The 105209-nt window shown below is 39.9% G+C and carries 83 protein-coding genes and 1 pseudogene (1 of these 84 cut by a window edge); 42 read left to right on the plus strand and 42 right to left on the minus strand.

The window, feature by feature from the left end:
- On the minus strand, positions 1-362 hold the 5' portion of the coding sequence (locus HMPREF1505_RS09140) for a GDSL-type esterase/lipase family protein (RefSeq protein WP_081722948.1). It extends 349 nt beyond the left edge of the window; only the first 362 of its 711 coding nucleotides appear in the window; the start codon lies at positions 360-362; its stop codon lies beyond the left edge, outside the window.
- A 148-nt stretch (positions 363-510) separates the two neighbouring features.
- On the minus strand, positions 511-930 hold the full coding sequence (locus tag HMPREF1505_RS09145; protein ID WP_036924823.1) for a hypothetical protein: 420 nt from the start codon (positions 928-930) through the stop codon (positions 511-513).
- 375 nt (positions 931-1305) lie between these two features.
- On the opposite strand from HMPREF1505_RS09145, the gene HMPREF1505_RS09150 reads away from it, so the two are divergent.
- The gene (locus tag HMPREF1505_RS09150; RefSeq protein WP_036924824.1) at positions 1306-2097 is read left to right on the plus strand and encodes a glycoside hydrolase family 25 protein; all 792 of its coding nucleotides are present in this window, start codon (positions 1306-1308) and stop codon (positions 2095-2097) included.
- An 84-nt stretch (positions 2098-2181) separates the two neighbouring features.
- Here the strand turns inward: HMPREF1505_RS09150 and HMPREF1505_RS09155 are convergent, their stop codons facing one another.
- From HMPREF1505_RS09155 to HMPREF1505_RS09190, 8 genes are all read right to left on the minus strand, one after another.
- Positions 2182-2616, minus strand: a complete 435-nt coding sequence (locus tag HMPREF1505_RS09155; RefSeq protein ID WP_036924826.1) for a hypothetical protein — start codon at positions 2614-2616, stop codon at positions 2182-2184.
- 332 nt (positions 2617-2948) lie between these two features.
- Positions 2949-4616, minus strand: a complete 1668-nt coding sequence (locus tag HMPREF1505_RS09160; protein ID WP_036924829.1) for a formate--tetrahydrofolate ligase — start codon at positions 4614-4616, stop codon at positions 2949-2951.
- Positions 4617-5115: 499 nt separating this feature from the next.
- Positions 5116-5568, minus strand: a complete 453-nt coding sequence (locus tag HMPREF1505_RS09165; RefSeq protein ID WP_004359806.1) for a YqaA family protein — start codon at positions 5566-5568, stop codon at positions 5116-5118.
- The gene (locus HMPREF1505_RS09170) at positions 5541-6485 is read right to left on the minus strand and encodes a hypothetical protein (protein ID WP_036924831.1); all 945 of its coding nucleotides are present in this window, start codon (positions 6483-6485) and stop codon (positions 5541-5543) included. The genes HMPREF1505_RS09165 and HMPREF1505_RS09170 overlap by 28 nt, the downstream gene beginning before the upstream one ends.
- An 86-nt stretch (positions 6486-6571) precedes the next feature.
- Positions 6572-7840: a phosphoribosylamine--glycine ligase gene (gene purD, locus HMPREF1505_RS09175; RefSeq protein WP_036924834.1), complete on the minus strand. Its 1269-nt coding sequence runs from the start codon at positions 7838-7840 to the stop codon at positions 6572-6574.
- A 123-nt stretch (positions 7841-7963) separates the two neighbouring features.
- Positions 7964-10174, minus strand: coding sequence for a DPP IV N-terminal domain-containing protein (locus HMPREF1505_RS09180; RefSeq protein ID WP_036924836.1), 2211 nt, complete (start codon positions 10172-10174; stop codon positions 7964-7966).
- A complete protein-coding gene (locus HMPREF1505_RS09185) occupies positions 10164-11711 on the minus strand; it encodes a class I SAM-dependent RNA methyltransferase (RefSeq protein WP_036924838.1) in 1548 nt (515 codons plus the stop codon). Before HMPREF1505_RS09185 ends, HMPREF1505_RS09180 begins: the two co-directional genes overlap by 11 nt.
- Positions 11712-11852: 141 nt before the next feature.
- Positions 11853-12797: a serine O-acetyltransferase gene (locus HMPREF1505_RS09190; protein ID WP_036924840.1), complete on the minus strand. Its 945-nt coding sequence runs from the start codon at positions 12795-12797 to the stop codon at positions 11853-11855.
- A 168-nt stretch (positions 12798-12965) separates the two neighbouring features.
- Between HMPREF1505_RS09190 and HMPREF1505_RS09195 the strand changes: the two genes are divergently transcribed.
- Positions 12966-13676 (plus strand): glycoside hydrolase family 25 protein, encoded by a 711-nt coding sequence (locus tag HMPREF1505_RS09195; RefSeq protein WP_036924842.1) that lies wholly within the window; start codon positions 12966-12968, stop codon positions 13674-13676.
- Positions 13677-13918: 242 nt separating this feature from the next.
- Positions 13919-15082, plus strand: a complete 1164-nt coding sequence (locus HMPREF1505_RS09200) for a penicillin-binding transpeptidase domain-containing protein (protein ID WP_051412358.1) — start codon at positions 13919-13921, stop codon at positions 15080-15082.
- A gap of 365 nt (positions 15083-15447) precedes the next feature.
- On the opposite strand, the gene HMPREF1505_RS09205 is transcribed toward HMPREF1505_RS09200, so the two are convergent.
- Positions 15448-17658, minus strand: a complete 2211-nt coding sequence (locus HMPREF1505_RS09205) for a bifunctional (p)ppGpp synthetase/guanosine-3',5'-bis(diphosphate) 3'-pyrophosphohydrolase (RefSeq protein WP_036924945.1) — start codon at positions 17656-17658, stop codon at positions 15448-15450.
- Positions 17659-17802: 144 nt separating this feature from the next.
- Between HMPREF1505_RS09205 and HMPREF1505_RS09210 the strand changes: the two genes are divergently transcribed.
- Both HMPREF1505_RS09210 and rho read left to right on the plus strand, forming a co-directional pair.
- Positions 17803-19320: a DUF4301 family protein gene (locus HMPREF1505_RS09210; protein ID WP_036924844.1), complete on the plus strand. Its 1518-nt coding sequence runs from the start codon at positions 17803-17805 to the stop codon at positions 19318-19320.
- A gap of 816 nt (positions 19321-20136) precedes the next feature.
- On the plus strand, positions 20137-22092 hold the full coding sequence (rho, locus tag HMPREF1505_RS09215; protein WP_036924846.1) for a transcription termination factor Rho: 1956 nt from the start codon (positions 20137-20139) through the stop codon (positions 22090-22092).
- A gap of 475 nt (positions 22093-22567) precedes the next feature.
- Here the strand turns inward: rho and HMPREF1505_RS09220 are convergent, their stop codons facing one another.
- Both HMPREF1505_RS09220 and HMPREF1505_RS09225 read right to left on the minus strand, forming a co-directional pair.
- Positions 22568-23833 (minus strand): DUF5103 domain-containing protein, encoded by a 1266-nt coding sequence (locus HMPREF1505_RS09220; RefSeq protein WP_036924848.1) that lies wholly within the window; start codon positions 23831-23833, stop codon positions 22568-22570.
- The gene (locus HMPREF1505_RS09225; RefSeq protein ID WP_004359818.1) at positions 23830-24276 is read right to left on the minus strand and encodes a hypothetical protein; all 447 of its coding nucleotides are present in this window, start codon (positions 24274-24276) and stop codon (positions 23830-23832) included. The genes HMPREF1505_RS09220 and HMPREF1505_RS09225 overlap by 4 nt, the downstream gene beginning before the upstream one ends.
- Before the next feature lie 171 nt (positions 24277-24447).
- Here HMPREF1505_RS09225 and galE point away from each other — a divergent pair, with 171 nt between their 5' ends.
- The 4 genes from galE (at position 24448) to HMPREF1505_RS09245 (ending at position 28355) form a co-directional block, all read left to right on the plus strand.
- Positions 24448-25488, plus strand: coding sequence for a UDP-glucose 4-epimerase GalE (galE, locus tag HMPREF1505_RS09230; RefSeq protein ID WP_036924850.1), 1041 nt, complete (start codon positions 24448-24450; stop codon positions 25486-25488).
- A 569-nt stretch (positions 25489-26057) separates the two neighbouring features.
- On the plus strand, positions 26058-26651 hold the full coding sequence (locus tag HMPREF1505_RS09235) for a TetR/AcrR family transcriptional regulator (protein ID WP_036924852.1): 594 nt from the start codon (positions 26058-26060) through the stop codon (positions 26649-26651).
- 76 nt (positions 26652-26727) lie between these two features.
- A complete protein-coding gene (gene fabG, locus HMPREF1505_RS09240) occupies positions 26728-27474 on the plus strand; it encodes a 3-oxoacyl-[acyl-carrier-protein] reductase (protein ID WP_013265181.1) in 747 nt (248 codons plus the stop codon).
- Between the two features lie 209 nt (positions 27475-27683).
- Positions 27684-28355, plus strand: coding sequence for an RluA family pseudouridine synthase (locus HMPREF1505_RS09245; RefSeq protein WP_004359822.1), 672 nt, complete (start codon positions 27684-27686; stop codon positions 28353-28355).
- 189 nt (positions 28356-28544) lie between these two features.
- Here HMPREF1505_RS09245 and mltG read toward each other — a convergent pair whose 3' ends face one another.
- A complete protein-coding gene (mltG, locus tag HMPREF1505_RS09250) occupies positions 28545-29579 on the minus strand; it encodes an endolytic transglycosylase MltG (RefSeq protein WP_036924853.1) in 1035 nt (344 codons plus the stop codon).
- A gap of 159 nt (positions 29580-29738) precedes the next feature.
- Here mltG and HMPREF1505_RS09255 point away from each other — a divergent pair, with 159 nt between their 5' ends.
- Positions 29739-30383 carry an HAD family hydrolase gene (locus tag HMPREF1505_RS09255; protein ID WP_036924854.1) on the plus strand — a complete coding sequence of 215 codons (645 nt, stop codon included), beginning with the start codon at positions 29739-29741 and terminating at the stop codon, positions 30381-30383.
- Between the two features lie 247 nt (positions 30384-30630).
- On the opposite strand, the gene rlmH is transcribed toward HMPREF1505_RS09255, so the two are convergent.
- The 4 genes from rlmH to HMPREF1505_RS09275 all read right to left on the minus strand — a co-directional run bounded on the left by rlmH (position 30631) and on the right by HMPREF1505_RS09275 (position 33071).
- Positions 30631-31101: a 23S rRNA (pseudouridine(1915)-N(3))-methyltransferase RlmH gene (gene rlmH / locus HMPREF1505_RS09260; protein ID WP_036924855.1), complete on the minus strand. Its 471-nt coding sequence runs from the start codon at positions 31099-31101 to the stop codon at positions 30631-30633.
- 1 nt (position 31102) lies between these two features.
- Complete coding sequence (locus HMPREF1505_RS09265; RefSeq protein WP_036924856.1) at positions 31103-31666, minus strand: Maf-like protein; 564 nt, start codon at positions 31664-31666, stop codon at positions 31103-31105.
- An 11-nt stretch (positions 31667-31677) separates the two neighbouring features.
- Positions 31678-32196, minus strand: a complete 519-nt coding sequence (locus tag HMPREF1505_RS09270) for an HAD family hydrolase (RefSeq protein ID WP_036924857.1) — start codon at positions 32194-32196, stop codon at positions 31678-31680.
- A gap of 80 nt (positions 32197-32276) precedes the next feature.
- Entirely contained in the window at positions 32277-33071 is a 795-nt protein-coding gene (locus tag HMPREF1505_RS09275) for a Rossmann-like and DUF2520 domain-containing protein (RefSeq protein WP_081722949.1), read from the minus strand.
- A gap of 131 nt (positions 33072-33202) precedes the next feature.
- Here HMPREF1505_RS09275 and kdsB point away from each other — a divergent pair, with 131 nt between their 5' ends.
- From kdsB to pyrF, 5 genes are all read left to right on the plus strand, one after another.
- On the plus strand, positions 33203-33943 hold the full coding sequence (gene kdsB / locus HMPREF1505_RS09280; RefSeq protein WP_036924858.1) for a 3-deoxy-manno-octulosonate cytidylyltransferase: 741 nt from the start codon (positions 33203-33205) through the stop codon (positions 33941-33943).
- A gap of 643 nt (positions 33944-34586) precedes the next feature.
- Positions 34587-35750 (plus strand): AIR synthase-related protein, encoded by a 1164-nt coding sequence (locus HMPREF1505_RS09285; protein ID WP_036924859.1) that lies wholly within the window; start codon positions 34587-34589, stop codon positions 35748-35750.
- 137 nt (positions 35751-35887) lie between these two features.
- Positions 35888-37000 (plus strand): peptide chain release factor 1, encoded by a 1113-nt coding sequence (prfA, locus tag HMPREF1505_RS09290; protein WP_036924860.1) that lies wholly within the window; start codon positions 35888-35890, stop codon positions 36998-37000.
- Between the two features lie 19 nt (positions 37001-37019).
- Complete coding sequence (locus HMPREF1505_RS09295; protein WP_036924861.1) at positions 37020-37526, plus strand: hypothetical protein; 507 nt, start codon at positions 37020-37022, stop codon at positions 37524-37526.
- 160 nt (positions 37527-37686) lie between these two features.
- Positions 37687-38514 (plus strand): orotidine-5'-phosphate decarboxylase, encoded by an 828-nt coding sequence (gene pyrF, locus HMPREF1505_RS09300; protein WP_036924863.1) that lies wholly within the window; start codon positions 37687-37689, stop codon positions 38512-38514.
- Between the two features lie 594 nt (positions 38515-39108).
- Here the strand turns inward: pyrF and HMPREF1505_RS09305 are convergent.
- Positions 39109-39888 carry a porin family protein gene (locus tag HMPREF1505_RS09305; RefSeq protein WP_036924865.1) on the minus strand — a complete coding sequence of 260 codons (780 nt, stop codon included), beginning with the start codon at positions 39886-39888 and terminating at the stop codon, positions 39109-39111.
- 78 nt (positions 39889-39966) lie between these two features.
- The gene (locus tag HMPREF1505_RS09310; RefSeq protein ID WP_036924867.1) at positions 39967-41049 is read right to left on the minus strand and encodes a PCMD domain-containing protein; all 1083 of its coding nucleotides are present in this window, start codon (positions 41047-41049) and stop codon (positions 39967-39969) included.
- A 240-nt stretch (positions 41050-41289) separates the two neighbouring features.
- On the opposite strand from HMPREF1505_RS09310, the gene HMPREF1505_RS09315 reads away from it, so the two are divergent.
- The 5 genes from HMPREF1505_RS09315 (at position 41290) to hutI (ending at position 49576) form a co-directional block, all read left to right on the plus strand.
- Positions 41290-41997 carry an SDR family NAD(P)-dependent oxidoreductase gene (locus tag HMPREF1505_RS09315; protein WP_036924868.1) on the plus strand — a complete coding sequence of 236 codons (708 nt, stop codon included), beginning with the start codon at positions 41290-41292 and terminating at the stop codon, positions 41995-41997.
- 739 nt (positions 41998-42736) lie between these two features.
- The gene (ftcD, locus tag HMPREF1505_RS09320) at positions 42737-44440 is read left to right on the plus strand and encodes a glutamate formimidoyltransferase (RefSeq protein ID WP_036924870.1); all 1704 of its coding nucleotides are present in this window, start codon (positions 42737-42739) and stop codon (positions 44438-44440) included.
- A 248-nt stretch (positions 44441-44688) separates the two neighbouring features.
- Positions 44689-46698: a urocanate hydratase gene (locus HMPREF1505_RS09325; protein ID WP_036924871.1), complete on the plus strand. Its 2010-nt coding sequence runs from the start codon at positions 44689-44691 to the stop codon at positions 46696-46698.
- 34 nt (positions 46699-46732) lie between these two features.
- Positions 46733-48214: a histidine ammonia-lyase gene (gene hutH / locus HMPREF1505_RS09330; protein WP_036924872.1), complete on the plus strand. Its 1482-nt coding sequence runs from the start codon at positions 46733-46735 to the stop codon at positions 48212-48214.
- A 108-nt stretch (positions 48215-48322) separates the two neighbouring features.
- A complete protein-coding gene (hutI, locus tag HMPREF1505_RS09335; protein ID WP_036924873.1) occupies positions 48323-49576 on the plus strand; it encodes an imidazolonepropionase in 1254 nt (417 codons plus the stop codon).
- A gap of 548 nt (positions 49577-50124) precedes the next feature.
- Here hutI and HMPREF1505_RS09340 read toward each other — a convergent pair.
- Together HMPREF1505_RS09340 and HMPREF1505_RS09345 are read right to left on the minus strand one after the other, a co-directional pair.
- A complete protein-coding gene (locus HMPREF1505_RS09340) occupies positions 50125-50676 on the minus strand; it encodes a 30S ribosomal protein S16 (protein WP_036924875.1) in 552 nt (183 codons plus the stop codon).
- A gap of 190 nt (positions 50677-50866) precedes the next feature.
- The gene (locus HMPREF1505_RS09345; RefSeq protein ID WP_036924877.1) at positions 50867-51661 is read right to left on the minus strand and encodes a DUF5715 family protein; all 795 of its coding nucleotides are present in this window, start codon (positions 51659-51661) and stop codon (positions 50867-50869) included.
- Positions 51662-51769: 108 nt separating this feature from the next.
- Between HMPREF1505_RS09345 and HMPREF1505_RS09350 the strand changes: the two genes are divergently transcribed.
- The 4 genes from HMPREF1505_RS09350 to HMPREF1505_RS09365 all read left to right on the plus strand — a co-directional run bounded on the left by HMPREF1505_RS09350 (position 51770) and on the right by HMPREF1505_RS09365 (position 55549).
- Positions 51770-52717 carry a PhoH family protein gene (locus HMPREF1505_RS09350; protein ID WP_013265343.1) on the plus strand — a complete coding sequence of 316 codons (948 nt, stop codon included), beginning with the start codon at positions 51770-51772 and terminating at the stop codon, positions 52715-52717.
- A gap of 21 nt (positions 52718-52738) precedes the next feature.
- Positions 52739-53689 (plus strand): phosphoribosylaminoimidazolesuccinocarboxamide synthase, encoded by a 951-nt coding sequence (locus tag HMPREF1505_RS09355; protein WP_013265187.1) that lies wholly within the window; start codon positions 52739-52741, stop codon positions 53687-53689.
- 132 nt (positions 53690-53821) lie between these two features.
- The gene (gene ubiE, locus HMPREF1505_RS09360) at positions 53822-54556 is read left to right on the plus strand and encodes a bifunctional demethylmenaquinone methyltransferase/2-methoxy-6-polyprenyl-1,4-benzoquinol methylase UbiE (protein WP_036924879.1); all 735 of its coding nucleotides are present in this window, start codon (positions 53822-53824) and stop codon (positions 54554-54556) included.
- A 240-nt stretch (positions 54557-54796) separates the two neighbouring features.
- On the plus strand, positions 54797-55549 hold the full coding sequence (locus HMPREF1505_RS09365; RefSeq protein WP_036924881.1) for a shikimate dehydrogenase: 753 nt from the start codon (positions 54797-54799) through the stop codon (positions 55547-55549).
- A 519-nt stretch (positions 55550-56068) separates the two neighbouring features.
- Here HMPREF1505_RS09365 and HMPREF1505_RS09370 read toward each other — a convergent pair.
- On the minus strand, positions 56069-57154 hold the full coding sequence (locus HMPREF1505_RS09370; protein WP_036924883.1) for an FMN-binding protein: 1086 nt from the start codon (positions 57152-57154) through the stop codon (positions 56069-56071).
- Between the two features lie 246 nt (positions 57155-57400).
- Between HMPREF1505_RS09370 and gcvT the strand changes: the two genes are divergently transcribed.
- The 8 genes from gcvT (at position 57401) to HMPREF1505_RS09410 (ending at position 66648) form a co-directional block, all read left to right on the plus strand.
- A complete protein-coding gene (gene gcvT, locus HMPREF1505_RS09375; protein ID WP_036924885.1) occupies positions 57401-58486 on the plus strand; it encodes a glycine cleavage system aminomethyltransferase GcvT in 1086 nt (361 codons plus the stop codon).
- Positions 58487-58524: 38 nt separating this feature from the next.
- The gene (gcvH, locus tag HMPREF1505_RS09380) at positions 58525-58905 is read left to right on the plus strand and encodes a glycine cleavage system protein GcvH (protein WP_036924887.1); all 381 of its coding nucleotides are present in this window, start codon (positions 58525-58527) and stop codon (positions 58903-58905) included.
- A gap of 128 nt (positions 58906-59033) precedes the next feature.
- A complete protein-coding gene (gcvPA, locus tag HMPREF1505_RS09385) occupies positions 59034-60344 on the plus strand; it encodes an aminomethyl-transferring glycine dehydrogenase subunit GcvPA (protein WP_036924889.1) in 1311 nt (436 codons plus the stop codon).
- Positions 60345-60375: 31 nt separating this feature from the next.
- Positions 60376-61866, plus strand: coding sequence for an aminomethyl-transferring glycine dehydrogenase subunit GcvPB (gene gcvPB, locus HMPREF1505_RS09390; protein WP_036924891.1), 1491 nt, complete (start codon positions 60376-60378; stop codon positions 61864-61866).
- 34 nt (positions 61867-61900) lie between these two features.
- The gene (lpdA, locus tag HMPREF1505_RS09395) at positions 61901-63265 is read left to right on the plus strand and encodes a dihydrolipoyl dehydrogenase (protein ID WP_036924892.1); all 1365 of its coding nucleotides are present in this window, start codon (positions 61901-61903) and stop codon (positions 63263-63265) included.
- Between the two features lie 758 nt (positions 63266-64023).
- Complete coding sequence (locus HMPREF1505_RS09400) at positions 64024-64629, plus strand: riboflavin synthase (RefSeq protein ID WP_036924895.1); 606 nt, start codon at positions 64024-64026, stop codon at positions 64627-64629.
- A gap of 251 nt (positions 64630-64880) precedes the next feature.
- The gene (locus tag HMPREF1505_RS09405; RefSeq protein ID WP_036924897.1) at positions 64881-65963 is read left to right on the plus strand and encodes a sensor histidine kinase; all 1083 of its coding nucleotides are present in this window, start codon (positions 64881-64883) and stop codon (positions 65961-65963) included.
- Positions 65938-66648 (plus strand): LytTR family DNA-binding domain-containing protein, encoded by a 711-nt coding sequence (locus HMPREF1505_RS09410; protein WP_013265661.1) that lies wholly within the window; start codon positions 65938-65940, stop codon positions 66646-66648. The genes HMPREF1505_RS09405 and HMPREF1505_RS09410 overlap by 26 nt, the downstream gene beginning before the upstream one ends.
- Positions 66649-66857: 209 nt before the next feature.
- Here HMPREF1505_RS09410 and trmB read toward each other — a convergent pair whose 3' ends face one another.
- Positions 66858-67655, minus strand: a complete 798-nt coding sequence (trmB, locus tag HMPREF1505_RS09415) for a tRNA (guanosine(46)-N7)-methyltransferase TrmB (protein ID WP_036924899.1) — start codon at positions 67653-67655, stop codon at positions 66858-66860.
- Positions 67656-67790: 135 nt separating this feature from the next.
- Here trmB and HMPREF1505_RS09420 point away from each other — a divergent pair, with 135 nt between their 5' ends.
- Together HMPREF1505_RS09420 and HMPREF1505_RS09425 are read left to right on the plus strand one after the other, a co-directional pair.
- Complete coding sequence (locus HMPREF1505_RS09420; protein WP_036924901.1) at positions 67791-68582, plus strand: Cof-type HAD-IIB family hydrolase; 792 nt, start codon at positions 67791-67793, stop codon at positions 68580-68582.
- A gap of 73 nt (positions 68583-68655) precedes the next feature.
- Positions 68656-69288 carry a cation diffusion facilitator family transporter gene (locus HMPREF1505_RS09425; protein WP_036924903.1) on the plus strand — a complete coding sequence of 211 codons (633 nt, stop codon included), beginning with the start codon at positions 68656-68658 and terminating at the stop codon, positions 69286-69288.
- A gap of 523 nt (positions 69289-69811) precedes the next feature.
- Here HMPREF1505_RS09425 and HMPREF1505_RS09430 read toward each other — a convergent pair.
- The 5 genes from HMPREF1505_RS09430 to HMPREF1505_RS09450 all read right to left on the minus strand — a co-directional run bounded on the left by HMPREF1505_RS09430 (position 69812) and on the right by HMPREF1505_RS09450 (position 77498).
- The gene (locus tag HMPREF1505_RS09430; protein ID WP_004359882.1) at positions 69812-71476 is read right to left on the minus strand and encodes an AMP-binding protein; all 1665 of its coding nucleotides are present in this window, start codon (positions 71474-71476) and stop codon (positions 69812-69814) included.
- 223 nt (positions 71477-71699) lie between these two features.
- Positions 71700-73847 carry a peptidylprolyl isomerase gene (locus HMPREF1505_RS09435; protein ID WP_036924904.1) on the minus strand — a complete coding sequence of 716 codons (2148 nt, stop codon included), beginning with the start codon at positions 73845-73847 and terminating at the stop codon, positions 71700-71702.
- A 100-nt stretch (positions 73848-73947) separates the two neighbouring features.
- On the minus strand, positions 73948-75213 hold the full coding sequence (locus HMPREF1505_RS09440; protein WP_013265567.1) for a hemolysin family protein: 1266 nt from the start codon (positions 75211-75213) through the stop codon (positions 73948-73950).
- A gap of 322 nt (positions 75214-75535) precedes the next feature.
- Positions 75536-76189, minus strand: coding sequence for an LPS export ABC transporter periplasmic protein LptC (lptC, locus tag HMPREF1505_RS09445; protein WP_004359885.1), 654 nt, complete (start codon positions 76187-76189; stop codon positions 75536-75538).
- A 1-nt stretch (position 76190) separates the two neighbouring features.
- Positions 76191-77498 carry a membrane protein gene (locus tag HMPREF1505_RS09450; RefSeq protein ID WP_036924905.1) on the minus strand — a complete coding sequence of 436 codons (1308 nt, stop codon included), beginning with the start codon at positions 77496-77498 and terminating at the stop codon, positions 76191-76193.
- Positions 77499-77653: 155 nt separating this feature from the next.
- Here HMPREF1505_RS09450 and HMPREF1505_RS09455 point away from each other — a divergent pair, with 155 nt between their 5' ends.
- The 4 genes from HMPREF1505_RS09455 (at position 77654) to HMPREF1505_RS09470 (ending at position 83384) form a co-directional block, all read left to right on the plus strand.
- On the plus strand, positions 77654-78832 hold the full coding sequence (locus HMPREF1505_RS09455) for a DUF4105 domain-containing protein (protein WP_036924949.1): 1179 nt from the start codon (positions 77654-77656) through the stop codon (positions 78830-78832).
- 6 nt (positions 78833-78838) lie between these two features.
- Positions 78839-79207: a hypothetical protein gene (locus HMPREF1505_RS09460; RefSeq protein WP_036924906.1), complete on the plus strand. Its 369-nt coding sequence runs from the start codon at positions 78839-78841 to the stop codon at positions 79205-79207.
- Positions 79208-79291: 84 nt separating this feature from the next.
- Positions 79292-82651 (plus strand): preprotein translocase subunit SecA, encoded by a 3360-nt coding sequence (gene secA / locus HMPREF1505_RS09465; protein WP_036924907.1) that lies wholly within the window; start codon positions 79292-79294, stop codon positions 82649-82651.
- Positions 82632-83384, plus strand: a complete 753-nt coding sequence (locus HMPREF1505_RS09470) for an ABC transporter ATP-binding protein (protein ID WP_036924908.1) — start codon at positions 82632-82634, stop codon at positions 83382-83384. Before secA ends, HMPREF1505_RS09470 begins: the two co-directional genes overlap by 20 nt.
- A gap of 233 nt (positions 83385-83617) precedes the next feature.
- Here HMPREF1505_RS09470 and ccsA read toward each other — a convergent pair whose 3' ends face one another.
- The 9 genes and pseudogenes from ccsA to HMPREF1505_RS09520 all read right to left on the minus strand — a co-directional run bounded on the left by ccsA (position 83618) and on the right by HMPREF1505_RS09520 (position 98004).
- Complete coding sequence (gene ccsA, locus HMPREF1505_RS09475; RefSeq protein WP_036924909.1) at positions 83618-85783, minus strand: cytochrome c biogenesis protein CcsA; 2166 nt, start codon at positions 85781-85783, stop codon at positions 83618-83620.
- Positions 85784-85865: 82 nt separating this feature from the next.
- Positions 85866-87563: a di-heme oxidoredictase family protein gene (locus HMPREF1505_RS09480; RefSeq protein ID WP_036924910.1), complete on the minus strand. Its 1698-nt coding sequence runs from the start codon at positions 87561-87563 to the stop codon at positions 85866-85868.
- A 116-nt stretch (positions 87564-87679) separates the two neighbouring features.
- Complete coding sequence (locus HMPREF1505_RS09485) at positions 87680-89038, minus strand: imelysin family protein (RefSeq protein WP_036924912.1); 1359 nt, start codon at positions 89036-89038, stop codon at positions 87680-87682.
- A 47-nt stretch (positions 89039-89085) separates the two neighbouring features.
- A pseudogene (locus tag HMPREF1505_RS09490) lies at positions 89086-90392 on the minus strand (hypothetical protein).
- A 668-nt stretch (positions 90393-91060) separates the two neighbouring features.
- Positions 91061-92017, minus strand: a complete 957-nt coding sequence (locus HMPREF1505_RS09500) for a DUF6057 family protein (RefSeq protein WP_036924916.1) — start codon at positions 92015-92017, stop codon at positions 91061-91063.
- A 4-nt stretch (positions 92018-92021) separates the two neighbouring features.
- Positions 92022-94106 carry an alpha amylase C-terminal domain-containing protein gene (locus HMPREF1505_RS09505; RefSeq protein WP_036924918.1) on the minus strand — a complete coding sequence of 695 codons (2085 nt, stop codon included), beginning with the start codon at positions 94104-94106 and terminating at the stop codon, positions 92022-92024.
- Between the two features lie 40 nt (positions 94107-94146).
- On the minus strand, positions 94147-95259 hold the full coding sequence (locus tag HMPREF1505_RS09510; protein WP_036924920.1) for an MORN repeat-containing protein: 1113 nt from the start codon (positions 95257-95259) through the stop codon (positions 94147-94149).
- A 1143-nt stretch (positions 95260-96402) separates the two neighbouring features.
- Positions 96403-97341, minus strand: coding sequence for a ribose-phosphate pyrophosphokinase (locus HMPREF1505_RS09515; protein WP_036924922.1), 939 nt, complete (start codon positions 97339-97341; stop codon positions 96403-96405).
- 54 nt (positions 97342-97395) lie between these two features.
- Positions 97396-98004 (minus strand): thiamine-phosphate pyrophosphorylase, encoded by a 609-nt coding sequence (locus HMPREF1505_RS09520; protein ID WP_036924924.1) that lies wholly within the window; start codon positions 98002-98004, stop codon positions 97396-97398.
- A gap of 73 nt (positions 98005-98077) precedes the next feature.
- On the opposite strand from HMPREF1505_RS09520, the gene nspC reads away from it, so the two are divergent.
- The 3 genes from nspC to HMPREF1505_RS09535 all read left to right on the plus strand — a co-directional run bounded on the left by nspC (position 98078) and on the right by HMPREF1505_RS09535 (position 102067).
- A complete protein-coding gene (gene nspC / locus HMPREF1505_RS09525; protein WP_036924926.1) occupies positions 98078-99244 on the plus strand; it encodes a carboxynorspermidine decarboxylase in 1167 nt (388 codons plus the stop codon).
- Between the two features lie 59 nt (positions 99245-99303).
- The gene (locus HMPREF1505_RS09530; protein ID WP_013265415.1) at positions 99304-99999 is read left to right on the plus strand and encodes a DnaJ domain-containing protein; all 696 of its coding nucleotides are present in this window, start codon (positions 99304-99306) and stop codon (positions 99997-99999) included.
- Positions 100000-100519: 520 nt separating this feature from the next.
- Positions 100520-102067 carry a Gfo/Idh/MocA family protein gene (locus tag HMPREF1505_RS09535; protein WP_036924928.1) on the plus strand — a complete coding sequence of 516 codons (1548 nt, stop codon included), beginning with the start codon at positions 100520-100522 and terminating at the stop codon, positions 102065-102067.
- A 110-nt stretch (positions 102068-102177) separates the two neighbouring features.
- Here HMPREF1505_RS09535 and HMPREF1505_RS09540 read toward each other — a convergent pair whose 3' ends face one another.
- The 4 genes from HMPREF1505_RS09540 to rpsF all read right to left on the minus strand — a co-directional run bounded on the left by HMPREF1505_RS09540 (position 102178) and on the right by rpsF (position 104498).
- Complete coding sequence (locus HMPREF1505_RS09540) at positions 102178-103251, minus strand: AAA family ATPase (protein ID WP_036924930.1); 1074 nt, start codon at positions 103249-103251, stop codon at positions 102178-102180.
- 86 nt (positions 103252-103337) lie between these two features.
- Positions 103338-103865 carry a 50S ribosomal protein L9 gene (gene rplI / locus HMPREF1505_RS09545; protein ID WP_004359905.1) on the minus strand — a complete coding sequence of 176 codons (528 nt, stop codon included), beginning with the start codon at positions 103863-103865 and terminating at the stop codon, positions 103338-103340.
- 15 nt (positions 103866-103880) lie between these two features.
- Positions 103881-104150: a 30S ribosomal protein S18 gene (gene rpsR / locus HMPREF1505_RS09550; protein ID WP_004353605.1), complete on the minus strand. Its 270-nt coding sequence runs from the start codon at positions 104148-104150 to the stop codon at positions 103881-103883.
- A 3-nt stretch (positions 104151-104153) separates the two neighbouring features.
- Positions 104154-104498, minus strand: a complete 345-nt coding sequence (rpsF, locus tag HMPREF1505_RS09555) for a 30S ribosomal protein S6 (RefSeq protein WP_004359906.1) — start codon at positions 104496-104498, stop codon at positions 104154-104156.
- Between the two features lie 137 nt (positions 104499-104635).
- Between rpsF and HMPREF1505_RS09560 the strand changes: the two genes are divergently transcribed.
- Positions 104636-104839, plus strand: a complete 204-nt coding sequence (locus tag HMPREF1505_RS09560; protein WP_036924932.1) for a hypothetical protein — start codon at positions 104636-104638, stop codon at positions 104837-104839.
- Positions 104840-105209: the final 370 nt, after the last annotated feature.

A 105209-nucleotide genomic window follows, 5' to 3' on the forward strand; every position in this document is an offset into this window, starting at 1 on the left:
CTTAAATCGTTTGTTCCGCATTCAAAGAATATCTTACCGGGATTATAAGGCAGAATCTGATTTAAGCGTTTAGAGATTCCACGACTATCATCTCCTATAATCCCTCTATTGATAATCTTTCTCGCGTTTGGAAAAAAACGATTCCAGTCTTTCCCATATTCGGAATGACTATCACCCAACATAACAATTGCATTATCTGGCAAAGAGCCTTCTTGCTTAAATTGATTCACTCTTATGTTATAGTGTTTTGAGCCGTGATACGTAACATTTTGAGCATGCATTGATAGGGTAGTAACTGAAAGGAAAAGATAAAATAATAGCTTTGTCTTCATATAAATACTTGTATAACACGTCAAACCCATCAGAATACGAAATAATAATCTGATGTATTCTTACTGCAAAAGTAAGAAAAAAGAAAGAGAAAAGAAAGGAAAAGTCCGGTTATCTGTTCCAAAGGAAAGGATAGCCGGACTTTTAAATAAGAGGATTCTTAAATAATTATTGCGCTTATTAGTTCATGTGACGCATTACTTTGCGTAAATAAGCTTGTGTCTTAGCCACATTATATCGAATACCACCGCTCCATAAGCGAATAGCTCTTTCAACACTATTTAATGGGTTATGGAAACTCTGAATGATAATAAACATCTCCTTTGACTTTGCAGCATTAAAGCGATCCGAAAGCGAATAACGCTTGTTGCTACCAGTACTTTTAAGGATGTTGTTGCACTCCTTTACCAAAACTGGGGAAATCTGCAGTACACCAACATAAGGACCATTTACAGCTGCAGGATTACCCTTGCTTTCAATCTGGATGATTGCATTCATTACTGGTTCCCAATCAAAGCCATCTTTTTTGGCTGACACTTCAACATGTGAAGCAAAAATCATTAAGAAACAAATACTTACTACTTTTAAAATTCTCATCATTAAAAACTTTCCGAAACCTTGGAAGAGTAAGTCAATAGAGCTACTCTCTACGGCGTGTTCCTATGTGAGAATGAGTTACCACCACGCCTCAGTTTCATATTAACACTGCAAAGATAAAAAAAATATTCCTGATATACAACACTTTAACATTTAATTAATAAAGTTAGAGATGAATGTTAAACTGGTTAAACAATCACTTTAACTTGCATATAATCGATGAAATCATATCCTTTTTACGATATATGCAATTTGTAGTATTGAAAAAGAATGTTTACCTTTGCGATGTTTTAAAGTCGTAAGAACGCATATTATTAGGCTTATCGACCCTAATATGCTTAACATTCCAGATATAAGCTCTACAAGTTAAGACAACAGATGATAAAGCGTAAACGTAGGCGCAGAAAGCAAATGCGCAACAAACATCGTTTTTGGTGGTGGGTTTGTGCTGCTTTAGCAGTGCTGATTACTATTCTTATCATTGACCTTAAACCATGGCGAAAGTCGCGCTCTGTAGTCAGCGACCAATGGCCTTACCACGATATGACTAAGGGACCATATTCCAAAGACTTTGATGGTCTGGACATCTCACGCCATCAAGGGAAAATACATTGGGATGAATTAGTGGAGGAGAATCCACAACTCCGTTTTGTCTATATCAAGGCTACAGAAGGTAGTTCTATCGTTGACCCATTCTATAAGAGAAACTTTAAAGCTGCAAAGGAAAGAGGCTTATTAGTAGGTTCTTATCACTTCTTGACTTATCGAACTTCTATGGAACGCCAGGTAGATAACTTTCTTGCTAACATTGACCTTAGTCAGCAAGACTTATTACTACTTGTAGACATAGAAAAGGATGGAACACGCAGTTGGGGACGTGAGATTATTCAGAAGAATCTTGCTGAGTTTATCCGATTAATAAAGGAACGAACAGGACATTCTCCGATGATTTACACCAATGAAGCTTATTATCATCTGAACCTTTATCCAGAGTTTAACAGGTATCGATTGTTCATTGCAAACTATAATCTTCCGCCTCAACTACCAGATACTAAGCACGACATATGGCAGTCAAGTAAGCGTGGGAGGGTGCGTGGAATATGGACATACGTAGACATAAACCAGCTACGTGAAGGTGTTTCTGTAGATGATTTCAAAATGCCTAAATAAGAGTTTGCACCGATTAAACCCACATCTGTCATTAAACCACAATAAGTATATAGGTCAAGACTCTAATGATTGATTAGGGTAAAATCAGCAATCTGTCGCAAACTTATTTATAATTTGTATTTTATCTGCAGCCTTATAGGTTGTTTTGCTCAGTGAACTAAAATCAATTACATTACGATAAATACTCGAAAAGGCGACAAGCTTATTCCCCTTTATAAAGAGAAGTGTACAGATACTATCAAATAAAGTGTTATCAAGGATAGCAGCTCTGTCCCCAGCATAGCCCATATCAATTCTTTCATCAGAGGCAGTACGCTTATCGTAAGGCTTAATAACGATCATTGTGTCCCAGTCTTTATCTTTATACAACTCATGAACAGAGATACAAGATTCAGACTTTTGAATCGTTTCTAAGTTGTCATTTAGATTTACTTCACGATAGGGTGCATTGACACACCAAATAATTGCACCTATAAGGATTACAGAAAAGATGATTAGTAGTATTGTCTTTTTCTTCATATTATTTTCGTTAACATCCTAAGTTACATCTGGTAATAGTAATATCTTGTGTCAAGAAGAAACTTGTATAGTTTATATAGAAATCCTATAAAACTATACAAGTATAGGTTTAACCCAAATCGGTCATTAGACCACAATATGTATAGTTTTCATTTCTATGGCTTTGTTTCCTAACATCTTTTATTTTCTTATCGGCATCTTGTCTGTCTTTGTATCTTGACGTAGCCCGCTACGCCTGCGTAACAAAGCCAAACAATCTGCTCAATAATAAAACAAAATATGTTTAGGCTCTAATGACTGATTTGGGTTTAAACAAAGAATATTGATGCTCGTTAAGCCAAACCTTCAATCTGACCACGAACAATATCAATCTTTTCTGCTTGAGGAATCTTAGGTAAGCCAGGCATACGCATTATCTCACCAGCAATAGCAACAATCATCTCAGCACCTCCATTGATGACAAAGTCACGAATAGTAATGTCGAAATTCTTAGCTACACCCACCTGCTTAGGGTCTTCACTGAATGAGAATTGTGTCTTAGCAATGCAGACAGGGAACTTATCCATCTCCCAAGCATGAATACGTTTCAGTTTATTTACAGCTGTTTTACTGAGTATAACTGAACGTGCACCATAGATATTCTTGGCTACCTTATTAACTTTCTCTTCAATACTATCCTCATCCGCATAAGTCATATTGATGTCCTTAGCTCCCTGCTTATCAATGGTTTCAACGACAAGACGAGCCAAATCCTCAGCACCTTCACCACCTTTCAAGAACACATTGTTTTCTGCAAAACCTACACCCAACATCTTACAGTGTTCTGCAAGAAGAGCAATTTCTTCCTCAGTATCATCGCCATATCGGTTTAGTGTGACAATCACTGGCTGTCCAAAGCGTTGCATATTCTCAACATGACGATCGAGATTAGCAAAGCCATCCACAAGTGCTTGACGTTCCTGTTCATGCGATGCACCATCAACAAGTCCACCGTGCATCTTCAAACCACGTAAAGTTGAAACAAGAACAGTAACACGAGGATGAATTTCAGCCTTACGACACTTAATGTCTAAGAATTTCTCTGCACCAAGGTCTGCACCGAATCCAGCTTCAGTGATAGCATAATCACTCAATGACATAGCCATCTTGGTTGCGACTAAACTGTTACAGCCATGGGCAATATTCGCAAATGGTCCACCATGAACAAAGGCTGCTGTCCCCTCCAGTGTCTGAACAAGGTTAGGCTTGATAGCATCCATCAACAGAACTGTTATTGCACCAGCCACGCCAAGATCGCGTACTCTAAATGGTTTATCGTCAAAGGTGATACCCAAAACCATATTCTCAATACGACGACGGAGGTCTTGCTCACTATCAGCAAGACATAATGCTGCCATAATCTCACTCGCAGGCGTAATATCAAAACCTGACTGTGTTGGTAAGCCATCAGTAGAAGCACCCAGACCAGTAACGATGTTGCGAAGGCTACGATCATTTACGTCCAAGACGCGCTTCCAGAGAATTTGTTTCAAAGTAAAGCCCTCACTACGATGCTGATAAATATAATTATCAAGCAAGGCTGCAATCATATTATGTGCACTCGTGATAGCATGGAAATCGCCTGTAAAATGGAGATTAATCTTCTCCATAGGTACTACTTGGGCATATCCACCACCAGCAGCACCGCCCTTCATGCCAAAACAAGGGCCAAGACTTGGCTCGCGTAAAGCGAGAACCGAACGCTTACCAATGCGATTAAGTGCCATTGATAAACCAATACTAACTGTAGTTTTACCAATACCAGCACGGGTAGGGGAGATTGAACTAACAAGAACAAGACGGTTGCAAGCTACTCGATCTTCATCAATCAATGAGAGAGGCACTTTTGCCATATACTTACCATAATGCTCCAAAGCATCAGCTGGAATACCGACCGTAGCTGCTACTTCCTCTATTGGCTTCATATTACATGAGCGTGCAATTTCAATGTCAGATTTCATAGTTATATTCTTTTTATAAAGTTATAATCGCAAAGATAGAAATAAAATTTGAATATTACCATTTCTTGCGAAAAAAAGTTTTTTGCTTTTAATTATTATGACCCAACCTTTTGTCGTTTCAAGATGCTTATCTTGTTCTTCGATCTTTCTGTTATGCCACTTGATTATAGTTTATCCACAGAATACAAGCGCATAAACATTAGTCTATATGCCAAATCCTATCTATCGTATAATACCTGAATAGACTCATCTATGCACCTTTTTATCAACTTAAGGATGTTCCGCACATGTGGTGCGAGTGCTGAACACATATGGTGCGAATGCTAAACACCAATAGTGCGGAGGCTAAACAATAATTATTTTGAGAGCTTTACTCCTTATTATATATTACTAAAATGCTATCAAGTTATTGATAGAAGAATATTGTACACACTAAAGTATTTCAAATATTCAATGAGGGGTAACATTGCCTATGGATATGTCCTTTGGATAAAACGGACTAAAAGAAAGAGCTTGCACCCCAAATCAAAACTGCATAACGAAGCACTTTACCTATTGTAATACTTAACACGGACAAAACAATATTTGCACGTGTAAGTCCTAAAACAATGGTGATGGCACTACCAAGGATAGGAAGGAAAGCAAAAAATCCCATCCATGCACCATGTCCGCCCATAAAGCGATAAGCTCTATCCAATGATTCTTTTTTCACTCGGAAATACCGTTCAAGCCACTCCAGTTTACCTAACCTGCCAAGACCATAATTCAACATTCCTCCCAAAACGTTACCTATACTACCATAAACAAGTAAAAGAACAGGGTCTACGCCAGCTGCAAGTAACCCAAGCATTACTGCTTCGCTACTAAATGGTAAGAAACTTCCTGCAAGGAATGCTGATAAGAACATTCCCCAATAACCATAATCTACAAGTAATTGTGTAAGAGATTCCATAAGTTGAATAGGGTGATGATGATAGCTGAATAAGAAAGAATGATAAACATCCAGTTGGTTATCCTTGTGCGTGTTAGTGCAAAGAAATGTGCAATGAGTGGAGCTGTAGTAACAATCATTACACTCAGCAATGCTTCATAATGATGAGGTTGCAAAAAGAAAAAGACTATTGCTAAAAGATCTATTGTTACGAAAATCTGATAGAACAAACGGGTCCTAATATTATCATTGCGCTTTTGATTCATAAAATGAACAATACCAATCATAGCACATACTAACACAAATGATAAAGTCAATGCTTGACTAAAGTTCAGAAACTTTAAGTTGAATGGTTCACCAAACACAGCAATCTTAGCGAAATGATTGATGAGTATTGTAATGTCTCCTTTGACCACCAAGTATCCTGCATAGAACCAATAGGGCAGGATTATACCGAGAAGGGATGCAACAAAATTGCGTGGACTCATCGAGAGAATATTGGTACGCATAATAACCCAGAGTACTGGTAGGAAGAAAAGTGTTTGTACCCAAACAATACTTGCCATACCTATACAGAAGAATGCATAGAACATCCAACCTGGTGCATGTGTGTTTTGATAGCAACGAAAAGCAAATGTATAGAACCCTACAAAGCCTAACATGATGATGGCTGATTGAATAGATGGGAACATAAAGACAGCCATAGTCGCAAAGACGATGAACGAACATGACACCATTCTGCTATAGATACGAATAAGCGCATTGGCATTATTCAGTTCCATCATAAGATAAGTAGACAGCAAAAGGCATATACCTGGCACTATTACTGAAGGGTTATATATCCCCGCAATAACCCATACAAGAGCAGCCGCTGAAACAACGTATGCTTGTGTCCAGCGGCTTTCTGCTATTCGATTTTGAATGCGTTTTTGTTGCATAATAGATGATATGTAGAGATAGCCATGAGAAGTTGCTAAGTAATAAACAACTTAAGAGTTATCTCCTTACTTTCAAAGGACTAAGACTATAGGTCTTGTCCTATATCTCTTCTAAAATATTTATCCGTAAATTCAATCTTCTGAGCTTCCGCAAAACTCTTCTTTAGTGCTTCTTCTTTATTCTCACCATAAGAAGACACTGCAATTACACGACCACCAGCAGTAACGACCTGACCTTCCTTCACAGCTGTACCGCTATGGAAAACTACAGAATCTTCAACCTTATCAAGTCCTGTGATTGGATAACCTTTCACATACTCTTCAGGATAACCACCGCTGACAAGCATTACACAAACGGCAGAGCGTGAATCAAATTCAACCTGTCGCTGATTGAGGTTTCCCTCTGCAACTCCTTCAAAGAGATCAACAATATCACTCTTTAGGCGTAACATGACACTCTCAGTCTCTGGATCACCCATACGACAGTTGTACTCGATAACCATAGGTTCACCTTCTACATTAATCAAACCAAAGAAGATAAAGCCTTTATAATCAATACCCTCTGCCTTTAAACCATCAACAGTAGGACGGATAATGCGCTCTTCTACCTTTCCCATCCACTCCTTGGTAGCAAATGGAACAGGAGTAACACTACCCATACCGCCTGTGTTCAAGCCTGTATCATGCTCACCAATGCGCTTATAGTCCTTTGCTTCAGGTAATATTTGATAGTGAGTACCATCTGTAAGTACAAATACAGAGCACTCAATACCAGAAAGGAACTCCTCAATGACCACCTTTGCAGAAGCATTACCGAACATACCACCAAGCATTTCGCGTAGTTCCTTCTTAGCTTCTTCAAGCGTTGGAAGAATGAGAACACCCTTACCAGCAGCCAAGCCATCAGCTTTCAACACATAAGGAGCCTTAAGCGTCTCCAAGAAACGCATGCCTTCTTCTATCGTTGTACCATCGAATGTTTCGTAAGCAGCTGTCGGAATATTATGACGCTTCATGAAAGCTTTGGCAAAGTCCTTAGACCCTTCGAGTACAGCACCAGCTTTTGAAGGACCAATAACAGGAATATTAGCTGTGCGGCTGTCTTCCTTAAAACAGTCATAAACACCATTTACCAATGGGTCTTCAGGACCAACAACAACCATATCAACCTTCTCTTCGACAACAAAATCTTTAAGTTTGCCGAAGTCATTTACTCCGATTGCAACGTTCTCACCAACTGCTCCCGTACCAGCATTACCTGGTGCGATGAAGAGTTTACTACACTTTGCACTCTGTGCAATCTTCCATGCCAAGGCGTGTTCACGACCGCCGCTACCTAAAAGTAATATTCTCATAAAGCTTTGCCCGCCCCCTCCGATGAAGGAGGGGGAGTGCAGTCTTGCTGCACATGGGTATTTTTTAATTGTTAGATATGATTATAAGCAATGCTCAAGCGTATTATTAACTTATCAGATACACTATTTTATTGGCTTCAGATAATCCTCAAAGTACTGTGTAATACGCTCATGTAAGTGTACACTCTGATGTCCACGCATGTTATGAGGTTCGCCAGGATAAACGAAGAAGTCGGGTTGCGTACCAGCTGCAATACAAGCCTTTAAGAAGGAATAAGAATGCTGAGGAACTACAACTGGGTCATTCAAGCCTGTAATAATCTGAAGTTTGCCTTTAAGATCCTTTGCCTTTGTAAGAAGTGATGTCTGTGCATATCCTTCTGGATTAGTTTGTGGAGTATCCATATAACGCTCACCATACATCGCCTCATACCACTTCCAGTCGATAACAGGACCGCCAGCAACACCTACTTTGAACACGTCAGGATAGTTGGTAATCAATGAAGTAGTCATGAAACCACCAAATGACCATCCATGAACACCTATACGATTCTGATTAACATATGGGAGAGACTTTAAATACTTAACACCTTCCATCTGGTCTTTCATCTCTTCTTGACCAAGATGACGGAATGTTGCTTGCTCAAACTCCTTACCACGATTATCGCTACCACGGTTATCAAGGATGAAAAGTAAATAACCTTTCTGCGCCATGTAGGTTTCCCAACCACGTGAACCCCAGTTCCATGAAGCCTCAACATTATGCGCATGAGGACCACCGTAAACATAGATAATAGTAGGATACTTCTTATTTGGATTGAAGTTAACAGGCTTTACCATACGCCAGTATAAGTCTGTCTTACCATCTGCAGCCTTTATTGAACCGTTTGTATATTCTGGAACAGTATATCCTTCCCAAGGATTAGCAGCTGCAAAGTAATCATGACGCTGTGGCTTACCATTCAAACTGATAATTTCATACTTACGAGGCACAGATGGTTCACTGTAATTATCCACGACAGCATTACCGTCTTCACTCAGTTTTGGATAATGATAACCACGGCCATTATCAAGTAGTGTGCGCTTTCCAGATGCTATATTCACAAGCCAAGCATTGCGTTGAATAGGATTACATTCGTTAGAAACATAGACAATACTCTTCTGTTTGCTATTGAAGCCGAGTACTTCCAGTACAACCCACTTACCACTTGTAATCTGCTTAAGCTGTCGACCATCCTTATTAAAGAGGTAAAGATGGTTATAACCATCCTTCTGACTCTGCAGGATAAACTCATTGTCGTTCCATGGTAAGAACTGAATTGGATGACATGGCTCAACATATTTTGCGTCCGTCTCACGATAAAGTTCTTTCAGCTTTGCACCTGTAGTAGCATCATAAGATACCAAACGGCAATCATTCTGATCACGGTTAAGTTCAAACATATAAACCGTCTTCTCGTCTGGGCTCCATGTGATGTTTGTAAAATAACGGTCGGTTGGGTCACCAGCTTGAAGATATACAGTCTTACCTGTTGTAAGGTCATACACACCTACAGTTACCTTATGAGAAGTTTCACCCACCATAGGATACTTAATAAGGTCAACCTTAGCTGCACGTGACTCTCCCTTAGCAGGTTTCCAGTCCAACTCTGGAACATCAACGAGAGGATAGTCAGCAACCATACTCTGGTCCATACGATAGAAAGCTAAACGATTTCCCTTTGGACTCCAGTAGAGGCCACCATTAATTCCAAACTCATCACGATGTACACTTTGGCCATATACGATATCTCTTGAACCATCTGTTGTTAACTGATGCTCTGTACCTTTCGCATCTGTAACATATAACTGATGGTCCTTTACCAGTGCTGTTGCACCAGATACCTTATTCCAATCACGTGCCTGAAGACCAGCTGGTCGATTCAAACGCTGCTCAAGTTTGTGTGTTTTGAAGTCTACATATAAGTCCTCATTACCATTCTGAACCTTCACAATAGGGCGATCAGCATAAGGGAATTCAGTACCATAGAGATGACGCACAACCTCATCCGAAGCTGATAAACCTGCCCATTTATTGATGTCATCTAATGAGAAGAGCGGTGTCTCCTTACCAGTCACTAAGTCAACTAACGAACAATTGTTAAGGTCTTGGCGTACCAACTTTCCTCCCCACCACGTAAGATAACGTGCTTCAGGGCGCATGTTGTAGAAGTTTTTACCGCCAAAGTTCAAATCCTCAAGGGTGAACTGCTTTTGTGCCATACTTTCAGTAGGACTTAAAAGTCCTGTGAAAGCACAAAGCCCCACAAGACTAATAAATGATTTAATCTTCATGATTATACGTGTTTTTACCACGGAATCCTCCGCGCTTGTTAGATTTATCAAATCGTTTGCCGCCAAACTTACGGTCATCATCACGACTGAACGAACGTTTCCGATCGTCATCACGTCTGAATGAACGCTTACGGTCGTCGTCTCCTCTTCTGAAAGAACGTTTGCGGTCTTCCACATCACGATCAAAACGAGGGCGACGCTCACGATCTTCACGGAACTTACCACCACCGAACTTATTACGCTCTAAGCTATGGAAGGTGAATGAACGAATATCAGCCTCAGCATTTTCCTCATTTTCATCAAGACGTTTCTTAAACTCACGTTCCTTCTTGAAGCGATGCTTCTGTGCCATCTCACGCTTCTCATCTTCGGTCTTTACGACACCACCTTCATGTCGGAAGTCACTCATCTTACCATCAAACATCTGGTAACGACGGAATTCACACTCCAATGAGCCATTATAAACAGGAATCTTAATACTTGGTTTCAATCCAATCTGACGGAAACATTCCTCACGATAAGACAGAATCCAAGCCTCATTACCCATGAACTGATGCTTCAAACGTTCACCAATCATCTTATAGGTACCGAGTAAGTTAGGTGTAGAGATACGCTCACCATATGGAGGATTCATCACAATCATGCTCTTCTCCTTTGGCTGAGTGAAGTCTTTGAAGTCCTGCTGTTCGATGGTTACATATCTTGACAAACCAGCTGCGGCAACATTCATACGAGCCGTATTGACAGCCTTCATCTCTGTGTCATAGCCATAGATATGATGTGTAAACTCACGTTCTTGTGAGTCATCATTATATATCGTATCGAACAGTTCTTGGTCAAAGTCAGGCCATTTCTCAAATGCAAATTCCTTGCGGAACACACCTGGAGAAATATTAAGAGCAATAAGAGCAGCCTCAACAGGCAAGGTACCAGAACCACACATTGGGTCGATAAAGTCTGTTTCACCTTTCCAACCCGTCATAAGAATCATACCTGCAGCCAAAACTTCATTCAATGGTGCCTCAACACTCTCTTGACGATAACCACGGCGATGCAAAGACTCACCACTTGAGTCCAATGACAGTGTAGCATTATCCTCTGCCACGTGGATGTTCAAACGAATATCAGGATTGCTGACAGAGATATTTGGACGGGTACCAGTACGCTCACGGAATTGGTCTACAATAGCATCTTTAACTTTGTATGTAACGAAGCGTGAGTTAGTAAACTCTTCAGAATAAACGACAGAGTCTACAGAGAAAGTCTTTCCAGGGAGGATATACTTACTCCAATCAATCTTCATTACTTCCTCATACATATCTTCAGCACTCTTCGCCTTGAAATGTGCGATAGGTTTAAGGATACGAATAGCTGTGTGTAACTGGAAATTTGCACGATACATCATTTCCTTGTCACCCGTAAATGACACCATTCGGCGTCCTATTTGTACGTTATTGGCACCTAACTGTGTCAGCTCTTTTGCTAATACTTGCTCCAAACCCATGAAGGTTTTGGCGATGAGTTCAAATTCTTGCATTTATGTGATAAATATTTTTATATACGATGTTAAAATTAAATTAGCGGAAAACATTGTCTGATAACTTCAATAAGAATAACCTATTGGTTGCTTATCAAGTGCTCCCCTTTTCCCTTTCGAGGTGAGAATAGGGTAGCCCCTTTATATTCCCCCACCATATTCAAAGTCAATATCTAAGATATCTGTTTTATTCTGTTTATACTTCTTTGTTCGTGGACGCATATCTCGCGTAACCCACACATTGGCTCCAATGATACAGCCTTTCCCTATAGTGATACGGCCGAGGATAGTTGCATTGGCATAGACGACAACATCATCCTTTAGAATAGGGTGACGTGCAATTCCTTTAATAGGCTTACCATCTTTGTCAAGTGGGAAGCTCTTAGCCCCTAAAGTCACACCTTGGTAGAGTTTTACATGATTACCTATAATACAGGTTGCACCAATCACCACACCAGTACCATGATCAATGGTAAAATGTGTACCAATGGTCGCAGCAGGATGAATATCAATACCAGTCTCTGAGTGCGCCATTTCTGTAATCATGCGTGGAATAAGAGGCACATTTTCTAAAACTAATTCATGTGCCAAACGATAGTTAATAACAGCCTTAATAGCTGGATAACATGAAATTACTTCTCCCAAATTGGCAGCTGCAGGATCACCATCAAAGGCAGCTTGTATGTCTGTTGAAAGTATTTTACGTAGGGTAGGGAACTTTTCTATGATACGTCCAGCTATCTTATTAGCCTCATCTTGCATACAACGACGCGTATCATCAGCATTTGGACAATGACAGTCTTCATTAAAACATAAACCAGCCATAACCTGCCGACATAGCAGTTTATGCAATTTTTCTACATTTACACCGATTTGATATTTAATCGTTTCAAAATTAACTGACGAGCGACCATAAAAACCTGGAAAGAGAATAGAACGAGAAAGTTCGATAATCTCCTCCAATTCTTTAGCTGATGGCAAGGGGTCTCCATCACGGTGCTCATGGCTAATACCCTGCAACGCTTCCGGTTCAGAAAGTTCTTCAACGGTCTGTATAAGTTGCTGAGTGATGTCTTGTTTACTCATTGATACTGTATCGAGATGTAATTACGTTGCAAAGATAATGATTATTATCGGATTTTTATGAGTTTGTTCAAGAAAAATATACTAATTTTGCAGTGCTTTTTAAGCATCATTACAGGATAATTTAGATTCAAAAAGAATCTTATTCAATATGTTTCAAATATTTAGAAGATGAAATCAACTATATTTCCACGTTTCATTAACATCTTATTTCTATCTACCATTTGTGTAATTGCCTCTGCAGCAACCGCTTCTCATAAGTCTTCAAAAAACACTAAACGTCAGTATGATGGCATTGACATATCACATCATCAGGGGAAAATCGACTGGAAAGAAGTGGCAAAAGACAAACAAATTAAATTTGTATACATCAAAGCAACACAAGGAACAAGCATAAAGGATAAAAACTACGAACAGAACATCAAGGAGGCACGCCGTCAAGGTTTACGTTGCGGTTCTTACCACTATCTTTCATGCTTAACCTCCGTTAGGTCTCAGTTTCGTAATTTCCAGAAAGTTATGCGAGGACATAAACAGGATTTAATTCCAATGATTGACATAGAACATGATGGTGTAAGACGTTGGAGCAAGAAACAAGTACAAGACAGCGTTGCCTTATTTGCAAAATTAATAGAGAGGAAGTATGGTAAGAAACCACTTATTTATTCTCATGTAAGTTTCTATAATTCTCATCTTTGCCCTCGATTCAATAAGTACTTCCTTTTCTTAGGTAGATATAGTTCTGTGCGCCCATCCATCAAGGGAGTAGGCCGACATAACATCTGGCAGTTCTCTGATCACGGTAAAGTACGTGGTATTCGTGGCTACGTAGACCTCGACCGCTTTATGTCAGGAACATCACTTGCAGCTATCCGCCTATAGTAATTTACAATTATTTGGGATTGTTGCAAATTAAATATAAACAGAGAAAAGTATGTTTCAAGCGAATAATTTATTCGTAATTTTGTAGCTCATAAAAACTTAGATGACTTAAAACTTTCTTTTAAAGAAGAAAGAATGAGAGTACATTATAGCTTCTAATAGAAGAAAATATCAATCGATTTATGAGCTATGAGTCCTCGTAATTAATGATTAGAAACATATTAAGAAAGAATTTAATAAGTATGCGTAAAATAACTATAAACAAAACAATTATATCATTTCGTTCTGCACTACTTACGCTCTTATTCGTAACAACGAATAGTGTTCAGGCGCAAGAGTACCGTGAAACCCCACCGTTAACATTTCGTCCACTGCTACAAGAGCTTGGCACAGAACTTATACAAGGTAAGAAGGGTAGTATCGTGGCCATTGATCCAGCCACGGGTGAGGTGCTCTGTATGGTAACAAATTCACCTACGGGTCCTAATGATGCCCTTGCCATTGCAACTGCTTATCCTCCTGGCTCAGCCATTAAGCCAGCACAAGCATTAGTCTTCCTCTCAGAAGGAATCGTCAAGCCAGACACCAAGATTGCCTGTCATGATGGGTTTCGTGATGGAAACATAAAGGTTAAATGCCATCCGCATTATTCTCCAGAAGCACTTGCAGGTGCTTTGGCTGTATCTTGTAACACTTGGTTCTTGAAATCCTACCTATCAATGTTGAACAATACACAGAAGTATGGTTCTAAGGAGAAGGCTGTTACAACTTGGTGGGAATACATTGTTAGTATGGGACTTGGTGGTCCATTAGGTATTGACATGGCTGGTGAAAAGGGCGGATTGGTTGCCAATGTTAACTATCTATCACGCCGTTATAAGAATAATTGGGAGCCAAAAACAATTATGTGGGCAGGAATGGGACAGGGTGACATCACAGCCACTCCTTTACAGCTCTGTAATTTAGCCGTAACGATTGCAAATCGTGGCTACTTCTTTACACCACATATTCATAAAAGCGTTGAATGGGCACCCCTCCCTTCACGCTTCCTCACGCCACGTCAGACAAAGGTTCCTTCTTACATTTATGCAGATGTCATTAAAGGTATGCGCTTAGCAGTAACAAAGGGTACAGCGACCGTACTCAACGGAACGACCTATCCTGTTTGTGGCAAGACCGGAACAGCCGAAAACGCTGGTAAAGACCATTCTATTTTCATTGGTTTCGCACCGATGAATGAACCCAAGATTGCAATCTCTGTTTATATTGAACATGGTGGATTTGGTGCCGATGTAGCTGCCCCTATAGCAGGATTGATAATGGAGAAGTATCTTAAAGGTAGACTGAGTCCAAAATCACAAGCTATGGCAAAGCGCATTGAGCGCATAAATACGATGGATAAGTAAAACCATTTTGTAATAAAAAATCATACCCTTAAAAATCAATAGATGCTTAATAGCACTTCAATTAAGCATCTATTGGCTTCTAAAAGGTGCCCTTTTGAGGTCTAACTAACGCCCTTTTGAAGTCCAATTAAGCACCTTTTGATTTGCTATTTTGCAACAAGTTGAAAACTAAAGAGTTACAACACCTGCCCAGAACTCTATTTTCAGGCTTACAAATAGCTTTTTATAGCCTTAAACTTGTAAATATATTTCATGCCTACACATATTTTTCTTTAGCAATATTTGATAATAACATTAATAAAAAAAGCCCCCATTCTCACCTTTAAAATAGGGTAGAGAATGGGAGCAAAGTTTATTAGATTATTTTATATTCTCATTACTTCCTTAACGCCCTTCACTGTTCTAAGTTTCTTGATGAGCATATTCAACTTGGAATTATCATCAAGGAGAACAACGAGATTACCAGAGAAAAGGCCATCATTCGATTCAATATTGATAGAGCGCATCACTATTTTCTCATCTTTTGAAATGATATTTGAAATGTTGCTCACAATACCGATGTCGTCATTACCTATGACACGCAGTGTAATAGCATACTGGGATGTACCCTTGCCACTCCAACGTGCCTTAACAACTCGATAGCCAAAACGCTTGCGCATCTCAGGTGCATTGGGGCAATCATCGCGGTGAATCTTTATTCCTCCACTGACGGTCACAAAACCAAAGACGGGATCTCCATAGATAGGGTGACAACACTTAGCAAGCGAGAAGTCTAAACCTTTAAGATTTTTGTCAATGACAAGGACATCATCATTCTTCTTCAGATATTCTGTCGTAGGGTTCTCAAACTCAAAGTTCTCTGCACTCTCAGTCTCTTTTGTCTGATTGAGGTTATGTGCATGATTGTATACTTTCTGATATTCCTCAATGACATAGTTCGGATCAAGCTTCTCATCGGCAATCTGCTTATAGAATTCAGAAACCTCCTTGAAGCCTAACTTACGAATGAGTTGACCCATCGTAGAGTCTTCTATCTCAATCTTCTTATTCTTAAACCTACGTTCAAGCAGTTCCTTCGCATATAGACCATCTTTCACTTGCGTCTCTTTTAGCGCAAGACGTATCTTTGCCTTTGCTCGAGATGACTTGCAAATGTTCAGCCAATCACGATTAGGCTTCTGCGTCGTGGAGGTTAGAATCTCTACAGAATCACCACTATGTAACTCGGTACGGAAAGATACATTCTTGCCATTTATCTTTCCTCCAACACATTGATTTCCTATCTTAGAGTGGATGTGATAAGCAAAATCGAGTACTGTCACACCTTTTTGAAACTTTAGAAGGTCGCCCTTTGGCGTAAAGACATAAATCTCCTTTTCGTAAAGGTCAGACCTAAACTCGTCCATCACCTCAAGGTTGTTACCAGCCTCAAGGGCAGAACGAATAGAAGCTAACCAGTTATCCATTCCGCCTTCTGCCTTCACTCCTTTATATCTCCAGTGTGCAGCAAGTCCATGTTCGGCTATCTCATCCATACGTTCTGTACGAATCTGCACTTCTACCCACTTCTTGTCAGGTCCAAGCACAGTGATATGCAAACATTCATAACCATTAGACTTTGGTACAGAAAGCCAATCACGGAGTCGCTTTGGGTTTGGCTGATACATATCCGTCACAATAGAATATGCCTGCCAACATTGCATCTTCTCCTTGTCTTCTGGTGAATCAAGAATGATACGAATGGCAAAGAGGTCATAAATACCATCAAAGCCACACTTCTGCTTCTTCATCTTCTGCCAGATAGAATGAATTGACTTCGTTCTTCCCTTAATATGGAATTTAAGCCCAGCAGCTTTAAGTTGCTCACTAACTGGAGTAATAAAGCTACTGATATAAGCATCACGCACCTTCTTGGTTGCGTTCAACTTATCTTTTATATGATAGTAAGCATCATGCTCAAGATACTTTAAAGAAAGGTCTTCCAACTCACTCTTTAGCTGGTATAAACCTAACTTATGTGCCAAAGGAGCATAAAGATAACTTGCCTCTTCAGACACTTTTCGCTGCGCTTCCTTATTCTCAACGTCACGAATCTGACGCATAAGGTTGACACGGTCAGCTATCATAATCAAGATAACACGCATGTCTTCTGCAAAAGATAACAGAAGATTTCGGAAGTTTTCACTCTCGATAACTGGCGTTTTCTTATAAAGTGTCTGAACACGTATAAGCCCATGGATAATCTTCGAAGCACCATTACCATACAACTTGCTTATTTCATCAAGTGAAAGGATTCCTGCTTGAACACTTTGATAGAGCAAAATTGAAATAACAGAGTCACGATTTAAACCGATATCCTTTACAGCAATGGCTGCTGTCTGCAAAGAGCAAAGAATAGGGTTGAGCCCAAATACATTGCGTTGGATACTATTGTCTGAAACAACCTTACTCAGATGTTCACGCAGTTTAGGAAGATCATTCTCATAAAACGTTTCCCCAAGTGGCTTCTTCAGACTTTCGAATATCTGTTCAGATAATTCTCTTTCTTTATCCGTATAAATGAATTTCTCTTCCATAGGCATAATATATTCTATTTTCCAAAGGCAAAGATACAAAGAATTTCGATATAATTAGAAACAAATGTGTCAAATAGTTCTTTTCTTTCGGTTTAATTCGTTATTTTTGCAGTTAAAATACAATCTTTTTAATAGCTTACCATTATGTTGAAGAAAGAAGACCTAAAACAGATACATGACAAAGGAATAAACGAAGAACAGATAAATAGACAGTTGGAAGACTTCATAAGAGGCTTTCCTTACTTGAAGCTTGAAGGTGCTGCAACACCAAAGAAAGGTGTTACGGTACTCGATAAGAATGCTTGTGAGACTGCTTGCAAAGCATGGCAGGATTATCAAAATCACGGGCATAAAGTTGTCAAGTTTGTTCCTGCTTCTGGTGCAGCCAGTCGCATGTTCAAAGACCTTTTTGCATTTCTCAATGGAAATAACGAAGCACCTATTAGTGATTTTGAAAAGGAGTTCTTCTCAAATATTCATCACTTTGCGTTCTACGAGGCGTTATCAGCCAAATGTCAGCAGTTGGAAGGTAAAACTATCGATGCGTTGATAGCTGAAGGGCGATACAAAACTGTCGTTGCTACATTATTAAATAAGGAAGGATTGAATTACGGACAGCTACCTAAAGGGTTGCTATTGTTCCATTCTTATGACGATGGAGCACGTACTCCAATGGAAGAACATTTGGTTGAAGCTGCTCGGTATGCGGAAAGTAACAAGCAAGCACACGTACATTTCACCGTATCGCACGAACACTTAGCCTTCTTCAAACAAAGAGTAGCTGACAAACAGGCTAAATTTGAAGGTAAATTTGGTGTAAAATTTGATATTTCTTTCTCTGAACAGAAACCAAGTACGGATACAATTGCTGTAAATCTTGACAATACTCCTTTCCGCAATGAGGACGGCTCATTATTGTTCCGTCCAGCCGGTCATGGCGCATTGATAGAGAATTTAAATGATTTGGATGCTGAAATTGTATTCATTAAGAATATAGATAATGTGGTACCAGACCGCTTGAAGGAAGAAACCATCAGTTGGAAGATGATTATTGCAGGTAAACTTGTAACCTTACAAGAGCGTGCTTTTGCTTATCTTCACAAACTGGAGGAAGGTAATTGTACACATTCAGAACTCGAAGAGATGCTTGATTTCTTACAGAATGACCTCTCTTGTGAGAAGCATGATGTGGCTTCTTTGAATGATACAGCATTGGCTGACTACTTATATAATAAGTTAAATCGACCAATGCGCGTATGCGGTATGGTTAAGAACGTTGGTGAACCAGGTGGCGGTCCGTTCCTTGCTTATAATCAAGATGGTACTGTCAGCCTTCAGATTCTTGAGAGTTCTCAGATTGACAAGAACAACGAAGCATCTATGAAGATGTTTACAGAAGGTACACACTTCAATCCTGTTGATCTTGTTTGCGCTATCAAAGATTACAAAGGCAATGCTTTTGACTTGACAAAGTATGTAGATAAGTCAACAGGTTTCATCAGTTCAAAGTCAAAGAATGGTTGTGAGCTTAAGGCATTAGAACTTCCTGGATTGTGGAATGGTGCTATGAGCGATTGGAATACAGTCTTTGTAGAAGTACCACTCAGCACTTTCAACCCTGTAAAGACTGTCAACGATCTTCTGCGTGAGCAGCATCAATAAACATTATGAGCAGTATTAATAAGCATCATAAGAACAAAACTTAGTTTCGTTCATGATAAACTCAATTATTCCCAGCCCTTAGAAAACTGATTTCTAAAGGTTGGGAATCTTATTATCCATGAATGTTAGGATATTAATCATTTGACATACAGACACTACGTCTCGACCCATGATAAACATAATTAGATGCGATATCTATCTGTCTTCTACTAACAACGAATTCCCTTATTAATTGAGGTTTGTAAACTATTTTCATACTCTTCAAAACCAATATATGCTCTTTTGGCTTCTTAAAGACGCTCTTTTGGCTTGCAAAAGGTGCCCTTTAAGACTCTTACTAACGCCCTTTTGAAGTCCAATTAAGCACCTTTAATTTTACTACTTGGTAACTACTTGATTCTCTGTTGATTGCAAATCAGCTTCTTATATGTGTTTTTGCCGTTAGTTATAGATGTTTTCTTTGAAATTATGTAATTATTTTTCAAACCATCATCTGCATATTTTCGAAGTCTAAAAAGAAATGACTTTCAATGTCAGAGGATAATAATAGGATAGAATGTTGACTATCTTAGCTAAATTTTTGTTTAACGAGTAACTTCGGATCTTCCGTTAAAGCAATACGAAAAGTGTCAACACATTTAACGGAAGAATACCTATTATATTCTATTCATCCACAGAATAATATCAAAAAAGATAAGAGAAATCTTGTAAGGTTCAAATAAAAATTATACCTTTGCGCCACAAAAGACACATTTAATGATGTTTCACCTTATGAAACGTCGACACTATCAATTGTAATTTCCCATACATATTTATATGTTAAGCAAAGAAGAATTATTAGAGAAAGAAGTTTCTGAACTTGAAGCTATTGCTCAGAGTACTGGTGCTGTTTACTCACCTGGAGATGATAAGGATAAGCTCGTTTATGCCATCCTTGACCGTCAGGCAGAAGAGGTAGGTACAGCACATCCCTTAGAATCAAAGCGTAAGCGTACCAGAATAGCACGAAAAGATACCGACAGGGTTTATTCGGTACATGGTGAAGAAGGGGAAAACTTCGACCTACAGAAGAATAAAAACACGGCAACAAGTCAGCCTTCATTATTCAAAGAGTTACCTGAAACAAAGGACGATAAGACTGAAGAGAAATCTCCAGAAGAAATATTAGCATCTATTCCAAAGCATCGTGGTCGTAAATCTAAGGCGGAATTAGAGGCTATTGCAGCTGCAGAAGCAGCTATTAAGGCTAAAGCAGAAGAGGCACAGCAGACAAAAGAGCCTGTAGAGGAGGCTCCAATAGAGAATGTAGAGCCATCTGCTCCAGAGGATTTCATCCCAGAAGATCAGTTCTCTAACGTATCACAGCAGGAAGAGAGTGAAGGTAAAGAAGAATTATTGGCACGCCTCCAGGAGAAGGTTAACGCACATAATATGAATATGGAACCAGCTGGTTATCCTGTATTACCTGATGGTGTATGGGCAGGTGACCCAGGCGATGGTACAGATTTCATTCCAGTTATTGACCTACCAATTGAAGATCAGGGTATTGTTCCAAACTATGATATGTTTGATCGGCCTACAACTCCTGCTCAGTTGCCGTCAACTCCTGTCTATGATAATGCTCCAGTTGCAAACAATGCGAACTATGATTTCTCTGATCTTATCAAGGCAAACGGCGTTCTTGAGGTAATGCCTGATGGTTATGGCTTCCTCCGTTCAAGCGATTATAATTACTTATCATCACCTGATGATGTATATATTGCAAACAATCAGATTAAGCAATATGGTCTGAAGACAGGTGACGTTGTAGAATGCCACGTACGTCCACCACATGAGGGTGAGAAGTATTTCCCACTGACAAGCATTGACAAGATTAATGGTCGTAAGCCTTCTGAGGTACGTGACCGTATACCTTTCGAACATCTTACACCACTCTTCCCAGAGGAGAAGTTCACACTCTGTGGCGATCCTCGTACAACTAATCTTTCAACACGTATTGTAGATCTCTTCTCACCAATCGGTAAGGGACAGCGTGCATTGATTGTTGCACAGCCAAAGACGGGTAAGACTATCTTGATGAAGGATATTGCAAATGCCATTGCAGCCAACCATCCAGAGGCTTACTTGATGATGCTCTTGATTGATGAGCGTCCTGAGGAGGTTACCGATATGGCACGCACAGTAAATGCTGAGGTAATTGCTTCAACATTTGATGAGCCTGCAGAACGCCACGTTAAGATTGCCGGTATCGTTTTGGAGAAGGCAAAACGCATGGTTGAATGTGGTCATGATGTAGTTATCTTCCTTGACTCAATCACTCGTTTGGCACGTGCTTACAACACTGTAGCACCAGCATCTGGTAAGGTATTGACTGGTGGTGTGGATGCCAATGCATTGCAGAAGCCAAAGCGTTTCTTCGGTGCTGCACGTAATATTGAGGGTGGTGGTTCTTTGACTATCATAGCAACAGCCTTGATTGATACTGGTTCTAAGATGGATGAGGTTATCTTCGAGGAGTTCAAGGGAACAGGTAACATGGAGTTGCAGCTTGACCGCAGCTTGAGCAACAAGCGTATCTTCCCAGCTGTTAACTTGGTTGCTTCAAGTACACGTCGTGATGACCTCCTCCAGGATCGTACAACACTTGATCGTATGTGGATTCTCCGTAAGTACATTGCTGATATGAATTCTATTGAGGCAATGAACTCTATCCACGACCGTATGAGACGTACAGAGAATAATGAGGAGTTCCTGTTGTCGATGAATGATTAATGAAATCAGATTATTGAAACTTATTGTTCTTTTCTAACAGTAAGTTTACAGTATTAGTAAAATAGAAAAAGTGTATCAAAAGTATGAAACAGCATTGTTTCCTTTTGATACACTTTTTCTGTTTATATACAATTTCTCCCAACTGCCCAAAGGCTCTCTTTTGTCTTATTTTTTCACAACCTACTTTTTAAAAGATGCTCAATTGCGTTTGAATTAACGCCCAATTGGCTTGCAAAAGATGCCCTTTTCGATGCTAACTAACGCCCTTTTAAACCCTTACTAAGCACCTTTTAAAATATGGTTTTATAATATACTGAATTACTGATAGTTATAAAGATGATTTTAAGACATCATATCTTATGCTTTTAGGGAGTAAAAATAATAAATTATGTAATATATTTTCAAACAAGAAAATATAAAATATCATGTACTTTCAGAATATAAAAACACGATGCTTTGATAACTGAATAATCCCTTATCTCTTGATAAACCTAACATTTGCATAGCCAACAAGCTTATCGGTACGTCCTCCTGGTGGACGGAAATAAATAAGGGCTTGATAGCTATTTTCGGTTTGATAATGGCTATTGTCAACTCTAAAAGATGAGAGTCTACCTTGCTCATCTGCAGCAAGGAACTGATAATTATAATAACCTAACTTCAAGGGGACTACAGCCTCATAATATCCACCAGCAGAATTATATGTCATCTCATAAGCAGGAAGCAGACGGTCATAAGTCCAATCACCATTCAAAAATATTCTGTAAGGGTAGGGGGAAGGTACGTTTAACTGAAAATGAGTCAGCATATAGTCACTCGTTGTATTTATCTCAACATTATCCGAGTTACGTATTAAGAATGCACCATCAGCATCTTCATCATACAGATAATTCAAGAAAGGAGTAGTAGGGTAGAGATAGGCATGAAAATTCTTACCATCCCAACCAATTTTATCTACGCCCATAGAAGCAACATCGGTTGAGAGGATCTCAAACTTCCTATATTCATTACCCGCCCAAAAGATATAATCTTGATTATGCGACCATCGTAAACCATTTGACATGACATACTGCGGTTTACTATTCCAACGAGCATCAAGCCAATTACGGTTTTGTAATACGACTGTCTTAATCTGCTGCTGTGGATTACTTACGATGTAAGTACCATAATCTATCAGCATCTCAGCCTGCTGTTGCTCACGATTAATCGACTGATCTGTTTGTGTAGTTATATTCAATCTAACACCCATAGAACTCTCTGCAGGTTCTGTAAGCATAAAGCAAGCTGTAAGCAAAGGGTGGTCAGAGCTACTATCATCATCATAGACATATAGACGATAATTGCCAGACAACTTTGGTTGACACTTATCATTTGGTATCTCAAAATGATAGTGTGTGTAAAGTGTATTCGTAAGGGTAGACTCCTTTACATCATCTATTGTGTTTCCTGCTATAAAACTATCTACAACATCACTTTCGAAGAGTCCGACGGAAGGCTTCCAATCAGCTTCACAATGCTCTAACCGATAAGTCAGACGGCGGTAAGTGTGTGTAAGATCGTCAAAATCTATACTTATCTTTCCGTCATTGAGTACCATGATAGGCAAGTCCATCCACTTCTGATTAGCAACAACCTGCAATGAACGGATATTCTCGTCATTGATTTCATGTCGCTGAGCAGAGGTAGAAAGGGGAAAAAGATAAGCTAAGCAATAGATGAATATAAAGCCTAATCTCCTCATTCTTCTTTATTCAATAAATCATTGAGAAAGCAATCTAAGTCCTTATCCAAATCATGCATAAGATCACCACCTATAATAACAATGTCGTCATCAACAAGATAAAGCTCTGAAATATTATTCCTATCATCATCTTCAAGGATGAAACTATAAGGCTTCATGATTGACATATTCTCAATTACATCCTTTATACGATTAATTTCTGAACGCAAGATACATGCTGCTTCTTGATAAAAATTATCACTCTTATTATCAATCCATTGGTCGATGACACAGCGAGTAATCTCATCATCGCTATCGTCAAAAGCCATAAGATCACCACTATCTTGCGATACACGCAAATGAATATCTGTCATTGGCATATCACAATCATTAGCAGTAAATTTCTGTGCTACTTTCTTCAAAAAGCGCTCAATTTGTTGCTGGGTCTGTTCGGTTCCTATCATTCCTTGGTATATGTTTATTTTATAACAACGGCAAATATACAAAAAGTTTTCGATTTTGTATATACGAACACATTTTTTTACGCTCTTTTTTTGATGATTATAAAAAAAAACATTATCTTTGCAACATAACTCATTGAAATAAAACAGCCTAAATAAGGAAAACAATATAAAATGAAACAAACAATTCTTGTTACTGGAGGAACTGGATTTATTGGTTCACACACAAGTGTAGAGCTGATAGAAGCTGGTTATGAAGTCGTTATTGTTGACGATTTATCTAACTCTAAAATTGAGGTTTTAGATGGTATTGAGAAAATAACGGGCGTTAGACCAGCTTTTGAGCAGGTTGACCTTCGTGATCGTGAAGCTACAGAAAATGTCTTCCGTAAATATCCTAATAAGATTGAAGGTATTATTCATTTCGCGGCTTCTAAGGCAGTAGGCGAGAGTGTACAGTTTCCTTTGATGTATTATAGAAACAATATTGTTTCATTGTTGAATCTATTGGAGCTTATGCCAAAGTACAATGTAAAGGGAATCATCTTCTCAAGTTCTTGTACCGTATATGGCCAGCCTAAGCCTGAGAACCTACCTGTTACAGAGGATGCTCCACATCAGAAAGCAACTTCACCATATGGTAATACCAAGGAAATCAACGAACAAATTATCTTAGATTATATTAATAGCGGTGCTGATATTAAGAGTATCGTATTAAGATATTTTAATCCTATTGGTGCACACCCATCAGCATTGATTGGTGAATTACCTAATGGTGTACCAAATAACTTGATTCCTTTCGTTACACAGACAGCTATGGGTATCAGAAAGGAATTGACCATCTTCGGTAATGATTATAACACACCTGATGGTACTTGTATCCGTGACTACATCTATGTTGTTGATTTGGCAAAGGCTCACGTTGCAGCTATGGCACGCGTACTTGACCAGGATACATATAAGATTGAGTGCTTCAACATTGGTACAGGTAGGGGTAACTCTACAAAGGAGATTGTTGAAACCTTTGAAAAAGCTACGGGTGTTAAGGTAAACTGGAAATATGGTCCACGTCGTGAAGGCGATATCGAAAAGATCTGGGGCGATTGCACCAGAGCCAACAAAGTATTGGGTTGGAAAGCTAACACGCCATTGGCTGACGTTCTCGCAACTGCTTGGAAATGGCAGGAGAAGCTTAGAGAAGACGGAATTATGTAGAAATCATTTTTTACGATTAATAATAGTCAAGATTAGTAAGCAAAAACAATATTGCAGGTGTATCCTGCTTTATTTTGTGTTTGTGTTGTTGTTATCCCTCGATGTGAATCGAGGGATAATTTTTATACGCTTAAATCAGTCCTACTATTTATCAATGCTGTTCGCTAAACATTTACTCTATCATCAGTGTTTATAGCATTCCACCTTATATATAACTACTATAAAGTATCTCTCTATTCATTTTCAAGCAATGTGTTGTTGCCCAGCACAAGTGGTGCTCATGCTCAGCACGATTGGTGTTGAGGGTTAATCACATTACAAAATATGGATAGGAGAGGGATAACTTATATAATAATCAATAAGAAGAACAGAACTGTTATCTACTATTCGATTAAGGCTAATTATACTTCCCAAGAACTATCTTAAGGTAAAACAGAACAACATTAAGGATAAAAAGATTAAAAAAGAACAACTTTTATCCGTATAAATTTGCGAATATGGGATATAATCTATAATTTTGCACATAAGATTTGCGATGTGCAAGTAACTAAATAAATAATTACAAGGGTATGTCAATATCAAAGACCAGACAAAAGCTTGTTGATGTAGCACGCCAACTTTTTGCAAAAAATGGTATTGCCAACACAACAATGAACGACATCGCCAAGGCTTCAGGTAAAGGTAGACGCACACTCTACACTTACTTTAAAAGCAAGGACGATGTGTATTATGCTGTTATTGAGTCTGAGCTGGAGCGTTTATCAGACAAGTTAGACGAAGTAACTGCTAAAAACATCAGCCCTCAGGATAAAATCATCGAACTGATTTATACTCATCTTAGTATGATTAAAGAGACTGTTATGCGTAATGGTAATTTACGTGCAGAGTTCTTTAGGAATATATGGATGGTAGAGAAGGCGCGAAAGAACTTCGATGAAGACGAGATTGAACTCTTCCGTAAGGTTTATTCTGATGCCAAGGAAGACGGAGATTTTGATATTGAAAACGTTGAACTTGTAGCAGACATCACACACTATTGTATCAAAGGACTTGAAGTTCCATTCATCTATGGTCGATTAGGTCATGGACTAACAGAGGAATCTTCACGTCCGCTTGTGGCTAAGGTTGTGTATGGTGCATTAGGAAAAAGTGGACTGAAATAAACCATCATTCTATCATGTGATTTCAGTCAGTTTGCTTATTATAAACTTATAAACTAACAATATAAATCAAAACAACATGAAATTATTGGAAGGTAAGACAGCCCTGATTACAGGTGCTGCACGTGGTATTGGTAAGGCTATCGCATTGAAGTTTGCAGAGGAGGGTGCAAACGTTGCATTCACCGACCTCGTTATCGACGAGAATGGCAAGGCTACAGAGGCAGAGATTGCTGCTTTTGGTGTAAAAGCTAAGGGTTATGCAAGTAATGCAGCAGACTTCGCACAGTCTGAAGAGGTTGTAAAACAGGTTAAGGAGGAATTCGGTTCTATTGATATCCTCATCAATAATGCTGGTATTACGAAAGATGGTCTTATGCTTCGTATGACTGAGCAGCAGTGGGATGCAGTTATCGCGGTAAACCTTAAGAGTGCCTTCAACTTCATTCACGCTTGTGTTCCAGTGATGATGCGTCAGCGTGGTGGTAGCATTATCAACATGGCAAGTGTTGTTGGTGTTCATGGTAATGCTGGTCAGGCTAACTATTCAGCTTCAAAGGCAGGTATGATTGCTCTGGCTAAGAGTGTAGCACAGGAGATGGGCCCTAAGGGAATCCGTGCCAATGCTATTGCTCCAGGCTTCATTGATACAGCTATGACACAGGCTTTGGATGACGATATCCGTAAGGAATGGACCTCAAAGATTCCTCTCCGCCGTGGTGGTACTGTAGAGGATGTAGCAAACACAGCTGTTTACCTTGGTTCTGAACTGTCAAGCTATGTTACAGGTCAGGTTATCCAGGTTGATGGCGGTATGAATATGTAAAGTTTCTTCCCTCCCACCCAACAGCAATGCTGAAAGGGTAGGGAGGGAGAATTTAGTTCGCTTCTATAAATTCTTTACTTATTCGACAAGTGGTTAGACCTTTCTTCTAACACATACAGCGAAAAAGGAAGATTTTATATAAGCTATTTCTCTATAATTGTTACTACTGATAATCTTTTATTATATCTCTCTATAAGGCGTTTCTTACTATGGAAGTACTTTACGAAGATAATCATATCATCATCGTCTACAAAGAGGCAGGTGAGATTGTACAAGGCGATAAAACTGGTGATGAACCTTTGTCAGAGATTGTCAAACAATGGATAAAGGAGAAATACCAGAAACCAGGGAATGTCTTTTTGGGTGTTGTACATAGACTGGACCGTCCTGTAGCAGGATTGGTTGTCTTTGCCAAGACATCAAAAGCACTTACAAGACTAAACGATATGTTCCGCAATGGTGAGGTGCATAAGACTTATTGGGCTATTGTTACGCGTCCACCATTTGAGACAGAGGCTACACTAACAGACTGGCTTGTACGTAACGAACGCCAGAATAAGAGTTATGCTTATAATCACCAAGTACCAACTTCTAAGAAATCTATCTTACATTATAAGGTAATCAATCAGTCAGAACGTTACACACTATTAGAGATTAATCTGATGACAGGTCGTCATCATCAAATCCGTTGTCAGCTGTCTAATATGGACTGCCCTATAAAAGGCGATTTGAAATATGGTGCGCCACGTTCTAATCCAGATGGCAGTATTTGTTTGTTGAGCCATCGCGTTGAATTCATTCACCCTGTTTCAAAGGAGAAGATCTGTATAGAATCACCACTGCCAAAAGACAACTTATGGCAAGCAATAGGTAAATTATAATAGAGAAAGCCTAATTTTAGTAAGACTGATAGCCCCAGCTTTCGTTGGTTATTACCATCCGCACAACATGTGCGGGGCATCAACACGATATGTGCGAGGCCTCAACACAATATGTGTGGAAGCATCGCACATAATAAGATAAGTATTAAAACTTCAAGAGAAGATAGTCAAATAAACTATATTTCCTCCTTAATTTATTCCATGTTCATTCAATGCTTTAGCATACTTAGCAGCATTCACTTGATGTTCTTCGTATGTCTTGGCAAAGTTATGTGTACCACTAAAATCCTCCTTAGCACACATGTAGATATAATCATGATGAACATAATTCAATACAGCATCAATAGCTGCCACTGATGGAATACGTATTGGGCCAGGAGGAAGACCGCGATATTTATAGGTATTATAAGGATTATCAATCGTAAGCCACTTCTGATAGATACGATGAGCAGTAAAGTTCTTTGTAGCAAACTTTATTGTTGGATCAGCCTGTAAAGGCATATTCATGTGTAAACGATTGATATACATACCGGCAATCTTTGGCATTTCTGCCTCATTATCGGTTTCTTCGTCAACAATACTTGCAAGCGTAACAATCTCACTTTCAGTAAAGCCAGCCTGTTTCGCTTTCTCTTTACGTTCAAAGTTCCAGAACTTCTTGTTCTCTTCACTCATCTTATCGAGAAACTTATCGACTGAAGTATTCCAATAGAAATCGTATGTATTAGGAATAAACATTGCAGGGATGGTTTCTGGAGTAAAACCATACTTCTTACAAGTTTCTTTTGACTTAAGACGAGAAAGGAGTTCTGAACGTGAGAACATCAGCTTTTCGCTCACATCAGTGGCAAGATCTTCAATCGTTCTTACTGACCTAATCGTAATCTTCACAGGGGCTTGAAGACCATTAATAATATGACGTGAAGTCTGAAGAGAACCAGAAGAACCAACAGTAAATCTACCAGGACGGATATGATTTGAATATCCCATAATTCCAGCAAGCTGCTTGAATACCCAAAAACCTTGAGGAGTTGAGATTGGCTGAAGCTTAGCATATACTGAGTCTATATTGTCGTTCTCGTCAATAAGAACATATTTTTCTTTCCCTGTACGGGACATTCCCGAGAAGAAAAGAAAGTATGCTACACCTGCTAATATTGCAAAAATTGCAACAATAATCCAACGGGACGTTGTCCCTTTGTTCTTTCCTTTAGATTTTGCCATCGTCTTTACTTTATAATTCTGAAGTGCAAAGGTACAATTTTAAAGTACAAAACGAGCAATGACATGCGACTTTGATTATATCTTTTTTGAAATTTAAGAGAAAAGATAAGCTATTGTCTGCATAATTGTGTACTTTTGTCTGAGGTAAACAAAAGGATAATGAAAGAATTTGATACATATATCTTTGATTTAGATGGTACATTGCTAAGTACATTAAACGACTTGGCTGCAAGTACAAACTATGCACTTCGTTGGGCTGGAATGCCTGAACGTACAATAGAAGAAATACGTATGTTTGTGGGAAATGGAGTAAAACTACTCATGGAACGTGCCATTCCTAATGGTGTTAATAACCCTAAGTTTGAGGAGACTTACGCCAAGTTTCGTGAACATTATTTGGAGCATAATCTTGATACAACCAGTCCTTACGATGGTATTCCAGAGTTATTACGCGAATTAAAACGTCGTGGTAAGAAGCTTGCTATTGTAAGCAATAAGTTTTATGCAGCAACACAAGACCTTGCAAAACATTTCTTTCCAGACACAATAAAGGTGGCAATAGGAGAGCGCGAGACTATCAGAAAGAAGCCTGCACCAGACACAGTATTGGAGGCTCTTCGGCAATTAGGAGCGTCAAAGGAAGGTGCTGTATATATTGGTGACAGTGATGTAGATATAATGACAGCCAAAAACTGCGGATTACCATGTATCAGTGTGCTTTGGGGATTTCGTGATAAAGATTTTTTAATACAGCATGGTGGCACGATATTCGTTAATAAACCATCTGAGATTTTAGGCGAATAATCTTTTTGCTTATTCTTACGTGCTATATATGAAGTCATAGAGGCTTTATATATAGCAATTCTTTTTAATTCCAATCGACCTTTAAAAAGAATGATAAATAGGGCTTTACAAGCTCTATTTATCATAACTACCATTATCTTAATAACAATAAACACGTTTTGTGTTCGTGCTCAGCACATATGGTGCTTATCATCAACACCATATGTGTTAGGCATAAAAACGTTGCGTAAAGATAGCAAAATTGAATTTATTCATGGTGATATGGTTCACCTTTTATAATTGTGCAAGCACGATAAAGTTGTTCTGTAAAGATGAGTCTGACCATCTGATGTGAAAAAGTCATACGTGACAACGAGATCTTTTCATTGGCACGTACATAAACATCTGGGGAAAAACCATAGGGTCCACCAATGATAAAAATAAGTCGTCGAGCCGTATTTTGTTTTTGTTTCAACCAATTCGCATATTCAACAGAACGGAATTCTGCACCATGTTCGTCTAACAAAACGACCGTGTCAGAAGGCTGAATTTCTTTCAAAATCAATTCACCTTCCTTTTGTTTTTGTTGATCTTCAGAAAGGCTTTTCGTATTTTTTAATTCTGGGATTGTAGTAATACTAAACGGCATATAATGCTCAATACGACTGACATAATCATCTATACCAACCTTAAATATCTTACTCTGCGTTTTCCCAACAAGGATGAGTATCGTCTTCATATTAAAACTTCTTTATTTCTTCCCACAGTCTTTGCACTGGCAATCCCATAACATTAAAATAGTTACCGTTAATAGATGTAACTCCAACATAGCCAATCCATTCTTGAATACCATAAGCTCCTGCTTTATCGAAAGGCTTATAATGCTCTATGTAATAGGTAATTTCATCTTCTGAAAGCTGCTTAAAAGTCACATCAGTAGTCACTGAGAAAGCATGTTCCTTATCGGTTGTCAACAAACAAACACCCGTAATGACCTGATGCGTTCTACCACTGATAAGCTGAAGCATACGACGTGCATCCTCTGCATCCTTAGGCTTTCCAAGAACTTCATTTCCAACAATTACCACCGTATCAGCCGTAATAACAAGGTCGCCCTCCCCTATCAATGTACGATAGGGGGCTGCCTTCTCACGAGAAATATAGCCAGCTACTTCAGCGGCAGGTAGATTATCAGGATAAGACTCATCAATATCAGGCAGTACTTTTACCTCAAAATCCAAGTCCAAACCACCTAAAAGTTCACGACGACGCGGCGAATTACTCGCAAGTATTATACGTTTCATTATATTACAGTTTACCAGCCAAAAGCCTTTTCATTCAACACCCATTTCCCTTGAGCCTTCATCACCTGCTCAAGAATATCACGTGCAACACCATATCCTCCTTTGCTATCACTAACGTAGGTTGATATCTCTTTGATTTCTGCACAAGCATCCTTTGGACAGCAAGGACAACCAGCACGCTTCATCACTTCGTAATCAGGAATGTCATCACCTACATATATGATTTCTTCTTCTTTCAAATCATACTTCTTAAGGAACTCTTCCCAAGTGCGTATCTTCATTGAACAACTAATATAAACATCCTTAACGCCAAGATATTCATAGCGTGAACGAACATTATCGTTATGTCCACCAGTCATAATCGCAAGCTGTAGCCCATGCTTTACAGCCAACTGAATAGCATAACCATCCTTAATATTAATCGTACGTAGTGGGTCACCCTTTTCATCCATCTGAATGGTAGAAGCAGACAATACGCCATCAACATCAAAGACAACAGCCTTTATCTTTCGTAAATCGTAGTTTATCATATAAATAAGTATAATCAATTTAGATTGTAAATAACTATATTATAACAAGTTACATCTACATATTAGAGTTTATTATTAATCTATCTTTTGTCTAAAGTGAGATTATCCACCAGCGGATTAATCCCCTTTGAAAGCATCTTATAAAGTTCCTGCAAATCCTCTTTGCCATTCATCAACTCCAACTGTTTACTCATTACATTCCTATCTCCACGCACTGCAGGTCCCGTCTGTGCCTCCTTTGGACTGATTTTCTGTATCTTTTCTGTTGTTTCATTTATCAATGGCAACATCACATCGAACGGAATACCATGCTCACCGAGAATGTCTGAAGCCACCGTATAACAGTAATTTGTAAAGTTACAAGCCCAAACAGCAGCTAAATGTAGATACTTCCTATCTGCGGAAGACAACCTTATCACACGCTGAGTAACTTTATTAGCAAGACTCCTAATAACATCCTCCGTCTCAATAGAATTGCCCTCAATAAACACTGGGACACGCTCGAAATCCACATCCTTAGTCTTAGAGAACGTTTGCATGGGATAGAATACGCCATAACGCAGTGCCTTTCCTTCAAAACAACTCATTGGCATAGAGCCTGCTGTATGGAGAAAAAGCTTGTTTCCCCTACCCTTACAGACCTCTGAAATCAACTCACAGAGAACACTATCTTTCACAGAAAAGATGTATATATCTGCCTCATCGCGAAGTGCTTTTATATCTGTTAACCACTCTGCCTCAAGCAACTCAGCTAACGTTCGGGCAGAATCTTCAGTACGACTATACACCTGACTGATAATGACACCAGCCTTTTTCAACGACTTACCTAACTGTGTGGCAAGATTACCAGCACCAATCAATGTAACCTTCATCATGCCAACAAATTTAATAATTTTAAAGGAAATATGTCGGGAAGTCATCGCCTTTTTAATAAAGATTTACTACTTTTGCGCATACTGGCACATAAACCAGCAGTATATTAAACTTTAAACGGATAGAAACACGTATGAAATTTATTGGAATTATCCCCGCTCGCTATAGTTCTTCACGCTTTCCTGGTAAACCTTTAGCAATACTTGGAGGAAAAGCCGTAATAGAACATGTTTACAGACAGGTAAGTAGTGTGATGGAAGATGTATTTGTTGCCACAGACGATCAACGTATCTACGATGCTGTTGAGGCGTTTGGCGGTAAGGCTATAATGACTCGTTCCGACCATCAGAGTGGCACAGACAGAATCTGCGAAGCCCTCGACAAGGTGGGTGGAGACTTTGATGTCGTTATCAACATACAGGGTGACGAACCTTTCATACAGAGAAGTCAGCTTGAAACTGTCATGCAGTGTTTTGACGATCCACGCACACAGATAGCGACACTTGGCAAACCTTTTGACTCAATGGAGGCAGTGGAGAATCCTAACTCACCTAAGATTGTACTCGACAATGATGGTTATGCACTTTATTTCTCTCGCTCAGTCATTCCTTTTGTACGTGGAAAAGAAAGTGCAGAGTGGCTCACTCATTTTCCATTCCTCAAACACATCGGGCTCTATGCTTACCGTACAGAAGTGCTACGTGAAGTAAGTCGTCTGCCACAGTCCTCACTTGAGTTAGCAGAAAGTCTTGAACAGCTACGCTGGTTACAGAATGGTTATAAAATAAAAGTTGGTCTTACGGATGTTGAAACCATCGGTATTGATACGCCAGAAGACCTTCAGCGCGCTGAAGAAAAATTGCGTAGCCTATAAAAACAAGGGCTGAAAGCATAAGAAACAGACTTCAGTACAACTCGTCTAAGAACTATATCAAATACTTTTGTCCGAACGTTGCCTACTTTGTTAGCCACGTTCGGACAAAATAATACAAATAAAGATGACTAAAATATGGGCGCATACAAAGGAAATTTTATTACAAAGCGTCCACTGATTTTATCTTAAAAGACAGCCTAAAACAGCCCTAAGTATCACTTTTATAACTAACTAATTATCAAACCATTATAAACCACTATTTCAAAAGATGCTTAATTGGCTTCTTAAAGGGCGTTAGTAAGACCTCAAAAGGGCATCTTTAGCAAGCCAAAAGGGCGTCTTTTCAAAGCCAAAAGAGCATCTATTGGTTTTTTATATACAAATTTATCTTTACAAATAAGACTATCTTTAACATGCAAAATCCTATAAAATAGAGATTGCCCATTACAAACTAAAATCACTAACACATCAAAGCAGACAACAAGTTAATATCTATCTATGATAGAACTTCAAAACAACTATAAAAGTCGACAACATATTTTTCAAGCAACAAAAGCCCTCTTTTAGTAGAAATTTATGCTTTAATTCAGCTGATAATCAACAAATATTAGCTACCTTTGCACAAGAAAACTCCTTTTAAGATATGAATAACAGATACATGATGCGCGGCGTAAGTGCTGCAAAGGAAGATGTGCATAATGCCATCAAGAACATTGACAAAGGTCTTTACCCACAGGCTTTCTGTAAGATTATCCCTGATATTCTTGGCGGAGACCCAGAGTATTGCAACATTATGCATGCCGATGGTGCTGGAACAAAGTCTGCACTGGCTTATATGTATTGGAAGGAGACGGGCGATTTAAGCGTATGGCGTGGCATTGCACAGGATGCTATCGTAATGAATACAGACGACTTGCTCTGTGTGGGTGCGGTAGACAACATCCTTGTTAGCTCAACCATTGGTCGCAACAAGATGCTTGTACCGGGCGAGGTTATCTCAGCTATCATCAATGGTACGGACGAACTCTTGGCTGATATGCGCAAGATGGGTATTGGCATTTACCCTACTGGTGGTGAGACAGCAGATGTTGGCGACCTTGTTCGTACAATTATCGTAGATTCTACTGTTACCTGCCGTATGCGCCGTGAAGATGTTATTGACAATGCAAATATCCGTCCGGGCGATGTGATAGTAGGTCTTTCATCTACTGGTCAAGCTACATACGAGACACGCTATAACGGTGGTATGGGTAGCAATGGTCTGACTTCTGCACGCCATGATGTGTTTGCTAAATATCTTGCCGAAAACTATCCAGAGAGTTATGACCACGCAGTACCAGAGGATTTGGTATACAGTGGTAAGTATAAGTTAACCGATGCCGTTGAAGGAAGTCCTATCAATGCAGGCGAATTAGTACTTTCTCCTACTCGCACATACGCTCCTGTCATCAAGCAATTGTTGGACGAGTTGCGCCCAGAGGTTCATGGTATGGTACATTGTACAGGTGGTGCACAAACGAAAGTACTACACTTCGTAAATGAGAATTGCCGTGTCATCAAAGACAATATGTTCCCAGTTCCTCCACTCTTCCGTGCTATTAAGGAGTGTAGCGGTACAGACTGGAAGGAGATGTATCAGGTATTCAACATGGGTCATCGTATGGAAATCTATGTTCGTCCAGAGATTGCTGAGCAGGTTATTGCCATCAGTAAGGAGTTCAACATCGATGCACAGATTGTCGGACACATCGAAGAAGGCAAGCGTAGCTTAACTATTAAGAGTGAGTTTGGCACATTTGAATATTGATAATTCACAATTATAACTTCACAATTTACAATTAGAAATATTGTTATTCTCCAAGTGTGAGAATACGCACTTTCATGTATCAGATTGTTTCTGATTGTGGATGCTGAACGATAGGTTATGAATTAAACTAAAAGATTATGATAGATAACAACAGTATATTACAAAAACTCGACGGACTTGAGGCCCGTTATGAAGAAGTATCAACGCTTATAACAGACCCAAGTGTCATTTCAGATCAGTCACGTTATGTGAAACTGACAAAGGAATATAAGGACCTTGGCGACATTATGGATGCTCGTCGCCGTTATATCAACTGTCTTACCACTATCAAAGAGGCAAAAGATATCATTACCAATGAGAGTGATGCGGAGATGAAAGAGATGGCACGTGAGGAGTTATCAGAGAATGAAGCGCTTCAACCTGCACTCGAAGAGGAAATCAAGTTGCTACTTGTACCAAAGGATCCAGAGGACGCAAAGAACGTTCAGATGGAGATTCGCGGTGGTGCTGGTGGTGATGAAGCTGCGCTCTTTGCTGGTGATCTCTTTAATATGTACAAGCGTTATTGCGACAAGAAGGGCTGGAAGCTCTCTATCACTTCCGTTTCTGAGGGTACTGCAGGTGGATTTAAAGAGATTGACTTTGCCGTTGAGGGTGATAATGTCTATGGTACCTTAAAGTATGAGTCAGGTGTTCACCGCGTACAGCGTGTACCTGCTACTGAGACACAAGGTCGTATGCACACATCCGCTGCGACAGTAGCCGTATTGCCAGAGGCTGATAAGTTCGAAGTAAATATCAACGAAGGCGATATCAAGTGGGATACTTTCCGTTCCAGTGGTGCTGGTGGTCAGAACGTAAATAAGGTTGAATCTGGTGTACGTCTACGCTATCCATGGAAGAATCCTAACACGGGTGAGGTAGAAGAAATCCTTATCGAGTGTACCGAAACACGTGATCAGCCAAAGAATAAGGAGCGCGCATTGAGCCGTCTTTATACTTACATCTATGACCACGAGCATCAGAAGTATGTTGATGACATCGCAAGTCGCCGTAAGACTTTGGTCTCAACAGGTGACCGAAGTGCCAAGATTCGTACATATAACTACCCACAAGGCCGTGTTACCGACCACCGTATCGGCTTCACTACTCACGACTTACAGGGCTTCATGAATGGTGAAATCCAAGATATGATTGACGCTTTGACCGTTGCAGAAAATGCAGAAAAGTTGAAGGAAACAGAGTTATAACAACTAATATTAAGTAGATATGAGCAACGAAACTAAAGCTAAGAAAGAAAGCAAGTTAGATATTGACAACAACTTTGACTTGCAACTTGTAAAAACGTTGAGCCCAGCACTTAGATGGATACTTGTATTACCAATAGCGTTCCTTACAATGTTTGTAATTCAAATTGGATATGGTTTCATCGTTAAACTCATATTATCGAACTTTGCTCGAGATGGTATTGTGAGCATAATCGGCAATAGTACTGTTATGCTTGCTAAGTACACTATGTTCGTAATAGCAGCAACATCAACTGCTCCAGTTGCACGCAACAAGAAGTTCATTGTAGCTATCGTGTCAGCACTTATCGGTGCATTGCTATGTGTGGGAGGTACAGCCATCGCCATTTCAGTTGCTGTTTCAACCGATAACACTATGTTAATCGCAACATTTGTAGCTTCAATGGTTGGCTTGCTATTAGGTATATGGAAGGTTCATAGTTCTATCTCTAAGCCTGTAGCAGAGGAAGACAAAGCTTCGCAGCTATAAGAAGTAACTACAAGAAAAGCTATGTCAAAATTTAGGGGCGTATGGTTCGTGTATCTGTTATATAACATTACTTACAGACATAGGAACCGTACGCCTTTGAAAATACAACAGTTAGTCATTAAAAATACCCTTTTGATTAATTCTAAAAAAGATAACCTTTATGAACAGACAACAGTTAATCAACGAGATTTTCACAAAGAAGACATTCTTATGTGTGGGACTTGACACTGATATCAACAAGATACCAGCGCACTTGAAGAATGAGGATGACCCTATCTTTGCTTTCAACAAGGCAATCATTGATGCAACAGCACCTTATTGCGTTGCCTACAAACCCAACCTCGCTTTTTATGAGTGCTATGGCTTAAAGGGTATGTTAGCGTTTGAAAAGACTATTCAATATATAAAGGAGAATCATCCAAACCACTTTATCATTGCTGATGCTAAGCGTGGTGATATCGGTAACACATCTAAGATGTATGCCCAGACGTTCTTCGAAGAGTATAATCTTGATTCTGTTACTGTTGCTCCATACATGGGCGAAGACAGTGTAAAGCCTTTCCTTGAGTATGACGGAAAGTGGGTTATCTTGCTTGCATTGACAAGTAACAAAGGTAGCCATGACTTCCAGCTAACTGAAGATAATCAAGGTGAACGCCTCTTTGAGAAGGTCTTAAAGAAGTCACAGGAATGGGGAACAACCGAAAATCTCATGTACGTTGTAGGTGCAACACAAGGCAAGATGTTTGAAGATATCCGCCGTATGGCACCAGAACATTTCCTCTTGGTACCAGGTGTTGGTGCACAAGGTGGTAGCTTGCAGGAGGTTTGTAAGTATGGAATGACAAAGGATTGTGGCCTGCTGGTGAACTCATCACGTGGTATTATCTACGCAAGCACTGATACTGACTTCGCTGAAGTGGCTGCTGTAAAGGCAAAAGAACTGCAAGAAGAAATGGCTGTTGAACTGGAACGTATTGCAAAATAACGATATACATCAATCAAAAAGAAAAGGCTCAGTAGACAAACGAAGATGTTGTCGACTGAGCCTTTTTACTTATTTCGCATTCAGAGTAATAAGAATAGTTCTTCTGTTAAATGCATAGATTGGATTAGAATAAAGACTTATACTCTCCTTAAGACAATACCATTTATTCCCATTCTTTTAGTTTTTGTAAACTATTTTCGTGCGACTTAAACTCAAGACATGCTCTTTTAGCTTCTTAAAGACGCCTAATTGACTGCCAAAAGGTGCCCTTTTGAAGTCTAACTAACGCCCTTTTGAAACCCAATTAAGCACCTTTTATTTTGCTACTTTATAACTATTTGATTATCTGTTGGTTGCAAAGTTGCTTTTTGAGCGGCTTTGTACTTGACTTAGAAGAAGGTTTAAGCAAAGAAATGTAATAATCTTTCAAAGCCTTATCTATATTTTTTAAGTGTTGAAATTAAAAAGCTTTCCATGTCGAGGGCTGATAATAATATAGGCAGATGGCTGTCTTAGCTATGTTTTTATTTAATGAGCAACTTCGTTTTTTCCGTTAAAGCTATACGAAAAGTATACACATTTAACGGAAGAACCTTAAAAACGATATCCGAATCCGAGGTTAAGATAGATAGGATAAAGTCCGAAGCTAATCGTCTTGAAATCACTTTCAAAGATGTTATTGAATGCCCATGTAAGGTCAGCATTGACTGTGAAGTGATTGAAAGCACGCCATGTTGCACCTAACTGACCACCCCACTGAAAGTGACGAAGGTTAGATGAGAAATCATATGACGCTGTATTGCCATCAGCAAAAGTAAGTTTCTCTCCCACAGGAGTACCTTCACGCAGATAACCATCACTTACGTTACCCGTAAACTGACCATCTAACTTGATAGAAGAGTAAAGCCCTGCACGCACCTTCCAGCGATCATTGAAACAATAGTTTGCCATAATAGGAATGGTGAGGAGGGTTGTATTATAGTTTGTCTTTACATAACCCGTCCAGTAACCAGCCACACGACTACCATCATTGAGAATTTCCATGCTATAGTTTTTCACGTTTGCACCAGTTATCATACCCTTTTCTTCAAACTTCAAACCAGTAGAAACACCCCACTTCTGGTCCTTACCGAGCCATTTAGTGACTGTTCCCTCTAACGTTCCATTGAACTTTGGACTATAACTACTTATCTCTCTTATTTCTACAGGCATAGGAAGCGGAGAAGCACCACCAATATTTACGCCAGCTTTTACCTCATATTCCCAGCCATTTTGTTCTGCACTGCTTAGTGAAGAAGTGCGGTCTGTTTGTGCAAAGGCTGTCGTTGCGCAGCTCATTGCCATGATTGCAACTGCAATAATATGTTGTCTCATTTGTCTTATTTTATCTTTAATATCTTTGTGTTAACTCTCAAACCATTAAACTCGTTACTTGTCAACTACAAACAACTACTACTCAGAGTATAACTTCAGTTCATCCACATAGAGCGTACTACCAACAGCACCATTGAAGAAGGCACCATCCTTACTTGATGACATGATGATAGCAAGGCTATACTTACCATTCTTCAACTTCTCACTGTCAACATTGCGACCTGCTACAGGCTCAAATGAGATAGAGAAACGTGTCCATTCGTCTGTTTCCTTTGCATTCTTAAGCTGTGCAAGGAGGACAATACGGTCACTGGTTAATGAATTGGTACCATCAAGATACTCCACTCCGTCGCCTGTTTCAAAGAGTACTGCGTAAATTGCCAAACTATCCTTACGCCCTTTGATATCCTTCTTATCCTTATCTTGGAACTTCTCTCCAGCCTTATATTTATAGTAGCCAATCAACTCCTTAGGCATCTTGTAGAATGGACGACCAAAGTGAGTTGACTTTGCTGGGTTACCCATATCAATTTGGAAATCACCTGTAAAGAGATTACCTGCTGCTATTGGGGCACCGAACATAGCACCAAGGAAACCCGTGCTAACAGTTGTCAGCTTCAGACACTTACCCACATAACCATTTTCTGCTTGACTTGTTGGGTATTCAGTTGCCTTACTATCACCCATAAGGAATGACACACCAGAGTTACCACTACCCCACTCTGCAAGATTACCATCATCCGTCTTGTCAACGAAAGTGTGATACTTACTGGTAGAATCAACCTTAAGCGTCTCAAAATGGTAATCAGTTGCAACATCATTACTTACAAATGACACCTTATAAGTCTTCTTCCACTGACCGTCTTGTGAGGTCACTGTATAGCTCTGAGGCTGTGTAAAGTTTAACTTAGTACCACTCTCAGGCTCAATCTTAGCACCTTCAGTGAGCTTAAACATTGGAGCCAAGTTAGTTAAGTCTTCCCAACCATTGACATAGAATAGTACTTCATTATTTGTGATAACAGGCTTACGGACCAGTGTTGTACCGTCAACCATAACATCTGTAATATCTGCTTCCGCATTTAATGCTTCCTCCTTAATACAAGAAGAAAGTAAGAGTCCTGCCATCATTGCAAGCATCATTGGTCTAAATAACTTCATTAGATTATGCGATTAATTATTAAAAATAGACGAATTATCACTGCAAAGGTACGTAAAAAAAACTGTATAAGAAAGAGATAAAGCTATATGATGATCAAAGTAAGGAACACACACATTAAAATTATATAAAGAATAAAGTCTTTTATGTAATTATATCTCAGCATTAAAGATTATTCTCTCAATAAAATAATGTATCTTTGCAAGCAAATATATCACACTGATAAACATAGAAAAACAAATATGGCAAAAGTATTAGTAACAGGTGCTAACAAAGGCATTGGCTATGGTATCTGTAAGTTTTTAGGCAAGAGTGGCTGGCAGGTAATCGTTGGTGCGCGTCATAGTGAACGTGCCGAGGAGGCGATGAAGTCATTGAAAGCTGAGGGAGTGGACGTGATTGGATGGCAATACGTCAATCTATCAGACAATGCTTCTTTGGAGCAAACAGCAAAAGAAGTAAAAGAGAAATATCATGACTTGGAACTATTGGTAAACAATGCTGGTATTCCTGGCGATATGGAAGTAGCAAGTTATGAGTCAGAGCTAAAGGATGTAATAGATACCGTACAAGTAAACTATGTCGGAACATTCTGCTTGACAAAGGCACTTACCCCATTACTCTCTGCAAACAAAGGAAGAATTGTGAACATAACCGTACCATCTGAAGTAAGTCCTTACTGGCATCCAATGGCTTACGTAGCCAGCAAAGCAGCACAGAATGCAATGACCAGCATTATGGCTATGGAATTTGAGAAGAACAACATACCTGTTGAAATATTCAATATCCACCCTGGTGCTACGACAACCGATTTAAATAACCATTATACAGGACCAGGTTCTCACTCGATAGATGTTGTTAGTGAGAAGATTGCAGAGGTTATTAATGATGGGGAAAAGCATCAAGGAGAGTTTGTTGAACTATATCCTATCGTTGACGAAGGACGATAGTTTAGACTAAAAGAACATCTCTTTTGTTTCCTTCCAATAAACATTGCTATTATACTCCTTTACTCTCTACGCCATTGGCACCTCTGTTGCTCCGTGTGAGATTTATACCAAAAAGGAAAGAAATATATTGACAAAATATTCAAAGAAAAGGTAGGGAAATAACTTAAAAGCAAGTTCTTTTATCACCTTTGTAAGTTATTTGCTATCAAGCAGTTGAAAAGATAGATTTGAAAAGGTGCTTTGTAAGGGTTCAAAAGGGCGTTAGTAAGACCTCAAAAGGGCATCTTTTGCAAGCTAAAAGGGCGTTAATTGCAAGCCATTTGGTGGTCTTTTAAAAATCAGTATGTGAAAAATTAGGACAAACAGTATCTGTAAAAGTTTAGAATGATAAGGGTTTCCACTTGCATTTAGACTTTTAGGACATAACACACTGAGTACTTTTAAATTTCTTGTTGCAAATTTAGAGTTGCTCTGTATACCTTATTATATAATGGCTTTTTATCACTCTATATTTTAGAAAAACCATTTTTCACCTTCTAATCACTCCTATTTCTATGCCTAATAACTGTATTTATAATACCTATTTCTAATACGATTACCTTCCATTACTTTGTCAAATGAAGGTAACTAAAGTTTGTTTAAATAGTTTTGCATTAAAAGTTTTGATTTACAAAAACTAATTTGTATTTTTACACTCGAAACCCTAAACAATCATTGTTTAAATCTATATTTGTTATATATGGCACGAGAAAAACAAATCATCGAGTGTGTCCCTAATTTTAGTGAAGGACGAAACAAAGATGTAATCAAGCAGATTACTGATGAAGTGGAACGCGTTAAAGGTGTAAAATTACTGGATGTTGACCCAGGAGAAGCAACTAATCGCACGGTTGTAACCTTCGTTGGTGAGCCATCAGTAGTTGTTGAGGCTGCTTTCCGCTGCGTAAAAAAGGCAGCACAGCTTATTGATATGCGACAGCATCATGGTGCTCACCCTCGTATGGGTGCAACGGATGTTTGCCCACTTATCCCTGTGGCTGGCATCACGTTGGAGGAATGTGCAGCATTGGCACGTCAGCTGGCTGAGCGAATCGCTAATGAGTTACAGGTTCCTTGCTACTGCTATGAAGCTGCTGCCAAGACTCCTGAACGCAAGAATCTTGCTATTTGCCGTAAGGGAGAGTACGAAGGACTTCCACAGCGTATGTCAGAAGCAGCAGAGGCACCTGATTATGGTGCACGTGAATGGGATGAGCAGTTAGCACGAACAGGCTGTACAGCAGTCGGTGCACGCGATTTCTTGATAGCAACAAACTTCAATCTTAACACAACCTCTACACGTCGTGCCAATGCAATAGCATTTGATGTAAGAGAAAAGGGGCGTCCAATGCGTGAAGGTGGTTCGCCTGTCGGTAAGCCAATGAAGAACGAAAAGGGCGAGGTCATCATGCAACCGGGTACATTAAAAGCTACAAAGGCTATCGGCTGGTTCATTGATGAATATGGAATAGCACAGGTGTCAATGAATATAACTGACATCAATGTAACTCCTCTTCATATTGCCTTTGACGAGGTTTGCCGCTGTGCACAGAACCGTGGTATACGCGTTACGGGTACTGAAATAGTAGGTCTTATCCCGAAGCGTACACTCCTTGAAGCAGGAACTTATTTCTTGAAAAAGCAGGAACGCTCAACAGGTATTCCAGAAGAAGATATCATCAAGATTGCCATTATGTCAATGGGGTTAGATGATTTGAAGCCTTTTAATCCACGCGAGAAAGTGATTGAATACTTACTGGAAGATGCTAATAAGACCCCAAAACTCATTGACTTGACTGTCAAAGAGTTTGCTAATGAGACTTCACGTGAATCTCCAGCACCTGGAGGTGGTACTATCTCTGCTTATATGGGGGCATTAGGTGCAGCCTTAGGTACGATGGTTGCCAATCTTTCCAGCCATAAGGCAGGATGGGATGCACGCTGGGAAGAGTTCAGCAATTGGGCTGAAAAAGGTCAGGCAATACAAGCTGAACTAATGGTACTCGTTGATGAAGATACAGAAGCTTTCAATCGCATCATGTCTGCCTTCGGTCTTCCTAAGGGTACTGATGAAGAAAAGGCTGCACGCTCTCAGGCAATACAAGAAGCAACACTTTTCGCAACAGAAGTTCCTTTGCACACGATGAAGGCTTCATATAAGGTATTTGAACTTTGCCGCGCAATGGCTGAAGAAGGTAATCCTAACAGTGTTTCAGACGCTGGTGTTGGTGTATTGGCTGCTCGTGCTGCTGTACTCGGTGCGGGTTTGAACGTGAAGATTAATGCTTCTGGCTTAAAAGATAAAGAAACAGCAGAACGTTTAGTTGCCGAGGCAAACGAACTGATTGCAAAAGCTAATGGAGCAGAGGCAGAGATTATGAAGATAGTTGAGGCTAAGCTATAATGTATTTCTTCACCTTATAAGAGATATACTACTTATAAACAATGAGATATACAACATTTTAGCTATCTATTAACGAGATTAATGATATATCAACAGTGAGGGCAGGTATACCTTGCCTGCCCGATTAAACTATCTCTAAGATAATAGATATATAATGATAGCTAAACAGCTATATGCTTTAACAATTTCACTTTACGCTTGAAAGCAAATCAAATAACTACAACCCAAAATAAATCTATTAAGTAACTATGACAAAAGAAGAATTTATTAAAGACATTCGCACAGGTATAGCTGACACTTTACCTGAGCCACAAGCATACGACCCTTCTATCAATCACGCACCAAAACGTAAGGACATTCTCACACAAGAAGAGAAGAAACTTGCGCTACGCAATGCTTTACGTTACTTCCCAAAGAAGTTCCATGAGACATTAGCACCAGAGTTTGCGGAGGAATTACGTCAATATGGTCGTATCTATATGTACCGTTTCCGTCCAACATACGAGATGTATGCTCGCCCAATCGACGAATATCCTCATAATTCAAAACAGGCAGCAGCAATCATGATGATGATTCAGAACAACCTTGACAAGGCTGTTGCACAGCATCCTCATGAATTGATTACATACGGTGGTAATGGTGCTGTATTCCAGAATTGGGCACAATATCGACTGGTAATGAAGTATTTGAGCGAGATGACCGATGAACAAACATTGGTGATGTATTCTGGTCATCCACTCGGACTCTTCCCTTCTCATAAGAATGCTCCTCGTGTAGTGGTAACGAATGGTATGGTAATACCAAACTATTCTAAGCCTGATGATTGGGAACGAGATAATGCCTTGGGTGTAAGTCAGTATGGACAGATGACCGCAGGTTCCTATATGTATATTGGTCCACAAGGTATTGTTCATGGCACAACCATTACCATTCTAAATGCAGCACGCAAACGATTGAAGGCTGGAGAGACAAGTATAAAAGGTATGCTCTTCGTTACTTCTGGCTTAGGCGGTATGTCTGGTGCTCAACCTAAGGCTGGTAACATAGCTGGGGTAGTAAGTATTACAGCAGAAATCAACCCATTGGCAGCACAGAAACGTTATGACCAAGGTTGGGTTGACGAACTGCATACTTCACTCGAAGAACTAATTCCTGCAGCATTGAAGGCTGTTGAAGAGAAACGAACTGTCTCTATGGCTTATGTTGGTAATGTTGTTGACCTTTGGGAACGCTTAGCAGCAGAAGATGTACACGTTGACTTAGGAAGTGATCAGACCTCCCTTCACAATCCATGGGCAGGTGGATACTATCCAGTCGGACTTTCTTTGGAAGAATCTAAACGTATGATGGCAGAGGAACCAGCGGTGTTTAAGGAGAAAGTTCAGGAGTCTTTACGTCGTCAGGTGGCAGCTATTAACAAGCTGACAGCGAAAGGTATGTACTTCTTCGACTATGGTAATGCTTTCCTTTTAGAGTCAAGTCGTGCGGGAGCGGACATCATGAAGGCTGATGGCAAGTTCCGTTATCCTTCTTATGTACAAGATATTATGGGACCAATGTTCTTCGATTATGGCTTTGGACCATTCCGTTGGGTTTGTTCATCAGGTGACCCAAAGGACTTAGAAACATCCGACCGCATTGCTACAGAGGTATTAGAGGAAATACGCAAGACGGCAACTCCAGATATTATCGGTCAACTTGACGATAACATTCATTGGATAAAAGAAGCAGGAAAGAACCATTTAGTTGTTGGTTCTCAGGCCCGTATCCTTTATGCTGACTCGGAAGGACGCACAAAGATAGCCTTAGCTTTCAATGAAGCAATACGTAGGGGAGAAATCTCTCGACCTATCGTTCTGGGACGTGATCACCATGATGTGTCGGGAACAGACTCTCCTTTCCGTGAGACATCTAATATATATGATGGCTCACAGTTCTGTGCTGACATGGCTGTACAGAATGTTATCGGTGACTCTTTCCGTGGTGCAACATGGGTATCTATCCACAATGGAGGCGGTGTTGGCTGGGGAGAAGTTATCAATGGTGGCTTCGGAATGGTGATTGATGGTAGCGAAGACTCTGACCGTCACATCCGTCAGATGCTCCTTTGGGATGTCAACAATGGTATTGCACGTCGTAGTTGGGCACGCAACACGGGTTCTATTGATGCCATACGTAGAGAGATGGAACGTACACCGGAACTGTGTGTTACACTCCCTAACTTCGTTGATGATGACGTTATCAACACTGCTTTTTAATCAATTAAATCTATTATACTAATCCTTAGAAACTATGAACAAAATTCATCAGATTAGTGCCGAGCATCTGTCTATTGAACAGATTGGTGAGATAATCAAGAACGGCACAAAGCTTGAACTTTCTGAAGATGCACGTCAACGTATTATTCGTTGTAGAGAGTATCTCGATAATAAGATTAAAGAATCAGAAACTCCTATCTATGGTGTGACAACAGGTTTCGGTTCTCTCTGTAAAATATCTATCGACAAGGATAGTCTTTCACAGTTGCAGAAAAACCTCGTAATGTCTCATGCTTGTGGTGTGGGAGACCGAGTTCCTAATGAGATTGTAAAGATAATGTTGCTGCTCAAGATTCAGTCGCTCAGTTACGGTTACTCTGCCTGTCAGCTGAAGACCGTCGAGCGACTGATAGACTTCTTCAACAACGATATCTATCCTATTGTATATATGCAAGGTTCGCTGGGCGCATCAGGCGATCTTGTTCCTTTGGCTCACCTTTCTCTCCCACTTATTGGTATGGGTGAGGTGGAATACAAAGGCGTAATCTACTCAGGTGCTGATATCTTGAAGAAGATGAAATGGGACACTATTGAACTTGTTTCAAAGGAAGGTCTTGCCCTACTCAATGGTACACAGAACATGAATGCCTTTGCAGTATGGGCACTCTTGCAGAGTGAGCGCTTGAGCGAGTGGGCTGATGTTATCGGTACTATGTCTCTTGAGGCTTACGATGGACGTATTGAACCATTCACGCACGCTGTTCACGCTGTTCGTCATCACAAGGGACAGATTGACACTGCAGCACGTATAAGAGAACTATTAGAAGATAGTGAGCTTATCAAACAGCCTAAGGTCAACGTACAAGACCCTTATTCTTTCCGCTGTATGCCACAAGTACATGGCGCATCAAAGGACACGATTGCATACGTTAAGTCTGTCGTAGATATTGAAGTGAATGCTGCAACTGATAACCCAACCGTTTGTCCTAATGAAGATCTTGTTATCTCAGCAGGAAACTTCCACGGAGAACCAATTGCACAGCCAATGGACTTCCTTGCTATTGCTCTATGCGAACTAAGCAATATCTCTGAACGTCGTATCTATAAGCTCGTTTCTGGAACACGTAACCTACCAAGTTTCCTTGTGGCTAAGCCCGGTGTAAACAGTGGTTTTATGATTCCACAATACACAGCAGCATCTATTGTCAGCCAGAGTAAGACTTATTGTACACCTGCATCTGTCGACAGTATTCCATCTTCACAAGGTCAGGAAGACCATGTTAGTATGGGTGCTAATGCGGCAACAAAGCTCTATCAGGTTGTATTGAATACGGAACGTGTACTTGCTATCGAACTCTTTAATGCTGCACAAGCACTTGAGTTCCGTCGTCCGCTGAAGTCTTCTCCAACGATTGAAGCTATCCACAAGGCTTATCGTGAGAACGTTCCTTTCATTGACACAGACGAGTTTATGGCACCTCACATTGCCAAGTCTGTTGAATTCTTACGCAAATAAGTAAGTCATAAAGGGGTTGTATCAAGATTGTCTACAATTTTGACATAACCCCTTTCGTATTGAACATCCCATATTCTCACACTTTCATAGATTATAGGAACACTTGAAATGAAAAGATTAATAGTTAAAAACATTGGCTTACTTGCTGGTATAGGGCAAGAGGGAAAGCTATGTCTTAAAGGTAAAGAGATGACAGAACTAAACACGCTGTCCGATGCTTACCTTATTATAGAGGACGGACATTTTGCTGATTACGGTAAGATGAGCAATTGCCCATCTGTTTCTGATAATGAAGAAGTTGTTGATGCGGAAGGGGGAACAATTCTTCCTTCATGGTGTGACTCCCATACTCACATTGTCTATGCAAGTAGTCGAGAGCAAGAGTTTGTTGACAAGATTCGTGGACTCAGCTATGCAGAAATTGCTAAACGTGGTGGTGGTATCCTTAACTCGGCTGACCGCCTTCATGAATTAAGTGAAGATGAACTTTATCAACAAGCTATGAAGCGTGTTGATGAGATTATTAGGAAAGGAACAGGTTGTGTAGAGATAAAAAGTGGTTATGGACTTAACACGGAAGATGAACTAAAGATGCTCCGTGTTATCCGTCGTATCAAAGAGACAACACGGCTGAAAGTCGTTGCAACATTCCTTGGTGCACATGCCGTTTCACGTGAATATAAAGGTAGACAAGATGCCTATGTTGACTTAATCATCAATGAAATGATACCCGCTGTGGGTGATGAGAAATTAGCTGAGTTCATCGATGTGTTCTGCGACACTGGATTCTTTACACCAGAAGAAACTGCACGGATTCTAAAAGCTGGTACAGCATATGGTATGCGACCCAAGATACATGCTGACGAGTTAGAATCATCAGGTGGCGTAGAGGTTGGTGTAGAATATAACGCTCTATCAGTTGATCACTTAGAGAGTATGACTGAAGAAGAGATTGAGATTCTAAAGAATAGCGAAACAATGCCGACTGCACTTCCAGGAACCTCCTTCTTCCTTAACCTACCTTTTGCCTTAGGACGAAAGATGATAGATCGAGGATTGCCACTTGCCCTTGCAAGCGATTATAACCCGGGCTCTACTCCATCAGGAGATATGAAGTTTATCGTTTCTCTTGGCTGTATCAAGATGCGCCTAATGCCAGCAGAAGCGATCAATGCTGCAACATTGAATGGAGCATGTGCAATGGGATTGAGTAAAGAATATGGGTCTATTACACGTGGGAAGGTAGCTAACTTCTTTATTACAGATACAATCCCTTCTATAGAATTTATCCCATACGCTTATACAACACCTATTATAAAACGAGTCTTCCTACAAGGAGAAGAGTATGTAAAAGTAGATTGAAAGGGCTCTTCCATTAAATGCATAGCATTGTTTGTATTGCTTTAATGGAAGAACCAAAGGTATTCATTAAACAAAAAATAGCTAAGACTGTCTATTTATTCAGCCTCCGACACAGAGAACCTTTTCATTTTAACGCATTGAAAGTTGGCAGATAAGATACTGAAAAATCATTACACAATTTCTTATAAAAGCTAAAAAATAAAATGGGAAAACACGTGTAAAAGGCAAGCTCACAACCTACAGTAAATCAATTAGTTATAAAGGTGTACAAGAAAAGGTACTTAATTGGACTTCAAAAGGGCGTTAGTTAGACCTCAAAAGGGCATCTTTTGCAAGCCAATTAGGCGTTTATAGCGAGCCGTTTAGTGGTCTTTACAAAATCGATATGTGAAAAAATCGGACATCATTACCTTTATTTAGTAAGACAATAATGACTTATTAATATGGGAATGTTTACCGTATTGTAACACTTTTGAATCTATCACAAATAAAAAAGTCCATAAACTCTTGAAGAGTCTATGGACTTATGCTTTAATAGCGAGCGAGGGTTATGCCTCTGCTGGTGCCTCCTCTGCAGGAGCCTCAGAAGTAGTATCCTCAGCAGCCTGTGCTGCCTCAGCCTCAGCCTGTGCTGCAACGGTAGCAGCCTTCTTGTCTGCAACCTTCTTAGCAATAGCCTCGTTAACCTTCTTCTCAGCCTCGAGGTTCTGAGCAGCAGCAGCCTTCTTCGCGTCGGTTACCTTCTTCTCAACAGCCTCTGTAGCTGCAACCTTAGCCTGCTTCCAAGCATCAAACTTCTGCTGGCATGCAGCCTCGTCGAATGCGCCCTTCTTAACACCACCACGGAGGTGCTTCATCATGTAAACGCCCTCACCCTTAAGGATGTTACGAGCAGTGTCTGTTGGCTGAGCACCTGTCTCAACCCAGTAAAGAGCACGATCAAAATTCAAATCTACTGTGGCTGGATTGGTGTTAGGGTTATAAGTACCAATCTTCTCAGTAAACTTACCATCACGTGGTGCACGAGCGTCAGCGATTACGATGCTGTAGAAAGCATAGTTCTTACGACCACCGCGCTGCAATCTGATTTTTGTTGCCATAATTCTTTAATAAATATTTTAAAGGTTTGAATTTAATGCTGTCATCTCGTGACAGCGACTGCAAAATTACTTCTTTTTTTTCTAACAGCCAAATAATCTGATAATTATATTAATACTACAACGATTATTTTTCATCCCGCTACGGCTTCCCATAAAAGCATTTCAAGATATGATAGCTTTCAATACTAAATTATCTTACTGTTATATGGAAACAACCCTGATGTTTCTCATGCTTAATAAAGCATCGCCCTTGTGAGCGTAAGTCGTTAAGCACTTCACTTAAAACCCATTTAAGAGTATCATTTGTCACAGGACGAGTAACTGAAGCATATTTATTGTAAGCAATATCAAAGGTTGTACCATACAAGTGGCAGCTATTCTCTGTTGCATTATGATTAGACCGACGAAGTTTCTCAACATCTTCCTTTGTTCTCAATACGCTTGAAACTAAAAGTTTATTGATAGGCACTCCCTTTGTCTGCAAGCTATCCATAAAGTTACGGGCAATATCTTGAAGTAAGATAGCAGCACGTGGCACAAGGTATGGTATGCTACTATTCAACTTCTTCATATTATAATATGGATTACTACCAACATATACCAATTCGCTCTTACGCTTCTCAGCATCAGCACGATCAGCAACAGGCTTCACACCATAACGCAACGCAGCATCAAGCTGTTGTGGCTGCGAGTCAGGAAAGCTCTCTTCATAATCTCTTACACCAACGATTCGGTTTTTCTTCTGTGATCCATCTGATGTAAAGAAATGAGACATCTTAACATTACTTGGAGTTGATTGAGCTTTAATCTTAGCTGAATCAACTTTTTCCATGACATGCGTGCTATCACTATCAACTTTGGATAATGCTTTCATCCTATCATGAGCGATAGACGGAAACAGTAACCTTATGATGGCTAAAAGAAAAGTTATAGCAATGAAGCCCAATAAAAAACGATTCTTTGTTATCTTCTTTTTTTGTTTCATTGATACAAAGGTAATAAGTTTTTGCTGATTGCGAATTATGAATTAAGAATAATTTGTAAGTATCATTATTTTATAGTAACTTTGCGAACAAATATAAAGTAGAAAAAATTGATAGAGAAGCATATAGTTCTTGAAGATATAGACCCAGTAGTCTTCTATGGGGTTGGCAATGGTCACCTCCAAATGATAAAATCGCTCTTCCCTAAGCTGAGAATTGTTGCAAGAGACAATGTTATTCGTATCTTAGGTGATGAGGAAGAAATGGTAAAGATTGAAGAAGACATTGAAACCATGCGTAAGCATGTGGAGCGGTATAACACCATTACAGAAGAGGACATCCTTGATATCGTGAAAGGTCGTAAGACCAAAGCTGATGCGGTAAAGGACGTCCTTGTTTATTCTGTATCGGGCAGACCTATCAAAGGTCGTTCGGAGCATCAGCAGCAACTGATTGATGCCTTCGAGAAAAACGATATGATATTTGCAGTTGGACCAGCGGGAACGGGTAAGACTTACCTCAGTATAGCTTTAGCAGTAAAAGCTCTTAAGGAAAAAGCTGCAAAGAAGATTATCTTATCACGCCCAGCCGTTGAAGCTGGTGAGAAACTTGGATTCCTTCCAGGTGATATGAAGGATAAGATTGACCCCTATCTGCAACCACTTTATGATGCTTTAGAGGACATGATTCCAGCTGTAAAGCTACAGGATATGATGGATAAACATATCATTCAGATTGCTCCTTTGGCATTCATGCGAGGACGAACACTGAGTGATGCTGTAGTAATCCTTGACGAAGCACAGAATACAACACCAGCACAAATACGTATGTTCTTAACACGTATGGGCTGGAATACAAAGATGGTTATCACAGGTGACTTGACTCAGATAGACCTCCCTCATGCAGAGAAGAGCGGATTGAAGGAAGCACTTTCGATTCTAAATGGTGTGGATGGTATCTCGGTCGTCAATCTTGATAAAAAAGACATTGTAAGACACAAATTAGTTACGCGTATCGTGAACGCATACGAAGCACACGATAAGGCTAACAAGAGATAGGACTCTATAAACATAAAAACAATGAAAGCATTAACAAAAACTGAATTCCATTTCGATGGACAGAAGAGTGTGTATCACGGCAAAGTACGTGATGTGTATGACATCAACGACGATCTTATCGTCATGGTAGCTACCGACCGAATCTCAGCATTCGATGTCGTACTGCCTAAAGGAATACCGTTCAAAGGACAGGTTTTGAACCAGATTGCTGCCAAGTTCCTTGACCTGACAACAGACATCTGTCCTAACTGGAAGTTGGCTACTCCTGATCCAATGGTAACCGTTGGTCTGAAGTGTGAGGGCTTTCGTGTTGAAATGATTATCCGTTCAATCCTTACAGGTTCTGCATGGCGTGCCTACAAGGACGGATGTCGCGAGATTTGTGGCGTAAAACTCCCTGATGGTATGCGTGAGAACGAGCGTTTCCCAGAGCCAATCGTAACTCCAACTACTAAGGCTGACGAAGGTCACGACATGAACATCTCTAAGGAAGAGATTATTGAGCAGGGTATTGTTTCTGCAGAAGACTATGCAATCATCGAAGACTGGACACGCAAACTCTTTGCACGTGGTCAGGAGATTGCTGCAAAGCAGGGCTTGATACTCGTTGATACAAAGTATGAGTTTGGTAAGCGTGATGGTCAGTGCTACCTCATTGATGAGATTCACACACCAGACTCAAGCCGCTACTTCTATGCAGAAGGTTATGAGGAGAAACTTGAGAAGGGAGAACCACAGAAGCAGCTTTCTAAGGAATTCCTTCGTCAGTGGCTTATCGAGCACAACTTTATGAATGAGCCAGGACAGACAATGCCTGAGATTACAGATGAATATGCTGAGACAGTTAGCGACCGTTATATCGAGCTTTACGAGCATATCACAGGCGAGAAGTTTGACAAGGCTGTTGAAGATGGTGATATTGCTGCACGCATCGAGAAGAATGTAAAGCAGTATCTGGCTTCAAGAAAGTAAAATGATAAATACTAATTCATAATTCTAAGTTCTTAATTCTGATTAGAACTATTCGCTGACAAACAACATAACATCAAAGAATAGTAATCATAATTATAAATTTAGAATTATGAATTATGAATTAAAAGAATTATGTACGAGCAGGAAAAGATTAAGCCCTATGATGGAGAGGGCGAGAAAGGAAAACTAATAGAAAAGATGTTTGATAACATCGCACCAACTTACGACACCCTAAATCATCGACTTTCAGGAAATATTGATAAGGGATGGCGTAAGAAAGCTATTTGTCAGTTGCAGCCTTTCCGTCCAAAGCAGATGCTTGACATTGCTACAGGTACTGGCGACTTTGCCATTCTTGCAGCCAAAGAGCTGAAGCCAGAACATCTTATCGGTGCAGATATTTCTGAAGGTATGATGGCTATCGGTCGTGAGAAGGTTAAAGCTGCAGGACTGAGTGATGTCATTTCTTTCCAGAAGGAAGACTGTCTTAACCTTTCTTTTCCTGACAATACGTTTGATGCTGTGACAGCTGCATTCGGTATTCGTAACTTCCAGAACCTTGATAAGGGACTTGCTGAGATTTGCCGTGTACTGAAGAAGGGTGGACACCTGAGCATTGTAGAGCTGACAACACCTGTTAAGTTCCCAATGAAACAACTTTTCCGCATCTATTCTAACACATTCTTGCTGAACTATGCTAAGTTTATCTCAAAAGATAAAAGTGCATACGAATACCTTAACAAGACTGTTGAGGCTTTCCCACAAGGCGAAAAGATGATGGAGATATTCCAAAAAGCAGGCTTTGCGAAAAGCTCTTTCCGCCGATTGACATTCGGTATCTGTACAATGTATTTTGCAGAGAAATAGGATTCTTCTGAGATATTGACTTACAAAACCTAATAAGATAGGGAGGCATTATTAAACATACTATCATAATAGTTTTGATTTCATTTTCCTGTCACATTTAACACTTCAAGTTAAACAAGTGTAATACAGAGCATTAAGCAACCGATTTGAATGACAGAAGTGACAGGAAAGTTCGTTTGTAAGTAGAATATCGTTCGATGTAACGGATGGATAAAATAATTTATAGAACAAGGTAAAGATATGGACAAGTACGGACTAATTGGCTACCCATTAGGGCATTCTTTCTCTATTGGCTATTTCAATGAGAAATTCGAGAACGAACACATCAATGCCCAATATATCAACTTTGAAATTCCATCTATAGAGGATTTCAAAGAGGTAATTGATGCTAATCCTCAATTACGTGGACTGAATGTGACCATTCCTTATAAGGAACAGGTAATTCCTTATCTTGATAGTCTTAGTCCAGAAGCTAAAGCTATTGGTGCTGTAAATGTTATTCGTGTCACCCACAAAGGCAATAAAACTATACTTAAAGGCTTCAATAGCGATGTGATTGGCTTCACACGTAGTATTGAACCTTTACTTGAACGCCACCATAAGAAGGCACTTATCCTCGGAACTGGGGGTGCATCAAAGGCTATCAACTATGGGCTAAAGTCGCTCGGACTGGAAACGAAGTTCGTATCACGTACAAAACGAGCTGAAGTTTTAACTTACGAAGAAATAACTCCTAAGATTATTCGTGAGTATAATGTGATTGTTAATTGTACTCCACTCGGCATGTATCCCAATACGGAGGTATGCCCATCGCTTCCATACGAGGCTATGGACAGCCACACACTACTCTACGACCTACTATATAACCCTGATGAAACCTTATTTATGACAAAAGGGCGTGAGCATGGAGCTATTGTAAAGAATGGTCTTGAAATGCTTCTTCTACAGGCTTTCGCAAGCTGGGAGTTTTGGGAAGGAGAAGAACAGAAATAAAACTGATTCATCCAAAATATATAGTGAAAAACTAAAGCCCTTACATAATAAGGTAAGCCTTATCACTCCAAATTACTGAAGACCCATAAAACTTTCTGAAAGGAGATGAGGAATAAGGAGGAAAGATTAACTTAATCTTTCCTCCTTATTTTATATAGGGAAAACACATCGTCATCTCCCCTACTCATTTGAAAAGAGATTGGTATAAGAGCATTTGTCCTAATTTTTCACTCCCTATTTTTAAGAACATGCTCTTTTAGCTTCTAAAAGACGCCCAATAAGCTTGCAAAAGATGCCCTTTTGAGGTCTTACTAACGCCCTTTTGAAGTCCAATTAAGCACCTTTTACTTTCACGTTTTACAAATATCTGATTCTCTGTAGGTTACGAACGTATCAAACAGAGGTGATTTTTGACCATTTAAAGGGGGAATTAACCACTTAATGTCAATATTTTTCACAACAGAAACATAATCCTTGCCTATTTACTTACAGATAGATGTGGGAAGTCTTATTCCTACACTACACCCATTTCGTAACCTTAGTTGTAGGCAACTTTAATAGACTTCCCATTGGACAGACAAAGCGACAATAAGGACGTGGTACAAAGAATGACAGCAAGATAAACACAACAGCTATCAGAATAATTACCCAAGCTGCTGATTTAAATATAAAAGCTACAAACAATTCATAATCCATCCACTGTGACCAAACACCTGCAAGCATCAAGATCATCAACACCCAAAACAATAGTTTACGGAAATGTTCAAGATATTGTACAGTCTGTTTGCTCATCTTCAACTTATTATGATTTGTCATTCCCGCCAACTCTTGTACAGAGCCTAACGGACAAACATGTGTACAATAGTAATTCTTCTTACCAAAAAGGGGATAAATGAAGGCTGTTATCAACATAATGATAGGAATCAATGATATCCATACATTCATACCACCAGACATGAAACCAACAAGAACAGACCATGAAATGAATGTTCCTCCCCATAAGCCTAAAACCACAAAGTTCAATAAGAGCTGGAAGACACGATAACGCTTATTCTTAACAAACAAAGGAATAATAGCTGCCATAAGAACAACAATAAAACCAATTATCGTCTTTGCTCGTAAGTCCAGTCTATCTAAGAATGAAGTCTCTTTCACATTCTTAGCCGCATACTGTAAACCAGCCTTCATATTTCCAATAATAGCATTTGAAGAGTAAGTGGCTCCAGTTACGCCATCAACCTTCATAGCCAACGCCTGTTCGGTCGTTTTACCATTCCAACAATTTAACAATTCACTGGCTTCTTGGAAGAATTCGGGGGTCTCAGAATTATGTAATGCCTTTACCTGCTGTACTTTTCCTTTCTTAAGATAAATCTCTAAAGGAACTGGGCCTCCAAAGCCCTTTACATCCTTTGCTAAATAAGTGGTATTGATAACAACCCTACCATCATCTAATGTACGAAGGGTATCTATCTTGTTTTTTGTTTCCTTATTATCATTACTAAACACACGATTACCCAATAGTTTTCCATCACGTTGTACAGCCGCAACTGCCAAAACCAATATGCAGGCTAATAACAAAAATAATTGTTGAAGTTTCTTCATTAAACTGATACATCTTTTTATTCTGGGAAATGCAAAAATACAAATAAATATCGAAATCAACCTAATGTGAGATACAGATAATTGAACTTTTTTATACTTTAACTTTATTAACATCAAAATATTAGATTTTATTTTGCCTCCTCACGGCTTTTTCCTATATTTGCAATCAGACTTTGCAAATAGGTCTACCTAAGCATATACTTACAAGCTACCAAACGAAGAACCAAACTTATAAACCTAAACAATATGCCAAACAAAAGAACATGTCTATATGACAAACACGTAGCATTAGGCGCACTTATCACCCCTTTTGCAGGCTTTGACATGCCCATCCAATATACAGGAATTATTGATGAGCATAACGCAGTAAGAGAACATTGCGGAGTTTTTGATGTGTCTCACATGGGAGAGGTTATAGTATCAGGTCCCGAAGCAGACAAGTTTATTAACCATATCTTTACAAATGACGTAAACGGACTTGCTGCGGGTAAGGTGCTTTACGGTATGATTTGCTACCCTGATGGTGGAGTTGTAGATGACACATGTATTTGTAAACTTGACGACCACTTGTACCTCATGACAATCAATGCTTCCAACATTGATAAGGACGTAGCATGGATTGAACAGAACGCAGAAGGTTTCGATGTTATTATTGAGAACAAGAGCGAAGCTTATGGTCAGTTAGCAATTCAAGGTCCAAAGGCTGAAAGCATGTTAGAAGATGTGCTCGGTCTTGCTTGCAAAGAATTGAAGTTCTATGAGGTTAAGCGCCTTCAGCAAGATGGTACTGAGGTTATCGTTTCTCGTACAGGATACACTGGAGAAGACGGTTTTGAAGTTTATGGCACACCTGAATATATCGTAAAGATATGGGATAAACTGATTGAAGCTGGCGTAAAACCTTGTGGATTAGGCTGCCGAGACACCTTGCGTTTTGAGGTAGGCATGCCACTCTATGGTAATGAACTTTCTGATAAGATAACCCCAGTCATGGCAGGCTTATCAATGTTCGTGAAGTTTGATAAAGAAGAGTTTATCGGAAAGGAAGCCCTTTTGAAACAAAAGACAGAAGGTGTCAGCCAGCGTCTCCGTGGTATTGAGTTAGACGATAATGCTATTCCTCGTCATGGATACAAGGTTCTGAAAGATGGTGTTGAAGTCGGTGAAGTCACCACGGGCTACCACCTCATCTCTGTTGATAAGAGTTGTGCTGTCGCATTGGTAGATGCTTCCGTTCAGATGGGTGATAGACTTGAAATCCAAATCCGCAAGAAGACTTTCCCAGGCACTGTTGTTAAGAAGAAATTCTATGAGAATCACTATAAGAAATAAAATCGATAAAGCTAATAAACAATCAAAAAAATAATATTATGGCAAAAGTAATTGAAGGACTCTATTATTCAGAGTCACATGAATTCGTGAAAGTAGTTGGAGGTGTTGGCTATATTGGTATTACCGATTATGCACAGCACGCTTTAGGTAACATCGTATATGTTGATATGCCAGATGTAGACGATGACATTGAAGTAGACGAAGATTTCGGTGCTATCGAGAGTGTTAAGGCTGCTTCAGACCTCAAGTCTCCAGTCTCTGGTAAGGTTATCGAAGTTAATGAGGCATTGGAAGATGAGCCAGACTTGCTCAATAAAGATGCATACGAAAACTGGATTATAAAAGTTGAACTTACAGATACTGCGGAGCTGAAGAATCTTATGGATGCTAAAGCTTACGAAGAATTCTGTGCAGAATAAAGTTCTACGAAATAAATATATGGGCGTTTATAAGTGCAAATAGGTGATGATAGAAAAGCCTATCATCGCTTATAAACGCTTATTTATATTTATATCAGTCTACTACTAACCTATTCAATCCTAAACAAATGATTCATAAGTTTTTACCTCACACAGGTGAGGATATACAACAGATGCTTGACCGTATTGGCATAAAGAAGCTTGAAGACCTATATGCTGAAGTACCCAAGAGCATCCGTTTCAAGGGAGATTATGATATTCCTGAGGCGATGAGCGAGTTAGAAATACGCGCTTTCTTTGAGAAACTTGGACAAAAGAATGACAAGCTTACTTGCTTCGCAGGTGGAGGTGTATATGACCACTATGCGCCAAGTGTTATTCAGAATCTTCTCAGTCGTTCGGAGTTTCTTACATCATATACCCCCTATCAAGCTGAAATATCACAAGGAACACTCCATTATATCTTTGAGTTCCAAAGTATGATGGCTGAACTTACTGGTATGGATATCGCCAACGCTTCTATGTATGAAGGCACTACAGCAACTGCTGAGGCTATGATGGTAGCTTTCGATAATGCCAAGAAGGCTGACACAGTATTATATTCTGAGACTTTATGCAAGAATATCATTGGCGTATTAAAGACTTACGCACATTTTCATGGCATTAAGCTCAAGGCTATCAAAGCGGTTGATGGAGAGACTTCACACGAAGATTTAAAGAACCAATTGCAGGCAGGCGGTGTGGCTGGAGTTATCGTACAACAGCCTAATCGACATGGTATTATTGAAGACTTTACAGGCTTTGCTGATACTTGCCATGAAGAAAAGGCACTGTTCATTATTAACAGTGTTGCAGCTGACCTTGCTTTATTAAAGACACCAGGAGAATGGGGTGCAGACATTGCTATAGGCGATATTCAGAGTCTTGGACTTCCAATGGCATTTGGTGGACCATACGCTGGCTACATGTGTTCAACTGAAAAGCTAATGCGAAAACTCCCAGGTCGTATCGTTGGTAAGACATGCGATAGCCGTGGACAGCGTGTATTCGCACTGACACTACAAGCACGTGAACAGCATATCCGTCGTCAGAAAGCAACTTCAAACATCTGTTCTAACCAGAGTTTGATGGCGCTTTATGCTACAATCTACATGAGTATGATGGGAAAGGAGGGTATAAAAGAAGCTGCTCAGATGGGCTATGATGGTGCACATTACCTTTGCGAGCAACTCCTTAGTACAGGTAAAGTTAAGCTTGTTCACAACAAGCCTTTCTTTAATGAGTTCCTTATTCAAATAAAGGAACGCGACACCTTCTTCGACAAGGCTATCAAACAGGGTATTCTCCCAGGCATCAAGGTTGATGATGATAAACTCCTTATTGCCGTTACAGAGAAACGTACAAAAGAGGAGATTGATACACTCGTCGGATTATTATAGTCACACAAAGTTTTTCTAAATCTACGCAACAATGAATAATAAACTATATGGCAATCTGATATTTGAGTTGTCACATCCAGGAAGACGTGCTTATAGCCTCCCTGAGAATCGTTTTGGCCATCATCCTTTACCCGACTTCTGCAAACGAGAGAAAGATGCAGAGCTACCAGAATGTGATGAGTTGACGGTTGTACGTCATTATACTAATCATAGTGAAAATAACTTTGGCGTTGATAACGGTTTCTATCCTCTGGGTTCTTGTACGATGAAGTACAATCCAGTCATCAACGAAGAGATAGCTTCAATGCCATGCTTTACAGCCCTTCACCCTCACCAACCTATTGAAACAGTCCAAGGTGCATTGGAGGTTGAATACAATATTCAACGTGCTCTTGCTTCTATTACGGGTATGGCAGAAGTCACACTTAATCCATACGCTGGTGCACATGGCGAGTTAACAGGTTTGATGCTCATAGCATCTTACCATCAACAGCGTGGTGACACAAAGCGAACAAAGGTTATCGTACCTGACTCTGCTCATGGTACTAACCCTGCTTCTGCTGCTGTTTGCGGTTTAGAGATTGTAGAAGTAAAGAGTACAGCTGAGGGACTTGTTGATGTCAACGACTTAAAACCTCTCTTGGGTGATGACATTGCGGGTATGATGATGACCAATCCTAACACCTTAGGTCTCTTTGAGAAAGATATTCCAGAGATTGCTAAGCTCATACATGACTGTGGCGGTCTGCTGTACTATGATGGTGCCAACCTCAACCCACTATTAGGTGCAGCACGTCCTGGAGACATGGGATTCGATGTTATTCACCTCAATCTACACAAGACATTCTCTACACCACATGGTGGAGGTGGTCCTGGTGCTGGTCCTGTCGGTGTCGGTGAGAAACTAATTCCATTCCTACCAAAGCCACATGTAAAGAAGACGAAGGATGGTTTTGTTATTGACAATCCAGATACGACAGGAGAATTCTCATCTGATAATATTCGTATTAGTGGTTACCTCGGCAATTTCCTCGTTATTCTTCGTGCCTACACTTATATTCTCACACTTGGCAAGAAGCATCTCAAGGAGGTTGGACCATTTGCAACTCTAAATGCGAACTATATCAAGGAATGTTTAAAGGATGATTACGAGCTTCCTATTGACACACTTTGTAAACACGAGTTTGTATTCGATGGCTTGAAGGATAAGAGTACCGGTGTAACAACAATGGATGTTGCCAAACGCTTACTTGATTATGGCTATCATGCTCCAACAATATATTTCCCACTTCTGTTCCATGAGGCTATGATGATTGAACCAACAGAAACAGAAAGTAAGGACACTATTGATGGATTTATAGAGGTGATGCATACTATTGCTAAAGAGGCTCTTGAGAACCCAGAGCTTGTTAAGGGAGCACCATACAACACACCTATTGGACGTGTAGATGATGTTCTTGCAGCTAAGCATCCAATCCTTACTTATCGTCAGCTTGTCAACGACGTAGAGGAGAATGTATAGCATATCTCCACAGTAACTCTATAAGAGATTGAATATGAAAAAAACAAATCTATTAATAATCGGTTCGGGACCTGGTGGTTACCGAACCGCTTCCTATGCTGCTCAGAATGGTTTGGAAGTGACAATCATTGAGAAAGCACAGCCTGGTGGAACGTGTCTGAATGCTGGTTGTATTCCTACGAAATGCCTTGCACATGATGCAGAGCTACGCCTTACGACTTCTTCTCTTTACGAAACGACTCCCCCACTCGATTTTGCGAAGGTAATGGAGAGGAAAGAAGGAGTTATCAATCAACTTAGAGAGGGCGTAAGCACTTTACTTAGTCAGCCTGGTATAGATTTTATTATAGGTGAGGCTCGTTTTGTTTCTGACCATGTTGTTGAAGTAAATGGCGAACAAATAGAGGCTGAGCATATCATCATTGCGACTGGTTCACGTTCAAAGATGCCACCTTTCATGAGTGAAGAAGACTTCTTGAGCCAGTCTGAAACAGCACAAAACATTGTCACATCCACGGAATTACTTTCTATTGCGAAAGTTCCTAACCGCCTCACAATCATTGGGGCAGGAGTTATCGGAATGGAATTTGCTTCAGCTTTCTCAACATTCGGTAGTGAAGTGACAGTTATTGAATTTATGAAGGAAAGCCTCCCTCCTATTGACAGCGATATAGCTAAACGCTTAAGGAAGACATTAGAGAAAAGAGGTGTGACCTTCTACATGCAGAGTGCAGTAAAACAAATCCTATCACCTGCAGAGAGTGGACAGGAGTATACAACCGTTGTATTCGACAAAAAGGGTAAAGAAGATAGAATTGATACCGACCTTGTATTGATTGCTACCGGTCGTCAAGCTAACTTCGACAATATCGGTATTGAATCGACTGGTATAGAAGTAAACGCAAAGGGTATTGTTGTCAATGACAATATGGAAACAAATGTAAAGGGTGTATATGCTATCGGTGACGTCAATGCACGCCAAATGTTAGCGCATGCAGCAACCTTCCAAGGCTTCCGCGCTGTCAATCATATTCTTGGAAAGGACGATAACATTAGACTTAATATCATGCCATCTGCGATCTTTACATATCCAGAAGCAGCCTGCGTAGGTAAGACTGAAGACCAGTGTAAAGCTGAGGAAATCAAGTACTCTACTCGAAAAGGTTTCTATCGTGCCAATGGTAAGGCTTTAAGCATGGAAGAAACTGAAGGTATGATAAAGGTGCTTATAGCTGAAGATGGCTCTATATTAGGTGCACACTGCTATGGTGCTCACTCTGCCGACCTTATTCAAGAAGTTGCAGCTTTAATGAATTATGATGCTAAACTGGATAAGATACGTGACATCATTCATATCCATCCTACGTTAAGTGAGATTCTACAAGATGCACTCCTCTAAAAAATAGGGATATTAGTATCATTCTCTAAAATGACAATAATGAGCCTTTCTTCCCTCATTTTATCAACGTGTCAATACTTAGCACGTATGGTGCGGAGGCTTAGTACATGTGGTGTTAATACTTAGCACCAATTGTGCGGAGGGTTTAACGCCTTCTAATATATGGTTAAAACGAGAGCAAATTATTGTCAAAAGAAGGTTACAAAACCAATAAACTATTAAAGTTATACACAAAAGAACATTATCATTTCTGCTCCTTTCAACACAAAGAACAAAGGGATTCACCTCCAGAAGTAAATACTTTTAAGTATAAAATGTTTGGAGGATAAAAATCTTTATGCTACCTTTGCACGCAGAAAGGATACAGATTTAGTCGTATCGATTCGATCGGGATAGTCATCAAATAAATTAGAAAACCCGAGATGACTTCTTTTGTTAATGGCGGGCCACATAAATCGCATTCCAGCGACTAAGCCGCAAGGTCAGTGGATTACAAAGACGAGGAGCTCTCTTATCATTGATACTCGGACTTTTCATCACATCGTCGATACGACTTTTCTATTTCCCATTTCTTATAAGAAGAGGGATTGAGGTGGGGTTTCCAAGTGATTCCCCACCTTTTTCAATTATTCAAGCGTATAGTAATTATGTAAAACCTAACCTCCTATAAGTAGCCTGTGAAGTTATAAAAGATTATCTATCAATACTTATACCTTCATTTAAGCTTTCTTAAAGGGGATAATAAAAGAAATTTAGCAATGTTCTCAGGAATTGTAGAAGAGATGGCAATCCTTAGAGGGATTGAACATGAACAGGAGAATATCCATTTCACCTTTCAATGTTCATTTACAAAGGAATTGAAGATTGACCAAAGTATTGCGCACAATGGCGTGTGCCTTACAGTCGTTCGCTTCCAAGACGATACCTATACGGTGACAGCCATGAAGGAAACCCTTGAACGCTCGAACTTAGGCTTACTCAAAGTGGGAGATCGTGTGAATATAGAACGTTCAATGATTATGAACGGTAGATTAGATGGACACATCGTACAAGGTCACGTCGATCAAACAGCAAAGTGTGTTAATATGGAAGATGCAGATGGTAGTACCTATTTCACCTTCGAATATCCGTGTAACCGAGAGATGGCACAACGTGGCTATTTCACTGTTGATAAAGGGTCAGTTACGGTCAATGGTGTCTCACTGACTGTTTGCGAACCAACAGATAACAGCTTTAAGGTAGCCATCATTCCTTACACACGAGAGAATACCAATTTTGCTGACATTCATATTGGCACTGTGGTAAACCTCGAGTTTGACATTCTTGGCAAATATATAGCACGCTTAAACAGCTTTACAAAATAGATATTGTAAATATTTATTGTCATAGCATCTAACAACCCTAAACAACGTAGGAAATAGAGTAAAGAAAGCTATTTCAGTGTTGTTTAGGGTTGTTTTATTATAAAAATAAGTTAATTAAAAACCTTTTGTATATATATAACAATAGGTTAATGTAAAAAAAACTCACATATTCAATCAATACATTTTATTTTACAAAAAGTTTTATTACCTTTGTTTGCAGATATAGTTGTAAAGACAAATAAAAGTAATAAATGAGGAAACAAACAGACATATTTAAGAGCTTTTGGAACCAAATTATCATTTGGCTTCCGCTTTTCCTCATACCAATTTTGTACGCTCCGCAAGGACATACATCATGGCAAAACGACTTGTCGATATATATCATTCCCCTTTCAATGATGGCAGTTGCATATACCAATTATTTTGTACTTGCCCCCATGTTATTAAAGGGACGGAAGAAAGAGTTTTGGGTAATCAATACACTGCTCATCCTTTTCTTATCTATTGTACAGCACGAATGGTTATACTACATCTCAGGTGAGCAAAACCTGATGACTTATCCATACCAAATCTTTGTAGAAAACAAAGAGAACAAGTACGTATACCCACACATCTTTTTTATTATACGCAATGTCTTTAACCTAAGTATCTGTGCTGGTGTTGCTACATCGATACTAATGGCACAGCGTTGGTCAAAGGCTGAAAAGGAAAAGCGTGAGGCAGAAACAGCAATGACAAAAGCCGAGTTGGTAAACTTACGTCAGCAAGTCAACCCACACTTTTTGCTCAACACAATGAATAATATCTACGCGCTGACAGCTTTCGATACAGAAAAGGCGCAGAAGGCAATTATCGACCTTTCAAAGATGTTACGACATATTCTCTATGACAACCAGCAGCCTTACGTCTGCCTGAAGGAAGAAGTAGAGTTCTTACACAATTATGTCGACTTGATGATGATACGCATACCAGAGAATGTAGAAATCAAACGCGAGTGTAACATCCCATCTAATTGTAACATCCATGTTGCGCCAATGATATTTATCTCATTGTTAGAGAATGCCTTTAAACATGGTATTAATCCAGAGCAAAAGAACTTTATTCACATAAAGTTAGATGCAAATAATGAGCAAATAATATTCTCCATACAAAACAGTAACAACCCAAAGGGAGAGGCAGAAAGGAACGGCCATGGCATAGGTCTCAAACAAGTGGAGCGCCGTCTTGAGCTTGCTTACCCTGGTAAGTACAAATGGGAGAAGGGATTTGATAGTAATAGAAATACATATTCATCTAAAATTATCATTTATGACACTAAACTGTATAATCATTGACGACGAACCTTTAGCAGCAGACTTGCTTGCGAGTTATGCTAAGAAAACACTCTTTTTGAACTTAATTGGTGTTTTTAATAGTGCTGTAGAAGGCGTAAAAGCCATCCGTGAGAATAGGGTTGACCTCATATTCTTAGATATACAGATGCCTGAACTTAGTGGACTGGAGTTTGCAAAGATTCTACCAAAGGAAACTAAGATTATTTTCACAACTGCTTTCAGCCAATATGCTATCGATGGTTACAAGGCAAATGCAATTGATTATCTTATGAAGCCAATTAGCTATGATGACTTCTTAGCTGGTGCAAACAGGGCTTTAGACTGGTTCCAAAGTACCCGTCAGACAGAGAATGCGTCGAACGACCGCTTTATCTTTGTGAAGAGCGAGTACAAACTGGTTAAAATCATGTTTGATGACATCCTCTATATTGAAGGATTGAAGGACTATGTTAAGATTTATCTTGCTAACGACCATAAGCCAATCATGAGTTTAATGAACATGAAGAAGATTGAGGAGTCACTTCCTAAACCTGAATTCATGCGCATTCATCGTTCCTACATCGTACACATGAAGAAGATTGACGGCATTGATCGTTTCCGCGTTGTAATCGGAGATTCTATCCTTCCAATCTCAGATAGTTATAAAACAGTTCTTCAAGATTATCTTGATGGACATACATTATAAGCTTGAAAAGATAAAACAAACAAAATAATAAAGACACTAACTTCTGTCTCTTTCAAAAGAAGAAAATAGAAGTTAGTGTCTTTTTTATGCTTTAATCCCATAGATAACTATATGGGTAAGAAAAGTCAAAAAGCCGAAATGGATAGTGAAACTTATCCATTTCAAAATTCATATATATATGTTTTTACCTCGCAAACATCAGAACAACGCTACTTACTCGTAGTCAATCCACTGCGTTTCGTGCGCTTAAATGAGCGGTAATCATCAAGTTCAATCTCAACATCTGGCTCTACCAGTTCACCTTCTCTTGGTAACTGGAACTTCATATACTTGATGTTCAATCCACGTTCAATCCATTGATTCTCATAATAAGTATGAATACCAAGAATCTCACGTGTCTTCTCATCCATCTGATTTTCAGCCACCCTACCCTCGCTTAACTCATTACCATAGAGGTCTTCTGTACGGAACAGAACTGGTAGTTTGTTCACATCAACCATATAGGTGGTGTATGTAAAGAGAAAATTAGAGTCTGTCTTCAGATGAACAAGTCCACCATCTATCAAGAAACGACGATAACGATTCATGAAGAAGGTAGAAGTCAGACGCTTATGCACGTTCTTCATCTGAGGATCCGAGAAGGTAAGCCATATCTCTTGCACCTCATCTTCGCTAAAGAAACGGTCGATAATCTCAATGCTGGTACGCAAGAAAGCTACATTATCCAACCCTTCTTCCAAAGCTTGTTTAGCACCTGTATAGATACGAGCACCCTTGATATCAACGCCAATAAAGTTGATATTAGGGTAAACACGTGCCAAACCAACAGTATATTCCCCCTTACCACATCCCAACTCAAGTACAATCGGGTTATCGTTATGGAAATATTGTTCACGCCAATGCCCTCTCATTTCAAACGGAACTTCACTGATAACGCCATAAGGATATTGGAAAACGTTCTTAAACGTTTCCATCTCTGCAAATTTCTTTAACTTACCTTTACTCATGAGTGCAAAGGTACAATAAAATTAAGGAACGAGCCGTAAGGAGCAGTATTTAATTTATTTAGACTGACTGCATAGCCATAAATTCACTTGATTACAAGATATTTTTGTATCTTTGTACTCTAAAAGTGATTCATCATGGCAATAAAAGCTGCATTCTTCGACATAGATGGTACGTTAGTATCCTTTAAGACGCATCAGATTCCAGCATCTACTATAAAGGCTATTGAGCAGGCAAAAGAACAAGGCGTGAAGATTTTCATCTCCACCGGACGCCCTGTAGCCATTATTAATAACATTGATGCCATCCGACATCTTATTGATGGATATATCACCTTTAATGGTGCACGTTCCTTTATTGGCGAAGAGGATATCACTTTGATGCCTATTCCCGAAACCGAGGTACGAGCAATGATTGAGGATGCCAGCCGTCGCGACTATGCCGTTTTGGTATGTGGTCGAGATGTTGTTGCACTTCATAATCATAAACCTATCTTTGACGAAATCTTCGTCCAAGCCTTGGGTGTTAACAACATCGATATCAATAAACCTGTAGAGCCACTGCTTAGCCAATCCGTTCTGCAGCTAACTCCTTTCTTTAGTGAAGAAGATGAGAAGGCTATTTCTCCATCAATGCCACACTGTGTATCAGCACGTTGGCATCCAAATTTCACCGATATTACTGTACAAGGAGCTGACAAAGGGAACGCATTGAAGCAGATGTCAAAGCACCTTGGTATCGGTTTGGAAGAATGTATTGCCTTCGGTGATGGTGGCAATGACATGACGATTCTCCAAACAGCTGGTATCGGTGTCGCAATGGGAAATGCCTATGAAGGAATAAAAGCTGTAGCTAACTATGTCACAACAAGTGTAGATGAGGACGGTATACGTAATGCCTTCATTCATTTCGGAATTATAAACAACTAAAGATTAAGGGTTATGGCTTCTGAATCTTGATTCATAAGCATATATAACTAAACATTAGGAATTAAAGAAAACAATGTCAAACAAGATAGAACGTTCTTCACAAGAAAAACGTACTGCCTTTGTGGTAGTCTTCGCCTTCTGTGTTATGCTTGCTGAAATTGTTGTGGGACTATCTTCCCACTCAATGGCACTCTTTGCAGATGGCGTTCACATGGGTTCACACGTATTGGTTATCGGACTCAACTGGGCAGCCTACGTGTTAGTACGCTACTTACAAAACAAGGGTACGACCCATTACGATACAGAAAAGATACTAAACTTAGCTGCTTTCACAAGTGGTATATTCCTGATTCTCACAGCTATCTTTATTATCGTAGAAGCAGTAGAACGATTATCTTCACATGGAGAAATCCACAACTATGAATTGGCATTAACAACAGCAGGAATAGGTTTGGTAGCAAACACTATTAGTGCTTCAATCCTTCATGGACATCATGGTGCAGCAGACTACAATAGCCATGCAGCCTACCTCCATGTCCTTTCAGATGCTCTAACAGAGATTGGAGCAATCATCGGAATACTCTGTGCCATGTTTTGGAACATTACTTGGATTGACTCAGCAGTAGCCGTTGTCAGCGCATTGGTTGTTCTCCGTTGGGCAAAACGATTATTATGGGATACTGGCAGATCACTAACAATGTTATAGTACTGTCTGTCAATGCATATTTCTTTCTAAAGTTCAGAGTCAATCATAGCCGATTAATTCTATCTCATCAGCTTAAAATAAGTTTGATGAGTGCATATTAGAAGGAAAGAAAAAAATTACAAAACCCACAAGTCAACATCCTATTTTACACCTAAAAACAGGCATACACCATACCTCTGTAATCTCCTGACACTCAAAATATTACAAGGCAGCTTTTTAAAAGGTGCTTAGATAGCTTTCAAAAGGGCGTTAATAAGACTCCAAAAGGGCACCTTTTGCAAGCCAAAAGGGCGTTAATAGAAAGCTATTTGGTGGTCTTTACAAATAGATTATGTGAATTTATTTTACATTACTTATTATAGTCTCACTATAATAAAGGGCAAAGTTAGAATTTCTCAACTATAAATCAATCTATCAAAAGGGTAAAAACAAAAGAGGGACATAAATTCCCTTCTACCCATAGTTGCATAAAATGCTGGATAAAAGAGGATTTATATCCCCGATATTCTAATAGAATAAAAGATTATTCTGTGTATAAGAATCGCTTGATTGACTTCTTAGGTGTCTTTTCAAACTCCTCTTCTTGAATACGTATCTCAGCAACCTTGCAGTAAGCTGGTACAATTGTATTCAACTGTGTGCGGTTTTCCTCCATAATATTCTTGAGGTCATCCGCATTGAGTCCTAAGTTCTGAGCCTCGTCATAATCAGGATGAACTAAGGCAATAAGCTTTTCACCACTCTGAATAACTAAACATTCACTTACGAGAGGCAGAGAATTAAGTTTATCCTCAATCTCTTCTGGATAGATATTTTGCCCATTACTTCCAAGAAGCATATTCTTAGAACGTCCCTTAATAAAGACGTTACCATCCTCATCCATCAAACCAAGGTCACCGGTATGGAACCAACCATCTTTGTCAATCGTCTGACCTGTATCTTCTTCATTCTTATAGTAACCAAGAAGAACATTAGGTCCCTTGGTCAAGATTTCACCTGGCACGTTTACTGGATCAGAACTATTGATACGTACTTCCTGGTGTAAAGCTGCCTGACCACAAGAGCCTTGCTTAAAAGTCTTCCAATCACGATAACAGATAATTGGACCACATTCTGTTGCACCATAACCTACAGTATATGGGAACTCTATGCGACGTAAGAAACTTTCGATTTCACCATTGAGAGCTGCTCCACCAATAATAATCTCGTAAAGATTACCACCAAAGGCCTGATATACCTGCTCACGAATCTTTGCACGTACCTTCTTATTAATTACTGGCATATTCAGCAGGAGACGCATACGATTGTTCTGAATCTTTGGGAATACCTTCTTACGAATAATCTTCTCAATTACCAAAGGTACAGCAATCATAATAACAGGCTTTACCTCTTGAAGTGCTTGAGAGATAATAGCAGGAGAAGGGATACGTGTCAAATAGTAAATATGAACACCTGAGAGGAACTCATAGATAAACTCGAAAGCCATTCCATACATGTGAGCCATTGGAAGAATACTGATAACATTATCTCCGGGCTTAATTACATGGCCTAAAACATGCTTAGCAAAATCAGCATTGCTCCATAAAGAACGGTATGGAAGCATTACACCTTTAGAGCGGCCTGTGGTTCCACTGGTATAATTTATCAAAGCAAGTTCGTCTGGACTCTGCTCACGATAGTAATGTATATGCTCTGGACGGAAGTATTTAGGGTAACGACGTCCAAACTCCTCATTGAGATGTTCACGTGCATAAGTCAACTTATCCGTACGACTTACTACCAATGAGTAATCTGGAATATAAATAATTCCCTCCAAGTTTGGCATCTTCATGGCGTCAATCTGAGTCACAACGACATCACCTACAAAAAGAAGTTTTGCATCTGAGTGATTGACAATGTTATGAATCTGCTCTGGCATAAACTCATGCAAGATAGGCACAGCTACCGCACCATAAGTGAGTACTGCAAGGAAAGAAGCAGCCCAAGCAGAAGAGTTTCTTCCACATAGCGCTATCTTATCACCACGTTTTACACCACTTGCCTCAAACATAATGTGCAACTTTTCAATCTTTCTTGCAACATCATGATATTGAAGGGTCTTGCCTTTATAATCTGTTAGAGCATCACGGTCCCAATGTTCGATGATACTCTTCTCTATTAATTCATTAAAACTCGGAATCTTTTCCATTGCACAATATTTCAATCTGTGTGCAAAGATACATATTTATAAGCACATTTCAAAATATTATGTGCGGAAATGTATAAAGATTAGCTTAAATGAGAGCTTCAAAGAAATAATTATTATAACACGATATTCAACTTGTTAAAGCCACAAAAAAGCTATATAAAGAAAAAAGACGGATATACTTTGATAGTACATCCGTCTTATATATATAAGGTGTAGTTATCTCTTAGAAGAAGAGGTAGCGGTTATCAACAACCTTTGCCTTAAGGATTAGATCCTGCATAAAGTTACCAACCAACTGCATATTTGCCTGAGCAGCCTGCTGCATTACCAAAGTCTCATCGTACTTAGAACCTGCACGCATAGACTTCTTTACTACCTGGAACACATAAACACCAGCATTACCCTTTACAGGAGCCTTAGAGAACTTGCCTGCTGCTGTACCTGCAACTGCACCAGAGAGAGCTGGCTCTACAGAACCAGTTGCTTGTACGAATGCTGGAGCTGCAAATGTAATCTGATTAACAGAAGAAACCTTAGCACCCTTAGCCTGAGCTGCTGCAATAGAGTTTACACCCTTGAGCTTAGCCATGAGCTTCTCAGCCTTCTTATCTTTAATAACCTCACGTTTGAGGATTTCCTTTACCTGTGCATCATCCCATGAACGATAGCCCTGTGGATGAACAGCAGTCAAAGCGATAACCAAGAGGTGATCATTATTACCACACTCATAGAGAGGTGAAACCTCACCCTGCTTAGCCTCGAAGAGCCACTTCAGCGCGTCACGTGTACCAGGAATACCACCAACATAGTGCTCAGCCGTAGAGATGTCATTGAGTGACTGAACCTGATAACCAGACTTAGGAGCATTCTTCTCAAGGTCTGCTACAGTAGAACTCTTAGCAACAAACTCAGAGAACTTATTGTAAGCATTGCTGCGTGTAGCCTTAGAGAAGTCTACGACCTTCTTAATAACAGCAGCAGTTGTCTTTGTTGTAAAGGCCTTCTTATCAAGTACCTGAAGGATAATGTTACCCTGCGTAAGAGCAAGATTCTGCGTTGCATTCACCTCACCATTGAGCAGAGCATTTATAAATGTACGGTTGTCTTGACTCATACTTGGAGCCATCTCGTACTGCTGACCAGTAAACCATACCTTCTCACCAGTCTGACCATAACGCTTTGCAAGTGCATCAAAATCAGCACCACCAGCCAATGCCTTCTGGATTGAGTCTGCCTTAGCACGTGCTTCATCAGGAGTTGCAGCTGCAATATTAATCTGACGGAACTGGATTGAGTCTGCCAACTGTGCCTTAGAAAGTACACGGATAATATTCAAAGTATTATCCTGAGCGTTTTCAACAACACCAGTTGTACCTACAGAAAGTGAATCAATTTTTGATGCAATGTCAGGATACTGCTGATAAGCCTTGTTACTTACAGGAAGACCAAGATAAGGAATCTCAGAACCACTCTTGCTAACAACAGCAGCAGGATCTTTTGCAGAAGCAAGTTGCTTCTGGAAGTCGTTCATCTCCTTAACAACCTGACTGCGGTCTGCAGCACTTGCCTTAATCTGGAAGTCAACAAACTTGATATCACGTGTCTCAACATTTTGGCGGAAAGCTGGCTTCAATTCTGCATACTTAGCCTTGAGGTCATCGTCTGTCACCTTAACATCAGCATCCTTTACAGTGCTGTAAGCCAAAGAAGCAAGTTGAATCTGACTTTCCTCGTTATTATCCTTGAAAGCCATCTTAGCCTCAGCCTTGTTTGAGAGAACACAACTTGCGAGCAGTGCCTGATACTTCTGACCGAGCAACTGAGCACGAAGATTCTTCTCTACAAAGAGCCAATAGTCATAGATAGGCTGCATCTGCTCTACCTGTGGAGACTTTGCAGCCTTAGCCTTGTTATAGCTATCAAAGAACTGCTTTAGAGCATTTACATCAAAACGACCAGTCTGCTGGTTCACGAATGGAGTCTGAACCAACATTGGATTAGTACCCTCATTCAATACGTTCTGAATCTCTTTCTCTGTTACAGTAAGACCAACCTTCTCTGCATCAGCCTCGATAACACGATTGCTTACAAGCTGCTGCCAAACTTGGTCCTTTACTTGATTAAGTTCCTGATCGGTGAGATTATCACGCTGCATAGTAAACTTAATTGCAGACTGATACTCATCAATCAACTTCTGATAATCCTGGACACTAATCTTTTTGCCCAAGATTTCTCCAATCTGCTGACGCGCTTCGCCCTTGATTCCATCACACGAGCGAGCTGCATCTCCAGCTAAGAATGCAAACAAGGCAAGACCGATAGCGCCTACCAGTATGCCGCCTTTGCTTCTAATTTTTCCTAATGCTGCCATTTTAGATTTATTATTTGATTTTAATTATTCTATTCAATATGACAAATTGCCCACAAAAATACAAAAAAAAGGGCAAGTATCATAATTTTTCATTCAGAAATTACTCTGTACCATTGACTTTTAGCCGTACGAGTTCTATTTTTGTCATAGTGTTCTTGATTATCTTAAACTCATATTGCCCAACGGTAATGATTTCGTTTAGTTTTGGAAAACTCTGATAGACGTGTAACAATAAGCCTCCGACTGTCATATAATCATCATTCTCTGGCAAATCAAGATTGAACATTTCATTCACCTTGTCAATCTCCAAACGTGCCGAAAGGACATACTCGTTATCATTTATCTGCTTTGCAATATACTTTGTATTGTCATGCTCGTCCTCAATGTCGCCGAAGATTTCTTCTACAATGTCTTCCAATGAAACAATACCACTGGTACCGCCAAACTCGTCCACAACGACTCCCAAGCTTTTCTTTTGGAGAAGAAAAACCTGCATAAGTTTATGTGCAGCCATCGTCTCTGGCACAAACGGCATTTGTCGGATATGGTCTTTCCAGTTCTTTGGAGAACGGAACATCTCTGAAGAGTGAATATAACCCTTTATATGATCGATATCCCCTTCATAAACAACTATCTTAGAGTTACCACTTTCTATAAACATTTGCTGTAGTTCTTCGAGCGAGCAATTCTCTTCAACAGCCTTAATCTCAGTACGTGGCACCATGCAATCACGCACTTTCGTATCTTGAAATTCCAAGGCATTTTGGAATATCTTTACCTCGTCTTCTATTTCATCTTCGTTCTTAGCATTCTCAATAGTACTCTGTACAAGGTGGTCAAGGTCTACTCTCGTAAACGTACCATCAGACTCTTTCTCATCCATCTTTACACCAACAAGACGCAAGAGGACTCGCGCAAGAAAGGTTGCAAAGCGACTAATAGGCCAAAGAATAATAAAAAAGACATATGCCAATGGGGCAAAAAAGGTAAGTAAGCGGTTAGGATTGCTCTTAAACAAGGTCTTAGGTAAGAACTCTCCTGTAAAAAGAATGACGAGTGTTGATGCTAAAGTATCTAATATCACACGTGTTGCTGAATCAAACGATGCAAACAGTGTCGTATCAAATATCTGAGCAAAGAAGATACCATACATAACAAGAACAATGTTGTTACCTACAAGCATCGTAGATACAAAACCATTCGGATTATTATAATAGATGGTTAGACACTTTTGTGCAATACCATTCTTCTCCTTATCCATCTCCGCAAGAAGACGATTACTTGCAACAAAGGCAATCTCCATTCCTGAAAAGAATGCAGAGAGTACCATTGTTATTATAATTCCTATAATTAAATTTATATCCAATTTCTTATTACTATTTAGTGCGACTTGGTAAACATTTCCCGTACATGTTAGTCATAAGTCTCTTCCTATATACAATAGTTATGAACCTATTTTCTCATATTCTATGATTGTGTTGATGCCCCACACATGTCGTGCGAAGGCTTAGCACCAATGGTGCGGAGCACTAATTGCAATGCAATAGATTAATGAAAGGAGAATAACTTGTTGTAAGTAAGGATTGTAAGGATAAACTTACTAACGCTTAAAACAACACGAAACTATCTATTTAAGAGAGATTATACATGGTAGGGAAGAATATTTAAGTTTTATCAAACTACAATTATTACTTTTGTTTAACTACAGGACCTTTCATGCTATCAACACGTGTGGTATCAATAGGCGTAAAGGGAGGAGAACCAGCAGGCGACATAAACTCATTATTAGAGAAGATGCCCCACCCCTTTGTCTGTCGTATCTCGTAATTTGTCATCTGCTCATCGCTATGGAACCAGTTTCCTTGCAATTCCTTATCAGGTGTCTTGAGGTGTGAATAAGAATATGACCACATCTCATGGTTACGCTCATCCCAATAGAGTTCATTGCTATAGAAATTAAGCCCTTGCGCTGTAAGGATTCTTACACGCCCTCTTAGTTCCCAACGACGGTCCTTATCAAAGTAAACAGCAGAGTCACATTGAATATAGCCCACTACATGTTTCTTCAAATCAAACTGAGTAAGTAGGATTCCTTTATTGAAAGTCCAACGCGAAGGTCTTCTATTCTCATTAATTTCCCAACGCTCAGTAACAATACGATATTTAATAACGCCTGAATCTGAGATAAGAGTATTGACACCATATGTAGTCATAACCGGCACAGAGTCACGGTCATGAATAGCAGGAGCAGTATGCTCACGTTCCTCCGAACAGGAAACCATAGCATAGCTCGCTGTAAATAATACTAATCCAATAAAAAATGAATAAAGGCTTGAACGCATATTATTCAACCTTGAACTTAGCAAACCAGCGCTCATTAAATGTGAAACCAACGTTGATACGGAACATATTTTCCTTAATCATTCCCGTAACACTCTGGTTCGCCCACTCTGCACTGATATTCAACATACTGCGATTATTGTAAGCATTGAGGATTGGAATCCCAACTCCAAGGCTTGCAGAAAGCTCTCGTGGACCGTCTACACCATTAATCTTTAGATAAGGACTGGCATAGCTAAAACCTGCTCGATAGTGCATACGACTAAAGAAACCACGATAGCGTTCGCCCTTGCAGTAGTCACCACCTAATGTGAACTTATGACGATCATTGAATTGTCCATCAACAAGATTATAGCTTGTTGTACCATTGACTGTGGTTAATTGTGGGTACTTTAGCTTAGCCCACTTCTGCAACTGATAGTCAACACCGAACTTCAGACGGTTATTATGATTCCACATCAAACCAACTCCGAAAGTATGAGGCAGTTCAAGAGAGTTTGATACAACATAACGAGTTGTATCAGAAATGCTTGTTTGTGAATTTGTTGAAATCAAATTACACTCAGCCTCTGTCCCTAAATTATGTCCAAGAGAGTAAGTAAGACCCAAGGTCAGCTCATTCTTCTTATCTACAGCATAAGTATATTGTGCACCGAAGTCAACCTTGTAGCTTTTTACCTGTGCAGAGTAATTCTTTGACAATGTATTAACATAACTGTCACTATAGGTATTTGTCGAATTACGATTCAATGTTCCCCACAAGTAACCAATATTCGCACCAAATGAGAAACCCTTAAAAGGCTCCCAACCAGCACCTAAATAAACAAGATGTAAACCACCACTACCATTATAAGCATTGGAATACGTAGCATTTACAGAAGATGTGCTTGGGAAAGCATTGACATTTTGAGTGTTACTAAAGTTGTAACCTACATTTGTATAAGGTAAAAGACCAAAGCTAACACCCACATGCTTAAAAGCTCTGAATGACGCAACAACGTATTCAATATCAGCATTCTTAGCATTTACCTTGTTACCATTTTCCTCAAAATTAGTCAACTGAAGGCTAACACCTGCATCAAATATAAATGAAAGAGAGTCAACAGAAGCGTATGAAGCAGGGTTCGCATAGTTCACCTGATTACGCTCATGAAATCCGTATGCCAATCCGTTCATACCACGATTAAAACTTGTTGCCTGAGATGTCAAAGCACCTAATCCATACTGACTATATGGAGAGTTAGTTCCGCTTTGAGCTGACACCTGTACTGCAAGACCTGCAAGGAACGCTGCTGCAATTATCTTTTTCATTCGCTTTCTTTTTCTTATTCTGACGATATGTCTAAACAATATATTGGCGCAAAGTTATTAAAAAAAATCTATATTGCAGAAAAACAATAAAGGATTTTGATTTTTAATAAGCTTTCTTTGTGCTCTCATGCTTTTTTACTACCTTTGCGGAGAAAATGAAAAAGGGATTATTATATATTGTACTGACTTTCATCCTGTCTGTTGTTAACGCTACAGCGGGGGCTCAGTCTATGACTAATCCTGATCGTATTCAGATATCCCTTTTGACTTGTTCACCCGGTAAAGAAGTTTGGGCACAATATGGTCATACCGCTATTCGATATTACGACAAAGAAAGCGGAGAAGACCTTGCCATCAACTATGGTATTTTCTCCCTCGACCAAACCTACTTTATCCCTCGTTTTGTTCTTGGTATGACAGACTATCGCATGGGAGTTCAACCTATGGATATGTTCCTTGCTCAATATAGTTATGAAGGGCGAGGAGTTGTCGAACAGGTTCTTAATTTATCAGCTGAGGATAAAGAGGTTATCTATAAAGCTTTGCAGGAGAACATGAAACCTGAAAATGTAGTTTATCGCTACAACTACTTCTTTGACAACTGTACCACAAGGGCACGTGATATGCTCGTTAATCACCTCCATGGAAAGGTTGTTTATCCACCAGCAGAAGAAGATGCAACGTTCCGTTCTATGATACATAAATGGAACAATAAATATGAATGGTCACAATTCGGAGAAGACCTCCTACTCGGTGTGAATGCTGATCGTAAGACAACAAAGTCTGAACAGCAGTTTCTTCCAGAGAACTTAAGGAGTGACTTTGACAAAGCAAGATACAACGGAAAGCCTTTAGTAAAGGAAACTAACATACTATTAGATGCTGAAACAGAAGTGGCAGAACCAGTTTTTCCACTTTCTCCGCTATCTGTAGCACTCATATTTGCAGTTATCAGTCTTGTAATGATGCTCTTTAGCTATCGTAGACAGCAGGTTTATTGGGCGTGGGACTTAGCTTTAATGCTTACATCGGGGCTCATGGGAATTATCTTCTTCGTTATGATTTTCTCACAACATCCATGTGTTAGCTTGAATTTCATCCTATTATTCTTTAATCCTTTACCATTGTTCTTCCTATATAGTACAATTAAAAAGAAGAAGGTAATATGGTGGAAAATATGGGGAGTCCTTATCATTTTAGGACTTTTCGGAAGTTTATTCCAAGAAATACCACTGCCAATATTAATTGTGGCATCATTCTTGCTATTACATTGTATAGTACATTTGCGGATTAATAAAGCGGTTGTACCAACCGTGAGTAGTCCAAAGAAATAAAAGATAATGAATAAATACATCACCGCTTTACTTGTCGTACTTGCGGCAACAGGAGTCGAGGCGCAGAGCTATCAGTCTGCGCTAAAGATTGCGTTGGGTGATGTCAACATCGAAGATCTTTGCCATAAGCAAGCGTTTAAGGGCGTTGAACAGGAGATTCTGTCAGTTCTTGAGGCCTTTAAGCAGATTAAAGAAGACGAAGAAACAGAGCCTGCACAAAGCAAAGCAGTCTTTGTGACAGACTTATACGACAATTATTCCATTACTTTAACATCTCAATCAAATAATAATCAGGAATCACAACTATTCCTTCCTAATCTTTCCTTAAGGACTGGAATCAAGATTCGTGCCCCCAGTTTACTTCCTTTAGCGTAATAAACAATATTACAAAACATAGATATATAGAAGTAAACAAAGAGGGAAAACCTCTAATATAAATAACAAACTCAATTTGAATAAATGAATTTCAATAAGATATTAAAGGCACTTTTCGGAGATAAGTCAACACGTGATATGAAGCTTATACAGCCATACGTAGATAAGGTAAAGGCTACATATCCAGAGATTAAAGCACTCAGCAATGACGAATTGCGTGCAAAGACAAAGGAAATCCAGAAGTATGTCCAGGATGCAGGTAAGGAACAACGTGAGAAGATAGCCGAACTTCGTGCAACAATTGAAGCTACACCGATTGAAGACCGTGAAGCTATTTTCAATCAAATAGATAAACTTGAGAAAGAAGCTCTTGACAACTATGAGAAGGCTCTCGATGAAGTTATGCCAGTAGCATTCTCTATTGTCAAGGATACAGCACGTCGTTTCTCTGAGAATGAGGAAACAATCGTAACAGCCACCGACTTCGATCGTGAGTTGGCTGCAGACCCTTCAAAGGACTTTATCACTATTGATGGCGACAAGGCTATCTACCACAACCACTGGACAGCAGGTGGTAATGACCTCAAGTGGGAAATGGTTCACTATGATGTACAGGTATTCGGTGGTACAGTTCTTCATCAAGGTAAGATTGCCGAGATGGCTACTGGTGAAGGTAAAACCCTTGTTGCTACCCTTCCAGTATTCCTTAATGCCCTCACTGGTAATGGTGTCCACGTCGTAACTGTCAACGATTATCTTGCAAAGCGTGACTCTGAATGGATGGGTCCTCTCTATATGTTCAACGGTCTTTCAGTTGATTGTATTGACAAGCACCAACCAAACTCTCCTTCACGTCGTAAGGCTTATCAAGCAGATATCACCTTCGGTACCAATAACGAGTTTGGTTTCGACTATCTGCGAGACAATATGGCAGTATCACCAGCCGACCTCGTACAACGTCAGCACAACTATGCTATTGTCGATGAGGTTGACTCTGTGTTAATTGACGATGCTCGTACACCTCTTATTATTAGTGGTCCAGTACCAAAGGGTGACGTACAGATGTTTGAAGAATTCCAGCCATTGGTACAGAGCCTTTATGAGGTTCAGCGCAAGCAGGCTACAGAACTTCTTTCAGAAGCTCGCCACAAGTTGGCTGAGGCACAGAAGAATGCAAACAATAAAGAGGTTTTCCAGAAGCTCCAGGAGGAAGGATTCCTTGCCCTCTATCGTTCATTTAAGGCACTGCCTAAGAACAAAGCCCTCATTAAATACCTCTCTGAGGAAGGTATCAAGGCTGGTATGCTGAAGACAGAGGAGTATTACATGGCTAATAACAACCGTGAAATGCCAAAGGCAATCGAACCTCTCTACTTCGTGACAGACGAGAAGTTGAACTCATGCGACCTCACAGATAAAGGTACAGCATGGTTAGCTGCACAGGTAAAGGATGACCAGTTGTTCGTATTACCTGATATTACCACAGAGCTTTCTGCACTTGAGAAGCAGAAGGATGATAAAGTTATTGATGAGCAAACATATATCGATCAGAAGGATGCATTGATGGCTCACTACGGTGTTCAGAGTGAACGTGTTCACACATTGCAACAGCTTTTAAAGGCATACACCATGTTTAACAAGGACGATGAGTATGTTGTCTTGAATGGTGAGGTTAAGATTGTCGACGAGCAGACTGGTCGTATCATGGAAGGTCGTCGTTGGAGCGATGGCTTACATCAGGCTGTTGAGGCAAAGGAACACGTAAAGGTAGAGGCAGCGACACAGACTTTCGCAACGATTACTTTACAGAACTACTTCCGTATGTACCACAAACTTGCAGGTATGACGGGTACAGCTTCTACTGAGGCTGGTGAGTTCTGGGACATCTATAAACTCGATGTTGTTGAGATTCCAACCAACCGTCCAATCCAGCGTAAGGATATGGAAGACCGCGTTTATAAAACAGCACGTGAGAAGTATGCAGCTGTTATCGACGAGGTTGAGGCAATGAGAAATCAAGGTCGTCCTTGTCTTGTTGGTACAACATCTGTCGAAATCAGTGAGCTTTTGAGTAAGATGCTTAATATGCGTAAGATTCCACACCAGGTTTTGAATGCTAAGCAGCACTTGAAGGAGGCTCAGATTGTTGCCGAGGCAGGTCGTTCTATAGATGGTCTTGGTGCAGTAACAATCGCTACCAACATGGCAGGTCGTGGTACCGACATCAAGCTTTCTCAGGAAGTGAAGGATGCTGGTGGTTTGGCAATCATCGGTACAGAGCGCCACGAGAGCCGTCGCGTAGACCGTCAGCTTCGTGGTCGTGCTGGTCGTCAAGGTGACCCAGGTTCATCAGTATTCTATGTATCACTTGAAGACAAGTTGATGCGTCTCTTCGGTTCAGAGCGTATTGCTAAGGTAATGGATAGACTCGGCTTTGAAGAGGGTGAGCGTATTGAGAGTTCAATGATTTCAAATAGTATTGAACGCGCCCAGAAGAAGGTTGAGGAAAACAACTTCGGTATCCGTAAGCGTTTGTTGGAATATGATGATGTCATGAACAAGCAGCGTACAGTTATCTATGAGAAGCGTCGTCACGCTTTGATGGGTGAGCGTATCGGCATGGATATTTCTAACATTATTTGGGACCGTTGCGTAAACATCATTGAGAACAATGACTATGAGGGTTGCAAGGAACAATTCTTGAAGATTCTTGCTATGGAATGTCCATTCACGGAGGAAGAGTTCAATGGTGGTAACACTTCAGAACTTTCTGAGCGCAGTTTCCAGGCTGCAATGGAGGCTTTCTCACGCAAGACAGAGCGTATCCAGACTGTTGCATGGCCTATCATCAAGCAGGTATATGAGAATCAAGGCGCAATGTATGAGCGTATCATGGTTCCAATTACAGATGGTAAGCGCGTTTACAACATACCATGCGACTTGAAGGAAGCTTACGAGAGCGAGGCTAAGTCTGTTGTTAAGCAGTTTGAGAAGGTTATTCTTCTCCATATCATTGATGATGATTGGAAAGAGAATCTCCGTCAGTTAGACGACCTTCGTCACTCTGTACAGAATGCTTCTTACGAGCAGAAAGACCCATTGCTCATCTTCAAGTTGGAAAGTGTGAAGTTGTGGGACAACATGATTGACGATATGAACAATCGTACTGCAAGTGTACTCATGCGTGGTCAGATTCCAGAGATGCAGCCAGCTGAGGACATTCAGGAGGCTGCGCCAGAGGAGCATAGCCAGCAGTACAGAGAGGAGAAGGTGGAACTAAATGACCCTAACCAGGTTGCTGCAGCACAGCATGACACCCGCGAAGGCGCACAGGAAGTAAACCACACTCCATATCGTGCAGACAAGATGCCACGTCCAAACGACCCATGTCCATGTGGTAGTGGTAAGAAATTTAAGAATTGTCATGGTCGCGATATCCGTTAATAACCTTATAAAGAAATTCGGGGATAAGACAGCTGTGTCTATCCCCGATTTTTGTTTTCCCTCCAACGAGATTATTGGTCTTGTTGGGAATAATGGCGCTGGTAAGACAACTCTCTTCCGTCTGATTCTTAATCTAATCAAAGCTGACAGTGGTATCGTAAACTTCTGTCTTACTGACGAAAACAGTCAACAGGATAAAGCAAATCTTAACAGCAATATGACTTTAGTTTCTCATCTTGAAGACGCATGGAAAAGTTATATAGCTGCTTATCTTGATGAGAGTTTTTTAATAGAGTTCCTTACGCCAAAGGAGTTCTTTACCTTTATTGCGAAAGTCAATAACATTGAAGAACTGGAGATGGAAGAAAGACTTAACAACTTACAATCCTTCCTTGGCGATGAGGTTCTTGGCAGAAAAGTATATATCCGTGAACTATCTGCAGGAAACAAACAGAAGGTTGGCATAGTTGCTGCCCTACTCTCTTGTCCAAAGTTCGTTATCCTTGATGAGCCTTTCAACTTCCTCGACCCAAGTAGTCAGAATCATCTTAAAAAACTTTTGATAGAGTATAAAACGAAACATAAGGCTTCTATTCTCATATCAAGTCACAATCTACACCATACAACAGATATCAGTAATAGAATTGTATTGATGGAGAAAGGTGAGATTATAAAGAATATTGATGACATAACAGAGGAGTCGATAAAGGAGTTAGAGAACTACTTCTTGTAGAGACATAAAACAATATTAGAAACGAATAAGGTCTGAATGTGCGAAACATTCAGACCTTATTCGTTTGTAAGCAACAACAAAAACGAACTTTTCTTGTCCTTATCTATTAGTGTACGACTGCTCCGCACATGTGGTGTTGCAGCCCCGCACATATGGTGCTAATGGTCAACACCATTTGTGCGAAGACCTCCTTAACTCTAAATAAACATATGAGTACAACACACATGTACACCTTAAGCATAAGAATGCATACCACCAAGGATATAGTTGACACCAAAGTAGGTCATAAGTATACTAAAGAATGACAGTAACATAAAGAGATGATAATTCTTTGGTTTACCTAATGCTGAAAAAGAATTGGTATGCAAGGGGATAGCATAAATCATGAAGGTAATCAAAGCCCACGTTTCTTTTGGGTCCCATCCCCAATAGCTTCCCCAACTAATATTAGCCCATATAGCTCCAATAAATATTCCTAATCCCAATGTTGTTATGGCTGGATAGAGGAAAATCTGTGAAAGAACGGTCAACTGGCGATTAGCAGCCATAATGCTTTCTCGTTTACTATTACAAGTAAGAAAATAGGCTATCGCACTAATAAACGTAAGAGAGAGAAGTGCGTAAGAAATCATGATGATACTTACATGAATGCTTAATAGTGGACTATTCAGCACAGGCATACGCGGCGTAATACTTGGATCCATCTCGCCAAGATGACTTACAAGAAGCATAAAACCACTCATGAGTAATCCGAAAGTTGTCATAAGTTGTAGCTTCCTTGTCGTCAAAACAGATACAAGCATGATAAGCCAAGATAACAGTAACATCGTCTCATAGCCGTTAGCAAGTGGGATCGTACCATTAATAACCCATCTCAGAGCTAACGTAAAGGTAAGAACGCACCATGAGAGAGACATTAACCAGGTAAAAAATCTATATCTTTTCTTATGTGCAAGGAATAAGACTGAGAGTAAACCTGCTGTCAAATTAAAAATGAAAAGTATAGTTGCAAATGGAAAATGATTGTAGATTCCTTCTGCTTTAATCACTGTATCAGATGGAATAGTATTGCCACCATATCTATATTGGTACTTTCTTAATTTTAAGATAAGCTCGTTCAGCATATCTATTTTCCCCTGTCTGGCAAGCTGCCCCGCTAAAGGAAGAATAGATCGGATATACTGTTGCTGTTCCTTTGGCATATCTTTCGGATATCTATCAGTAGGTGTAAACCAGTCAACAGTATTACTTTTAGACGTATAAGGGAAGATTCTGAGTGGTTTACCTTGCGTTAATTCCATCAACAGCATCATCTTATCGTCCGTATCAAGCAACTGCTTTGATACATTGTCATTCTCCTGGTTATGTGCATCTTGGAGGTAAGGTCCTAATATATAACCTTGTTGTCCAAACAAACTCATAGGAGAAATATATTCATTTAAGTTCAGTTTATTACGCAGTTCAGCTCCCTTTAGTCTTAAGATAGGCTCCTTCATCCACTCTTGTCCCCAGAACATAAAGCCCGTTAAAACCTGAGAAGGAGTAAAGTCTTTGTAACTTTTCTTACCATAAAGTTTTGTGGTAAAGTCGATTGCATACGTCTCTATAGGACAAATTCGTCCATTATAAACAATCAATATCTTTCCAAACTCGTCAGCAGTCTGACGTGGTAATGCAGGCTGTGCACTTGCATTCAAACAGCCCATCACCAACATGATGCCAGCTATTGCTTCCTTACGGAGTAAACGTCGGAAGTTTCCCTTAGGGTCAATCAGCATCGCTATAAGTCCGAAAAACAGAAGGGCATAACCTAAATAAGTAACAGGAATTCCATACGGGTCGGAATTAACAGAGAGATAACTACCTTTCATGTCTTCATCATAGCTACTTTGATAAAGGCGTGTGCCATAGCCAGAGTAGATATTATTCATTGAAATCTGATACTGGTCATGCTTATCTCCTTGGATAAGTGTGACAATTGATGCATAATCCATTGCAGCCATGTTGCCAGCATGGTAAGACACAGTAAACTTGTTCAGTTGAATACTGAATGGTAGTTTAGCCTCGTTACCATCCTTGGTAATATACGTATCTATCGCTTTCCCTTGTCGAAGATGTACCACACCTTTATTAGAGGTGAGATGAGTTAGCAATGCACCAAGGAGAATTACAACAAAAGACAAATGTAATGTTATAACAATTGGCCGACGAATCTTTCGCTTTAGAAAATAAACAATGCCTGCTGCAGTACCAATAGCCCACAACAAACAAAACCACCACGACCCGAAGATGTTGTCTGAAACATAATCAAGACTGGTATATTTCCCAATGATTGTCCCCGTTGCCATCACTATTACAAGGAGAACATAAATAATTTCAAGCGTCTTCTTTGTTCGCATCTGTAAGATAATAAAGAAGAAGATGAGTCCTTCTGAGACTACATCTTCTTCCTATAAATGTTCTTGTTACTTACTAAAATTATTAGATAGAGCGTATGAACTTAACCACTGCATCTCTATCAGCCTTAGGCAACTTATAGAACTTCACAGCAGCTTTATAAGCCTGACTGTTCTTACTATAAGCATGCCACATGATTGCTTCAATCTCATTACGTGCTCGAGCATCATGGAGACGATCTTCTGCACCAGAGTTGATAAGTGACAGACCTCTACCCCATAAAGGTGTTGTACGGCACCATGAACCATGAATATCATTCTTCATGTCCAACTTGTGCTGGATAAAGTCTGAGTAAGGATAAATCTTCTGATTAGCATACTTAGGCAACTGCTTATTGCCAAGAATCTTAGAAGAGCCATGATTGTCTGCACCTGTTGTCCAAGAAGCCTTGTGACAATGAGCACATCCAAGATCGCCAACAAAGAGTTCCTTTCCTCGCTGAACCACCTTATCATTCAAGTTTCTTGCTCTTGGAACGGCAAGACCTCTGTGCCAAACCATAAATGCATGATAAGCGTCGTCGCTCATCTCTGGCTTGAAGTTGAAGTAAGGATTATTATACAAGTCAACATTATCGTTTGGAGAAAGCAAATAGCCTACTGCCTTCTTTATACCTTCGCGGGTTCCATCGTTATAATAAGGATGTACATAAGACGTTGGATTACTTCCATGCTGCTGTATATAATCAATGACATTTTGGTTTTCAGACATTGCTTTAGCCCATGCTTCAGTAGAACAGATGTGCTTGATATCTGAACGTAAGATGTTCAACTCATCCCACAAAGCTACATCATTCTCAAGACAGCCATCAAGTAAGTCGTAGTTGAAACGCTTGATGAACTTGTTTCCAAAATAATCACTTGCCCATGCTTCAGGCTTCAACTGCTTTGTTGTATTGTCCCAGAACTCTGGATTCAACTCTACAAAGCGTCCCTCTGTCTCATATTGCTTCTTTAAGTCTTCATTAGAAATAGCATCAATCAAACCAAGACCTTGGAAGTTACATGAAGCTATCAAACGTACTTCATAGTTGCTTGGCACTGGGTCTGTGTTGAAAGCAGACTGTGGAATAGCAACAGAAGGATAACGAAGACTAAACTTCTCACCATCAGGGAACTGCATTGGGAGTCCGCTTGGCATTGAAGTAACATCATGCCAAGTAATCTTTATCTGCTTTGGATCTACTGGTGGCAAGAATGGCTCTACAGCTTGAAGCATCGTAAAGGTAGTCAACTGGTCAATTGGTGTACCATTATTGCTTCCTGGAGCATCTGGAGTATAAACAGAAACGATGTAACCGTTGCCCATTACAGGATCCATATCGTTGCGACTATGTCCGTGTGCATATCCACCCGCATGACAGTATTCGCATGAACGACGTGAAGCAACAGGTCCCCAACCTTTGTATGGTTCGGTACTAAGGGTATACTTAGCACTTACCATCATATCACCTTGGTTGAAGAGATCAGTTAGTCCTTGTTCGTCGATGGCTGGTGTGTTGTCCTCATAACCACCTGCAGCAGTATTCTCAGTTGTGCCAAGCTTACCACCTGGATACCATTCGTCAGCAGAGAAGTTACCTACCGCTTGACCAATGTACTTCGTTTCAGGCTCTGATGGCTTTAGTGGTGTTTCTGGCGAAACGTTATCGTCAGAGCATGCAGTAAATGAACATAATAAAGCTCCAGCAAGAAAGAATTTGCTATAGCTGTTGTGTCTCATAATGTTTTATAGTTTAAATGTACGTTTGAAACGTAGCCTTGTCCTAAAGAAGACAAAGCTACGTTCTTTAAATTATCTTTATATTATCTTTGCTTTTCAAATTTGCAAGAGTTGGATTACTTGTCTGTCTGTTGATTAATCCATTTACCAGCTTCATTAAGCGCTTCGTTCAAGGCTTCAACCTTCTCGATACAATTCTTAACCTGTGCATGACCTGGATTATCGATGAAAGCAATACCACTCTTCTTAGCTGTCTCCAAGGCTGCAATTGCTTCGTTAAGAGCGCTGTTCAACTCACTGTACTTAGGATAGTTATTGTTCTTCAAGAAGTTCATAATAGAGTACTGAACTGGAGTAGAGATGTTCTCTGTACCACGAACTCCATAGAGTGAATTCTTGATAGAGTAGATATTATCCTGGTAGTCTTGGAATGAACGCTTGCTATAAGGAGACTCGATGTAGTTAGCAGCATCGTCAGCTGTAGCTGTTCCCGTAGCTGTACGATAAGCCTGACCAAGTTTCTGTGAAGCGACCTCCTCACAAATACCACTACATCCGCCAATAAAGATATTGTTAATTGTCTCATGCCATGATGGGAAATAACCTCTTTCTGTAGTTGCAAATCTCAAATAGTCACGATAAGGAATATTCTTTGGAGATAGACCTTGGTAACGTGTTCCATTTACTACCCACATCGCATTTAGAAGCTGTGTCTTATGAGCAGCAGGAATACTTGCACCTAACCATCCATATTCCAAGAGATAAGTCATGTTACGAAGGTCACCAGCAACGGCTGCTGCAAAAGCTGCTTCGTTTACAGTACTTACACTTGTAAGACCAGCTTCTGTCTCTTTCTCTGCATTGAAGGCTGCTACTGTACGGTTCTTACCATTACGGAAGAGAACAAACTCCAAACCATGGAAACCTAATACTGAGTCAAAGTTACCATTATTCTCATAAACAAACTTTGCAGGATTCTCACTTGTTATACCAGCAATAACCTTTGGATCATTCAAAGCCTTTGTCAACTGATCATGGTCAAGAGGCCACTGGTCAATATGTGGGTCGATCTTATTATCAGAAGCTGCGCCATACAAGAATGACTCACTCTGCTCCCATTCCTTACGTGCAGCCTTGAAAGCTTCACAAGCAGCATCAATGTCATTCTGAGTCAGTGTACCTGCTTTACGCTTCTGGTACAGATTCTGGCAAGCATTGTAAAGTTCATCAGACTTTTCTGCTAAAGACGTATATGTTGGTTCAACAACTGCCTTAAAGTAGTTGTCTACAACCTTACCCATCTCTGTCTTATTAGCATTTGCACTACTTTCGTTTGCAACCTTGTTTAATTCAGCCTGCTGACCTGGAGTGAGAATCGTTGTACTAACAACATCATCATCATCACTACATGCAGTAAAGCCTGTAGCTAATGTTCCTGCAAGAAGGAACATAGCAAGTTTTGTTACTTTTTTCATTACAATCTTTTTTAAATAATGGTTATTCAATCTTTATTCTTTGTCTTTTAAAGGAAGAATCCTTGATAAGCGATACCAATATTAATTGATGGCTCATCGTTATATCCCTTCTTCAGATTGCGGTAGTTGTATTCTGCCTTGATAGCAATCTGTGGGATAGGATAATAGTTGATACCTGTTGCAAGAACAGTTCTATTAGTCCACTGCTTAGTTGCAGCATGAATGTAAGAGTCATAGTGCTCAATGTGTCCAAAGACATAAAGCTTCTGATTGTCTTCACGCATCTTGTGAATCTGAGAGAAGATATCATAACCTACCTCAAACATCATTGCCATTGCATGACTTCCGAAGTATTTACCATTACCTGACTCGTATGGCTTAACATACTGTACATTAGGATAGGTAAGCTGTGAAATCTCTTGCGCATTGCTTACATAACCATAGTCGATGTTTCCGCGTGCAATCCAATTATACTTATTATAGGTGAAGTCTAAACTACCAAGATAGACATTACCCTTAATCTTCTTCTTCTCTCCCTTCTCACTATCATGTGGAACATTGTTGTGCATAGCCTGGCCAACATAGCCACTAACACCAATACGAAGACCAGGAATAGTATGATTGTCTACACGTGCAAGAAAACCATACTTATTAGCAACCTCGAACTCGAAAGGACTTGATGTACCTTTCTGAATCCAGTTAGCACGACTAAAGTGATAAGCATCCAATCCTGCAATCATCTGTGCAACATAACTAAAATCGCCTGCCTTACCCCAGAAAGAAATACCTGTTTGATGCCATGTACTTGGAAGAATTGTGTTTTCCCCTTCAGGACGATATACTGTAAAGAAGTTTAATGGCTCATGATGTGCATTCACTAAACCAAATGGAACTACACAATATGTCCTGCTCTAATATTAAATGCTTTACTGAATGATTTCTGAAGCCAGAACTGCTCAAGTTCAACTTCTCCACCTTTCTCTGTTTCATGTTCGAACTCAATTGCTTCGTCTGCCTCATATTCAATAGCAGAACCAGAGCCACCATGCTCAAATTCAATCTCTGATCCTACAGACCAACCTTTTCCAAAATCATAACCAAGATAGATAACGGCATGCGGAATATCAAATCTTCCATGGCTTGGGTCCTTCTTATAAAGGCCTGGCGTCGTATAACGATTACCATTATCACTGTAAAAATTGCGAGAATAAGCAGCTTCACCATAACCGCCAAGACTTAACTTATTGCCTTTAGCATGTGTCATAACAGAATCGGCTGCATTTACTTGTGCATGTACTGCGGTCGTACCAGAAAGGAGTACGGCAAAAGTTATCCCAGATATAAACTTCATCATTGAGTTATTATTTAATATATTTATAACTTGGATGCAACGGTAGAGTTTTCTGAATTAAAAGACAATACCTAAATATGTTGAAATTATGTACCTAAGTTATACCACAACACTCAACCTTTTATTCAGGTTTTTCACCATATTTAGGTATTATTGAAAATAATACAAACAGCCCATTACATAAATAGACTATTTTATCACAATTAATTATTAAGGTCACAATAAATCACGTTTCCGTATTAGACGAATTACATACTAACATCTATTATAATCCTAAAACCACCTATATACATTTATAACGTATGTATTCTATTGAACCGCTATTACAAAGACAGACCAAACTGATTTAGTTTTAAAAGGTAAATTAGGGCTAAAAGGGAATCTACAAATAAGCGATTCTGTAAGGATTTTTTCTTTCGTAGATTTTTATTGATGCTTAATTGGACTCGAAAAGACGCCCTATTGGATTGCAAAAGATGCCCTTTTGAGGTCTTATTAACGCCCTTTTGCAGGCCTATTAAGCACCTCTTCGCAAGCATCTTTACAACATACTGATACATTGTAAGTTACAAACAGCCTCGAAAATAGTGTTTTATTCGGTTTTTAAAAGAATATCTTTACGTTATTTGTAAAGATATTTCTAACCTATATTTATTGTATAAAGAAGAATGCTACTTTGCATAATAATAGGCAGCATAGCTACCTTTTTTATAAGGTGCAATAAGTCTTAATCCTCGGTTCTTAAGCGAGAGAATCTTGAGAGCTTCTTTATAATAACGTGGACGAAGGCTATCTGCAGGATAATACTGTGGAAGATAGCGAGCAAAGTCATTAAGATTGCGATCTAACAAGAAACCTGTCAACTGATAGTTAGCTGAATTACGGGTAACTTTATAGAGTACACTATCAGGTTGTAGCCACGAATGTACCTTTCCTGGGCGCAATGTACTTGCCCCACCCTCCAAAGGATAATGAAAAAGACTGTCTGCTAAATGACCTCTACGCGCAACTGCATAAACAGTTAGCATAGATGTTACAGAATCTGTATGCGGCATTGTTCGTACTACATCCAATGCACCTGCATAATCCTTTTTATCAATCAAAGCTTCAACTTTAGCGCGTTGATGAAAATACCTATCACTATTACTAAAGAGTCCTATAAACAAGAAAAAGCCAAGAAAAAGCAATAGGTTTATCCAAATCATCTGTGAAAACGGACCATAGCTGCGCGATTCTGGCTCATAAGGTTCAAAGCGTTTGACAGCAAACATTACAAAAGTGTAAACTAACAATAGTAAAGGAGCTATCCATAACCAATTGCCAAACGTTACGCTATCGGCTGTAGGACGAAGGTCAGAGATGATTGTAAGAACAAGAAAAGATGGAAAGTAAGTCAAGCCAAAGCCACGCTTCTTCAACTTAAACAATGAGCTTACACCCATTTGGAGTAACTTTAAAGTAAATGTTATCAGCACTGCACCCAACATTGGATCATAGAAGGTTTGCCTTCCTGAAGCCAAGTGCTGTACTACGGTCATCACATCTGCTTGATAGAAAAACAGATAACAGAATGTGAATGAGCAAAATAGTACTGCGCAAATAGCACGCATAAACTTACTTTCCATCATGAATTTATTTCTTTCTCAATACTACAGCACTACGAGCTGGTATATAAAGTTTGAGCCAGCCTTTATGATCTTTCTCATAAAGAGGGTCGCTATTTGTGAAATGCTCTACTGTATCATCAGCAAAGCCAAAGCCACCAAACTCTCTGGCATCTGTGTTTAATACTACATTATAAGATCCCTCTGGAACCAAGAAACCATAATCAGAATAAGAATGTGATGGTGAGAAGTTGAATACAAAGACTAACTCTCCCCTACTAAATGCCAATATCTGGTCGCCATCATTGTGCCAAATCTCTTGGATAGGAGTCTCATTAAACTTCTTCTCACTTGTAATTACCTCCAACATCTTACGGTCGAAGTCGCCAAGCAAGTGATAACATAGATCCTTGTTATCAACCAAGTTCCACTGTCGACGGGCATACTTATGGCTCCATCCATTACCTTCACGTGGGAAATCAATCCACTCTGGATGACCAAACTCATTACCCATAAAGTTCAGATAGCCACCATTAATAGCAGCAATAGTGGCAAGACGAATCATCTTATGCAGTGCAATGCCACGATGAGTCATCTCTGTTTCGTCTCCCTTACGGAAATGCCAATACATATCTGCATCTACTAATCGGAAGATAATAGTCTTATCGCCCACCAACGCTTGGTCGTGTGATTCGCAATAAGAAATAGTTTTCTCATCAGAACGTCGATTCTTTATCTCCCAGAAGATAGAAGATGGCTTCCAAGCCTCGTCTGGTAATTCCTTGATAGTCTTTATCCAGTAGTCTGGAATATTCATTGCCATACGATAATCAAAGCCGTATCCACCATCTTTAAACTTAGCTGCTAAACCTGGCATACCCGACACTTCCTCTGCAATCGTTACTGCATTCTTGTTTACCTCATGGATAAGACAGTTAGCAAGTGTCAAATAACAGATAGCGTTATCATCCTGATGACCATTGAAATAATCAGCATAGTTGCAGAATGCTTCACCTAATCCATGACTGTAATAAAGCATTGAAGTCACACCATCAAAGCGGAAACCATCAAAGTGATATTCCTCTAACCAGTATTTACAGTTAGACAAAAGGAAGTGGAGAACCTCGTCTTTACCATAGTCGAAACATAGCGAATCCCATGCTGGATGCTCATGACGCTCACCCGGATAGAAGTATTGATTAGGATCACCAGCTAAGTTGCCCAAGCCTTCCACCTCGTTCTTAACAGCATGAGAGTGGACGATATCCATGATAACAGCAATGCCATTCTTATGCGCTTCATCAATGAGTGCCTTCAACTCTTCAGGCGTTCCGAATCGTGAACTGGCTGCAAAGAAAGAGCTAACGTGATAACCAAAGCTACCATAATAAGGATGTTCCTGAATAGCCATAATCTGAATGGCGTTATATCCGTCCTTAATTATACGCGGTAATACCTTCTCACGGAACTCATTATATGTTCCAACCTTCTCCTCATCCTGTGCCATACCAATGTGGCACTCATAAATCAGGAGTGGAGAGGTCTGTGGCTTAAAGGTCTTTTTCTTCCAAACATATGGCTCAGCAGGTGCCCATACCTGTGCAGAGAAGATTTTGCTTGCTTCATCTTGAACAACACGTTGTGTCCAAGCAGGGATGCGCTCACCTTCTCCACCTTCCCAATGTACACGCATCTTGTAGTACTGACCATGCTGCATAGCATCATGTGGGAGCGTAAGTTCCCAGTTACCAGTACCTTCAATCCTGTGACATTGATAGGCTTCTTGCTCATTCCAACCATTGAAATCGCCAACAAGATAAATCTCAGTAGCGTTAGGAGCCCATTCACGAAATACCCATCCGTCAGCTGTCTGATGCAAACCATAGTAGTTATGGCCATTTGCAAAATCCGAGAGTGTCAACTTGCCATTCTGAGTAAGCTGATTCATCTTCCAAAGAGCATGCTCGTGACGTCCACGAATTGCATCCTCATAAGGAGCCAAATAGGCATCATTCTTTACAAGGCCTATGTGAGACGGCTCCTTCACTTTTGTCGTTTTAGCAGAAGTCTTTTTGACTGGAGCCTTCTTTGTTGTGGTCTTCTTTGTAACCATGGTAGATAAGCTTTATGTTATTTGTTATATTTTGTAAAGGCTAATTCGTATAGCGTTTTCCTCTTTCATAATAACCGCTGGCAGTTACTTTACCATTCTTATCACGCTCAATGAACTTTCCATCACGGTGGTCATCACGATAGTTACCTTCAAAACGAACACCATCAGCAGTCTCCTCAACAGCTGTTCCATTTCTTTTGCCATTGTGGTAGCTGCCACGAAACTTACTGCCATCAGCATAGTGTATGATGATTAGTCCTTCTAATAAACCATTTCGGAACTGCCCTTCATACACATCCTTATTCTTCTTGGTCAGTTTACCCTGTCCGTTCTGCATGTCTTTCTCCCAATAACCTACATAGATATCGCCATTATTCCATGACATTGTGCCATAGCCAGACTTAAGTCCTTTAAGGAAATGGCCAGAATATTGGTCGCCATTCTTATAACGGAAGATGCCTTGTCCTGTGCGTTCGCCATCTAAATATTCACCATCATAGCTTTCGCCATCCTTGAATTTATAGATTCCCTTACCATTCTGTAGGTCATTCTTCCACTCTCCATTATATTCATCACCATCTGCATAAATATAAATTCCTTTACCTTCTTTTAGGTTATTCACCCAGTTTCCTGTGAATGATGAGCGGTCAGGCCATTTGAAACTACCATGTCCGTTCTTCATATCGTTCTTCCACGAGCCTTCATAAAACGCTCCATTGGCAAAGATATATTTTCCTTCACCACTTCTTTTGTCATGATCCCAATTACCAATATACTTATCACCATTGTAATAATACATTGTTCCCTGTCCCTGCTGATAGTCCTTGTACCATAAACCATCATAACGATTACCATTGGCAAAGTAGTAAACACCTTGCCCATGTTGCTGATCTTGGAACCACTGACCTACATATTTCTCACCATCTGCAAACTTATAGGTTCCTTGTCCATGGCGTAAACCTTTCATATAATCGCCTTCATAGACATTACCTTTCTTATAAGTTGTTTTTCCTTTACCATTTGGTTTACCACGGAACATCTGTCCATGATAAGTTCCTCCATCCGTTGTTGTACAAGTACCTATCTCTATGTTTTGTGCAAAGAGATACGAAGGAAGGAGAAGTAACAATATGATGATATATTTATGTTTCACGTTTCTCGTTTTTAGTTTATTATAATTAAAATAACCTATATGCAAAGATACCGATTTCAACTGAGAACAACAAATTTATAAAACATTTTTAAGCCATGTTCTCAAAATTACGTTTGTAAGCATTTACTTTTACAGAGAAGGGGCGAAATCCATTGTAAATGATAAAGAAATTTGAACAAAGTGAGGGAATATGATATTTAAACTAATAGGATAAAGTTCTCTTTTTATAATTAAATTTTCAAGATGTGTCAGTATAAAAAAGCAGACATTGAATTATATCTTATTTCTTTGTAAAAGTAAGTTCAATATCAAACTAATATCTGCAGCAGGTGATATAACACCTTTGCAACCTCAATATGTAATCATATTGACTATATTTTACAAAACAAAGAACATTCAACACCAATGCTATTTACCATCCGCACGAATGGTGTTAAGCCTCCGCACATTATGTGCTAAGCCTCCGCACAACATGTGCGCATCATCAGAATGTTAGGTAAAAACAAGGAGATAGATACTTTATTACCATTACAACGTTGCGTAAAACATCTCTTCTACATGTTTCTTAGAGAACTTCATCGAGAAAGAACACCTATTACAAAAGAATTAAAGGGCACAGCAAGTAATTTGCTGTGCCCTTTAATACCCACATTTCTGTGAGTTCTTTGAGCTTGACTTTTGGTTCGCGCCTCACGGCGTTCCCCAATCATCTTGCGTCATTGTTATCCTTTAATCAATCTCTTATTACCTTAACTAAACCTATTTTAAATCTAACCTGAACAATCTCTTTTGTTCTACCTTAAAATAATAACTAAAAACCTAAATCTATTACTACTAACCTAAACAATCTATATTTGTCTTTTGACAATGCAAAGGTACAACTGTTTGCGCACACAACAAAACTTTTTCACGATTATTTTCAGCAAAAGGACGTTTATTGACATACATCAAGTGAAATAATAAAGAAGGGATATGGGAAAGAAGGAAGAAAGAAGTTGACTTATAATGAGCAAATACCATAAGACAAAAACCATCTTTTAGGCAGAATAAGTACAAATAAAAAATGTTGGAACACATAAACTATGCGTTCCAACATTATAATATATCCTTTTATAAAAAAGACTTATCTTACGTCATTCCTTATTATATAAGGTACTGGCTTGAGATACTCTCATTGTTCAATACACGCTGGATTGTTTCTGCAAACATATCAGCTACAGAAATCTGCTTTACCTTTGAGCAACGAGCTGTATATGGAATAGAGTCTGTGAAAACCAACTCCTCCAACGCAGAAGCCTCTACACGCTCAGTAGCAGGACCACTCATCACACAATGAGAAGCAATAGCACGTACACTCTTAGCGCCTGCCTCCTTCATAACGTCAGCTGCCTTAGTGATAGTACCAGCTGTATCAACCATATCATCAACGATGATAACGTTCTTATCTTTCACATCACCAATAATCTGAATTGTATCAACGACATTGGCACGTGCACGAGTCTTGTTACAAAGAACCAGTGGACAACCGAGATACTTAGCGTAAGTATTAGCACGCTTAGAGCCACCTACATCAGGACTTGCTATAACAAGATCCTTCAAATGTAAGCCCTGAACATAAGGAAGAAGAACACCGCTTGCATAGAGATGGTCAACAGGAACATTGAAGAAGCCCTGAATCTGATCTGCATGTAAGTCCATTGTAATCAGACGGTCGATACCAGCAACACTCAACAAGTCGGCTACTAATTTCGCACCAATGCTGACACGTGGCTTATCCTTACGGTCTTGACGCGCCCAACCAAAATAAGGCATAACAGCGATAATATGACGAGCAGAAGCACGCTTAGCTGCATCAATCATCAAGAGAAGCTCCATAAGGTTGTCAGAGTTTGGGAAAGTGCTCTGTACAAGGAAGACATCCTTACCACGAATACTCTGCTCGTAAGAAACGACAAATTCGCCGTCAGAGAAGCGGGTCATCACCAAGTTACCAAGAGGACAGCCAAGGCTGGCGCAGATTTTCTCAGCAAGGTATCTCGTCTTTGTACCAGAGAATACCAAAAAAGAGTTATTTTCACTCATTTCTTTTAGTTGTTTATATTGATAACGTATAAATCTTTATAAGTCTCTGTATCATTAACAGAGGGCACGCAGCTTACGGAAGTGATTAATGATAGAGCTAAAATTCTGTTCATTATAAATACGAAACTTATCCCATAAGTCGTTCCGAACCACTACTCCACCAAAGTCAAGCTCACGAAGAATAGGTATATCGTCTATCGTCACACCGCCCATTGCATAAACATGTCGCCCAAGAATGCCCTGCCTATAAGCTTCGTCTAATTCAAGATCAGAGAGAACACGCTCTTCTTTTTCCGCTTGTTCACGAGGTTGGTGGATATTTTTTAGAAAGACATAGTCCGATTGTTTCTTCATAGCCTTTAGCTGCATCACATCATCACAAGTTCTACTTAGAGAGCCACGGTAGCCACGAGGCACAGCAACACTTGAGTTATCCAAGTGGATACCACCCAAAGAAAACTCATTCTTCATATTAAAATGCTGATGTATTGTGATTTTACGATGATATTCAGAAGGCAAAAGTGAAAGAAGACGCTCCAAATAAAGTGGGGAAGTATCTGCCTTCGAGATGTGCAGACTATCAAGTCCTTCCTCGAAAAGCATACTTAAAATCTTATCTTCTTCCACAAAATACGTGGACTTAGTCATGATGACCAGTTTCATGCCTTTAGTTTATTTGTATTGCAAAGGTAGAGATTATTTCTCATAACTGCAAATTTTTCCTTATATTTGCACCATGAAAATAAATCCATTAACATACGCCGAACTCTCTCGCCCAATGTACGTGCTGGAAGAGGCAAGGCTCAGAGAAAATCTAAACCTCATTGCTCACGTGGCAAAAGAGGCTGATGTTGAGATTATTCTCGCATTCAAAGCATACGCTTTATGGCGTACGTTTCCTATTTTTCGTGAGTATATCAAGGCTACAACTGCCTCCTCTCTCTTTGAAGCTCGACTTGGCTTTGAGGAATTTGGAGCACCCACACACACCTTCTCACCGGGCTATACAGATTATGAAATTGACGACATTGCTCGCTGTTCATCACATCTTGTCTTTAATTCATTGACACAATACGAGCATTTTCACGTACGTGCCAAGATTGAAAATGAGAAGTTGAGTTTCGGTTTGCGTGTGAATCCTGAGTACTCAGAGGTGGAAACGCTCATTTATAACCCTTGTGCGCCCGGTACTCGCTTTGGAATATCATCCGATAAGCTACCAGAAACGCTGCCAAAGGACATTGATGGCTTTCATATCCACTGTCATTGCGAAAGTGGCAGCGATGTCTTCGAGCGTACCTTAGTACATATAGAAGAGAAGTTTGCCAAGTGGTTCCCTCAACTAAAGTGGATTAACTTTGGTGGTGGTCATCTCATGACACGCAAAGACTATGACGTTAAACGTCTGATACATGTCTTGCGAGGATTCCGCAAACGCTATCCGTGGCTTAAAGTTATCCTCGAACCAGGCAGTGCCTTTGCTTGGCAGACGGGTCCACTGGTAGTACAAGTTGTTGATATAGTAGAGGATCATGGCATAAAGACAGCTATCCTCAATGCAAGTTTTACCTGTCACATGCCTGATTGTCTTGAAATGCCTTACCACCCAACCATCCGTAATGCAAAACTTGTCGACGAAGATGGTACTGCAAAAGGCGAATATACCTATCGATTAGGTGCAAACAGCTGTTTGAGTGGTGACTGGATGGGTTCGTGGGACTTCGGCCATGCACTGGAAGTAGGCGAGAACATTATCTTTGAAGATATGCTCCACTACACGACTGTCAAGACAAATATGTTCAATGGTATCAGTCACCCAGCTATCGCCCTACTCCATACAGATAACGAACTCGAGATGCTTCGCGAATATACATACGAGGATTATCGTGACAGAATGGACTAATGGCACATTATTTGCTACCTTAAGTACGGTATTAAAACATTAATTAAGGAAGAAATATTATGGCATTTATAGATTATTATAAGATTCTTGGTGTTGACCGCAACATCCCTCAAAAAGATGTGCGAGCAGCCTATAGAAAGAGAGCTAAGCAGTTTCATCCCGACTTACATCCAAACGACCCAAAGGCAAAAGCTAAATTCCAAGCATTGAGCGAGGCATTTGAGGTTATCGGTGATCCTGACAAGCGCGCTAAATACGATAAATACGGAGAGCAGTGGCGTAATGCTGAAGCCTACGAAAATGCTGGTGGCTTTGGTGGATTCCAAGGTGGACAAGGTGGAGGAAATCCCTTTGGCGGATTTGACTTTAGCAGTTTCGGTAATGGCGGAGGTGGCTTTAGCAGCTTCTTCCAAGATCTCTTCGGAGGCGGTGGACGTCGCCGTTCATCTGGATTTAACACGGGTAGAGCTCATGGACAACAGCCAACAGGGCAGATGGAGGCTAATGTCGGCATAGACCTCTACACGGCTCTTTTAGGTGGTGAAGTCGTTATTCAACTCTCTGGCGGGCAGAAAGTAAAACTGAAGGTAAAACCATTGACACAAGGTGGAACAAAGGTTCGCCTACGTGGTAAGGGTTATGACCGAGGCGATGGTACCTTCGGCGACCTTATTATCACCTACAATGTGAAACTTCCTGACCACCTCACTGACCGTCAGAAAGAGCTGATTGAGCAGATGAGACGCGAAGGATAATAAGCATATAGACACAACAAAGGAACTTTTACTCAATGTAGGAGTTCCTTTTTTTGTATCACAAGCATAGCCATACAAGCCCATCATTAGATCAAAAAAGCAATTATTCTTATTAAGAGGTATTGTGATTTGATAAGTGTTGACCAACAACACGTGTGGTGCGCACCATTCGCACCATTGGTGTTCACCATCCGCACCACACGTGCTAAGCATCCACATATCGATAAGAAAACGAAAGAAAGAACCTTTTTTGTCATTATAACATAAGTAAGAAACTAATGATTAACAACTTCGAGATTTTTTTGTCGACAGCATAAAAGCCCTATAAACTAATTTAAGTATAAACGTAAGCAATAATACATAACACATTGAATAGTTGAGTCTTACTAAACAACGACTCAATCATTAGGAAAAAGGGGAAGTCATACTTCTTTTGTTTAAATATTTTTTAGTATCTTTGCCTACAAATACTTTGAATATTAGAATACAAAATTTACCAATAAACAAATAACTAAAAACAATGAGTATCAGAAAATCAATAGCTGCTGCGTTTATTCTTGGTAGCTTACTCTTACCATCAAGCGTATCGGCTCAATTCAATTGGCCATACAAGGTGACCAATGGAAAAGCTGTAACGGAAGTTCCAGTACGTACAGCTGGACAGGAAAGTGCATTGAACATGACGACACCTAAGTTAAAGGTTGTTCGCGTAGCTTTTGTTGGTTTAGGAATGCGCGGTCATGATGCTGTAGAGCGCTGGACACACATCCCAGGCATCCAAGTAATGGCTCTCTGCGATTATGAGCGTGACAGAGCTGAGAGATGTCAAGAATATCTGCGTAAAGCAAGTATGCCTGCAGCCGATATTTACTCTGGCGAAGATGGCTACAAGGAGCTTTGCAAGCGTAAGGATATTGATCTTGTGTATATTGCTCCAGACTGGAAGCACCACTTCCTTGTTGCTTACGAGGCTATGAATAATGGTAAGCACGTTGCTGTAGAAGTACCTGCTGCCATGAACCTTACTGAAATTTGGAAACTCATCGATATATCTGAGAAGAAGCGTCTGCACTGTATGATGCTTGAGAACTGCTGCTATGACTTCTTTGAGTTGAACTCACTAAACATGGCACAGAAAGATGTCTTCGGTGAGATTCTTTATGTTCAGGGTGCCTATCGTCATGAACTATCTAAATTCTGGGACGCATATTGGAAGAAGGATGCACAAGACAAGTTAGGCTGGAGATTGGATTACAACCAGAAGTTCCGTGGTGATGTTTACGCTACTCATGGCTTAGGTCCTATCGCACAGGTTCTGAATATCCACAGAGGTGACAAAATGAATACGCTTGTTGCAATGGATACAAAGTCGGTTAACGGTAAGAAACAGGTTGAAAAGATGACCGGTGAACCTTGTAAAGAGTTCCGTAATGGTGACCAAACAACCACCCTTATCAGCACTGAAAACGGAAAAGTTATTGAGATTCATCATAACGTAATGACCCCACAGCCATACAATCGTATGTATCAGCTCACTGGAACAAAGGGTTTTGCCAATAAGTATCCTTTTGAAGGCTTTGCTCTTTCTGCTGAGGAGATGAAGAAATCAGGTATTACTCCATCATCAGACAACCTTTCAGGTCACTCTTATCTTTCACAGGTTGACACCAAAGCATTGATAGAGAAGTATGAGAGTCCTATCGTTGCTAAATATGAGAAGCAGGCAAAAGAAGTTGGTGGACATGGTGGTATGGACTTCATCATGGATTCACGTTTGGTTTACTGCTTGCAGAATGGTCTTCCTTTGGACATTGACGTTTATGACTTGGCTGAATGGTGCTGCTTAGCTGAGTTAGGTTCTATCTCTATGGACAATGGCAACATTCCTGTAGAGGTGCCTGATTTCACACGCGGAGAGTGGAATAAGGTTAAGGGATTCCACCACGCTTACGCATCTCCTGCTGATGAAGCACAGGCTGCGGCAGACGCAATGGACTTCACAACTAAGTTGAAGGAAAAAGGTAAGAAATACTGGGAGAAGGTCGATAAGACCGCAAAGAAGAAGTAAACTCCTACGAATACTAAATATACAAATGCCGTAACGCTCAGAAAGTGTTACGGCATTTATTTTACTTTAAAGTGGTAAAGCTATTCTTTGCCACAGAAAACATTAACTCTTTATTTCTTCAAAGCTAAATTGTAGTTATAATATTCCGTATTACCAGTGATGTCCTCAAGTACTTCAATAAATGGAGGGAAGTTCACATCCTCATGATCAACGATTCCCTTTGTCTCCAAAATCTGAAGATTAGAGGTTGGAGCAAGGTAAGTGTCAAGTTCAAAGAACTGACCACGCCAGATAAAGGTCTTGCGAATCTTGTGGATAGACTGACGATAAGGATCTGCCTGACGCATCAATGATTCATATAGATTATTATCTATCTGTCGCTCAGTAACAACCTGTTCATTATTCGGTAAAGTCTTCTTTGTTGTACGAACATTAATCGAAACACCATTCAGAGTACGACGACGTAGACGCACCTCACTGCGAGGTTCTGAGGTTAGATAGGTCTGTGTAATCTCACTTTCGATAGCATCAGGAATCTCACCTGTCAATCGAACAATGTATTTACGCTCCTCGACAATCTGCTGTGGAATCTCCAAGACATTAGAAATATCCTGTATAACACGATTAATCTTTGTGTCAAAGTTCTCGTGATTGTTGATTACACGCAAGTACGGATGTTCCGACCAAGCTTGAATGACTTTCTTATCCATTTCACGTGCAAGCTCAAGCCCTTCTGTACGTTCAGCATTAGTAGCAGTGGTATAGAACTGTTCTGCTCCATCCGCAGCACTCACAAGGTGAAGAACTGCATCATAACGAGCACGAAGTTCCTCGGAAGTTGTTCCTACACCAGCTGTAATCTCTTTCCACATCTCTGGCTTCATATAAGCAGAGATATCCATTGTACCACGATCACATACTATAATCGTAGGTTTATCAATGGTCTCAGCCATACGCGTAAACTTATCTTCCAAAGCAAGCTGAACCTCCAATGTTGCCTTCTCTCCTTCATAGAAGAACGCAGCATTATCTGTAAGATAATCCATACCCGCCTGAGAGAAGAGCGTTGGAACTTCTGGAATGATAAACACCTTATAGCCAAGACTTGAGAAATGCTCAATGATCTTGACAAGTGCTGTCGTTTTTCCGGCACAAGGTCCGCCGGTAAGTACAATTCGTTTCATAATGACTAAAAAATCCCCTCCACCCGAAAGTGAAAGGGATTATTATCTAACATTACTGCTTTACAGTGCAAAATGTCAATATAAAATTACTCAGCTGCAGGAGTTTCCTCCTCAGCTACAGGTGCCTCTGCTGGCTGCTCTACTGGAGCCTCCTCAACAGCAGGTGCTGGCTGGTTCTCTGCAACAACAGTTACAGGAATCTTAACCTCAACCTCTTTGTGGAAGTGTACAGTAGCCTCAGATGTGCCAACCTTCTTCATATCGCGCATTGTAACAATCTTACGATCGATTTCAATACCACGCTTAGCAAGTTCCTCTACAACAGTAGCTGCGTTTACTGAACCGTAAGTTACGCCAGTAGCAGATACCTTAGTTGCAATAACAAGCTCTACACCATCCAACTGAGCTGCCTTCTTCTCTGCCTCAGCCTTAAGAGCTGCGAGCTTAGAAGCCTGCTGCTTCAAGTTCTCTGCCAACTGCTTCTTTGCAGATGGAGAAGCGATGATACCCTTACCAGTTGGGATGAGATAGTTACGGCCATAGCCGTTCTTCACATTAACGATATCGTTCTTGTATCCAAGACCGATAATATCTTCTTTCAAAATAATTTCCATCTATTGACCTCCTTTTTACTTCATCAAATCGGTTACGTATGGAAGGAGCGCAATCTGGCGTGCACGCTTAACAGCTTGAGCCACACGACGCTGATACTTCAAAGAAGTACCTGTAATACGACGAGGAAGAATCTTACCCTGCTCATTGAGGAACTTCTTCAAGAACTCGCCATCCTTATAATCGATGTACTTAATACCGCTCTTCTTGAAACGGCAATACTTCTTCTTCTTTGTATCGATAGAAGGAGCGGTCAAATAACGGATTTCTGATTTCTGCTCTGCCATGATTTAAGCCTCCTTTTTAGCTGCCCATTTAGCACGACGCTTCTCAGCATAAGCTGCAGAATACTTGTCCTGCTTAACGGTGATGTAACGAATAACCTTCTCGTCACGACGGAAGCCGGTCTCGAGAGTGTCGATAACTGTTGGTTCTGCGTTGAACTCTAACAATGCGTAGAAGCCAGATGACTTCTTCTGGATGTTGTAAGCCAACTTCTTCAAACCCCAGGCCTCCTCGTTCAAGATCTCAGCGCCATTGTCGGTGAGCAGTTTCTTGAATTTAGCGACCGTTTCCTTCATCTGTTCATCAGACAAAACGGGAGTCAAAATGAAAACGGTTTCGTATTGATTCATACTACTTAAAAATATAAAATTGTGAATTAAATTACACCTGCTTTCGCAAAATGCGGTGCAAAAGTACTAATTTTTATGCAACTGACCAAATATTTTTTGTACTTTTGCGCCAACAAACAGTATATTTACACTTTTGTATGAAAAGATATATCAAATACTTAGGCATTGCAGACATTATTTTAGGTCTGCTTCTGTTCGCACTCCATGTCATTCTCCACTTCAATGGAAACGAACTTCTTTTCGGTGGATTAGCACTGGTATTGAGTGGTGTTGTAATATTTGTAAGGGGAGAACGTTTAGTCTCATTCCAATCTTCAAAGGAGGGAGAGAAGGAGGATTAACAGGATTTTCCATTAAATATGTAGATGTTTTTCGTATCGTTTTACTGGAAGTCAAAGTTAAACATCAAAGAAAAACATAGGCAAGATTGTCAAACTACCTATCTTATTATCACCTTCCAACATAGAGCCCCCTTTCTTCTTGTATGTTGATAACTCGCGGATAAAACCTTGAAAAATCATTACATAATTTCAAATAAAACATCTATAAATAAGGACAAAACACGTATAAAAAGTGAGTTTGCAACCAACAGGAAATCAGTTAGTTATAAAACAGCACGCAAAGAGGTACTTAATTGGACTTCAAAAGGGCGTTAGTAAGGGTCTTAAAGGGCACCTATTGCAAGTCAATTAGGCGTCTTTTAGAAGCCAA

This window comes from Prevotella sp. ICM33 (assembly GCF_000517825.1).
GTDB lineage: Bacteria > Bacteroidota > Bacteroidia > Bacteroidales > Bacteroidaceae > Prevotella > Prevotella melaninogenica.

Bases quoted from the DNA above. Each gene is read 5' to 3' on its own strand.
- HMPREF1505_RS09145 (WP_036924823.1), bottom strand. From the start codon at position 930: ATGATGAGAATTTTAAAAGTAGTAAGTATTTGTTTCTTAATGATTTTT.
- HMPREF1505_RS09150 (WP_036924824.1), top strand. From the start codon at position 1,306: ATGATAAAGCGTAAACGTAGGCGCAGAAAGCAAATGCGCAACAAACAT.
- HMPREF1505_RS09155 (WP_036924826.1), bottom strand. From the start codon at position 2,616: ATGAAGAAAAAGACAATACTACTAATCATCTTTTCTGTAATCCTTATA.
- HMPREF1505_RS09160 (WP_036924829.1), bottom strand. From the start codon at position 4,616: ATGAAATCTGACATTGAAATTGCACGCTCATGTAATATGAAGCCAATA.
- HMPREF1505_RS09165 (WP_004359806.1), bottom strand. From the start codon at position 5,568: ATGGAATCTCTTACACAATTACTTGTAGATTATGGTTATTGGGGAATG.
- HMPREF1505_RS09170 (WP_036924831.1), bottom strand. From the start codon at position 6,485: ATGCAACAAAAACGCATTCAAAATCGAATAGCAGAAAGCCGCTGGACA.
- purD (WP_036924834.1), bottom strand. From the start codon at position 7,840: ATGAGAATATTACTTTTAGGTAGCGGCGGTCGTGAACACGCCTTGGCA.
- HMPREF1505_RS09180 (WP_036924836.1), bottom strand. From the start codon at position 10,174: ATGAAGATTAAATCATTTATTAGTCTTGTGGGGCTTTGTGCTTTCACA.
- HMPREF1505_RS09185 (WP_036924838.1), bottom strand. From the start codon at position 11,711: ATGCAAGAATTTGAACTCATCGCCAAAACCTTCATGGGTTTGGAGCAA.
- HMPREF1505_RS09190 (WP_036924840.1), bottom strand. From the start codon at position 12,797: ATGAGTAAACAAGACATCACTCAGCAACTTATACAGACCGTTGAAGAA.
- HMPREF1505_RS09195 (WP_036924842.1), top strand. From the start codon at position 12,966: ATGAAATCAACTATATTTCCACGTTTCATTAACATCTTATTTCTATCT.
- HMPREF1505_RS09200 (WP_051412358.1), top strand. From the start codon at position 13,919: ATGCGTAAAATAACTATAAACAAAACAATTATATCATTTCGTTCTGCA.
- HMPREF1505_RS09205 (WP_036924945.1), bottom strand. From the start codon at position 17,658: ATGGAAGAGAAATTCATTTATACGGATAAAGAAAGAGAATTATCTGAA.
- HMPREF1505_RS09210 (WP_036924844.1), top strand. From the start codon at position 17,803: ATGTTGAAGAAAGAAGACCTAAAACAGATACATGACAAAGGAATAAAC.
- rho (WP_036924846.1), top strand. From the start codon at position 20,137: ATGTTAAGCAAAGAAGAATTATTAGAGAAAGAAGTTTCTGAACTTGAA.
- HMPREF1505_RS09220 (WP_036924848.1), bottom strand. From the start codon at position 23,833: ATGAGGAGATTAGGCTTTATATTCATCTATTGCTTAGCTTATCTTTTT.
- HMPREF1505_RS09225 (WP_004359818.1), bottom strand. From the start codon at position 24,276: ATGATAGGAACCGAACAGACCCAGCAACAAATTGAGCGCTTTTTGAAG.
- galE (WP_036924850.1), top strand. From the start codon at position 24,448: ATGAAACAAACAATTCTTGTTACTGGAGGAACTGGATTTATTGGTTCA.
- HMPREF1505_RS09235 (WP_036924852.1), top strand. From the start codon at position 26,058: ATGTCAATATCAAAGACCAGACAAAAGCTTGTTGATGTAGCACGCCAA.
- fabG (WP_013265181.1), top strand. From the start codon at position 26,728: ATGAAATTATTGGAAGGTAAGACAGCCCTGATTACAGGTGCTGCACGT.
- HMPREF1505_RS09245 (WP_004359822.1), top strand. From the start codon at position 27,684: ATGGAAGTACTTTACGAAGATAATCATATCATCATCGTCTACAAAGAG.
- mltG (WP_036924853.1), bottom strand. From the start codon at position 29,579: ATGGCAAAATCTAAAGGAAAGAACAAAGGGACAACGTCCCGTTGGATT.
- HMPREF1505_RS09255 (WP_036924854.1), top strand. From the start codon at position 29,739: ATGAAAGAATTTGATACATATATCTTTGATTTAGATGGTACATTGCTA.
- rlmH (WP_036924855.1), bottom strand. From the start codon at position 31,101: ATGAAGACGATACTCATCCTTGTTGGGAAAACGCAGAGTAAGATATTT.
- HMPREF1505_RS09265 (WP_036924856.1), bottom strand. From the start codon at position 31,666: ATGAAACGTATAATACTTGCGAGTAATTCGCCGCGTCGTCGTGAACTT.
- HMPREF1505_RS09270 (WP_036924857.1), bottom strand. From the start codon at position 32,196: ATGATAAACTACGATTTACGAAAGATAAAGGCTGTTGTCTTTGATGTT.
- HMPREF1505_RS09275 (WP_081722949.1), bottom strand. From the start codon at position 33,071: ATGATGAAGGTTACATTGATTGGTGCTGGTAATCTTGCCACACAGTTA.
- kdsB (WP_036924858.1), top strand. From the start codon at position 33,203: ATGAAATTTATTGGAATTATCCCCGCTCGCTATAGTTCTTCACGCTTT.
- HMPREF1505_RS09285 (WP_036924859.1), top strand. From the start codon at position 34,587: ATGAATAACAGATACATGATGCGCGGCGTAAGTGCTGCAAAGGAAGAT.
- prfA (WP_036924860.1), top strand. From the start codon at position 35,888: ATGATAGATAACAACAGTATATTACAAAAACTCGACGGACTTGAGGCC.
- HMPREF1505_RS09295 (WP_036924861.1), top strand. From the start codon at position 37,020: ATGAGCAACGAAACTAAAGCTAAGAAAGAAAGCAAGTTAGATATTGAC.
- pyrF (WP_036924863.1), top strand. From the start codon at position 37,687: ATGAACAGACAACAGTTAATCAACGAGATTTTCACAAAGAAGACATTC.
- HMPREF1505_RS09305 (WP_036924865.1), bottom strand. From the start codon at position 39,888: ATGAGACAACATATTATTGCAGTTGCAATCATGGCAATGAGCTGCGCA.
- HMPREF1505_RS09310 (WP_036924867.1), bottom strand. From the start codon at position 41,049: ATGAAGTTATTTAGACCAATGATGCTTGCAATGATGGCAGGACTCTTA.
- HMPREF1505_RS09315 (WP_036924868.1), top strand. From the start codon at position 41,290: ATGGCAAAAGTATTAGTAACAGGTGCTAACAAAGGCATTGGCTATGGT.
- ftcD (WP_036924870.1), top strand. From the start codon at position 42,737: ATGGCACGAGAAAAACAAATCATCGAGTGTGTCCCTAATTTTAGTGAA.
- HMPREF1505_RS09325 (WP_036924871.1), top strand. From the start codon at position 44,689: ATGACAAAAGAAGAATTTATTAAAGACATTCGCACAGGTATAGCTGAC.
- hutH (WP_036924872.1), top strand. From the start codon at position 46,733: ATGAACAAAATTCATCAGATTAGTGCCGAGCATCTGTCTATTGAACAG.
- hutI (WP_036924873.1), top strand. From the start codon at position 48,323: ATGAAAAGATTAATAGTTAAAAACATTGGCTTACTTGCTGGTATAGGG.
- HMPREF1505_RS09340 (WP_036924875.1), bottom strand. From the start codon at position 50,676: ATGGCAACAAAAATCAGATTGCAGCGCGGTGGTCGTAAGAACTATGCT.
- HMPREF1505_RS09345 (WP_036924877.1), bottom strand. From the start codon at position 51,661: ATGAAACAAAAAAAGAAGATAACAAAGAATCGTTTTTTATTGGGCTTC.
- HMPREF1505_RS09355 (WP_013265187.1), top strand. From the start codon at position 52,739: ATGAAAGCATTAACAAAAACTGAATTCCATTTCGATGGACAGAAGAGT.
- ubiE (WP_036924879.1), top strand. From the start codon at position 53,822: ATGTACGAGCAGGAAAAGATTAAGCCCTATGATGGAGAGGGCGAGAAA.
- HMPREF1505_RS09365 (WP_036924881.1), top strand. From the start codon at position 54,797: ATGGACAAGTACGGACTAATTGGCTACCCATTAGGGCATTCTTTCTCT.
- HMPREF1505_RS09370 (WP_036924883.1), bottom strand. From the start codon at position 57,154: ATGAAGAAACTTCAACAATTATTTTTGTTATTAGCCTGCATATTGGTT.
- gcvT (WP_036924885.1), top strand. From the start codon at position 57,401: ATGCCAAACAAAAGAACATGTCTATATGACAAACACGTAGCATTAGGC.
- gcvH (WP_036924887.1), top strand. From the start codon at position 58,525: ATGGCAAAAGTAATTGAAGGACTCTATTATTCAGAGTCACATGAATTC.
- gcvPA (WP_036924889.1), top strand. From the start codon at position 59,034: ATGATTCATAAGTTTTTACCTCACACAGGTGAGGATATACAACAGATG.
- gcvPB (WP_036924891.1), top strand. From the start codon at position 60,376: ATGAATAATAAACTATATGGCAATCTGATATTTGAGTTGTCACATCCA.
- lpdA (WP_036924892.1), top strand. From the start codon at position 61,901: ATGAAAAAAACAAATCTATTAATAATCGGTTCGGGACCTGGTGGTTAC.
- HMPREF1505_RS09400 (WP_036924895.1), top strand. From the start codon at position 64,024: ATGTTCTCAGGAATTGTAGAAGAGATGGCAATCCTTAGAGGGATTGAA.
- HMPREF1505_RS09405 (WP_036924897.1), top strand. From the start codon at position 64,881: ATGAGGAAACAAACAGACATATTTAAGAGCTTTTGGAACCAAATTATC.
- HMPREF1505_RS09410 (WP_013265661.1), top strand. From the start codon at position 65,938: ATGACACTAAACTGTATAATCATTGACGACGAACCTTTAGCAGCAGAC.
- trmB (WP_036924899.1), bottom strand. From the start codon at position 67,655: ATGAGTAAAGGTAAGTTAAAGAAATTTGCAGAGATGGAAACGTTTAAG.
- HMPREF1505_RS09420 (WP_036924901.1), top strand. From the start codon at position 67,791: ATGGCAATAAAAGCTGCATTCTTCGACATAGATGGTACGTTAGTATCC.
- HMPREF1505_RS09425 (WP_036924903.1), top strand. From the start codon at position 68,656: ATGTCAAACAAGATAGAACGTTCTTCACAAGAAAAACGTACTGCCTTT.
- HMPREF1505_RS09430 (WP_004359882.1), bottom strand. From the start codon at position 71,476: ATGGAAAAGATTCCGAGTTTTAATGAATTAATAGAGAAGAGTATCATC.
- HMPREF1505_RS09435 (WP_036924904.1), bottom strand. From the start codon at position 73,847: ATGGCAGCATTAGGAAAAATTAGAAGCAAAGGCGGCATACTGGTAGGC.
- lptC (WP_004359885.1), bottom strand. From the start codon at position 76,189: ATGCGTTCAAGCCTTTATTCATTTTTTATTGGATTAGTATTATTTACA.
- HMPREF1505_RS09450 (WP_036924905.1), bottom strand. From the start codon at position 77,498: ATGAAAAAGATAATTGCAGCAGCGTTCCTTGCAGGTCTTGCAGTACAG.
- HMPREF1505_RS09455 (WP_036924949.1), top strand. From the start codon at position 77,654: ATGAAAAAGGGATTATTATATATTGTACTGACTTTCATCCTGTCTGTT.
- HMPREF1505_RS09460 (WP_036924906.1), top strand. From the start codon at position 78,839: ATGAATAAATACATCACCGCTTTACTTGTCGTACTTGCGGCAACAGGA.
- secA (WP_036924907.1), top strand. From the start codon at position 79,292: ATGAATTTCAATAAGATATTAAAGGCACTTTTCGGAGATAAGTCAACA.
- HMPREF1505_RS09470 (WP_036924908.1), top strand. From the start codon at position 82,632: ATGGTCGCGATATCCGTTAATAACCTTATAAAGAAATTCGGGGATAAG.
- ccsA (WP_036924909.1), bottom strand. From the start codon at position 85,783: ATGCGAACAAAGAAGACGCTTGAAATTATTTATGTTCTCCTTGTAATA.
- HMPREF1505_RS09480 (WP_036924910.1), bottom strand. From the start codon at position 87,563: ATGAGACACAACAGCTATAGCAAATTCTTTCTTGCTGGAGCTTTATTA.
- HMPREF1505_RS09485 (WP_036924912.1), bottom strand. From the start codon at position 89,038: ATGAAAAAAGTAACAAAACTTGCTATGTTCCTTCTTGCAGGAACATTA.
- HMPREF1505_RS09500 (WP_036924916.1), bottom strand. From the start codon at position 92,017: ATGATGGAAAGTAAGTTTATGCGTGCTATTTGCGCAGTACTATTTTGC.
- HMPREF1505_RS09505 (WP_036924918.1), bottom strand. From the start codon at position 94,106: ATGGTTACAAAGAAGACCACAACAAAGAAGGCTCCAGTCAAAAAGACT.
- HMPREF1505_RS09515 (WP_036924922.1), bottom strand. From the start codon at position 97,341: ATGAGTGAAAATAACTCTTTTTTGGTATTCTCTGGTACAAAGACGAGA.
- HMPREF1505_RS09520 (WP_036924924.1), bottom strand. From the start codon at position 98,004: ATGAAACTGGTCATCATGACTAAGTCCACGTATTTTGTGGAAGAAGAT.
- nspC (WP_036924926.1), top strand. From the start codon at position 98,078: ATGAAAATAAATCCATTAACATACGCCGAACTCTCTCGCCCAATGTAC.
- HMPREF1505_RS09530 (WP_013265415.1), top strand. From the start codon at position 99,304: ATGGCATTTATAGATTATTATAAGATTCTTGGTGTTGACCGCAACATC.
- HMPREF1505_RS09535 (WP_036924928.1), top strand. From the start codon at position 100,520: ATGAGTATCAGAAAATCAATAGCTGCTGCGTTTATTCTTGGTAGCTTA.
- HMPREF1505_RS09540 (WP_036924930.1), bottom strand. From the start codon at position 103,251: ATGAAACGAATTGTACTTACCGGCGGACCTTGTGCCGGAAAAACGACA.
- rplI (WP_004359905.1), bottom strand. From the start codon at position 103,865: ATGGAAATTATTTTGAAAGAAGATATTATCGGTCTTGGATACAAGAAC.
- rpsR (WP_004353605.1), bottom strand. From the start codon at position 104,150: ATGGCAGAGCAGAAATCAGAAATCCGTTATTTGACCGCTCCTTCTATC.
- rpsF (WP_004359906.1), bottom strand. From the start codon at position 104,498: ATGAATCAATACGAAACCGTTTTCATTTTGACTCCCGTTTTGTCTGAT.
- HMPREF1505_RS09560 (WP_036924932.1), top strand. From the start codon at position 104,636: ATGAAAAGATATATCAAATACTTAGGCATTGCAGACATTATTTTAGGT.